Raw genomic sequence first — 114652 nt, 5'->3', positions numbered from 1 at the left:
TCTGCCGCACCATCCGCACACAGGCGTTGAGGGTGGTCGGGGTGCCGACGGCGTCGATCGCGACGTCGAAGCCGTCCCCGGCGGAGGCGAGCGCCTCGGCGCTGCCGTCGACCTGCCGGCAGTCGTCGGCGCCCAGCCGTGCGGACTTCTCCAGCCGCCAGTCGTCGAGGTCGACGGCGGTGACGGAGGACGCGCCGCGGAGCGCGGCCATTTGCAGGGCCATCAGCCCCACCGGCCCCTGGCCCACGACGGCGACCCGGTCGCCGAGCCCGACGCCGCGGGTTGCGTGCACGGCGAGCGGGAGCAGTTGGAGGATCGAGCCCTGCTCGAAGGGGACGGTGTCGGGGAGGGCGCCGACGCTGACCTCGCGGGCGAGCGCGTACTCGGCGTATCCGGTGGTGAGGGGCGTGCGGACGAACACCCGCTGCCCCGGCCGCACTCGGGTGACGCCCGGGCCGGCGGCCTCCACGACGCCGGAGACCTCGTGGCCGAAGCAGCCCTGGGCGCAGTGCTCGCGCAGGCCGTAGTAGTGGTAGTAGGCCAGGTCGCTGCGGTTGCAGACGGTGCAGGACCGGACGCGGACCAGCACCTCCAGCGGGCCCGGCACGGGGACGGGGGCCTCCTCGTTCAGCCGGATGTCCCGGCGGCCGACCAGTTCATAGCGGCGCATGGGCCTTCTCCTCCGCGAGTGGCTCGGTGATTCTTCCGGCGAGTACGCAGGCGATCCCCGCCGTCGCGGCGACCACCGCGAAGACCAGGGCGAAGGCGCCCGCGTCCCGGCCCGCCCCGCTGTGGGCGGCATTGAAGGCGGCGCCGCACAGGCCGATGAGCAGCACGCTGCACAGGCTGTCGGCGAGTTGCAGCGCCGCCGAGTCGGCGCCCTGCCGGTGCGGCTCGGACCGCTCCAGGGTGAGCACGCCGACCCCGGGCAGCAGCAGCCCCATGCCGAAGCCGGCGACGACCAGTCCGGCGGCCGGGGTGGCGGCCGGCAGGGCGTGCAGCACTCCGGCGATCGTCACGGCGGCGGCCGAGAAGTGGACGACGGCGCCGGTCAGCACGATGCGCTCCCGGGTGAGCCGCAGGCCCGGCCGCCCCTGGAGCCAGGAGGCGCCCGCCCAGCTCAGCGCGGCCCCGGCCAGCGACATGCCCGCGGTGGTCGGCGACAGCCGCCGCTCGTTGACCAGCATCAGCGGGACGAAGGACTCGATCGTGAAGTAGGCGCTCGCGGCCACGCCCCGCAGCAGCACCAGGGAGGGAAGTCCGCGGCGGGCGCGCAGCGTCCCCCGGGGCACCAGCGGCCGTACGCTCGCCGCCACGAGCCCCAGGCCGCATGCGGCGAAGGGCAGGGACTTCCACCCCGGGTCCGTACCGGCGTACTGGAGCAGGCCCGCGCCGACGGCCACGGCCACCGCCGCCCGGATCCGGGCGGGCCGGGGCCCGGCCTCGTCCGGCAGGGCGGGGCCGAGGCCCCGCAGCGGCCGGGCGAGCAGCAGCGCGGCTCCCAGGGTCAGAGCGGCGGTGCCGTGGAACACCCAGCGCCAGGAGCCGTGTTCGGTGACGGCGCCGGCGACGGGCGGGCCGAGCATGGAGGGCAGGATCCAGCAGGCCGTGATCAGGGAGAACATCCGGGGCCGCAGCTCCGCGGGGTAGGAGCGGCCCACCACCACGTAGAGGGCGATGGTCGCCGCGCCGCCGCCGACGCCCTGCACGCAGCGGCCCAGCAGAAACGGCAGGATCGACACGGCGGTTCCGGCCAGCACGCTGCCCAGGGCGAAGCACACCAGCCCGGCGTACAGAACGGGTCCGGGCCCCCGCCGGTCCGCGCGGTCCCCGGCGACGACCGTGCCGACGATGCCCGCCGTGAGGAAGCCGCCGAAGGCCAGGGCGTAGAGGGAGAGCCCGTCCAGCTGCTGCACCGCGACGGGCATCGTGGTGCCGAGCGCCAGCTGGGCGAAGGCGACGAGGACGAACGCCGAGCCCACCGCCAGGGTCGTGGCGCGGTACCGGCCGGAGAGGAGGCCGTCCGGGGCCTCGGAGCACATCACATCCTCCAACAGCCGTCGCTTTCCCCAGATTTGATCACTCCGTTGCGAGGCTCGCACGGGCGTCCGACGGGCGTCAACGGGATCACGGTCGAACGGCTGGAAAGCAGTCGCACGATCTTGACACCCCGATTGGTACAGGCCAATCTCCCCTTGCCTACTCGGAATAGCCCCGGCTCGATCCTCTCCCCCTCGCCTCGCATCCCCCTCGAACCGGACCGACCGACAGTTCGCACCATCGGAGGTATCCCGTCATGCCGACCAGCGGCCGCAGCGACGAACTGACCAGACTGGCCAACGCCGTTCTGCAACCCGGCTTCGAGGGGACCGAGGCCCCGGACTGGCTGCGCCGCCGCATCGGCGAGGGGCTGGCCGCGGTCGTCCTCTTCGGCCGGAACATCGCCGGCCCCGAGCAGGTGGCCCGCCTCACCTCCGCCCTCCGTGCGGAGAACCCCGACCTCGTCGTCGCCATCGACGAGGAGGCGGGGGACGTCACCCGGCTGGAGGCGTGGACGGGGGCCTCCCGCCCCGGCAACCTCGCCCTGGGCGCGGTGGACGACGTGGAGCTGACGGAGTCCGTGGCCCGCGACATCGGGCACGAGCTGCGCGCGGCGGGCGTCACCCTCAACTACGCGCCGAGCGCCGACGTCAACTCCAACCCCCTCAACCCCGTGATCGGGGTGCGCTCCTTCGGCGCCACCGCCGATCTGGTCTCCCGGCACACCGCGGCCTGGGTGCGGGGCCTCCAGTCGGCCGGTGTCGCGGCCTGTGCCAAGCACTTCCCGGGCCACGGGGACACCTCCGTGGACTCCCACCACGACCTTCCCCGCATCACCGCGTCCCGGGACGAGCTGGCCGCCACCGCGCTTCCCCCGTTCTCGGCCGCGATGCGGGCCGGGGTGCGTGTGGTGATGACCGGTCATCTCCTGGTCCCCGCCGTCGACCCGGAGCTGCCGGCCACGCTGAGCCGGCGCGTCCTCGTCGACCTGCTGCGCGGAGAGCTGGGCTTCGACGGCCTCGTCGTCACCGACGGCATCGAGATGAGCGCGGTGACGGGCCGCTACGGGATCGACGGGGCCACGGTGCGGGCCGTGGCGGGCGGGGCCGACGCCGTGTGCGTCGGCGGGGAGAGCGCCGACGAGGGCACCGCGGAGCTGCTGGCCGCGGCGCTGGTGGCGGCCGTGCGCGAGGGCACGCTCCCGGAGGCGCGGCTCGCCGAGGCGGCCGGCCGGGTGGCCGCGTTCGCCTCCTGGTCCGGCGAGCTGGCCCGCTCGGGCCCGGCCGCCGCCGCGGAGCCCGGCATCGGGCTGGTGGCGGCCCGCCGGGCGGTCCGGGTCACCTCGCGGCCGAGCGGGGCGCTGCCGCTGCCCGGCGACCCCCACGTCGTGGAGCTGGTCCCCACCTCGACCCTGGCCATCGACCGGCAGACGCCCTGGGGTGTGGCGGAGCCGCTGCGCAGGCTGCGGCCCGGGACGACCTCCGTCCGCCTCACCCAGCAGGAGCTGGCGGCGGGCGAGCCCGCCCTCCGCGGCAGCGCGCTGTCACCGGCCGCCGGGCGGCCGCTGGTCGTCGTGGTCCGGGACGCGGCCCGGCACGCCTGGATGCACCGGGCGCTCCGGCAACTGCTGGCCGACCGCCCGGACGCCGTCGTCGTCGAGATGGGCGTCCCGGGCGAGCCGCTGCCCGGCGCCGTCTACCTGGCGACCCACGGCGCCACCCGGGTCTCGGGCCAGGCCGCCGCCGAACTCCTCGCCGGGGCGGCCCCGCTCTGAACCGTCAGTCGGCGTGGCCCAGTTGCAGGTCCCGCTCGGTGCGGCCGCCGCCCGCGATCTGGAGCACGGTGGCGACGGGCGGGTAGCCCGCGGCGACCACGGTGTACTCGCCCGCGGAGAGGTCCACGAAGCGGAAGGTCCCGTCCGGGCCGGTGATGGCGGAGTCCACGACGTTGCCCGCGGCGTCCAGGAGCGTCACCCGGGCGTCGTCGACGGGCCGTCCGCCGCTCGCGCGGACCGTGCCGCGCAGCACCGCGCCGCCCGCCAGCTCGACGTCCTGGCGGGTCTCGCGGGCGGACTGGACGGTCACCTGGAGGGCGGCGGGCCGGAAGGCCGGGGCGCTGGCGGCGAGGGTGTACTCGCCGGCCACCAACTCCTCGATCACATAGCCCCCTTCGAACCCGGTGCGGGTGGAGGCGACGACCTCGCCGTGCACATTGGTGAGGGTGACCAGGGCCTCGCGCACCGGGGTGCCGTCGGCGGTGCGCACGGTGCCGGCCAGCCGTCCGGCGCCGCCGAGGACGACGTCCAGCTCGACGGGGCGCTCCCCGACGGTGACCGTGACGGCCTGCGGCTGGTGGCCGCCCGCGGCGGCGATGAGGACGTAGCTGCCGGTGCCGGGTGTGCTCAGCGCGTACCGGCCGTCCTCGCCGCTGGCGCCGCGGCCGATCTGGCGGCCCTGGATGTCGATGAGGGTGAGGGCGGCACGGGGGACGGTGGTGCCGTCGTGGTGCTGGACGGCACCGGTGACGGGGATGCCCGCGACGAAGGGCGGCGGCTCGGCCGGCGGGACGGTGCGCGCGGGCGGGACGACGGCCTCGGGGGCGTTGTGGGACACCAGCGGTTTCTCCTTCAGCAGGAAGGCGAGCAAAAAGCCCACGATGAGCACCGGTACGAGGTAGAGGAAGATCCGCGGCATGGCCTCGGCGTAGGCCCGGACGTATCCGTCGCGCAGCGGCGCGGGGAGCGCGTGCACCAGCTGCGGGGTGATGGAGTCCGGGGCCGGGAGGCCGGCGCGGGGCGGCAGTTCGGTCGCCAGGGCGGCGGTGAGGCGGTGGGCGAAGAGGGTGCCGAAGACCGCCGCGCCGACCGAGCCGCCGATCTGCCGGAAGTAGTTGTGGGCGCTGGTGGCGGTGCCGAGGTCGGCGGGGTGGACGGAGTTCTGCACGGCGAGCACGAGGACGGGCAGCGCCAGGCCGATGCCGACGCCGAGGATGGCCATCCAGAGGCTGTAGACCAGCCGTCCGGTCTCGGCGTCGAGGTGGGAGAGCAGGTACATGCCCTCGGCGGAGAGCGCGCCGCCGAGGATGGGCAGGAGCTTGTAATGGCCCGTTCGGCTGATGAGGTTCCCGGAGACGAGCGAGGCCGTGACGATGCCGCCCATCATGGGCAGCATCAGCAGCCCGGACTCGGTGGCGCCCACGCCGTCGACCATCTGGAGGAAGGTCGGCAGGTAGCTGGCGGCGCCGAAGAGCCCGACGCCGGCGACGGCGCCGACGAGGGCGGTGACGGTGAAGACGGAGTCGCGGAAGAGGTGCGGCGGGATGATCGGTTCTGCGGCGAAGTGCTCCACCATGACGAACAGCAGCGCGGTGCCGGCGGCCCCGGCGGCGAGCCCGAGGATGGTGCGGGAGGTCCAGGCGTACTCGGTGCCGCCCCAGGTGGTGAGGAGCACCAGGCAGGCGGAGGAGGCCGTGAGCAGCACCGCCCCGAGCGTGTCGAAGCGGGCCCGGCGCGGCGGCCGGGGCAGCCGGAGGCCGGCGGCGACGACGGCGAGCGTGACGAGGCCGAGGGGCACGTTGACGTAGAAGCACCAGCGCCAGGAGGCGCGGTCGGTGAAGAAGCCGCCGAGGAGCGGCCCGGCGACCGAGGCCAGCCCGTAGGCGGCGCTGATGACGCCCATGTAGCGGCCGCGCTCGCGGGCGGGGACGATGTCCGCGATGATCGCCTGCACCCCGATCAGCAGCCCGCCGGCGCCGATGCCCTGTACCGCGCGGAAGACGACGAGCTGGTCCATGGTGCGGGACCAGCCGGCCAGCCCGGAGCCCACGACGAAGACGACGATCGCGAAGACGAAGACGGCCTTGCGGCCGGAGAGGTCGCCCAGCTTGCCGTAGAGCGGGAGGACGATCGTCGAGGTGAGCAGGTAGGCGGTCACCGCCCAGGACATCCGGTCGAGGCCGTGCAGCTCGCCCACGATCTTCGGCAGGGCGGTGGCCACGACGGTCTGGTCGAGCGCCGCGAGCAGCAGGGCGAGCATCAGACCGGCAAAGACCAGCCGCACCCTGGCCGGGCCCGGCGGGGGCCGCCGGTCGGCCGGGAGGGGTTCGGAGTGGGGCAGGGCGAGCGTGCTGTCGCTCTTCTCCAAGGTGGCCTCGAAGGTGGACCCGCCCACGTAACTACTCCCCTCGTCGCACCTGCAGTTGCCGCCCATTTCTCGCATTACGCGACAACGGCCAGCAAGCGCGACGATTTGCGTGGGAGCGCCGAACGAGGGTTTTTCCCCCGGTCGGAGGGGGTATGAGCGCACCGGCGCGACACCGGGAAAACCACCCGATCCGGTGAGCCCGGACCGGGTTCGCTCGGAGCGGCCCGGGCTCAGCCCGCGCTGGCCCCGCCCTCGGCCTCGGCGGCGAGGCGCGCCAGCACGGCGTCGTAGATGCGGCCGAGGCCCTTGGGCGCGAAGGCCCGCTCGAAGAAGCCGCCGATGCCGCCCGCACCCTGCCAGGTGGTGTTCACGACGACCTTGGACCGGCCCTCGCCGGCCGGGGTGACGGTCCAGGTGGTGACCATGGAGGAGTTGCGGTCCTTCTCCACCAGCTGCCCGCTGGACGGCTCGGAGACCTCCAGCAGGCAGTCGCGGACGCGCTTGCTGGTGGCCTGGAGCTTCCAGTGCACCACCGTGCCCTCGCCGTCGCCGCCCTCGCGCACCTCGTACTCGCTGAAGTGCTCGGGCAGCAGCTTGGCGCGGGTGCCGCTGTAGTCCGCCAGCGCGTCGAAGACGTCCTCCGCGCCCGCCGCGATGGTCCGCTCCGTGGTGGCCTCGACCTGGCCCATGGCTTGTCCTCCGGGACGATGAAAGTGCTGTGCTTGCCGGTTCTGCATGTGTCCGGGTCCGCGTGTGTGCGGCCCAGCCAACCACCAACGCCACACCCGCCCAAATCCGGGGGGCGCACCTTTTGCATACATACTGACGTTCTTCAGCGAGGGGGAACATGCGCGCTAACGTTCCCCCATGGTGTGCATACGGGAGATGACCGAGGCGGACACCGGGCCCGTGGCGGAGATCCGGGTGGCGGGCTGGCGGGTCGCGTACGCGGGGCTCGTGGCGCAGCGCTTCCTGGACACCATGGACACAGCCGCGGACGCCGCCCGGCGCCGGGAACTGCTGGCCAAGGGCGACAGGCAGGTGGTGAACCTGGTCGCGGAGGCGGCGGACGAGGTGGTCGGCTGGGTCTGCTTCGGCCCGAGCCGCGACGCCGACGGGCCGGACGGCACGGCCGAGTTGTACGCGCTCTACCTGAGCCCCGGGCGGATCGGCACCGGCACCGGCCGGGCCCTGTGCGGGGCCGCGGTCGAGGGCGCGGGGAAGCTCGGTTATGCGCGGATGTCCCTGTGGGTGGTGAAGGACAACGCATGCGCCCGCCGGTTCTACGAGCGCGCCGGGTTCGCCCCCGACGGGGCCGAGGATGCCCATGACGTCGACGGCACGCCCGTACCGGAAGTGCGCTACCTGCTGGACCCGCTGCGCACGTCCTGAGGACCGCGCCCCAGCCGGGCCAGGGCCACCACGGCCGCCGGGCGCAGGCGTTCGTGCTCGCGGGCGGCGACGAGCGTCGCCTCGGCGCGGCGGTCGCCGAGCGTGCCCAGTCCCTCGACGCAGGCCCGGGCGACCGGCCAGCAGTGGTCGCGGGCGGCCAGCAGCCGCTCCAGGGTGGCGAGCAGGGCCGGTACGGACTCGGGCGCCCGCAGCTCGGTCAGCAGGCGGACGGGGTGGAGGGCGTAGGCGGTGCGCAGGGGGTTGGTGGCCAGTGCTGCGGCGGCGCGGGCGGTGCGGGGGTCGCGCAGGCGGGCGAGGGCCCGGGCGGCGGTGGCGCAGCGCACGGGCTCGCGGTAGTTGAGGAGGAGCACCAGGGTCTCGAAGGCGCGCCGGTCGCCCTTGACGCCGAGCGCGAAGGCGGCGATCTCGCGGGCCCAGAGCGGCCGTTCGGGCGCGACCAGGACCTCGGCCAGCCGGTCGCGCGCCGCGGGGCCGTCGGTGCGCACGAGGGCGAGCAGCTTTTCGTACGACGAGAACTCGGCCGGGGAGACCAGTTCGGCCCGGACCCGCTTCAGCAGCGCGCGGAATTCCTCTTCCATGTCCCGCTCTCCCTCCCCGGGTGGCCTGGACCACATCGTAAGTCGCGCGCAAGCCCCCTGGCGCTCTTGGTTACCCGTCGGTTAATCTCCGGGCAGGAGCAGCACTCCCGCTCCGGCGGCCTGGTGACGCAGCCGCCACGGTTTTTTTCTCGTTTTCCCTCGCTTCCCCTCGAGTTTTCCCGACTTCGACCGTCGCCGGTCCGTCGGTTCGGCACTCCAGCACACGGCTCGGCCCCGGGACAGGGCCCGCCGCCGCACAACTCCCTCTCCGTGGACGCCCCTTACCCGCCCACGGAATCCCTCAGTCGCCGCGCCCGCCCTGGGCGCCGCCAACCGTCCCCTCTCCCCCTGCGTCCGGGAGTACTCCCCCCGCGCACGGGGAACATCCACTGGAGTCCCGTGATGGTCCGTCCGTCCACACCCGAACCGTCCGCCCCCGGTACCTCCGCCGCCCCGTCCGCGATCGCCACCGTCGCCGTGATCGGCCTGGGCACCATGGGCACCGGCATCGCCGAAGTGCTCGTCCTCTCCGGCCGCGAGGTCGTCGGCATCGACATCAGCGACGCCGCCGCCCTGCGGGCCGGTGCCGCGCTGGAGGCCGCCACCGCCCGCGCCGTGGAGCGGGGCCGCATCAGCGAGGCGGAGCGCCGGGCCGCCCTGGGCCGCTTCCGCACCTCGCGCGAGCTGGGCGCCGCCGCCGAGGCCGATCTGGTGATCGAGGTCGTGCCCGAGGACTATGCGCTCAAGCACGAGGTGTTCACCGCCCTGGACGCCGTCGTGCGCCCCACCGCGATCCTGGCCACCGGCACCAACGCCCTGTCGGTGACCCGGCTCGCCGCCGACTCGGCCCGCCCGGAGCGGTTCCTGGGCCTGCACTTCTTCAACCCGGCCCCGGCCATGAGGCTCGTCGAGGTCGTCTCCTCGGTGCTCACGGCGCCCGCCGCGGTCGCCGCCGTCACCGGACTGGCGCTGGAGCTGGGCAAGGAGCCCGTCGCCGTGGGCGACCGGCCGGGGTTCGTCGCCGACGGGCTGCTGTTCGGCTACCTCAACCAGGCCGCCGCGATGTTCGAGTCCCGCTACGCCACCCGCGAGGACATCGACGCGGCCATGCGGCTGGGCTGCGGACTGCCGATGGGCCCCCTCGCGCTGCTGGACCTGATCGGCATCGACACGGCCCGCACGGTCCTGGAGGCGATGTACGCCGCCTCGCAGGACCGGCTGCACGCGCCCGCGCCGGTCCTGGGGCAGCTGGCGGCGGCCGGGCTGACGGGCCGCAAGGCGGGGCGGGGCTTCTACACCTACGAGGCGCCCGGCTCGGCGGCCGTGGTGGCGGACGACCGGACCCCGGCCGCGGCGGCCGGTGCCGCGGCCGGGCGTGAGGTGCGGACCGTCGGGGTCGCGGGCTCGGGGACGATGGCGAGCGGGATCGCCGAGGTCTTCGCGAAGGCCGGGTACCGGGTGGTGCTCGCGGCCCGGTCCGCGGAGAAGGCGGAGGCGGCGAAGGCGCGCATCGCGCGGTCCCTGGCCCGTTCGGTGGAGAAGGGCAGGCTGACGGCGGACCGGCGGGACGCCGCCCTCGCGGCGGTCGTCCCGGCCGGCTCCCTGGACGCGCTGGCGGAGGCGGACCTGGCCGTCGAGGCGGTGGCGGAGGACCTGGAGGTCAAGCGGGAGCTGTTCACCGCGCTCGACAAGGTCTGCCGGCCGGGCGCGGTGCTGGCCACCACCACCTCCTCGCTGCCCGTCGTCGCCCTCGCCCGCGCCACCTCACGCCCGCAGGACGTGATCGGCATGCACTTCTTCAACCCGGCCCCGGCGATGAAGCTGGTCGAGGTGGTCCGCACGGTCCTGACCGCCGACGACGTGCACGCCACCGTCCGCGCGGTGTGCGGGCGGCTCGGCAAGCACCCGGTGGACTGCGGGGACCGGGCGGGGTTCATCGTCAACGCGCTGCTGTTCCCCTACCTCAACAACGCGGTCAAGATGGTGGAGGAGCACTACGCCTCGCCGGACGAGATCGACGCCGCGATGAGGCTCGGCGGCGGCTACCCGATGGGCCCGTTCGAGCTGCTCGACGTGGTGGGCCTGGACGTCTCGCTGGCCATCGAGCGGGTCCTGCACCGCGAGTTCCGCGACCCGGGGCTGGCCCCGGCGCCGCTGCTGGAGCACCTGGTCGCGGCGGGCTGCCTGGGCCGCAAGACCGGGCGCGGCTTCCGCGAGTATGCGAAGGCCTGACGGCGGCTCGGCCCGCGGCCCGGGGCAGGGGTGGGGCGGACTGCTCGGACCGCCCGGGGGCCGTCTCCCGGCCCCCGGGAGCGCTCCGCCCCGGCACACCCACACGGACGCGTGTTACGTTCCCCACATGTCCCAGTCCGCCAAGTCCGCCCGCCCACCGCGCGGGGCCGCCACCGAACCCAGGGGAGCCAAGGGCCCGAAGGTGACCAAGGACCCCAAGGAGTCCGGCCCCGGCAGCGCCGGATCCCGCCGCGCCGCCGCCCAGCGGCTCACCATGCGCCGCAAACTCGCCGCGGCCGCCATGGAGTTGTTCGCGACGAAGGGCTACGAGGCGACGACCGTCGACGAGATCGCGGCCACGGCCGGGGTCGCCCGGCGGACCTTCTTCCGCCACTTCCGCTCCAAGGAAGAGGCCATCTTCCCCGACCACGACGACACCCTCGTGCGGGCGGCGGGGGTGCTGGAGGCCGCGCCGCCGCACGAGAACCCGCTGGACACCGTCTGCCGGGGCATCAAGGAGGTCATGCGGATGTACGCGGCCTCCCCGGCCGTCTCCGTGGAGCGCTACCGGCTCACCCGCGAGGTGCCCGCGCTGCGCGAGCGCGAGATCGCCTCGGTGGCCCGGTACGAGCGGCTGTTCACCCGGTACCTGCTGGGCCACTTCGACGAGTCGGCCCACCGCGACGGGGACGACGACCCGCTGCTCGCCGAGGTGGCCGCGTCGGCGGTGGTCACCGCGCACAACCACGTGCTGCGGCGCTGGCTGCGCAGCGGCGGCCAGGGGGACCTGGAGGCCCAGCTGGACCACGCCTTCGCCATCGTCCGGGAGACCTTCGGCACGGGCATCGGCGCGGGCCGGGAGGCCCGGGAGGAGGGCCCTGCCGCGGCGGTGCGGAGAGAGGGCGAGGTGCTGGTGACGGTGGCACGCACGGACGCACCCCTGGACGAGGTCATGAGCGCGATCGAGAAGGTGCTCAGGAAGAGATAGGACAGATACGGATATTGACGGACAACGGCCGCCCTATCGGGGCGGCCGTTGTTGCTCATGCGTGCCGCGCAGGTGACATCTGAGAGAAATTGTTGGCACGCAGTGTCTTGTCGGCTGGCACGCGGTGCCATACCTTGTGGGTGTCCGGGCGGCCGGCGCGCAGACTCAACCGTCGTGCGCCGGCTGTCCCCACAAGTACGTTGTGCGCCCGGATGCCTGCGTCACCAGGCTCTTGCCCGCGCCACCCGCGCGGCCGCTCCACCGCCGAACCGACGGCACCGCCTCTGCACCACCCCCGACGTTCCCTCAAGCCCGTTTCCCGACGAGCTTCGCCGGAGGCCATCCGTGAACCAGATACTGGACGCGATACTCGCGCCCGACAGCAGCGCCGAGGACTTCACCGCCTTGGACATCCCCGAGTCCTACCGCGCGGTGACCGTGCACAAGGACGAGGCGGAGATGTTCGCCGGACTCCCCAGCCGGGAGAAGGACCCGCGCAAGTCCCTGCACGTGGAGGAGGTGCCGGTGCCCGAACTCGGGCCCGGCGAAGCCCTCGTGGCCGTGATGGCCAGCTCGGTGAACTACAACTCGGTGTGGACCTCGATCTTCGAGCCCCTGCCGACGTTCGCCTTCCTCGAGCGCTACGGAAAGCTCTCCCCCCTCGGCAAGCGGCACGACCTGCCGTACCACGTCATCGGCTCCGATCTGGCGGGCGTGGTGCTGCGCACCGGCCCCGGCGTCAACGCCTGGCGGCCCGGGGACGAGGTCGTCGCCCACTGCCTCTCCGTGGAGCTGGAGTCCGCCGACGGGCACAACGACACCATGCTCGACCCGGAGCAGCGCATCTGGGGCTTCGAGACCAACTTCGGCGGCCTGGCGGAGATCGCCCTGGTGAAGTCCAACCAGCTGATGCCCAAGCCGAAGCACCTCAGCTGGGAGGAGGCCGCGGCACCCGGACTGGTCAACTCCACCGCCTACCGCCAGCTCGTCTCCCGCAACGGCGCCGGGATGAAGCAGGGCGACAACGTGCTGATCTGGGGCGCGAGCGGTGGACTCGGCTCGTACGCCACGCAGTTCGCGCTCGCGGGCGGGGCGAACCCCGTCTGCGTGGTCTCCAGCGAGCAGAAGGCGGAGATCTGCCGCCGGATGGGCGCCGAGGCGATCATCGACCGCAGCGCCGAGGGCTACCGGTTCTGGAAGAACGAGCACGAGCAGGACCCGCGCGAGTGGAAGCGCTTCGGCAAGCGCATCCGCGAACTGACCGGCGGCGAGGACGTGGACATCGTCTTCGAGCACCCGGGCCGCGAGACGTTCGGCGCCTCCGTGTACGTCACGCGCAAGGGCGGCACGATCGTCACCTGCGCCTCGACCTCGGGCTACGAGCACCAGTACGACAACCGCTATCTGTGGATGTCGCTCAAGCGCATCGTCGGCTCCCACTTCGCCAACTACCGCGAGGCGTGGGAGGCCAACCGCCTGGTCGCCAAGGGGAAGATCCACCCGACGCTGTCGAAGACCTACTCCCTGGCCGAGACCGGGCAGGCGGCCTACGACGTGCACCGCAACCTCCACCAGGGCAAGGTCGGCGTGCTGTGCCTGGCCCCGGAGGAGGGGATGGGCGTGCGCGACGAGGAGATGCGGGCGAAGCACATCGACGCCATCAACCGCTTCCGAGACGTGTGAGATCCAAAAAATGACTGAGCGTCAGAAGGATCGTCCGTGGCTGATGCGGACGTACGCCGGGCACTCCACGGCCGAGGCGTCCAACGAGCTGTACCGGCGCAACCTCGCCAAGGGCCAGACCGGCCTCTCGGTCGCGTTCGACCTCCCGACGCAGACCGGCTACGACCCCGACCACGTCCTCGCCCGGGGCGAGGTCGGGCGGGTCGGGGTCCCCGTCGCCCACCTCGGTGACATGCGGCGGCTGTTCCGGGACATCCCCCTGGAGCGGATGAACACCTCGATGACCATCAACGCCACCGCCATGTGGCTGCTGGCGATGTACCAGGTGGTCGCGGAGGAGCAGGGCGCGGACGTCACCGAGCTGCAGGGGACGACGCAGAACGACATCGTCAAGGAGTACCTCTCGCGCGGGACACACGTCTTCCCGCCCGGGCCCTCGCTGCGGCTGACGACGGACATGATCACCTACACGGTGAACAACATCCCGAAGTGGAACCCGATCAACATCTGCAGCTACCACCTCCAGGAGGCGGGGGCCACTCCGGTCCAGGAGGTCTCCTACGCGATGTCCACCGCGATCGCCGTGCTCGACGCGGTGTTCGCCTCCGGTCAGGTGCCCGAGGAGCGCAAGGGCGATGTCGTCGCCCGCATCTCGTTCTTCGTCAACGCTGGCGTCCGGTTCATCGAGGAGATGTGCAAGATGCGGGCGTTCTCCCGCATCTGGGACCGGATCACCCGCGAGCGCTACGGCATCGAGAACCCCAAGCAGCGCCGGTTCCGCTACGGCGTCCAGGTGAACTCGCTGGGGCTGACCGAGGCGCAGCCGGAGAACAACGTCCAGCGCATCGTGCTGGAGATGCTCGCCGTCACCCTGTCCAAGGACGCCCGCGCCCGGGCGGTACAGCTGCCCGCCTGGAACGAGGCGCTCGGCCTGCCGCGCCCCTGGGACCAGCAGTGGTCGCTGCGCATCCAGCAGGTCCTCGCCCACGAGAGCGACCTGCTGGAGTACGAGGACATCTTCGCCGGCTCCCATGTGATCGAGGCCGAGGTCGAGCGGCTGGTGACCGCCTCGCTGGCCGAGATCGAGCGCATCCAGGGGATGGGCGGGGCGATGGCGGCCGTGGAGTCGGGCTACCTCAAGGCCCAGCTCGTCGCCTCGCACGCCGAGCGCCGGGCCCGGATCGAGGCCGGCGAGGAGAAGATCATCGGCGTCAACTGCTACGAGGCCACCGAGCCCAACCCGCTCACCGCCGATCTCGACACCGCGATCATGACCGTGGACCCGGCCAACGAGGCCCGCGTCGTGGCCGCCCTGCACCGCTGGCGCGACGACCGCGACGAGACCCGCGCCCAGGAGGCCCTGTCCGTCCTGAAGAAGACGGCGGCGGGCACGGAGAACCTGATGGCCGCCACCCTGGAGTGCGTACGGGCCGGCGTGACCACCGGCGAGTGGTCCTGGGCGCTGCGCGACGTCTTCGGCGAGTACCGCGCCCCCACGGGCGTCGGCGGCGCCCCGCTGGCCGTGGCGGCCGAGGCGGGCTCCCCGCTCGCGGCCGTCCGTGCGAAGACCGCACGCACGGCGGCCGACCTCGGCACCGGCAAGCTGCGGCTGCTGGTCGGCAAGCCCGGCCTGGACGGCCACTCCAACGGCGCCGAGCAGATCGCCGTGCGGGCCCGCGACGCCGGCTTCGAGGTGGTCTACCAGGGCATCCGGCTCACCCCGGAGCAGATCGTCGCGGCCGCCGTGGCCGAGGACGTGCACTGCGTGGGCCTGTCCATCCTCTCCGGCTCGCACGCCGAGCTGGTCCCGGACGTGCTGGCGAGGCTCCGCGAGGCGGGGGCGGGCGACGTGCCCGTGATCGTCGGTGGCATCATCCCGTCGGCCGATGCGGCCGCCCTGCGGGCGGCCGGCGTCGCGGCCGTCTTCACGCCGAAGGACTTCGGCATCACGGAGATCATCGGCCGTATCGTCGACGAGATCCGCACAGCGAACAGGCTCGACCCCCTGGAGGTAACCGCATGACCACGCCTTCGCCCGCCCACCCGTCTCCCGCCACCACCCCCGCCGGAAGTCGCTTCGCTCCTGCACCTGTTGATCGGCTGCGCCCGCGCCGCTCCTGCCTCGCCGTGCCGGGCAGCAACCCCCGCTTCCTGGAGAAGGCCCAGGGACTCCCCGCGGACCAGGTCTTCCTGGACCTGGAGGACGCCTGTGCGCCGCTGGCCAAGGAGGGCGCGCGGCACAACATCGTCGACGCGCTGAACAACGGCGACTGGGGCGGCAAGGCCCGGGTCGTGCGCGTCAACGACTGGACGACGCACTGGACGTACCGCGACGTGATCACGGTCGTCGAGGGCGCCGGCCCCAACCTCGACTGCATCATGCTGCCGAAGGTGCAGGACGCCCAGCAGGTCGTCGCCCTGGACCTGCTGCTGACGCAGATCGAGAAGACCATGGGCTTCGAGGCCGGGCGCATCGGCATCGAAGCGCAGATCGAGAACGCCAAGGGCCTGGTGAACGTCGACGACATCGCCGCCGCCTCGCCGCGCCTGGAGACGATCATCTTCGGCCCCGCCGACTTCATGGCCTCGATCAACATGAAGTCGCTGGTCGTGGGCGAGCAGCCGCCCGGCTACCCGGCGGACGCCTACCACTACATCCTGATGCGCATCCTGATGGCGGCCCGCGCGAACGACCTCCAGGCCATCGACGGCCCGTACCTCCAGATCAAGAACGTGGACGGCTACCGCGAGGTCGCGGGCCGCGCGGCGGCGCTGGGCTTCGACGGCAAGTGGGTGCTGCACCCCGGCCAGGTGGACGCGGCCAACGAGGTCTTCTCGCCCTCGCAGGCGGACTACGACCACGCCGAGCTGATCCTGGACGCCTACGACTGGTGCACCTCCGAGGCGGGCGGCAAGAAGGGCTCGGCGATGCTCGGGGACGAGATGATCGACGAGGCCAGCCGCAAGATGGCCCTGGTCATCGCGGGCAAGGGACGGGCGGCGGGCATGACGCGCACGTCGAAGTTCGAGATCCCGGAGGCGTGAGCGCGATGCAGTTCGGCCGTACCTACGAAGAGTTCACCGTCGGGGACGTCTACAAGCACTGGCCCGGCAAGACGGTCACGGAATACGACGACCACCTCTTCTGCCTGCTCACCATGAACCACCATCCGCTGCACATGGATGCCCATTACGCGGGGAAGACGACCGATTTCGGCAAGAACGTGGTGGTCGGCAACTACGTGTACTCGCTGCTGCTGGGCATGTCCGTCCCCGACGTGTCGGGCAAGGCCATCGCCAATCTGGAGGTCGAGTCGCTCAAGCACGTCGCGCCGACCTTCCACGGCGACACGATCTACGGCGAGACGACCGTGCTGGACAAGACCCCGTCCAGATCGAAGAGCGACCGCGGCATCGTCCACGTCGAGACCAGGGGCTACAAGCAGGACGGCACCCTCGTGTGCGTGTTCCGGCGCAAGGTGATGGTCCCCACCGCCACCTACATCGAGGAGCGCGGCGGGGAGCAGCCCGGCCGCCCCGAGCCGATCATCCGGGAGAAGTGAGATGGGCCGCCTGGCGAAGACCGACGGGCTGACGGACGTCCAGCAGGAAATCCTCGCGACGGTCCGTGAATTCGTCGACAAGGAGATCATTCCGGTTGCCACCGGCCTGGAGCACCGGGACGAGTACCCGACCCGCATCGTCGAGGGACTCAAGGAACTCGGCCTCTTCGGGCTGATGATCCCGGAGGAGTACGGCGGCCTGGGTGAGTCCCTTCTCACATATGCGCTGTGCGTGGAGGAGATCGCCCGCGGCTGGATGAGCGTGTCGGGGATCATCAACACCCACTTCATCGTCGCCTACATGCTCAAGCAGCACGGCACCCAGGAGCAGCGCGAGTACTTCCTGCCGCGCATGGCGACGGGCGAGGTCCGGGGCGCCTTCTCGATGTCGGAGCCGGGGCTGGGCTCGGATGTGTCGGCCATCACGTCCAAGGGCGTGCGGGACGGCGACGAATACGTACTGACCGGCCAGAAGATGTGGCTGACCAACGGCGGCTCGTCGACGCTGGTGGCGGTGCTGTGCCGGACGGACGAAGGGACCGACAAAAAAGCTGCGGGGACGGCCCCGCACAAGTCGATGACCACCTTCCTGATCGAGAAGGATCCGGGGTTCGGCCAGGTCAAGCCGGGTCTGACCATCCCCGGCAAGATCGACAAGATGGGCTACAAGGGCGTCGACACCACCGAGTTGATCATGGACGGGCTGCGGGTCCCGGCCGACCGGGTGCTCGGCGGGACGACCGGTCGCGGCTTCTACCAGATGATGGACGGCGTGGAGGTCGGCCGCGTGAACGTCGCGGCGCGTGGTTGCGGCGTCGCCCAGCGTGCCTTCGAGCTGGGCGTGGCCTATGCCCAGCAGCGTCAAACTTTCGGCAAACCCATCGCTCAGCATCAGGCGATTCAGTTCAAGCTGGCCGAAATGGGGACAAAGGTCGAAGCGGCCCATGCGATGATGGTCAATGCGGCGCGGAAGAAGGACTCGGGCCAGCGCAACGACCTCGAGGCGGGGATGGCCAAGTATCTGGCCTCCGAGTACTGCAAGGAGGTCGTCGAGGACGCCTTCCGCATCCACGGCGGCTACGGCTTCTCCAAGGAGTACGAGATCGAGCGCCTCTACCGCGAGGCCCCGATGCTCCTGATCGGTGAAGGTACCGCCGAGATCCAGAAAATGATCATCGGGCGCCGGCTACTCGAGGAGTACCGGATCCAGGGCTGAATGTTCCGATTGGAGGGATTTGGCGGCAATTTTATAGAGAAGAAGATCACACCCTGTCATCGGAGTTCGGTCAGCTATTGGCCCTGGCGCTTGGCCAGTTGCCGGTCGCAACCGATAGCATCCCCGGAAAGCCGCCGTCCCCCGATCATTACGCGGCACCCTCCGCTACGAAGGTCACCCATGCCCCACAGCTCTTCCTCTGCACCTCGCGACAGCCACCTCGGCTACCGCCTCGCGCGCGGAGCATCGCCGTGGCTCCTTCCCACCGTCGCCACGGCGGCAGTCAGCCTCACCAAGGCCCGCCGCTCCGGCCGCTGGGCGGCGCTGGCCGTGCCCGCCACCGCGCTTACGGCGGGCATGCTGTGGTTCTTCCGCGACCCCGATCGCGAGATCACCCAGGGCCGGGTCATCTCCCCGGCCGACGGCGTGGTGCAGAGCATCATGCCGTGGAAGGACGGCCGCACCCGCGTCGCGATCTTCATGAGCCCGCTCAACGTCCACGTCAACCGCGCGCCGCTGGCCGGCACGGTGACCTCGGTCGAGCACATCCCGGGCGGGTTCGTGCCGGCCTTCAACAAGGAGAGCGAGCACAACGAGCGCGTCGTCTGGCACTTCGACACCGAGCTGGGCGACATCGAGATGGTCCAGATCGCCGGAGCCGTCGCCCGCCGCATCGTGCCCTACCTGGAGGCGGGCACCAAGGTGGAGCAAGGCGACCGGATCGGCCTGATCCGCTTCGGCTCGCGCGTCGACGTCTACCTCCCCGAGGGCGTCGAGGTCGCGGTCGAGGTCGGCCAGGCCACCACGGCAGGGGTGACGCGCCTTGACCGTGATTGATCCGGACACGCAGGCCGCCTGGGTCCCGGAGGCGGACGCCGACGACACGGACGACATGCCGCTGTCCACCCGGCTGTCGATAGCGGACACCCTCACCCTGGGCAACGCGATCTGCGGCTTCATGGCGGTGTACTTCACCACCACCGGCGTCCTCATCCCGCACCTCACGGGCAACGAGGACGGCGGCATGGCCCGGCACAGCGCGGCCACGGCCGTGATACTGATGCTGCTCGCCTCCGTCTTCGACCTCTTCGACGGGATCGTGGCGCGCAAGCTGCGCGCGTCCGCGATGGGGGCGGAGCTGGACAACCTCTCCGACCTGATCAGCTTCGGTCTGGCGCCCGCGTACTTCGTGGTCGTCTGGGGCATGGTCGCCGACGACGCGATGCAGCGGGTGTCGGCGGTCGCCGCGATCGTGGTGCTGCTCGCGGTGGTCCTGCGGCTGGCGCGCTTCTCGTGCGTGCCGATGCGGGACGGCATGTTCCAGGGCATGCCGAGCCCCTTCGGGGCGCTGACGGTGGTCTCGATCGTGCTGCTGGAGCTGCCCTTCCTGCCGACGCTGCTCGCGATCATGGGTGTGGCGTGGCTGATGATCAGCCGGGTCGAGTACCCCAAGCCGCGCGGGCCGCTGGCGGTGGCCATGCTCAGCTGGATCGTGCTCAGCATGGGCCTGCTGGCCGCGTGGGCCTTCGACGCACCGGGCGGCGAGCTGCTGCTCCAGACGGGCTGCGCACTGCAGGTCGTCCTGGGCGCGGTGATCCCGCTCTTCGCGACGGCGCGGCGGGTGAACGCCTTCCGCGACAATCGCCGGGAGGCGCGGGAGGCGGCGGAGGTACCGTTGCCGTAGCGCGCGTAGCGCGTAGCGCGTGCGCGCGGCTTCGAACGACGGCGTGGGGCCCGGGCATCTTGCCCGGGCCCCACGCCGTTCGCCATCCGGGACCGCTGCGCGGCCCCTCTCCCCCGCTCGATCCGGACCCCGCTGCGCGGGGCTACTCCCACCCCGCCGCCCGGTCCAGGCCTCGCTGCGCGACCCTCGGCGTCCGGCCCCGCTGCGCGGGCCTTCTCCCGCCCGCTCGGGCCGGGCCCCGCTGCGCGGGGCCTTTCCCACCCGCCCACCCGTTAACCCCCATGCGATGCCGGGTCATGGGCGGGTGGGCGGGAAAGGCTCTGGCCTCAGCCGAGGTAATCCCGCGCGATACGCACCGCGAGCCGCTCGAGCAGCGGCCCCGCATGGGCCATGCACAGCCCACGGTCCGGCTCCAGGTCCGTCAGGGCGTACGCGCGCTCGATCCCCACGCCCGCGAGGGCGGACGGCGCAAGCGCCAGCCGCCCGCAGACCGCCACTACGCGCACTCCGCGCGCGCGACGCGCGACCCCCACCGGCGCCTTGCCGTACAGGGTCTGCTCGTCCAGCGAGCCCTCCCCCGTGATGACGAGGTCCGCTTCCGCCACCGCCTCGTGGAACCCGAGCACGTCCAGCATCACCTCGATGCCGGGCCGGAACTCCGCGCCCAGCCCGACGAGGGCGCCGTAACCCACACCGCCCGCCGCCCCGGCGCCGGGCGCGTCCGCGAGGCGCCCACCGTCCAGCACCCGCGCATAGCGCGCAAGGGCGGCATCCAGCACGGCCACGTCCTCCGGACCGGCCCCCTTCTGCGGCCCGTACACGGCGGCAGCCCCCCGCGGCCCCGTGAGCGGGTTGTCGACGTCGCTCGCCAGCACGATCCGGGTCCGGGCGAGCCGGGGGTCCAGCCCGGACAGGTCGGCGCGGTCGAGCGCGGCGAGGGCGCCGCCCCCGGGCCCGAGCGGGCGCCCGGCCGCGTCGAGGAACCGCGCCCCGAGAGCGGCGAGCATCCCGGCCCCGCCGTCGGTCGTGGCACTGCCACCCACCCCCAGCACGATCGTGCGGGCCCCCGCGTCGAGCACGACGCGCAGCAGCTCCCCGGTGCCGTACGTGGTGGCGGTGAGCGGCGCCGACGTCCCGGCGGGAAGGCGGCGCAGCCCCGACGCCTCGGCCATCTCCACCACGGCGGTACCGTCGGGGCCCAGTGCGAGCGCGGCGCGCACCGGCTCGCCCACCGGCCCGGTCACCGTCGCCTCGCGCCGCTCGAAGCCCGCGGCCAGCGCCGCGTCGACCGTGCCGTCACCGCCGTCCGCGACCGGCACCGCGGCGACGTCGAGCCCGGGCACCGCCCGCCGCAGCCCGGCCGCCACGTGCCGGGCGACCTCCGCGGCCGTGAGCGAGCCCTTGAACTTGTCCGCGGCGATCAGTACGCGCGTCGCTTCCGCCACCCTGCATCCCCTCGCTTCCGGGTCGCGCCGCGGCGACCCTACCCGGGAGACCGTGCGGCTGCCCATGCCCCGGGGCGGCGCGCCAGCCCGATCATTCAGGTCGATTCCGGCCATAGTGGGGCGTCATGAGCACCGAGAACACCGCCGTGCCCGCACAGGCTCAGGAGGAACCCCCGGACATGCCGCTCGTCGCCGCCGGCGGGCTCGCGGTCCTGGCGGTGGTCGCGTGGGCGGCGCTGGGCAAGCGCTCCTTCGACCGGGTCACGACGGCCGCCCTGGACTGGGTGCTGTCCAACTTCGCCTGGCTCTTCGTGATCGCCGCCGATGTCTTCCTCGCGCTGTGCGTGGTCATCGCCGTCAGCCGCTTCGGCCGGATCAGGCTCGGGGAGGACGACTCCCGGCCCGAGTTCGGCAACCTCGCGTGGATCGCGATGATGTTCAGCGCGGGCATGGGCATCGGCTTGATGTTCTACGGCGTCGGCGAGCCGCTTCAGCACTTCGTCTCCCCGCCCCCGGGCAGCGGCGTCACCGCGGGCACTCCCCTGGCCGCCCGCACGGCCCTGGAGTACTCCTTCTTCCACTGGACCCTGCACCCCTGGGCCATCTACGGCATGGCCGGACTGGCCCTCGCCTACGCGGGCTTCCGCAAGGGCCGGGGCAACCGGCTCAGCTCGGCCTTCGTGCCGCTGCTCGGCGAGGAGCGGGCGGCGGGCTGGCCGGGGCGGGTCATCGACCTGCTCGCCGTCTTCGCGACCGTCTTCGGCACGGCGACCAGCCTGGGCCTGGGCGCCCTCCAGGTCGCCAAGGGCCTGAACATCACCACCGGGGCGCATGAGACCAAGAGCCTCGAACTGGTCATCATCGCCTCGCTGTCGGCCGCCTTCGTGCTCTCGGCCTTCTCCGGGCTGCACAAGGGCGTGAAATGGCTGAGCACCCTCAACATCGCGCTCGCCGCCTGTCTGATGCTCTTCGTCTTCCTGCTCGGCCCCACGGTCTTCGTCCTCAACACCGTTCCGGCCGCGGCGGGCGGCTATCTGCACGACCTCCTGCCCCTGGCCACGCGCACGGGGGCGTTCACCGACTCCAAGTGGCTCGGTGCGTGGACGATCTTCTACTGGGCGTGGTGGCTGTCCTGGGCGCCGTTCGTGGGCACCTTCATTGCCCGTATCTCCCACGGCCGCACGATCCGGGAGTTCCTCGTCGGCGTGCTGCTGGTGCCGAGCGGTGCGACGGTGGTCTGGTTCTGCGTCATGGGCGGCAGCGCCCTGCGCCTGGACATGACGGGCACGGCCGACATGGCGGGCACGGTCGCCCAGGGCGCGGAGGCATCGCTGTTCGCCCTGCTCGACACGCTGCCGCTCGCCACGCTGACCGCGTGGATCGCGATGGCGCTGGTCATGACGTACTTCGTCACGAGCGCGGACTCCGCGTCCCTGGTGATGGGCTCCCTCTCCAGCCGGGGCGCGCTGCACCCGCGCACCTGGCTGGTGGTGGTGTGGGGCGTGCTCATGGCCGCGGTGGCGGCCGTGCTGCTGGTGGCGGGCGGGCTGAAGTCCCTCCAGTCGGCGACGATCCTGGTCGCCCTGCCGTTCGTGCTGGTGATGCTGGCCCTGTGCTGGTCCCTGCTGTCGGAGCTGAGCACGGACCCGGGGGCGGGGGCGGCCCGTCACCACGCGCTGCACGGGCTGCGGGACGCGCTGCGGACGATGGTGGGCGAGGCGGTCTCGGAGCACGGGGGGCCGGTCCGGCACGCGCGGCTGCGGCGGGTGGCGATGCGGGACCGGGGGGATGACAGGGGCGCGGGTGGGTAGTTCGGACTCCGACGTCCCTCCCCCGACACCACGGAACGCGGGTGATACGCACATGACGCACACCCCACGACAGAACGCCCGGCAGGACGCCCGGCAGGACACCCGGCACGACACCTCCGCCCCGGCGGCCCCCGGCGACCCGCTCGCCCACTCCCGCGGGGCACGCACCGTGGCCGAGGCGTTCGAGACGACCGCCGCCGCCTTCGCCGGCCACCCCGCACTGCGCGGCCCGGACGGCCGCATCCACACCTGGGCCGAGTACCGCGACGCCGCCCGGCGCTGCGCGGCCGGCCTGCTGCGCCTGGGCTCACGGCGCGGGGACACCCTCGCCCTGCTGCTCGGCAACCGCCCGGAGTTCCACCTGGCGGACGCGGCCGCCACGATCGCCGGCATCACGACCTGCTCGCTCCACCTCACCGCCCCGCAGGCGGAGTTGCGCCACCTGGTCACGGACTCCGGTGCGGCCGTGCTGGTCTGCGACGCGGAGCGCCTGGGCCGGGCCGAGGAGCTGCTGCGCAGCTGCCCCGGGCTGCGCTGCGTCGTGGTCGCCGGCCAGGCCCCGCCCGGCCGCCCGGACGTCCACGCCCTGGACGAACTGCTGGCCGCGGACCCGGCGGGCTCGGACGGGCACCGGCCCTCCCCCGACGACGTGCTGACGGTCGTCTACACCTCGGGCACGACTGGCTCGCCCAAGGGCGTGGAACTCACCCACGCGGCCGGGCTCGCCGGGGCACGCGCCTTCCTGGACCGGGTGCCGCTGCCGCCGGGCTGCCGGATCGTGTCGTACCTGCCCATGGCGCACATCGCCGAGCGCTCCTGCTCGCACTACCTGCCCATGACACTGGGCGCCGACGTCACCTGCTGCCCCGACCCGGAGCGGCTCTTCGACGTACTGCCCGAGGTGCGGCCGCAGTGGCTGTTCTCCGTGCCCCGCATGTGGGAGAAGCTGGAGCGCAGGCTGCTCGCCGAACTGGAGGGGGCACCGGCCGGCTTCCGCGCGGGGGTGCTGCGCGGGCTGCGGCTGGGCGCCGCGCTCGAGCGGGGGGACGCGGCCGCGGACGCGCGCGAGGAGTACGCCCGCCTCGACGGGTCGCACCTGGCGCCCGTGCGCGCGCTGCTGGGGCTGGACCGCATCCGGTACCTGCACGTGGGCGCCGCGCCGGTGCGCGAGGAGACGGTGCTGTTCCTGCGGGCGCTGGGGCTGGACCTCGGCGAGGTCTGGGGGATGACGGAATCGTGCGCGTCCGTGTGCGTGACCGTGCCCGGGGAGCACCGGCTCGGCTGGATCGGCCCGCCGCTGCCCGGGATGGAGGTGCGCACGGCGGCCGACGGCGAGGTCCTCGTCCGGGGGCCGGTCACCATGCGCGGCTACCGCGGCAAGCCCCGCGAGACCGCAGAGATCCTCGACCGGCAGGGCTGGCTGCACACGGGCGATCTGGGCGAGCTGGACGAGAACGGCGCGCTGCGGGTGACCGGGCGCAAGAAGGACCTGATCGTCAACTCCTACGGGAAGAACATGTCGCCGGTCAGGATCGAGCAGGAGATAGCCCGCGAGGACCCGCTGATCGACCAGGTGTGCGTGGTGGGCGACGGCCGCCCCTACAACGTGGCTCTCCTCACCCTCGCCGGGGAGGCGAGGGAGAAGGACGCCGTCGGCGAGGAGGTGGAGGACCGGCTGCGCGGCGCGGTCGCCCGGGGGAACGAGCGGCTGTCGCGGCCCGAGCAGGTCAAGCGGTTCGCCGTGGTGGACGGCGCCTGGACGCCGGAGTCCGGGCTGGTCACGGCCACTTTGAAGATGCGTCGGCAGCAGGTGGCACGGCGGTACGCGGACGTGGTCGAGCAGCTCTACGCGGGCGGCGGCCTGGCGCCGGACGCCCCCTCGGACGCCTCCTAGTCCGCGCCGCCGGCGCGCAGCCTCCGCCACACCGCCCTGGCCGCGTGGTGCCCGGACATGCCGTGCACGCCGGGGCCGGGCGGGGTGGCGGAGGAGCAGATGAAGACGGACGGGTGGGCGGTGGCATAGGGGATGCGGGCGAGCCGGGGCCGGACGAGCAGCCGCAGCCCGGCCACCGACCCGATGGCGATGTCGCCCCCGACGTAGTTGGCGTTGCGGGCGGCCAGCTGCGGCGGTCCGGCGGTGGCACGGGCGAGGACGAGGTCGCGGAAGCCGGGTGCGAAGCGCTCGAGCTGGCGCTCGATGGCCTCGGTGGCGTCCCCCTCCCAGCCGTTGGGCACGTGCCCGTACACCCAGAAGGTGTGCTGGCCCGCCGGGGCACGGGTGTCGTCGACGATGCTCGGCTGGGCCGTGATCAGGAACGGGACGGAGGGGGCGCGGCCGTCGAGGGCGGCGCCCAGGGCGGCGCCGATCTCGCCGATGGTGGGGCCGATGTGGACGGTGCCGGCCCGGCGGGCGGGTTCCGCGGTCCAGGGGACGGGCCCGTCCAGGGCGTAGTCGATCTTGAAGACGGCAGGGCCGTAGTGGAAGTGCCGGTAGGCGCCGCCGAGCCCGGCGATCCGGGCGAGGGCGGTGGGCGAGGTGTCGAAAACGAACGCGCGGGCGGGCGGCAGGTCGTCCAGGTGCTTGACCTCGAAGCCGGTGTGGATGACGCCGCCCAGCTCGCGCAGGTACGAGCCGAGGGCGTCGGCGATCGACTGCGAGCCGCCGCGCGGCACGGGCCAGCCGCGCTCGTGCGCGGCGAGGGCGAAGACCAGGGCCATGCCGCCGGTGCCGAAGCCGCCGAGCGGTGCGATGCCGTGGGCGGCGAGCCCGGCGAGCAGGCCGCGGGCCTTGGCGTCCCGGAAGCGGGTCCGGGCCAGCAGGCTCGCGGGCTGGCCGGCCACCAGGCCGAAGCGGGCGTAGGTGACCGGGTCGCGCGGCAGGCCGTCCCACTGGGTGCGCAGGAAGTCGGCCGCGATGGTGGCCCAGCGGCCGCGGAAGGGCGCCACCAGCCGCCGGTAGGCCCCGGCGTCGCGCGGCCCGAGCGAGGAGGCGGTCTCGCCGACGAGCCGGGAGAGGACGGCGGCCGTGCCGTCGGGGAAGGGGTGCGCCATCGGCAGGTCGGGGTGGAGCCACTCCAGGCCGTGCCGGGCCAGGGGCATCGCCTCGAACGCGGGCGAGCCCACGCCCAGCGGGTGCACGGCGGAGCAGGGGTCGTGGCGGAAGCCGGGGAGGGTCAGCTCCTCGGTGCGGGCGCCGCCGCCGATGGCGTCGGCGGCCTCGAACACCTCCACCGACAGGCCCCGGCGGGCCAGTTCGACGGCGGCGGTCAGGCCGTTGGGTCCGGCTCCCACAACGACCGCGTCGAGCATGGTGGCCACGGAACGGGCTCCCCTCGTCTGCTGATGACGCCCGCGCCCTTGACGGGACGTCAGCCGGCGGACGCCAGCAGCCCCAGGATATGCCGGAGGGTGGCGGCGTCCCGCGCCGCACTGAACGGCAGGGCGTTGCCGCCCGCGATGCGGAACGGCTCCCCGGCGACGGTGGCACTGGCACCGCCCGCCTCGGCCACCAGCAGCAGCCCGGGCGCGTGGTCCCAGGCGTTCTCCCAGGAGAAGGCGACGGCGTCCAGCGTGCCCTGCGCCACGTGCAGGTACTCCAGGCCGGCCGAGCCGCAGGGGCGCGGGGCGACCCCGTCCGTCATCAGGGTGCTCAGGACGCGCTTCTGCTCGTCGTCGGTGAAGTCGAAGTGCGAGGTGGCGACCTCCAGGGGGCGCCCGGGCTCGGGCGAACCGCAGTGCAGCGGCGCGCCGTTCAGCGTGGCTCCGCCGCCCCGGCGGGCGACGGCCATGAGGTCCAGCGCGGGCGCGTACGTCCAGGAGGCGAGCAGCTCGCCGCGGTGCGCGAGGCAGACCAGGGTGGTGAAACCGGGGTCGCCGTTGACGAACTGGCGGGTGCCGTCGACCGGGTCGACGATCCACACGGGCGCGTCGCCGCCCAGCGCCCCGAGGATCCCCGGGTCCGCGTGCACGGCCTCCTCGCCCACCACCACCGAGCCGGGCAGCAGGGCGGTGAGCGAGGCCGTCAGGTGCTCCTCGGCGAGCCGGTCCGCGACCGTCACCAGGTCGTGGGGGCCGTTCTTCTCGACGATCTCGTCCGCGGCCAGCTGCCGGAACCGCGGCACGATCTCGGCGGCCGCGGCCTTGCGGACCGCTTCCTCTACGTCGGCCAGACCACCTGCGAGAAATTCATCGATCATATGAACCATCGAACCATGAGGCGCCGACAACCGGTGAGGGGGTGATGGCCCCACGCTGTCCGTCCGGTGAACGGCTCGTGCGGAGTTACGGTGGACGGCCGGAAGAACAGGCAGAGGCTGGAGGACGCGCCGTGTACCACGGTGAATACAAGGTGCCGGGCGGCAAGCTCGTCGTCGTGGACCTGGAGGTTGCGGACGGGGTGCTGCACGGGGTGCGGGTGGCCGGGGACTTCTTCCTGGAGCCCGACGAGGCGCTCCTCGCCATCGACGGCGCCCTGGAGGGCGCCCCCGCCGACGCCCCCGCCGCACAGCTCGCGGCCCGCATCGACGCAGCGCTCCCCGAGGGCACGGTGATGTTCGGCCTGACGTCGGAGGCGGTGGGCATCGCGGTGCGGCGGGCCCTGGCGCAGGCCAAGGACTGGACGGACTTCGACTGGCAGCTGATCCACGACGGGCCCCAGTCCCCCGCCCTGCACATGGCCCTCGACGAGGTGCTCACCGCCGAGGTCGCGGCCGGGCGCCGGCCGCCGACGCTGCGGGTGTGGGAGTGGGGCGCCCCCGCGGTCGTCATCGGCAGCTTCCAGTCGCTGCGCAACGAGGTCGACCCGGAGGGCGCGGCCCGGCACGGCATGACGGTCGTCCGCCGCATCTCGGGCGGCGGTGCCATGTTCATCGAGCCGGGCAACACCATCACGTACTCGCTGTGCGTGCCGGACGCCCTCGTCCAGGGCCTCTCCTTCGCGGACAGCTACGCGTACCTGGACGACTGGGTGCTGGGCGCGCTGGCGGACATGGGCGTGAAGGCCTGGTACCAGCCGCTGAACGACATCGCCACGGACGCCGGGAAGATCGCGGGGGCGGCGCAGAAGCGGGTGGTGGCCGGGGGCGGGGCCGTGCTGCACCACGTGACGATGGCCTACGACATCGACGCAGAGAAGATGCTCGACGTGCTGCGCATCGGGAAGGAGAAGCTCTCCGACAAGGGCACGAAGAGCGCGAAGAAGCGGGTGGACCCGCTGCGGCGCCAGACGGGGCTGACGCGGGCGGCGGTCATCGAGCGGATGATCGAGACGTTCCGGGGGCGGTACGGGCTGGTGGAGGGCGCGGTGACGCCGGAGGAACTGGCCCGGGCGGAGGAGCTGGCGGCGACGAAGTTCTCGTCGGAGGAATGGACGGCGAGGGTGCCGTAGCCGGCCTCCGGCGGTTCTTTCCCCACCCCGCCCTCAGCCCAGCGCCGGGATCAGGCTCTCCCCATACGCCTCGATCGTCTCCTCCTTCGCATCGTGCATCGCATACACCGCAAACTGATCCACCCCCAACCCCCGCAGCCTCTCCAGCCGCTCCCGGTGCGCCTCCACCGGACCCAGCAGGCAGAAGCGGTCCACGATCTCGTCGGGGACGAAGTCCGTCGACGGGTTCCCGGCCCGGCCGTGGTGGCTGTAGTCGTAGCCCTTGCGCTGCTCGATGTAGGCCGTCAGGGCCTCCGGGACCATCCCGGAATGCGCTCCGTACCGCTCCACCAGGTCGGCCACGTGGTTGCCCACCATCCCGCCGAACCACCGGCACTGCTCGCGCGCATGCGCCAGGTCGTCCCCGACGTACGCGGGCGCGGCCACGCAGATGGCGACCGAGGCCGGGTCGCGGCCCGCCTCGGCCGCCGCGGTGCGGACCGCCTTGATCATCCACTCCGTCAGATACGGGTCCGCGAGCTGCAGGATGAAGCCGTCGGCCTCGCGGCCCGCCAGGGCCAGCGCCTTGGGGCCGTAGGCGGCCATCCACACGGGCAGCCGGCCCTCGCGGACCCAGGGGATCCGGAGCGTCTTCCCGTCCCCGATGTCCGCCTCCCGGCCCTCCGCGAGGTCCCGGATGACGCGCATGGCCTCGCTCAGCGTGGCGAGGGTGTTGGGCTTGCGCCCGGCCACCCGCATCGCGGAGTCGCCCCGGCCGATGCCGCACACGGTGCGGTTGCCGTACATGTCGTTGAGCGTGGCGAAGGTGGAGGCCGTGACCTCCGGGGTGCGGGTGGAGGGGTTGGTGACCATGGAGCCCACGATCAGCCGCTCGGTGTGTTCCAGGATGCGGCTGTAGATGACGAAGGGCTCCTGCCACAGCACGGCGGAGTCGAAGGTCCAGCCGTAGCGGAAGCCCGCCCGCTCGGCACGGCGCATCAGCTCCACGACGGCGGAGGCGGGCGGGTCGGTCTGGAGGACGAGGCCGAAGTCCACGTGCGATGTGCTCCTTACGCGAGTGACACGGGTGACACGGATGACATCAGTTACGTGAGGTATTGACAGGTCGTGCGGGGCACGAAGCGTCCATGCCCCGCCCGCCCCGTGAACTTCCCCCGCTCGATGACCGTTTCACCCCGCGAGAGCACCGTCTCCACCCGCCCGGTGATCCGCTTGCCCTCGTACGCCGAGTAGTCGACGTTCATGTGGTGGGTCGCGGCGGAGATCGTCTGCCGGGCGTGCGGGTCGTAGACGACGATGTCGGCGTCGCCGCCGGGGGTGATCGTGCCCTTGTGCGGGGCGAGGCCGAACATCCGGGCGGGCGCGGCGCAGGCGATCTCGATCCAGCGGCGCCGGGAGATATGGCCGTCGACCACGGCCTGGTGGAGGAGGTCCATGCGGTTCTCCACCCCGGGCAGGCCGTTGGGGATCTTCGAGAAGTCGCCCCGGCCCAGCTCCTTCTGGCCGGAGAAGCAGAAGGGGCAGTGGTCGGTGGAGACGACCTGGAGGTCGTCGGTGCGCAGCCCGCGCCAGAGCGCGGCCTGGTGCTCGCGGGGCCGCAGCGGCGTCGAGCAGACGTACTTCGCGCCCTCGAAGCCCGGCTCGGCGAGGTTGTCGGTGGACAGGAAGAGGTACTGCGGGCAGGTCTCGCCGAAGACCGGCAGGCCCTTGTCGCGGGCCTGCGCCAGCTCGGCCACGGCCTCCTCCGCGGAGACGTGCACGACGTACAGGGGGCTCCCGGCGACGCGCGCCAGCTGGATCGCCCGGTGGGTGGCCTCGGCCTCCAGCAGGGCCTTGCGGACCTCGCCGTGGTACCGGGGGTCGGTCCTCCCCGCTGCCAGGGCCTGTTCGACGAGGACGTCGATGGCGATGCCGTTCTCGGCGTGCATCATGATCAGGCCACCGTTGCCGGCGGCGCGCTGCATGGCCCGCAGGATCTGCCCGTCATCGCTGTAGAAGACCCCGGGGTAGGCCATGAAGAGCTTGAACGACGTCACGCCCTCCCCCACCAGCAGGTCCATCTCCTTCAGGGAACCCTCGTTCACATCGGAGAGGATCATGTGGAAGGCGTAGTCGATCGCACAGCGCCCGTCGGCCTTGGCGTGCCAGGCGTCCAGCCCGGCGCGCAGGGCCTGCCCACGCGGCTGCACCGCGAAGTCGACGACGGTCGTGGTGCCGCCCCAGGCCGCGGCCCGGGTGCCGGTCTCGAAGTCGTCCGAGGAGGCGGTGCCGCCGAAGGGAAGGTCGAAGTGGGTGTGGGCGTCGACGCCGCCGGGGACGACGTACTTGCCCGTGGCGTCGATCGTGCGGTCGGCCGTCCAGCCCTGGGCGTACGAGCTGCCCGGCGCGGCCAGCGCGGCGACCTTGCCGTCCTCGATCAGGACGTCCGCGAGCGTCTCCTCGGCAGCCGTGATCACCAGGCCGCCGCTGACGATCGTCCTGGTCATGGCCGCTCCTCGCCGTCGACGGCCTCCTGGGCCCGGCGCAGGGCCTGCTCCAGGATCGCCGCGCCCTCCTCGGCCTCGGCGACGGTGAGCGTCAGCGGCGGGGCGATGCGCAGGGCGTTGGCCTCGCGGCCGCCCTTGCCGATCAGCAGGCCCAGCTCCCGGGTGTGCTCCAGGACAAAGGAGGCGGCGCGGGGGGAGGGCGAGCCGTCGCGCTCGACCAGCTCGACGCCGATCATCAGGCCGCGGCCGCGCACTTCGCGGACGACCGGGAGCCCGGCGGCGATGGCGCGGAGCCGTTCGATGAGGAGGCCTCCGACGCGGCGGGCGTTGCCCTGGAGATCGTGTTCCAGGAGGTAGGTGAGGTTGGCGAGGCCGGCCGCCATGGTGACCGGGCTGCCGCCGAACGTCGAAATGGAGTTGGCGTCCAGGCAGTTCATGACCTCGGCGCGGGCGACGACGCCGCCGATGGACATGCCGTTGCCGATGCCCTTGGCGAAGGTGAGCAGGTCCGGGGGGCCGCTCGCGGCGTGTGCCTGCCAGCCCCAGAAGTGGTCGCCGGTGCGTCCCCAGCCGGTCTGCACCTCGTCGGAGATCCACAGGATGCCGTGCCGGTCGAGGACTTGGCGGAAGGCGGCGTAGAGCCCGTCGGGGGGCGCGGTGAACCCGCCCACGCCCTGGACGGGTTCGGCGATCAGCGCGGCGACGGTGCCGTGCGCCTGGCCGAGCACGTCCTCCAGGTCCGCCACGCACGCCTCGGTGAACTGTGCGTCGGACAGCTGCGCGTAGGGGCCCCGGCTGCGCACGGCGCCGTGCACGTACAGCGTCTGGAGCGGCGAGAGACTGGTGGGCGACCAGCTGGAGTTGCCGGTGACGCCGACCGTGGAGAAGGAGCGGCCGTGGTAGCTGTTGCGCATGGCCAGGATCTGGTTGGAGCGCCGGTAGGAGGTGGCCAGCAGCAGGGCCGCGTCGTTGGCCTCGGTGCCGGAGGTGGTGAAGAAGACCCGGGCGTCGGGGATGCCGGAGAGGGCGGCGATGCGCTCGGCCAGCTCGACCATGTGCCGGTCGAGGTAGAGGGTGGAGGTGTGCAGGATGCGGCCCGCCTGCTCGGTGACGGCCTTGGTGACCTCGGGCAGCGCATGGGCGGTCATGGTGGTGAGGATGCCGCCGAAGAAGTCGAGGTAGCGCCTGCCCTCGGCGTCCCAGACGTGCCGCCCCTCGCCGTGGGTCAGCTCCAGCGGCTCCCGGTAGTAGAGGGCCAGCCAGTCGGGCATGACGGCCCGGTGGCGCCGGTGCAGGGGGTTCACGGCCGCACCAGCCCCTCGTATGCGTCGGGCCTGCGGTCGCGGTAGAAGGCCCACTGCTGCCGGACCTCCTCGATGAGACCGAAGTCGAGGTCGCGCACGAGGAGTTCCTCCTTGGCGTCGCTGCCGACCGCCCCGACGAACTGCCCCCGGGGGTCGACGAAGTACGAGGTGCCGTAGAAGTCGTTGTCGCCGTACTCCTCCCGGCCGACGCGGTTGATCGCGGCGACGAAGTACTCGTTGGCGACGGCGGCGGCGGGCTGCTCCAGCTGCCACAGGTGGGCGGAGAGGCCGCGCGAGGTGGCGGAAGGGTTGTAGACGAGCTGGGCGCCCGCGAGGCCCAGCGCCCGCCAGCCCTCGGGGAAGTGGCGGTCGTAGCAGATGTAGACCCCGACCCTGCCGACGGCGGTGTCGAAGACGGGCCAGCCCAGGTTGCCGGGCCGGAAGTAGTACTTCTCCCAGAAGCCCTTGATCTGGGGGATGTGGTGCTTGCGGTACTTGCCGAGGTAGCTGCCGTCGGCGTCGATGACGGCGGCGGTGTTGTAGTAGAAGCCCGACTGCTCGACCTCGAAGACCGGCACGACGATCACCATGCCGGTCTCCCGGGCGAGGTCCTGCATCCGCCGCACCGTGGGCCCGTCCGGGACGGGCTCGGCCCAGCGGTAGTGCTCGCTCTCCTGCACCTGGCAGAAGTAGGGGGCGTTGAAGACTTCCTGAAAGCCGATCACCTTGGCGCCCTGCGCGGCGGCGGCGCGGGCGTGCTCCTCGTGTTTGGCGATCATCGACTCGGTGTCGCCGGTCCAGGTCGCCTGGACCAGTGCGGCGCGCACAACGTTGGCCATGAGCTGCTCCTATGCCGGGGCTTCAGCCAGGCTGACACACAAAGATCCTCCGCGTGTGCATGCGACCGTAGGTCCCGTCACACCGCGTGGCAAGACCACTGCGCCGCATGGTTGCGCCCGGCACGTCCCGCGGCCGCGACACGAGCAGGGCGCGAGCAGGGCACGAGCAGGGCACGAGCAGGGCACAACCAAAGAACGACAGGAACACTTGCAAGTTTTCCTGTCCATCTTTAGGCTGGCGGCATGCCTGCCACCACTCTTGATCCCCGGACCGCCCTCGTCCTGATCGACCTCCAGAAGGGCATCACCGCCCTGCCCTGCGCCCATCCGACCGCCGAGATCGTGGCGCGCGGCGCCCGGCTGGCCGCCGCCTTCCGCGCGCACGGCCTGCCGGTCGTCCTGGTCCGCGTCGTGGGCGCCGCGCCCGGCCGCACCGAGGCGCCGCCGCGCTCCGGGCGGTTCCCGGCCGACTTCGCCCAACTGGCGCCGGAGCTGGACCCCCAGGAGGGCGACATCGTGGTCACCAAGCACACCTGGGGCGCCTTCCACGGCACCGATCTGGACCTCCAGCTGCGCCGTCGGGGCGTCACCCAGATCGTCCTCGGGGGCATCGCGACGGGCGCCGGGGTGGAGTCGACGGCGCGTGCGGCGCACGAGCACGGCTATCACGTGACGGTCGTGACCGACGCGGTCACGGACATGGACGCGGAGGTGCACCGCCTCGTGGTCGAGAAGGTCTTCCCCCGGCTCGCGGAGACGGACACGACGGAGCGGGTGCTGGAGCTGCTGGCCGAGAGGGCGTAGGGACGCCGCCCGGCCCAGCCCCTGACCGGTTCCGGCCCCGGCCCCGGTCAGGGGACGGCGGCCGCGTCCGCGAAGGCCCGCACCGGGCGCGACCGCAGCGCCCGGCTGAGCCGCAGCAGGTGGCGGATCTCCCGGTGCACGGTGGACTCGCCCGCCAGCACCTGCGGGAGCAGGCTCTTGTCCAGCTCCCCGTGGTGGAGCTTGGGCGCCCCCGCCACCGCGTCCCGCCGCGTGGCCTCGATCCAGCAGGCCGTCGCGAGCAGGCGCCCCCGCTCGCTCCCGCCCGACCCGCTCGCGTGCCGCTCGGCCTCTTGCAGCAGGCCGGGCGAGGCCCAGCCGTCGTGGAGGAAGGTGATGCTGTCGCGGATGTCGACGACCCGCTGGTGCAGCTCCTCCCAGGTGTTGCCGAGCAGCAGCAGGTCGGGCACGCGCGAGCGCGGCTCCACCACCAGGAGGTCGGGGGTCGCCCGGCGCAGCAGTATCCACATGCCGTAGAGACGCTGTCTGCGGTACCAGTACAGGGACGCCCGGCGCAGCGGTTCCACGGCGGCCAGCGAGCAGCCGACCGCGACGAGGACGAACCGCGCGAAGGAACACCAGAATCCGGCCAGGGCGAGCCATGACGGTGCGTCACTGAACCAGCGGATCGCGCGGATCACCTGGTAGGGCACCTCGGCGGTGGTGCCGACGGCGAGCGCCAGCAGGCTCAGGCGCAGGACGGGGCTGCGCATCCGCAGGCCGTGCCACCAGAACAGCGCCCCCGCCCCCACCGCGGTGATCAGGCCATAGGCGGTCCAGCAGGCCGCGTAGACGGTCCACCAGCCGTGGGCCTGTGCCCCGAACCGGTCGGCAGCGGGGGTGACGGCGAAGAGCGCCACGGCGAGCACGGCCATGGTGGCCGCGCAGACCAGGGGGGTGCGGCGGAGCCGGCCGGGGGCGGGGCGGCTCGCCAGGTGCAGGGCGACCGCGAACCACCAGACGGCCGCGAAGTCGGTGAGCGCGACCAGGGCGACGGTCAGTTCGCTGGCCTTGGCGATCCCGGTGGTGTCGTCGATCCAGTGCGCCACCCCGGCCTGGATCATCAGCGATCCGGAGGCGAGCACCAGCAGGACGAACCACACGGGGCGCTGCGACGCGCGGCGCAGTCCCGGCAGGCGCACGGCGAGCACGGCCCACACCACGTAGAGAATGACCGATCGACAGCTCTCGACCCAGTCCGGCACATTATGCAAAGCCTGCTCCGAATAGTTCTTCCGCCTTGCGCTCCACCGCGCTGACGCGTTTCGGCCGCAACTGGCCCGCAATCTTCAGCACCATGGTGGAGAAGGTTTCCGCGAGTTCTTCCTCGGCGTTGTTGCACGCCTTGTTCGCCGCCGGTTCCGGGCCGCCCCGGAAGGCGACGCCCGGCGATTGCAGGCCGTCCGTCCCGTCGACCGGCAGTACCCCGTGCCCGGCCAGCATGTGGCAGATCTCGTGCAGGACGATGTGGTCCCGGTAGTACCCGGTCGCGGACGAGCGGTAGACGATGCGGTCCCCGGTCCCGTCGTCGAACCACAGCCCGAAGGGCATGGCGGGCAGGTCCATCGGATGCAGCGTCAGGGGGCGTCCCCGGGCTTCGGCCAGGCTGCGGCAGAGTGCTTCCACGTCCCACGGCCGGGGCAGTTCGGGGAGTTGCGCGACGAGCTTCGCAGCTTCGGCACGCAGCTGTTTCCTGGCCATGGGCTCCCCCCTCTCTTGTGTCCGCGGGCACCGCCGACTCAAGTGCCGACACCCCCTGGAGCCCCTGTCCGTCGACGGTCAGCGTACATGCTGGTTCTCCCTGCGTAACCGGCCGATTTCCGGGCGGTGTTGGGGGTGGTCGGATTCCTTCCGATGCCGGTGCGTATCCGTGGGTTGGCCGGGATCCGTCTTGACGCGGGGGCCATGTGCGAAGCGGTCCGGCGGGCATTCCGACCCCGGGTCGTCCGGGGTGGCGGAACCTGCTAGTCCTGGTCCGGTGCGTCGTCCGTGACAACCTTTGGGAGCAGTGTTCGTGAACAATTCCCTGTCGGCTCTCCGCGCCACCCGGCTGTTCGACGGCAGTGCCCTGCGCACCGGCCCGGTCATGGTTCTCGTCGACGGCGACCGCATCGTCGACGTCGATTTCAGCGGTGCCAACCCACCGGAGGGCTGGGCCTTCACGGACCTGGGGGACGTCACCCTCCTGCCGGGGCTCGTGGACGCGCACAGCCACCTGGTGTTCGACCCGAACGGCAACACCGAGCAGCAGATGGTGCACGACGACGACACCACCGTGCTGGCGCGCATGCGCGCCCACGCCGGGGCCGCGCTGCGGGCGGGGATCACCACCGTCCGCGACCTGGGGGACCGCGGCTACCTCGCGCTGCGGCTGCGCGAGGAGTTCGCCGACGGCGCTGTCGGCCCGCACCTCGTCGCGGCCGGCCCGCCCATCACCGTGGGCCGCGGCCACTGCTGGTACCTGGGCGGGGAGGCCGACGGGGCCGAGCAGGCAGTGGCCGCCGTCGAGGAGCGGGGCCGCCGCGGCGCGGACCTCGTCAAGGTGATGGCCACCGGGGGCATGTCCACCAGCGGCTCGAACCCCGGGGGTGCGCAGTACGGCCTGGCCGAGCTGCAGGCCGTCACCCGGGCCGCGCACGGGCTCGGGCTGCCCGTGACCGCGCACGCGCACGCGGCGGCGGGCATCGCCGACGCCGTGGCCGCCGGGGTCGACGGCATCGAGCACTGCACGTTCATGACCCCGCAGGGCGTGCGCCTCGACCCGGCGACCGCCGACGCCATGGCCGCCGCGGGCACCTTCGTGGGCTGCACGGTCGTCCGGCCCCGCGCGGACATGCCGGCCGAGGTCCTGCGGACCATCGAGCCCTACTGGGAGAACCAGGCGTCCCTGCACCGCCGGGGCGTCCGCGTCGTCTGCTGCACCGATGCCGGGATCAACCCGCACAAGCCCCACGACGTCCTGCCCTCGGACCTCGTGTACTTCGCCGCGCAGGTCGCCCCCAACGCCGAGGCGCTCGCCTCCGTCACCTCCCTCGCCGCGGAGTCCTGCGGCCTGGGGCGGCGCAAGGGCCGGATCGCCCCCGGCTACGACGCCGACCTCCTCGCCGTGGACGGCAACCCGGTCCAGGACATCGACGCGATACGGCGGGTCCGTGCGGTCCACCGTGCCGGGCGGCCGGTGGACCTCGGATAGCGGCCCCGTCCAGTGCGTCAGGGGGCCTGCTCTGCACCGAGATTGACAGAGTGTGACGGCGCGGCGGAGTCTGACCCCGCGATGATCGGCTGATTATCGCCGAACCACACCTGACATCGGATGACATCGGAGGCAGAACTGTGTCACAGGTGAGCGAAAGCGGCGCAAAGTACGGAAAGGCGCTGGCGGCGCTCGGTGCGTCCGCGGCCCTGGCGGTCGGCGCCGCCGCGCCCGCGACCGCCGCCCCGGACGCCACCCCGGCCCCCGGCGCACGCTACGTCGCCCTCGGCGACTCCTACACCTCCGCCCCCGGCGTCCCCACCCAGGTGGACGAGAACTGTGCGCGCTCGAACGTCAACTACCCGTCGCTCACCGCGAAGGGGCTGCACCAGAAGTCCTTCAAGGACGTCAGCTGCAGCGGCGCCAAGACCGACGAGATGTGGCGCGCCCAGGGCACCAACGCGCCCCAGCTGGATGCGCTCGGCCGCAACACCCGTCTCGTCACCCTCGGGATCGGCGGCAACGACATCGGCTTCGGCGACATCATCGGCACCTGCGCCAAGCTCTCCCCGACCGACCCCGCGGGCGCCCCCTGCAAGAACCAGTACACGGCGGACGGCACCGACCAGCTCGCCGCCCGCATCCAGGCCACGGCTCCCAAGATCGCCAAGGTGCTGAAGGACGTGCACCAGCGCGCCCCGCACGCCCGCGTCCTGGTCGTGGGTTACCCCACGATCATGCCGGACGACGGCGCCGGCTGCTTCCCGGCCGTCCCCATCGCCGCGGGTGACGTCCCCTACCTGCGCGAGACCGAGAAGAACCTCAACGCGATGCTGAAGCAGCAGGCCGCCGCGGCCCACGTCGGCTACGTCGACACCTTCGGCCCCACGGCCGGCCACGGCGTGTGCACGCCCACCGCGGACCGCTGGGTCGAGGGCGCGCGCCCCGAGAACCCGGCCGCCCCGTTCCACCCCAACGCCAAGGGCGAGCAGGCCATGGCGGGTGCGGTCCTGGCGGGGCTGCAAAGACACTGAGCCTCGGTCCCCTGTCGGCAGGCGGGCCCGGCGAGTAGGCTCCGGGGCCCGTCCGCCCGACTGGAGGCAGAATGGCCCTGCCCAGACCGACGCCCCTCCGACCGGCCCGCCGCGCGGGCCGCCGGACCACCCGTCGAACCCTGCCCGTACTCGCCGCGGCGGCCGCCGTCGTGGCCGGGCTGGGCATCGCGCCCGCCGGGGCCGCGAGCCCGCAGCACGCGCCGCCCCGCACGCCCGCGAAGTCGCCCGTCGCCACCGGCTACGGCGGAGTCGTCGCCAGCGTCGACCCCGACGCCTCGGCCGCCGGCATCGAAGTGCTGCGCCACGGCGGCAACGCCGTGGACGCCGCCGTGGCCACGGCCGCCGCCCTCGGCGTCACCGAGCCCTACTCCGCGGGCATCGGCGGCGGCGGCTTCTTCGTCCACTACGACGCCAGGACGCACAAGGTCTCCACCGTCGACGGCCGCGAACGCGCGCCCCTCAGCGCGGGCCCCGGCCTCTTCCTGGAGAACGGCAAGCCGATCCCCTTCAACGATGCGGTCACCAGCGGCCTGAGCGTCGGGACCCCCGGGACGCCCGCCACCTGGGACACCGCCCTGCGCACCTGGGGCAGCCGCTCGCTCGCCCAAGTACTGCGCCCCGCCGAGCGCCTGGCCCGCGACGGCTTCACCGTCGACGAGACCTTCCGGCAGCAGACCGCCGACAACCAGCAGCGCTTCAAGGACTTCCCCGCCACCGCAAAGCTGTTCCTGCCCGGCGGAAAGCCCCCGGTCGTGGGCACGACCCTGAAGAACCCCGACCTGGCCCGGACCTACGAACTGCTCGCCCGCCAGGGCGTGGACGCGGTCTACCGGGGCGAGGTCGGGCGCGACATCGTCCGTACGGTGCGCAAGCCCCCCGTCGACCCCGGCGCGCACCGCGTGGCCCGCCCCGGCGACCTGACGGAGCGGGACCTGCGCGCATACGCCACCAAGCGCCAGGACCCGACCCGCACTTCCTACCGCGGCCTCGACGTCTACGGCATGGCGCCCTCCTCCTCGGGCGGGACGACCGTCGCCGAAGCGCTCAACATCCTGGAGAACGGCAACCTCGGCAAGCTGGACCGGCAGACCTATCTGCACCGCTACCTCGAGGCGAGCCGCATCGCGTTCGCGGACCGCAACCGCTGGGTCGGCGACCCGGCGTTCGAGAAGGTCCCCGTCAAGGGGCTGCTCTCGCAGCGCTTCGCCGACTCGCGCGCCTGCCTGATCAAGGACGACGCGGTCCTGACCAGCCCCCTCGCACCGGGCGACCCGGACCGGCCCGCCTCCTGCGGCACGCGCGGTGCGGCCGCCCCCACGCCGTACGAGGGCGAGAACACCACCCATCTGACGGTGGCCGACAAGTGGGGCAACGTGGTGGCCTACACCCTCACCATCGAGCAGACCGGCGGCAGCGGCATCACCGTGCCCGGGCGCGGGTTCCTGCTCAACAACGAGCTGACGGACTTCTCCTTCACGCCCGTCAGCCCGGGCGTCCACGACCCCAACCTGCCCGGGCCGGGCAAGCGCCCGCGCTCGTCGATGTCGCCGACGATCGTCCTGGACCACGGCAGGCCCGCCTTCGCGCTGGGCTCGCCGGGCGGCGCGACGATCATCACCACCGTGCTCCAGACGCTGCTCAACCACGTGGACCGCGGGATGCCGCTCGTCGACGCGATCGCCGCACCGCGCGCCAGCCAGCGCAACGCGGCGACGACCGAGCTGGAACCGGGCCTGTGGAACAGCCCGCTGCGGCGGCAGCTGGAGGCCAAGGGCCATGTGTTCAAGCCGAACCCGGAGATCGGCGCGGCCACCGGGGTGCAGCGGCTGCCGGACGGGCGGTGGCTGGCCGCGGCCGAGACGACGCGGCGCGGCGGCGGTTCGGCGATGGTGGTGCGGCCGGCTCACTGAGCGCCCCGCACCCCCATGCCCCGCACGCCCTGGAGTCGACCGGCCGGCACGGGACGCCGCCCGCGGTGCCCGTGCCGGCCCCCTTCGCCCCCTTAATTGGATTCTCAGAATCCAAATATGTACGATGACGCCGTGCGCCTGACGAAGAGCACCGACATCGCCCTCCGCATCGCCATGCGCCTGGCCGTGATGGAGGACGCGGAGGACACCGCGGCGCCGACCACCCGCGAGGTGGCCGGCGCGGTCGGCGTGCCCTACACACACGCCGCGAAGGTGGTCAGCCGCCTGACGCACCTCGGCGTCGTCGAGGCCCGCCGGGGCCGCGGCGGCGGCCTCGCGCTCACCGCCACCGGGCGCACCGGCTCGGTCGGCCGGCTCGTGCGCGAGCTGGAGGGCGCAGGCGACGTCGTCGGCTGCGAGGACGACCCGCCCTGCCCCCTGCGCTCGGCATGCCGGCTGCGCGGCGCCCTGCGGGAGGCGCAGGAGGCGTTCTTCGCCGCACTCGATCCGTACACCATCGAGGACCTGACCGGCCCTCCGACCGGCCCCGTCCTGCTGAGCCTGAGCGCACCGCCGGGAAGCTGACCCCCTCCCCCCTCGCCGGGGGGCACCAAGGGGCGCCCCCCGTCCAAAAATACGAATCTCAGATACCAATTTTTCGTTCCGGAGCGCCGGACCCGACCGCAAGGAGCCCCATGCTGTCCCCGAAGTCGACCGAGATCGTCCGCGCCACCCTGCCCGCCGTCGGCGGGGCCATCGGCGAGATCACCCCGCTCTTCTACAAGAAGCTCTTCGCCGACCGCCCCGAGCTGCTGCGCGACCTCTTCAACCGCGGCAACCAGGCCGAGGGCAGCCAGCAGCAGGCCCTCGCGGGCGCCATCGCCGCCTTCGCCGTCGCACTGGTCGAGCGCCCGGACATACGCCCCGACGCGCTGCTCTCCCGCATCGCCCACAAGCACGCGTCGCTCGGCATCACCCCCGACCAGTACCCCCTGGTGCAGCGCCACCTGTTCGCGGCCATCGCCGAGGTGCTGGGCGACGCCGTCACCCCCGAGGTGGCCGCCGCCTGGGACGAGGTGTACTGGCTGATGGCGAACGCCCTCATCGCGCTGGAGGCCCGCCTGTACGAGGAGGCCGGGACCCCGGACGGAGCGGTGTGGCTGCCCTGCCGGGTCGTCGCCCGCCGCCGGGAGACCGCCGAGGTGACCACGTTCACCGTCCGCCCGGAGGGCGGCCGCCCGGTGCCCGCCGCCCGGCCGGGCCAGTACGTCTCCGTCCGGGTCACCCTGCCGGACGGCGCCCGGCAGATCCGCCAGTACAGCCTCTCCGGACAGCCGGAGGGCGCCCTCCGGTTCTCCGTGAAGCGGGTGACGGGCGATCCGGCCGGCGAGGTCTCCGGCCGCCTCCACGACCATGTGCAGGAGGGCGACACACTGCTCGTCAGCCGCCCCTTCGGCGACGTCTCCCTCGACGGCGGGGACGGCCCGCTGCTGCTCGCCTCGGCCGGGATCGGCTGCACGCCGATGACCGGCATGCTCGAGCACCTCGCCGCGACCGGTTCGCCGCGGCGCGTCGTCGTCGTGCACGCCGACCGCAGCGAGGCGACCCACGCCTTCCGCGCAGACCTGGAGCAGTTCGTCGCGAAGCTCCCGGACGCGGTGGCGCACGTCTGGTACGAGCAGCCGGAAGGCCCCTGGCCCGCCGACCGCACCGGCCTCGCCGACCTCTCCGGCATCGACGTCCCCGTCGGCACCACCGCCTACCTCTGCGGACCGCTTCCCTTCCTGCGCTCGGTCCGCACCCAGCTGCTGGCGGCGGGCGTACCGGCCGCCGCGATCCACTACGAGGTCTTCGGCCCCGATCTGTGGCAGGGCGGCGAAAGCTGAGCACCCGTCAGCACGGGGCGCCTCCCGCCCCGCGATCGTTACCCATGCGTAACTTGCCGGACCATTACCCCCGGTAAGGCACCGAGGTTACTTTCGAGTCACTTTGCATCGGCAGTGCCGCCGTCCCCGCCCCCGGGGCGGCGGCACCGACGTCAGGAGTGACCCGTGCGACACCCCCGCAAGGCCCTGCGCGCCGCGGCCGTCGGCGCCGCGTCCGTCGCGCTGCTGGCCGGGAGCGCCCTCGGCGCCGCCCCCGCCGCCCAGGCCGCACCCCGTACGAGCACGGCGGCAGCGGCCGCCCCGGCGGGCGTGCAGTTCACCGACATCCCGGGCTCCGGCGGCATCACCCTCAAGGGCAACGTCCTCACCCCCGGCGACGCCGGCGGCTCGCGCCGCTACCCCCTGATCGTCCTGCCCACCAGCTGGGCCATGCCGCAGTTCGAGTACCTGGCGCAGGCGAAGCAGCTGGCCGACTCCGGCTACATCGTGGTGAGTTACACCTCGCGCGGCTTCTGGCTCTCCGGCGGGGAGATCGAGACCGCCGGGCCGCCGGACGTCGCCGACGCCTCGCGGGTCATCGACTGGGCGCTCGCCCACACCCCCGCCGACCCCGCCCGGATCGGCATGGGCGGCATCTCCTACGGGGCGGGCATCAGCCTGCTCACGGCCGGGGCCGACAAACGGGTCAGAGCCGTGGTGGCCATGAGCGGCTGGGCGGACCTCATCGAGGCGATCTACGGGCAGCGCACCCAGCACGTCCAGGCCACCGGGATACTCGGCGGCCTGGGCGAGGTCACCGGCCGGCCCAGCGCGGAAATGCGCCACATGCTCGGCGAGTTCACCGGCCCCGACGTGGTCGCCAAGGAGCCCGAGCTGACCGCCTGGGCGGCCAAGCGCTCGCCCGCCACCTACCTGAAGGAGATCAACACCAACGGCGCGGCCGTGATGCTCGGCAACGCCTGGGGCGACTCGATCTTCCCGCCCAACCAGTACGTGTCGTTCTACGAGAAGCTCACCGGCCCCAAGCGCCTGGAGCTGCGCCCGGGCGACCACGCCACGGCCGAGGGCACCGGCCTGTTCGGGCTGCCCAACGACACCTGGACGAACGCCCGGCGCTGGTTCGACCGCCATCTGCGGGGCGTCGCCAACGGCATCGACCGCGAGCAGCCCGTACAGCTCAAGTCCCGCTCCGACGGCCGCTACGAGTCGTACGCCGACTGGACCGCCGTCGAGCGCAACCGGCGCACCGTCCCCCTGACCGGCGCGAGGACCGTCCACGCCAACGTCGACTCTGGTGCCGACGGCGGCATCGCGCTCCTCTCCAGCACCCTGGACCAGTTCCTGAAGCTGCCCCCGATGGTCTCGGTGCCGCTGCTGCCGCGCGCGTTCGCCGCGGTGTGGGAGACCGGCCCGTACGACCGCGCCCAGCAGGTGCGGGGCACGGTCCGGCTGCACACGACGCTGACGAGCAACAAGGAGAGCGGCACGGCGATCGCCTACCTCTACGACGTGGGCCCGCTGGGCGTGGGCAGGCTCGTCAGCCACGCCCCGTACACCTTCCACGGCCGCACGCCCGGGCAGCCGTTCGGGGTCGACCTCGACCTGTACGCGACCGCGTACGACGTGCCGGCCGGGCACCGGCTCGCCCTCGTCGTGGACACCGTGGACCCGCTCTACATCGAGCACAACCCGGCGGGCGCACGGCTGACGTTCTCCTCGCCCGCGGGCGACCCGTCCGTGCTGTCGGTCCCGGTGCGGGACTGACGCCCCCTCAGCCGTGGGCGGTGGATCCCGGCAGCAGCGTGCCCGGCTCGGCGGGGCCGACCTCCACGGCCTCCGTCTTCAGGCTGCGCCGCTGCCGCCTGGCCACCCAGGTGGCGAACCACGACAGCAGCATGCACATCCCGATGTAGATCGGGGAGATGACCATGACGACGGGGATGAACGGCAGGTCGTAGTCGAGGTTGCTGGCGATGAGCTTGCCGGCGTGCAGGAACTCCTCGTAGGTGATGAGGAAGCCGAGGGAGGTGTCCTTCAGGGCGACGACGAGCTGGCTGATGATGGTCGGCAGCATGGCGCGCAGCGCCTGGGGCACCAGGACATAGCCCATCACCTGCGTCTTGTACATGCCCAGCGAGTAGGCGGCCTCCCGCTGGCCGCGCTCGACGGCGTTCACGCCCGTGCGGAAGACCTCCGCGAGCACCGAGCCGTTGTAGAGGGTCAGCCCGGTGACGAGGGCGGGCAGCGGCTGGACCTTGAGGGCGACGAACACGAAGAAAATCATCACCAGGACGGGCATGGCCCGGAAGAACTCCACCAGGAGGGTGGCCGTCCAGCGCACCGGCCGGTGCACCGACAGCCGCCCGCAGGCGAGGACCGAGCCGAGGGCGAGGGAGAGCACGGCGGCGAACCCGAAGGCCCTGAGGGTGTTGCCGAGGCCGCGCAGCAGCATCTCCTGGATGCCCTTGTACTCGAAGGGCGTCCACTTCGCGGCCGTGAACTGCCCGGTGTCGAAGAGAAGGTAGAGGACGACGGCGAGGACGCCGAGGATGGCGGCGCCGGCAGCGAGGCCGTAGAGCCGGTGGCGGCGCCGGGTGTGCGGGCCGGGGATGTCGTAGAGGGCGGTCGACACGGCGATATCGGTCATCGGGCGACTCCCCAGCGCTTCTCCAGCACGTTGAAGACCGCGCTGATGGTCAGGGTCACGATCAGGTAGCCGACGGCGATCCAGATGAAGGACCAGATGATGCTGTAGCCCAGCTCGTTGAGGGTCTTGTAGGTGCCGAGCAGCTCGGTGACGCTGAACGACCCGGCGATCGCGGAGTTCTTGGCAAGGGCGATCAGGGTCGAGCCGACGGGCGGGATGACCGAGCGGAAGGCCTGCGGCAGGACGACGTCGCCGAGGGTCTGGCCGAAGGTCATGCCGAGGCTGCGGGCCGCCTCGCCCTGGCCGGTCGGCACGGTGTTGATGCCCGAGCGCAGGGCCTCGCAGATGAACGCCGAGGTGTAGCAGCCCAGGGCGATGACCGCGAAGAGCTGGAAGGGCAGGACGATCCCGAAGCGCGGCAGCCCCAGGAGCACCGCGAAGAACAGCAGGGTGAGCGGGGTGTTGCGCAGCACCGTCACCCACGCCGTGCCGAAGACGCGCAGCGAGCCGACGGGGGCGACGCGGAAGGAGGCCATCACGAAGCCGAGGGCGAGCGCGAGCAGCGAGGCGTAGACGGTCAGCTCGACGGTGCCGAGCAGCCCCTTGCCGTAGAGGGAGAAGTTGTCGGTGAGTACGTTCACGGAAGTCCTCGTCCTCAGCTGGCCGGGTAGCGGTCGACGGCGGGCGGCTGTGGTGCGGGCACCCCCGAGAGGCCGAGGGTCGCGTCGTAGGCCTTCTTCCAGTCGCCGTTGCGCTCGTGCGCCTCGATGGCGTCGTCCAGGGCGAGGCGCAGTGCGGTGTCGGCGCGGGGTACGCCGATGCCGTAGGGCTCCTTGGAGAACGGCCGGCCCACCACCTTCAGCGCGTCGGGGGCCTTGGCGGCGTACCCCATGAGGATGGTGTTGTCGGTGGTGACGGCGTCGACCTGGAGGCTGAGGAGGTTGTCCACGCAGATCGAGTAGGTGTCGTAGGCGACGGCGTGGGCCTTGGGGTAGTCCTTCTCGATGCGCTGGAGCGGGGTGGAGCCGGCCGCCGAGCAGACCCGCTTGCCGGCCAGGTCCTGGGGGCCGTCGATGCCCTTCTCGTCCTTGCGGATGAGCAGGGACTGGCCCGCGACGAAGTACGGGCCGGCGAAGCCGACCTGCTTCTTGCGCAGGGCGTTGATGGTGTAGGTGCCGACGTAGTAGTCGATCTGGCCGTTCTGGAGGGCGGTTTCGCGGTTGGCCGAGGCGACGGTGCGGAAGGCGATGGTCCGGGGGTCGAAGCCCAGGGAGGCGGACATCATCCGGGCGATCTCGATGTCGAAGCCGGAGTAGGCGCCCGTCGCCGGGTCCTTCTCGCCCATGTAGGGCTGGTCCTCCTTGGCGCCGACGACGAGGTGGCCGCGCTTCCGGGCGGCCCGCCAGGTGGCGGAGTCCGGCAGCTCGAAGCCGGTGGCGACCGTGTAGGCGGGGAGCTGCTCGGGCTTGGGGCCCTTGACCGGGGGGCTGCCCTCCTTGCCGCAGGCGGCGGCGAGCAGGGCGAGGGCGGCGAGCGCGAGGACGGCGGCCCGGCGGGGGGTGCGGGGGCGGCGGTCCTGGCGATGGCGGTGGCTCATGTCGCGGTCACCCCGCTCAGTGCTTGAGGATCTTGGAGAGGAAGTCCCTGGCGCGTTCGCTCCGCGGCGCGGTGAAGAAGTCCTCCGGGGTGCGGTCCTCGACGATCCGGCCGTCGGCCATGAAGACGACCCGGTTGGCCGCCGAGCGGGCGAAGCCCATCTCATGGGTGACGACGAGCATGGTCATACCGTCCCGGGCGAGCTGCCGCATGACCTCCAGCACCTCGTTGATCATCTCCGGGTCGAGGGCCGAGGTGGGCTCGTCGAAGAGGAGCGCCTTGGGGTCCATGGCCAGCGCGCGGGCGATGGCCACGCGCTGCTGCTGGCCGCCGGACAGCTGGGCCGGGTACTTCTCGGCGTGCGCGATCAGCCCGACCCGCTCCAGCAGTTCGCGGGAGCGCCGGTCGGCCTCCTCCCGGGCGCGCTTGCGGACCTTGATCTGGGCGAGCGAGACATTGGCCAGGACGGTCTTGTGGGCGAAGAGGTTGAACGACTGGAAGACCATGCCGACCTCGGCCCGGAGCCGGGCGAGCGCCCTGCCCTCGTCGGGCAGCGGCTGCCCGTCGAGGGTGATGGTGCCGGACTCCACCGTCTCCAGGCGGTTGATGGTCCGGCACAGCGTGGACTTCCCGGAGCCGGAGGGGCCGATGACGACCACCACCTCCCCGCGCCCGATGGTGAGGTTGATGTCCTGCAGGACGTGCACTTTTCCGTAGTGCTTATTGACATCACGCAGTTCGATCAGTGGCTCGGCGGCCATATCAGCCCTACCCACTCGCTCTCGGCGCTCTCGCGGTCGCCGCAAACTATCCGCCTCGATACGGGACTTCACCGGTGACACGCATACGGACCGGGATCGAACCGGATCGGGGCGGGCAGAGGCCGCCATTTGCCCTAGGTACACAGACCCGGCCTGGGTACCTAGCCTGTGGGGGCCGGATGGGCGACACCCGAGGGGGAAGGGAGCCGGTGTTGGGCGACAGCAGGCCCGTTTACCTGCGCATCGCGGACGACCTGCGGCGGCGCATCGACGAGGGCGGGCTCGCCGTGGGCGACCGCATCCCCTCCCGCTCCGAGCTCAAACGCGCCTACGAGGCCAGCGATCAGACCGTGGACCGCGCGGTCCGGGTGCTCAAGGCCGCCGGGTACGCGGAGGGCCAGTTCGGGCGGGGGGTCTTCGTCACCGACCGGGCCCCGCTGGGGACCCTGCTGCGCTCGACCGGCGCCGTCGACTCCCCCTTCGCCGCCGAGGTCCGGGGGTACGCCCGGCGGCTCCCCGCGCCACCCGGGGTCGCCGCGCCCGGGGGCCCCGGCCGGGACACGGCGCTGACCTGGGAGGCGTCCTCCAGCGAGGCACCGGCCCCGGCGCCGATCGCCGAGCGGCTGGGCATCGGCACCGGCGAGCCGGTGCTGTGCACCCACTACGAGTACCTGGCCAACCGGCACCCCGTGCAGCTCGCCACCAGCTGGGAGCCGCTGACCATCACCGAGGGCACCGACGTCGTCCTGCCCGAGCGCGGGCCCTACGCCCGGCGCGGGGTGCGCGGGCGGCTGGCGGCCATCGGCATCCGGGTCGTCCGGGCCCGGGAGCTGGTCGGCTCCCGGCCGGCCACCACCCCCGAGGCGGAGGCGCTCGGCTGTGCGGCGGGCCAGTGCGTCACCGTCGTCGAGCGCACCCACTTCGACGGGGAGAACCGGGCCGTGGAGACCTCGGACATCGTGGTCCGCGCGGACCGGTGGCGGCTGGAGTACAGCATTCCGTTCACCAGCTGAGCCCGGCCGGGCATGCGACCGACACCTGCGGCGACCGCCCGGCCGGGGCCCGCTGCCGTGCCGCCCGTCCGCCGCCGAGTCAGTTCTCCGCGACCTCCGCGTAGAGCTGGGACAGCTCCGGAGCGCCGTCCGCCGCCCAGGACCGGCCCGCCTCGACCGCGTCGATCTCCCGGCCGCTGGCCAGCCGCAGCACCGGCTGGCCGTCGGGCCGGATCCACCAGCCCGCGCCCTCGACCGTGCGCACCACGACGGTGCCCAGGTACAGGCCCGCGTCGTTGCCCAGCCAGGGCACCAGCTCCGGGTCCTCGCGCCAGCGCGGCTGGAGCTGGTCCAGCGCCTCCAGGGACGCCGGCGAGTCGTCGAGCGCGACACCTGCCGACTGCGCGTGCGCACGCAGCAGTTCGCACTCCGACAGCAGCTCGGCCAGGCCCTCGGGATCCCTGTCGGCCGGGTGGGGCAATGCCGCACCGTCCGCCGGGCCGCGTCGCTTGCGCCAGCTGTCCAGGAAGGGAATGTTCATACCGGTCAGGATCTCACTCGCGCGGACGGCCCCACCACAGCCTCGCTCCACCCCGCCGTGGCCGACCGGCCTCCTTGACGTTTCCCGGACGTCTCCTTAGCTTCATCCCGCCCCTCCATCCCGCCCCTTTCTTCAGTTCTCTTCAGCTTTCTTCAGCTTTCGTCAGCCGGCAACGCTGGGAGGCGTGACGCGCATGCTCCGCACCGCGATCCTCGGAACGGCCAAGGGCAGACGGCACAGACGGTGGACGGCGACCGGAGCCGTCGCGGCGGGGGTGGCCTGCGCCGTCACCCTCGCGGGCAGCCCCGCGCGGGCCGGCACCCCCGATACACCGCGTGCGGAGCCGCTCCCCCTGGAACGGCTCTTCGACAACCGGGCGGTCAGCGACGACGACCGGCCGGAGGCCGCGGACTTCGACGGGTCGGGCGGCTCCCTCTCCGCCCGGGACCTGCGCCGGGCGGGCTGGACGCCCGGCCGCGCCCTGGACCTCGATGCCACCCGCCTGCACTGGCCCCGCTCCGCGCCTGGCCGCCCCGACAACGTACGGGCCGACGGCCAGTCGGTGCGCCTCTCCGGGCACGGCACCGCCCTGACCTTCCTGGTGGCCGGCACGGGCGGGGAGGCGAGCGGCACGGGCACCGTCCGCTACCGCGACGGCTCGACGAGCCCGTACGCGCTCACCGCGCCCGACTGGCGCCGGGGGCCGCTCACCACCAAGGCCGTCGGCCTGCCGCACCGCAACACGGCCGAAGGCCGGCGCACCGAGACCACGCGGCTGTACGCGGTGAGCGTGCCGGTCGCCCGCGGCCGCGAGGTCGCCTCGGTGGTGCTGCCGGCGGTCCGCGCCCGCGGCGTCTCCCTGCACGTGTTCGCCCTGGCCCTGCGTGCTCCCTCGAACGAGTGGACCGGCAGCTGGGCAGCGTCCACGTCCGGGTACGCCCCCGTCGGGCCGTGGACGGACCGGACGCTGCGCCTGGTGGTGCACAGCAGTGCAGGCGGGCCCCGCACCCGGATCCGGCTGGAGAACACCTTCGCCCCGGGCCCGGTGCGGATCGGGCACGCGACCGTGGCACTCCAGAGCAGCGGCGCGGCGACGGCCGGCCGGCCCGTGCCGCTGGCCTTCGGCGGGCGTCGGGGGACCGAAATCCCGGCGGGGGCCCAGCAGTTCAGCGACCCGCTGGACTTCCGGGTGCCGCCGGACAGCAATCTGCTGGTGAGCATCCACCTGCCGGGGACCGTGCGGGCGCTGCCCGTGCACAGCTACAGCAACCAGCTCTCGTACGTCAGCACCGACGGCAGCGGCGACCGCACGGGCGACCGGGAGTCCGGCGGCTTCGCGGAGCGGCTCAACGGCTGGCCGCTGCTGACCGGGGTGGACGTCGGCGGCGGGCCCGGGTCCGTGGTGACACTCGGCGACTCCATCACCGACGGTGAGGCGTCCACCCCCGGGGCCAACCGCCGCTGGCCCGACCTGCTGGCCCGGCGGCTGCGCGCCCAGCACGCGGTGCCCGGGCTGGGCGTGCTCAACCACGGGATCTCCGGGAACCGGGTGGCCACCGACCGCTACCCCGGCGACGGCGCCAGCACCACCCTGGCCGGGGTCAGCGCCGGGCACCGGCTGGAGCGGGACGTGCTCGCCCAGACCTCGGCCCGGACCGTGATCGTCTTCGAGGGCGTCAACGACATCCGCGCCGGCACCCGGGCCGATCAGGTCATCGGCGCCCTCCGGGCGATCGCGGCCCGGGCGCACCAGCGGGGGCTGCGCGTCGTGGCGGCCACCATCGCGCCGTGCGGCGGCTTCTACGACTGCACCCCGGAGGCCGACGCCCAGCGCAACGCCATCAACGAGCACATCCGCACCAGCAGAGGGGTGTACGACGCCGTGTTCGACTTCGACGAGGCGATCCGCGACCCCGAGGCCCCGGAGCGGATGCTGCCGCGCTTCGACAGCGGCGACCACCTCCACCCCAACAACGCCGGGATGGAGGCGTTCTGCGACGCGATCGACCTGGAGGAGCTGGTCTGAGCCAGCGGTGTCTCAGACGTCCAGATCGACGACGACCGGGGCGTGGTCCGAGGCGCCCTTGCCCTTGCGCTCGTCACGGTCGACGTAGGCGTCCTTGCGTGCCTTCGCGAAGGGGGCGTTGCCGTAGACCAGGTCGATGCGCATGCCCTTGTTCTTGGGGAAGCACAGCTGGCGGTAGTCCCAGTAGGTGTACGGGCGGTCGTACTTCAGCGGGCGGGGCACGACGTCCGTCAGGCCGGCGTCGCGCAGGGCGCCGAGGGCGGCGCGCTCCGCAGGGGTGACGTGCGTGGCGCCCTCGAAGACGGCCGGGTCGAAGACGTCCTCGTCGGTGGGGGCCACGTTGAAGTCGCCGAGGACGGCGAAGGGCCGCTCCCCCGCCGCGTCGACGGCGACGGCGTCGCGCAGCGACTCCAGCCAGGCGAGCTTGTACGTGTAGTGGTTGTGGCCGACCTCGCGGCCGTTGGGCACGTAGACCGACCAGACGCGGACCGGCCCGCAGGTCGCCGAGACCGCGCGGGGCTCCTGCGCGCCGTCGTAGTCGGGGCCGCCGGGCAGGCCCCGGACCACGTCCGTCAGGCCGACGCGGGAGAGCAGGGCGACGCCGTTCCACCGGCCGGTGGCGTTGACCACGGCCTCGTAGCCCAGCGCGCGCAGCTCCTCGAACGGGAACGCCTCCTCGCCGCACTTGGTCTCCTGGATGCACAGCACGTCCGTGCCGCTGCTCTCCAGCCAGGCGAGGAGCCTCGGGAGACGGGCGGTGACCGAGTTCACGTTCCAGGTGGCGATGCGCATGGGGCCACCCTAACGGCCGGGTGTGACAGGCCGGGGGCGGCGGCCGCCCCCGGCCGTCACAGCTCGACGCTCTGCCCGGCCGCCATCCTGGCGTGCTCCGCTCCCCCGACGCCCGGCCCGGCCGGGCCCAGCATCCGGTCGTAGACGGGCCGGGCGAGGTCGGTGAGCAGGGCGTCGTGGATGTCGATGGCGCGGCGGGGCTTGACCTCGCGGACGTAGTCGATGATCTCGGCGACCTTGTTCCAGGGGGCCATGACCGGGACCATCAGGGTGTCGACGGGCTGCCCCGGCAGGGTCAGCGCGTCGCCGGGGTGGAAGACCGAGCCGTCGACGAGGTAGCCGACATTGGTGATCCTCGGGATGTCCGGGTGGATCACCGCGTGCAGCTGCCCGTGCACCTGCACCTCGAAGCCGGCGGCGGTGAAGGCGTCGCCCTCCCCGACGGTGTGCACCCGGCCGGGGAAGGCCGCCGAGACCTGGTCCGCGACGCTGCGCAGCGTCCACAGCTCGGCGGCCGGGTTGGCCTCCAGGGCGGCGCGCAGCCGGTCCTCGTCGAAGTGGTCCGGGTGCTCGTGGGTGACGAGCAGCGCGTCGGCGCCGATGCCGGCGTCCTGCTCGCTGAACCCTCCCGGATCGATGACGAGGGTCCGGCCGTCCTTCTCCAGTCGAACGCAGGCATGGCTGTGCTTGGTCAGCTTCATGGGCTCATCTTGCCCAGGGGGAGCGCCCGGGGGCACCCGGCAGGGCGTGTCTTACGCGCCCGGTTCGGCCAGCGCGCGCTGTGCCGCCTTGAGCGCCGCGCCGGCCGCGGGCAGCCCGCAGTAGAGCGAGGTGTGCAGGAGCGTTTCCTTGATCTCGTCCGCCGTGACCCCGTCGCGCAGCGCCGCGCGCACCTGCACGGCCAGCTCGTCGAGGTGGCCCCCGGCCGTCAGCGCGGTCAGCGTGATCAGGAAGCGCGACCGCCGGTCGAGCCCCGGCCGGGCCCACATCTCGCCGTGGGCGACGCGGGCGACGAAGTCGTCGAAGTCGGCGGTGAAGCCGTCCGGGACGGCGGGGGCGGGGGCTTCGGTGGGGGCGTCGGCGTCGTCCTGCTCCGGGGCGGTGGGCGCGTCCGGAGTGCCGTCGTCCGGCACGGGGGTGACCGGGCCGAAGCCCGGGACCCCGGGCTTGTCGGCGGTGTACGGGTTTGCGGGGCCGCCCGGCGTCGGGTCGGTGGCGGGGGTGAAGGCGGGGTGCGGCGCCTCGGCCTCGGGGGCGGGCTCCGCGGGGGCCGGTCCCTGCGGTGCGGGGAACGGCTGCGGGTCGGCCTGGGGCCAGGGTGCCGTGAAGTGGCGGACGAGCAGGTCCGTGACGGCCACCGGCTGCTCGACCGGCGCCAGGTGGCGGGCGGCCGGCACCACGGCGAGCCGGGCGTCGGGGATCCCCGCGACCAGCTCCCGGGCGTCCGCGGGCGGCGTCACCTGGTCCTCGGCACCGACGACGACGAGCGTGGGCACCCCGATCCGGCCGAGGCCGGGCCGCGCGTCGAAGGCGGCGAGCGCCTCGGAGGCGGCGGCGTGGCTGGGCAGGTCGGTGGTGCGGACCATCTGCACGGCCCAGTCCACGATGGCGGGCTGGGCACCGCCGAAGACGGGCGTGAACCAGCGCTCGGGGGCCTGCCGGGCGACGGGCTCCAGGCCGTTCGCCCGGATGTCGGCGGCGCGCGGGGCCCACTGTCCCTCGGCACCGGCGTGGGCCGCCGCGCCGACGAGGGCGAGCGAGCCGATGCGCTGCGGGTGGCGCAGGGCGAGGTCGATGCCGATCGCGCCGGAGACGCAGCAGCCGACGTAGCCGAAGCGGCCGATGCCGAGCGTGTCGAGGGTGGCCAGCAGCCGGTCGGCCAGCTCGCCCACGGCGGTGGCGGGCTGCGCGGGCGCGCCGCCGTGGCCGGGCAGGTCGAAGCGCAGGACGCGCCAGTGGCGGATCAGCTCTGGTATCTGCCGGTCCCACATGTGCCATGTGGTACCCAGGGCCGGCCCCAGGACCAGGACGGGAGCGTCTTCTGGCCCGTCGGAGCGGTATTGGAGGGTGTTCGCCGGTGTATCACTCACCCGCCAGACCCTCTCATCTGTCACGACAGCCCCTATGAGCGGGGTCCTGGCTGTGACTGTCTGACCAGGTGGAAGACCTCCCGGGCCGCATAGCGCTTGAGGCAGCGGACGATGTCGCGTCGGGTCTTGCCCTCCTTGATGCGGCGTTCGTAGTAGTCCTGGGTGCGCGGGTCGACGCGCAGGCGGGTGAACACGATGCGGTGGAGCGCGGCGTTAGCCTGCCGATCACCGCCACGGTTGAGGCGACGGAACTGTCGGCGTCCCGAGGAACGCTCGACAGGACTGACCCCGCACAGCGCGGCGAACGACGCCTCGCTGTCCAGCCGTTCCGGGTTGTCCCCCACCGTGATCAGCAACGTGACCGCCGTGTCCGGGCCGATCCCCACCACGTCGAGCAGCTGCGGAGCATACCGTTCCACGAGCCGGGCAAGACGAGTCTCCACGTCCCGGATCTGCTCGGAGAGCTGGCCAATCCTGCGAGCCAGCCAACCCAACGTGATCCGAGTGGCCTGCAGCACCGACTCCTCGCCGATCTCCTCGCGACTGCTCGCGTCCGCGAACCGCGCACAAGTACGGAGGAGTTCAGCATTGCCCAGTCCGGCCATTTCTTCCCGTAAAGCGGGATCAGCAGTAATAAGCACGGACTTGAGCTGATTGATGGCCTGGGTGCGGGCTTTTACGGCCGATGCCTTCGCGAGTTGGATGGAGCAAGGCGTCGCGGTGATCCCCGTACAACGCGTGCTGCAGGCGCTCACGATGACACCCCACGAGCTGCGCGAGATCGTCGAGCAGAACGTCGGCGCCATCCTGCCGCTGGCAGAGAACAGACGGCGGGCTGCGCAACTGCGGGAGGACATCTGGGCGTACGCGGCCACCGTGCTTCCCGACACGCCGCGGCTCATCGCCCGGCTACGAGCTGGAGGAGTCGTCGATGACAAGGCCGACGAGCTGCGCAGGCTGATCGACGCGCTGGCCCGCGTCAGAGCCGTGCTGCCTCTTTCAAGGCCCGCCACGCTGGCGCGGCTCTCTCACAACTGCGCAGGGAACCCGCACTACTTCGACCTCAACGACGCGGGCCAGGGAGCCCGCCTCGTCCTGCTCGTGACTGACCTGCTGGATGCCCCGCTGCCCGACACGCCCGCGGCCGAGCGTGCGCTGTTGGCCCGCGTCGGGATCGTCGCCGACAGCCTGTCCCAGACCGTGCTGCTGCTGAACGTGAACGCGGACGGAGACGGCCCCACGGACCGGGCCTTGCGTCTGGCCCTTGAGGACCAGCGCCCCGTTCACCTCACACTTCACGACCTCACCGCACACCCGCCCACGCTCTCACGGACACAACCGTGGCTCGTTGTTGAAAACCCCTCCGTGATTCACGAAGCCCTGATGCGCGGGATCACGACGCCCATCGTCTGCACCTCGGGCACACTCACCGCCATCGACCATGTGCTCCTCGCCTTGGCCCACACCTCCGGTGTCCCCATGGAGTACTCCGGCGACATCGACACCGGCGGGCGGCACATAGCCGAAGCGGTACTACGCCGCTATGAGGTCCCGAGCCGAGAAATGGACGAGGAGACACGTAGCGCCGCAGTCGGCGCAGGGGCGCTCTACGAGGGGCCGTCTGTTGTTCCCTCTCTACCCGCTCCGGAAGCCGCGGCAACCGGTAGCGGCACAGGAACCGGCTTCTCGGGATCAGCCATCTTCCAAGAGCACCCCGTAATCCTCGACCGGCTTCTGGCACCGGACCCCGCAGATCCTCTGCCCCTGCCCGGTTCCCGCCCAACGCCACACCCGACCACAGAAACCTGTGCCCCTTCGCGTGCCCTAGCACCAGCTTCGCAGACCAATCCGGGCCAGGGAGCCTGAATCAGCCGCGGTACGCTCCGCGCGGCGCCACGCAGGTTCGTCCGGTGAAATACCAGCCCCCCTTGGAGCGGGTCGCCCCCAGGACCCGCCCCTTCTCCCGAAGCCACGGATAGCGGCTTTGCAGTTCCGCGAAGTTGTCGTTCGTCACGACCATCGCGCCGGAGTCGTCTGCGATGGCCGCCACAAGGGCATCCCCTTTGCCTTCGGTACCGGCGGGCGGCTGGATGATGTCGCCCTTGCTCAGCGCAGCCTCTACTGCTTCGCGTTCTACCGCGGCAACCTTGTGCCTGAAGCTGGCGTCGACCACGACGTGGATCTCGGCTTCGGGGTATTTCTTCGCCAGGGCTGCCCGTGCGTTCTGGAGCTGGGTGAAGCTCGGGTGGTCGCCGTCCTCGTAGACGCCCGGGCGAACCGGAGAACGGCCGATCCAGGCAAGGTTGGAGCCGTCCACCACGAGGGTGTGCGGGCCGCCGTCGACCGGCATGGGCCGTGCCTTGGGAGGCGCGGGCACAGGGCGGGATCCCTCAGTCGAGCGAGCCGCTCCCAGAGGTACCGGGTTCGAGTTGGCCTTCATCAGCCGGTCCAGCTCTGCCTGGACCTCGGGCGTGGGGCCGCCTGATCCGAAGCTCTCGACCTCCTGGTCGACCACCACCTCCCCCGTGTGCTCCAGGGTGGCCTTGACGTGGAGCAGACCGTTGGTGTCGTACACGTACTCCAGGTCAAAGCGGGATTCGTCGCGGACCCGCGGAGTGGGGTAGGTGAGGGTGAGCTCGGTGAGCTGCACGTTGTCCCTGTGGGCGAGCTCCTTGTCGGGGTCGCCTTCCCAGATCTCCACTGACAGCTTCCGTGCGTGGTCCTTTTGCGGGGTGTAGCTCTTGCGCTCCTTCCAGGGCAGCGGCGAGTTCCTCGGGATGATCTGGCTGAACCGCTTCCGTCCCGAAGAGTCCTTGACCATGGTGCCGAGCGCGTGGCTGGTGGCCACGTGGATGACGCCCTCGGTCTCGCCGGCGAGAACCGCCGCCGCGATGGATGCGCCGCGCGCCACCGCCGTCATGGGATCACACAGTTCGGTGGGCACAGGCTCTGTCTGAAGTGCTTCGGCCACTGCGGCCCGCACGCTGGGAATCTGGCTCGTACCGCCGATCATGAGGATCTCGTCCACGTCGAGCGGCGCCATGTGGAGGTCTTTCAGGCACTGTTCCACTGGCGCGAGTGCGCGGTCGACCAGGTCGCCGATCGCCTCTTCCAGTTCGCCCTGGTAGATCTCGACGCCGACCCCGTCCGGGGTGTTCACCGTGACGCTCGGCTGGGAGGAGAGCAGGATCTTGTTCCGTTCCACATCGAGCCGGAACTGCCGCTCCTGCGCCGGGGTCCACGCCCTGCGCGCGGGCGCCCGTTCGAGGATCAGTTCACGCAGCCGCCGGTCGATCTCCAGGCCGCCGAGCTCTGTCACTCCGCGTGACGCGCGCTCTTCGAAGAACCCGTCCGCGTAGTCCAGCACCGTGACGTCGATGGTTCCGCCGCCCCAGTCGAAGACCAGGATCTGCGAATCCTCGCGGAAGTCGTGGACGTAGGAGATAGCGGCGGCGGTGGGTTCGTTGAGCAGCGCCTGGACCTCGATGCCGGCGAACCGCGCCGCCGCCCTGGTGCGGTAGCGGGCGGCTCCCGTCGCGTTGGCGGGCACGGTGATGACGGCACGGTCAATGTCGGTGAGGTTGTGCTGGGCGCCCTCGCGCATGGCGGTGAAAACGCCCGCCGCAAAGGTGGTCGCTGCGAAGCGCCTGCCTTGGATGGTCACGTATTCGTCACTCTTGAGGAGCCGCTTGCAGGCTTCCGCCGCTTCTTCCGAGCGGAGCTTCGCCTCCCAGCCGAACAGAGGACCCCGCCGGAGCGAGCTGAGGCCCACGACCGAGGGGAAGAGCTGTTCGAACCCCGGGTGCCGCCAGTCGGCGTCGATGTGGTGGGCGTCCAGCGGCAGTACTTCGGCGTCCTCCCCCTGCCACTGGGCCACGACCGAGTTGGTCGTTCCGAAATCGATTCCTGTCGAGGTCACTGGGCACCGCCTCGCTGCGCATCCGCCTCGTCGGCTTGCTCCTGCACTGGCAGGCCATTTGGCATCGGGATACGGCGCAGCTGTCCGGCCAGCAGCAGCTTGCCGGTCGCCTGGTCCACGTAGGCCGGCCGGACCAGCTCGAAGCCCTGGCCGTCCCCTTCGACCACGACGAAGAGTTCCTGTTCGTCAGCCTCCTCAACCACCCGGACCCCCATATCGACGAGCGAGGCCCGGACCGCCCGGCGGATGGCTTTAGCCCCTTGCTCGGGCATGCTCGCGAGGAGGTCGGTCTCAACCAGACGCGCGATGTGCTCATCCCGCGTCCGGAATGCGTCGAGCACGCCCTGCCGTAGCGCCGTGCTGACCGTCGCGGGGGTGGGCCGCGACTCCTGTGGAAGCAGTGCAAGCAGCTCTTCGGCCCGTTCGGTGAACCGGGCCAGGAGCTGGGCCGGGTGGAGCAGTTCTTCCGGCCTGAGGGTACGCAGCTTCATCTCTTCAACGAACTCACGCTTTTCCTTGCGGCGAATACGCCCCGTGGGCTTCTTCGCCGCTCCGGCCGCGCCCGGATTGTTCTTTCGGCCTGCGGACTGGCTACTCATGACGATGTCCTGTGATCGTGATCGGGGCGCCTGGGCGCGGACAGCAGGGTGGGAAGGAGGGCGGCCAACGCGTGCTCGCGTACCGCCGAGAGGTCGGCGGCGGCCCCGGATGGGGTCCGGCGGGGCAGGGCGGCGGGCCGGGGAGTCAAGGATGTCGGGCGCACGGTCGGCAGTCGTAGGGCTGTGGGATCCAACGGCAGCACGAAGAAGTCGGACCAGTCCTCGGCCCTCTCGGCCTGCTCGATGCGGCGCTTCGCCCAGTTGGCCTGCGCTGCCAGGTCGAGGTTGTCCCGGTCGGCACGACGGCGCTCGCGCCACTGGTGCTTCCACTGCTCGCTCTTGTGCGGCAGCCCCAGCTCCAAGTACGGATTGGCCGGCTGGCTCCTGTCGTTGCGCTTGGTGCGCCGCCGACGATCCAGGAGGGCCAGGTTGTCCTCAACCCTCCGGTCAGTACGGGCGACACGTGCCAGCGAGACGTAGGCAAGATCAAGGTCGTCGTCGAGCAGGGCGAGATAGGCGAACATGTTCCAAGCCTCGGCCGCGACTCCAGCCTCCGCGCCCTCGTGATCGACAAGCTTGTCCACCTGCGCCTGGGCCTTCTTCCTCTCGCCCTGGCAGATGAGGTCATAGGCATATCGCAGCGCGACGAGGGCATAGAACGGGCCGCGCGCCGGATTGATTGCGGCTCTCGGCTCCCACAGTGCGCACATGAGTCGCCACAGTCCACGATCGGCAGGGACGTCGGGATCCCAAGAGCCGGTCATGGCGCCCGCCTGTATCTTGCGCAGTCGCAGCACCAAGTCGCGAGGCAGCAGCTCTTCGAGTTCTTTCAGGACTTCTGGCTCGCCGTCCGCCACGCGCAAGAGCAAGTCATAAAGACTGCCTGGTTCCGGATCGAGCGGCTCGCCGGCCAAGAACGCCTCCCGCTCACGGGGCTCATTCCAAGCGAGCGACTGAGCCAGGGCGGCATCAATCTTCTCCGGTGCGAGTCGGGCCAGCAGATAGCCCTGTTCGGCGGTATCCGAGCGCAGGCTCCACGGCTTATCCCTACGGTCCAGTACGTCGGCATCTATGAGGTCGTCGATGATGCCGAGGGGAGCCCACGGGATGACGGCCCGCAGGGAATGTGCGGGTATTTCGTCCAGACTTCCCCTGATAAGGGCGTGATACAACGCATAGGCGCCGACGGGGTCGTCCTCGGCGCGAGGGGCGTCGGCCGGTCCAAGTTCAGACGCTGCGACGGCCCCGACGATCACTGCGAGGCGACGCTCACCGGCGGGCGACAGCCAAGGCATGCCGACTTCGTGAATGACGGAGAGCACGGTGGCGGTCTGCGCGACGGCCCGACTCGGTTCGGCGGCTTCCAGCAGGGCTTTGACTGCAGGGAGGAGTTGGGGTGTTGGCTGCCCATCCAAACATGCGCGAATGGTGTTGGCGCTCCACTTCAGGGCGTCGTCTTCGAGATGCACGGACGTCAAGAGCGCCCGCAGCACGTCCTCGACGCGGGCCACGGCCTCCGCGCCGAAGACGCCGGCCTTCCGCCACTTTCGCAGAGCGAATCCGTCCACCCGATCCTCGGGGCCGGTCACCGCAGCAGCACGGCGGGCAGCCCGGTGTGTCCGCCAGACCTCCACCATCTCAGCGCGCGTCATCGCCCCCGCGATCGGAGAATTCACCCCGCCGAATCCGCCGCCGGCCGACCTGCCGACGCGTCTTCGTTCCCCATGCTCCCCGGTTCCCCTCCCGCATTCACACACCCGCATTACATTTTGACAGGTCGTCGCTGGGTGGTCATAGGGACCTCACGTCTCCGCAGGGGCACTGTGCTTGGGGCGCAGGGGCAATATGCCCGAGCGCGGGCTCGGCGCTGGTCTCACCGTCGCGCCAGGTGAGGAGCACGCTGAGCGCGTCATTGACCACGTCTTCCCCGCAGCCTGGCGTCCGCGGGCCATAAGAACCCTCCCTGCCTGCACGCCTCGAGCTGGAATCCTGGAGCACACAAGACGCTGTCTACGATCTGGGCCATGCGAACCGCAGTCGCAGCGCGTTGCCCACCAGGCGATACCCCGCGAGCCCGGGCGCCCCAAACGGGTTAGGCAATGGCGTAATGCGACGACGGGCGCCGTCCAACACATGCGAGACGTACACGATGATGTATGTCTCGTCGGGCTTGAGGGTGCGTGCGCGTTCGACCTCGGACTCGCCCAGCTGAATCTCCCCGTCGGCGCCCGTGGACGCCTTGGCCTCGAAGTACAGGGTCCGCTCCGGGGTGCTGATGCGGAAGTCGTAGCCGAGCCGGTCGTCCCCGATGCCGTCCGGATAGACGTGCGAACGCAGGCTGGAGCGCCACGACTCCTGCTCCGGCACGCCATAGTGATGGTGCAGCCACGCGCCGACGACCTTCTCTCCGGCGAGCCCGATGGCCAGTGTCGTCCCGGGATCCGGAGGAGTCACCGTGTAGCCCTCACTGCTTTCGCCGCGCTCCCCTCGAGGCTGGGGGATCGTCGGCGGCAGCGAGGCCAACGGTGTTGGCGAAACGACAAGTTGGTCCTCGGTCACATCGGCTGCCACCTCGCAAGCCAGCGCGTGCAGGTCGTCCCGGCCGATGGGTAGGCGCTTTCCGCTGAGCAGCACATGAGGGCGCGCGGCGAGCGGCCGCGCTCCCGTGACAAGGACCGACGGCACGCTGTGTCCGGCGGCGCGGGGTGTGTCCAGGCTCAGGTCGGCGGAGCGGTGGGTGAGGGGCATGCCGTCGGGCCAATAGCCGTGGTCGCTCAGCCAGCGCGTCAGCCGTTGCTTGCGCAGCCGCTCGAAGTCGAGGAGCCCCTGCGCGTCCATGGCGCGCGTGACCTCCGCGACAGAGGGGATCGCGTGTTCTGGTGCGGCGCCGTGGTGACGTTCCCAGGCGTCCACGAGAGCCCGCAGCCGCGGAAGCTGCTCGTGCAGGACTCCCACGGACGCATCGCGGAGCTCGGCGACAGGCCGCGTCGAGGTACCGTCCTTGCCCAGCTTCTGGCTCTGCGAGGGAGACGGGGTCGGCAGGTGGGCGCGGCCCACTCTTGCGCGTGGGCGGCAAGGACATCGGCCGGCACATCCCAGTAGATGTCGAGCCACTCCGGTGCCGCCTCAAGGCCGGGCAGCTCGCGCAGCCTCACGTATGACTCCAGCGCCGCCCCGACCCGATAGGCGGGGATGAACCCATCACGTACGTGATCGACGAGACGGGCCCGGTTGTGCTGCAACCAATGTGCGAACTGGCGTGCGTGACCAGCCTCGTTGTGCACGGGTGGCAGGCCGAGGTTGCGCCACGTGCGGTTCGCGTCGGCCAGTTCGACTCCGAGCGTGGTGAGCCGGCGCTGCCAGTCGTCGTCATCGATGAGGCTCATCAGCGTGCGGGTGTTCTTGAGGTCCACCCGTGAGGCCAGCCAGACGTGGAGCTGAGCGCGATCGTGGAATGTCTCCTGCCGACGCTGGAGATCCTCGGCCTGTGCGGCATCCACGCAGGCCAGGAGCGGGACGAGGCGTGCGCTGCCGGAGCGCACGGAGGACCGGTCGGAGAGCACGGCCTCGAGCTTGCCCACGGGGATGTGCAGGACGTACGCGAGGTCCGCCTCATCGACGTCCCCCGGCTCGGCACATCGCTGGGCCAGCTTGTAGAGGGCCAGTTGGAGACGCTCGCCGAGAACCGGAGCCCCTACGAGGGCTGCCACCGCGGGGGCCGCGTTCTGCAGGATCTCCCACTCCGGAGCCTGGTCACCCTCGGGGTGGACCGTCACGACGAGCCCCTGCTCCGGCGTCCCCTGGAACAGCGACCGCTCCGCCGTCTCGCCGGGCACGGCGTGACCGTCGACATACTGCACCGTGTGCGTGGCCCGCACCAGCCGGCAGCCGCCGATCCGCCGCGTGATCAAAGCGGGCGAGACATCTGTGAACCGCAAGGCCCGCTCGGCGTCGAACTCTACGAGCCCTGCCACCAGTGTAGCCAGCCAGGGGCCCGCCACCTCCGTCAGCGGATCACCGGAGGCATCGTCCAAGGGCAGTCCGTCGGCAAGGACCTCAACCACGGCTGCGCTGGTCCGGCGAATGGGGAAGGAAGTGCGACGACGCAGGTAGGAGTTGACGCGGTCCGCAAGGGGCCCGGCGCCGATCGACAGCACGGGGACAGCTACGGTGTCCAGCAGCCTGCGCTCGATGGCACCTTGGTCGTCGGGGACGTACACCGTCTCGGGCTGCTGCTCCTCATCAGCAGATCCGTCCTGCGGATCCCCCTCGTCCTGCTCCGCGCTCTGTTCCCTCTCCAGGTCCGCCCGCTCTCCGACCGCTTCGAGCGCGTCCTCACGGGAGACCAGCAGGTCGGTAACCTCCCCGAAGGCCGTGGGCGCCGGCCCGTGTGCGGGCAGCAAATCGCCCCACGCCTTCTCGTTGGCCTTGCGGACCAGGTGGCCGAGCCGTCCGTGCCGCAGGCTCGGCGTGGACAAGACCAGCTCGGCCAGGTGATCGAGCCGGGCAAGCGCCGTATCCGGATCGTCCCAACTGCGCACGCCGAGCAGGGCAAGACGCGTACGGGCGCGGTCATTGGCCCGCGCGCGCAGAGAGGCGGGTGCCGTGGTGAGGTACTCGGGCGACGTAGCCTCACCCGACCACCACCACGCGCTGCCCGCATCCGCAAAGCGGGACGCGGCGGCCTGCACGACCTCGGGACGGGGATCTTGCTGCGGGATCCAGGGCGCTTGAGCAAGGAATCCCGCCAGCGGTGTCGGCCAGCGCGTGCCATGCCGGTCGGAGCCGCCGGTGTAGGTCGTCTCCAGGACATTGTCCGGCCAGGAGCTGAGCCCGTGGAGGATCAGCTCCGCATACAGCTTGCGGCTGTCGTCGTCGAACGCCTCGTAGTCGCTCTGGCCGGGCAGCGTACACAGCGGCTGTTGCGGTCGGTAAGACACTGTGCCGTAGAGCTCCCACTGACGATTCGGCCAGCGGGCCGCTGTCCGACGCCAGTTGAGCAGCTCCTGCCGCGTCATCGGCAGGCTGGGGAACCCGGAGAAACCGTAGGGTGAGATGAGAAAGCTGCCCTTTACCGAGTCGGACGCCATGTTCACCGCATGACGCCGGGGCCGCAGTCCATGGCTGACGCCCTGCCGCTCCAGGAAGCGCTGCAGAGTGCCGACATCCAGGCCACTCTCGTCACCGGGCTTAAGGATCTCCTCCGGCGGCGCGAGAACTCGCCCTGCGAGTCGCGCCAATTCGTCCGACCCAGCCGATTCCCGGGCGAGGAAGCGCACCAGAGTGTCGTCGACGTGTCGCTGAGTCCCCGACCAGCCCGCGCCGAACATCGCGGTGCCCAGCGTGATCCAACCGTCCCGCGCGGGCCCCAGCAGGCCGCTCACCCGCAGACCGGCACTGCCCGACTCCGCAAGGCTCCCCGCCCACACCGCGCACGCGTACTTCAGGTACGCGCGCAGCGCACCGTCGTCGTCCCGCTCCTGCGCCATGGCTTTGGCCACCACTTCGAGGACTGTCTGGGGCGCATAGGCGTGTACCAACTCCTGCTGCTCCAACCAGCGCAACCCTTGCGTGCGACGCGTGGCCCGTTTCCCGTACCAGGGAATGCCGGCGTGCACGAAGTGGATGTGCTCCGCGAGCCGCCCAGGTACTGGCGCGGCGGTGGCGGCAACTGTGCCCGTGGCCTGGCCAGCGATAGCAGTTGTGCTTGCGGCTGACGGATCCGTCGGCTGCGGCAAGAACACACCCGTGCCTCCGGCGGGCAGCACCTCCCCGCTGGAACCGAGGATGATCCGCTTGCCGCGCAGCGCACGGCCGCCGTCTGCGAGGCAGAGCGAGAGATCCGAGTAGAAATCCGCCCACATATCCAGCCCCGCGCGGCCGGCATGCAGCGCTGCGGCAAGACGCTCCGCCCAGTCCGCAAGCTCCCCGATACGCGGACCGAATCGCAGGCCGTGCCGTCGGCCGAGTATCTCCAGACGGTGCAGCCGCGTCGGGTGGAGACGCGGATCGACGAGATCCTCGACGCCCGCCGCAGCCAGCGCTTCCGGAGTGAACACCCTCGCCTTCTCGGGCCTCTGCCACACGAAGCCGCATGCGAGCGATGTGTGGTCACCGGCCGGGTGAAGCACCGGCAGGAACTCGACCTTGTCGAGCTGCTGGCCCAGCACCCGCACCGCGGCCTCCAGCCGGTGCGCCTGCGCCGCGCTCCAGCACAACAGGTCAATGAGAGCAGCCGGCGGAATGTGTCTCCGGGCCTCGCTGGGCAGCAGCGCCGCCAGCGCACACGCGCGGGCCGCAGCGTCAAGAAGGAGAGCGTTCCACGGCACGGTCTCGGAGAACGACCGGCGCTCGAAAGTGGTGAAGAACGGTGCGTTGACGAACGCGGGCACCGGGCAGGGTGCCTCGTCCGCCATCGGCAAGAACGCGTACAGCCGCCCGGAGTCCAAGGGGGCGCCCGCCGGAACGGCCACGCTGACCTCCGCCGCGCCCCGCCACGAACGCCAGACTTTACTCATCACGCGCGTGTCAACGGCCCGCTCGATCGCCGCCCGGGCCGTGTCCTCGTCTAACTGGGTCTGTACCACGATGAGCCGCATGCGGCGCCGCAGCACCACCTCCTGCACCCGCAGCCCTTCGGCCGTGACGAGGGTGCGGACCTTCCTCTCGTATGTCTCGGTGCGCGCCCGCTTCTTGTCCTTGCCGCCGCGCCGCGCGATGGTCACCTTCGCCAGGCGGTGCAGGAACAACTCGAAGGGCGCCTGGGAAGAGGTGAGTTCGGTGAGCTGTCGCTCGACCTCCGCGCGTGCCTGCGCCGAGCGCAGCGGAAGCCGGATGACGGTGACGAAGCCTCGCCGCCGGAATGACCGGACGCTTTCCGGGACATCGTCCACTGGCACCGGTAGCTTCAAGGAGCTGACGCCGTCGCGCAGTTGCTGTGCCGCCGCCGGATTGTCCGGCGCCACCTGTTCGGCGATCCAGTCGAAGTCGGCGGGCTGGGCGAAGCGGAAGCAGAATCCGTCGAAGGTGCGTGCGTCCTGCTGGGACACGCTGTACACCTCGGGAGCGTCGGTGAGCTGAAGGACGCTCTTAAAGCCGATGCCCTTGTGCCCGATGCCTTCGTCTGGGCTCTTGGGTGACAGGCCGACCGTGCAGACCCCCGTGAAGTCCTGGGCGCTGAACGGCCTCCCGCCGTTGGCCACATGAAGGACGCCGTACTCGCCCTCGTCCTCGCACAACTGGAACTCGATCTGACCGCTGCGCCGGTTCGCCGGATGCGCGTCGTGCGCGTTCTGCAGCAGCTCTATCAGGACGCGGCCCTCATACCCAGGCGTGATCATCTCCTCGACGAGCGCCTTGAGCTCACCGGTAGACCGCCCGCTCGCCACATCCGCCAAATGGCTTCGCGCCTCCACGAGGCTCGGCTTCAAGACGAGGTCCCGCCACGACGTCCCCACAGCTGCCGCCTCCCGCTCCTCGCGTGATCCAACTTGCACGACGAGGCTAGCGGCGACCACTGACAATCGGAGTTCCCGTGGACTGTCCGTCGTCACTCAGTGCTCCGTGGAAGACCAGTACGCCGACTGCGGGCCGGACGCGTAGGACGCCTCCCCTACCCGTATGCCTCAAGCTGGAATCCTGTAGCGCACAAGTCGCTGCCGAGGATCTGGGCCTGTGAACCGCAACCCCAAGGCGTTGCCCACAAGGCGGCACCCCCCGAACCCAGGTGCTCCAATAAAGAACCTCGGCGCACTGGCCGCGAGACAGTGGACACGTTGTATGCCCGCCCGCCGCCGATGCCCTGGGCCGCCAAGCCCTCATCGACGCGATAGCCCCTTGTCACAACCTCGTTGACACCCTCAGTCAGCCCAACAGGTGTCGGGCGGACTGATCGGGCCCTCGATCTCAACACCCCCTTCACGGAACACGCGTTCGACATGGAGGATGGGGCGATCGCGTGCCAGTTCGGCACGCCGCTCGTTAGGCAGTGCAGTCGAAGCGCCGGGTGGGCAAGCGCTCATGGCCCTTGTCCCCCCGCTACGGGAGGGGACCCATGGGCGATCGCAGCACCATCGAGTGGACTGAGGCGACGTGGAATCCCACCACAGGATGCGACCGGATCTCTCCCGGGTGCGACCACTGCTACGCCCTGACGTTATCCAGGCGCCTGAAGGCCATGGGGGTCGCGAAGTACCAGGCGGACGGTGACCCCAGGACATCCGGCCCAGGTTTCGGCCTGACTCCGCATCCAGACGCACTGGCCATTCCCCGTCAGTGGAGGGCACCGCGGATGGTCTTCGTCAACTCCATGAGCGACCTCTTCCACGCGAAGGTCCCCCTGGACTTCGTTCGGCAGGTCTTTCAGGTGATCACCGAGACGCCTCAGCACACCTACCAGCTACTCACCAAGCGGGCCCGCAGACTGCGACGCGTTGCCGGCGAACTCGACTGGCCGCCCAACCTGTGGATGGGCGTCTCCGTCGAAAGCTCGGAACACCTTGATCGCGTCGACGACCTACGACACGTTCCCGCAGCCGTGCGCTTCCTGTCCTGTGAACCGCTCCTCGGCCCGCTGACCGGTCTGCGCCTGGATGGCGTCGGCTGGGTGATCGCCGGAGGAGAGTCCGGGCCCCACCACCGCCCCGTCCAGGAAGAGTGGCTGGTGGACATCCGCGATGCCTGCAACAGCGCCGACGTGCCCTTTTTCTTCAAACAATGGGGCGGCCGCACCCCGAAGTCCGGAGGCCGCAAACTCGACGGAGCGATCTGGGACGAGATGCCTCCCCGCCTTCCTGCCGCAGCTCATTAACGGCCGAAGTCCGACAGCACGCCGTACGCACTCTGGTGGCATATACCAACGATGTGTGACCCTCTCCTCAGCGGGGCCAGCGGAAGCAAGGGGGAGCGGTCGTGGCCGTACCGAAGGAAGCCGTGTGGGAACGCGATCCACACACGGCGGCCAAGCACGACTTACTGAAGCGCTACCTGGAGGCATGGGCGCCGATTCTGCTGTCGCGGCACGACGTGATCAGCTACGCGGAAGGGTTCGCCGGGGCCGGGGTCTACACACGGGGCGAGCCCGGTTCCCCCGTCATCGCATACGAAGTCTTCGCCGAAGCGCTGCATAGGTTCCCGAAACGTATGCGCGTGATCCTCATGGAAGAGGACGCACGGCGCGTCAAGGAATTGCAGCACCAGATAGAGCTCGTCCGCTCCCGTCAGCCGGACAGGATCGCTCAGCAAGTGGCCGTGGACATACGCCATGGAGACTTCCACCCAGCCCTCCTACAGAAGCTGCGAAGCACGGGCGCGTTGGGGAAACCCCTGTTCGTCCTGCTGGACAGCTTCGGAGGACCGGACATTCCCTTCTCACTCCTGCAGGCATTGGGGCGTCACCCCCGCACCGAAGTGATGGTGACCTTCGAGCCCGCCTTCCTCACGCGGTTCGCCGAGAACCACGACGGCCACCGCCAACTCGGCGACGACGCATTCGGCGGCCAGGAGTGGCAAGCCGTATTTCAGCAGCCTTCCTCGCACAAGTTCACGTTCCTGCGCGAGGAATACCGTGCCACGCTACGCCGGGCCGGCTTCACACACACGCTGTACTTCGAGATGATCGACGAGGGCAACAGGAAGCTCTACCTGATCTTCGGCACCCAGCACGAACTGGGGCTGGAGAAGATGAAGGACGCCATGTGGAAGGTGGACCCTTCCTACGGCGTCCGCTACCGCGACCCCAGGGACACCCAACAGCAGGTGCTGGAGCTCGTATTCGAACCTGATACCGCTCCGCTGCGCCGGATCCTGCACGACTTTATCTCCGGAGCTCCCGACGGGCGCACCATCCCGGAGCTCAAGCGATACGCCCTCTTGGAAACCGTCTACCGGCCCGCCCAAGTGATCGACGCCGTCCGACAGCTCCGCGACGTGGGCGCAGTGACGACGGACCCTCGTGCCATCAACAACAAGACGCGAGTGCACCCGGCCGCGACACCTCCGACTTCCAGTCCGTCAGCTGAGCAGGGCGCCCTCTGGTAAGCAGACCCCGGCAGCCTTGGCCATCCGCACGATGGGCCTCGCCAGAGCACGCCGACGAGGCCCGTCGTCTCAGGCCCCTCTACGCAGCACCCCCGTCGAACCAGGCCGCCAGAAGCGCCACACGTGTCACGTTCCTGTCACCAACACCATCAACACACCTGGACCAGAATGGGCTCCACCTGCGTGAACAGCATCGATCTAGACCACGTGGACGCCAGAAGACGCCTTCGCCCACCTGTGCCAGGTGGTGCCCAGGGCGGGGCCGAGGACGAGAACTGGGGCCTCTTCTTGCCCGTCAGAGCGGTATTGCAGGGTGTTCGCCGGTGTCTCACTCATCCGCCTGACCCTCTCATGTATCACGAAATCTCACATCGCTGGGGGGAACCTATTGATCCGAAACTCAAAGGGTTCCATTCGAGGATGTAGCGGACATGTGGGCCGCCGAAGTAGCCGCCGATTATGTGTGGTTGGCGCTGGCGGCGGTGGAAAAATCTTCGGGTTTCGGCGGCGAGCTGGGCCTGGTCGCGGGCCCGGCTGTGGTGGGGCAGGCTCCGCTTGAGGTCGGCGTTGACGAATTCGTCGGGATTCAGCTCGGGCGCGTACCCGGGCAGGAAGTGCAGCTCGATCCGGTCCGGGTGGGGCGGTGCAGCCAGTCGCGCACCTTGCGGGAGCGGTGGGCGGAATGGCCGTCCAGGACGAGGTGGACCTTGCGCTGGATGTGGCCGGCGAGGCGGTCCAGGAAGCGGCACATCACCGTCGCGTCGAAGGTCTCGGTGAACACCATGAAGGGCATGCGGCCCTTCGTGCTGATCGCGGACATCGCGTTCACCGAGAACCGGTTGCCGGTGCGGCGCACGACGGGTGTGCGGCCCTTCTCGCCCCAGGTGCGGCCGGTGATGTGGTCGGAGCGGATGCCGACCTGGTCGGCGAAGAGCACCTCGGCCCCCTCTGCCCTGGCCTTCGCCCAGATCGCCGGCCACGTCTCCTCCCGCCAGACGCGCACCGCCTCCCCTTCCTACTCGACGGCTCGCTTGTCCGGGCGCTGGAAGGTCAGGCCCCAGCGGCGCAGGTGCTTGCCCACCCCCTGTTCCGTCAGCCGCACCCGGTACAGCTTCGTGATCAGCGCACCCACCTGACCACACATCCACAACCGCCTCGATGTCGGCGTTCCCCACCTCATCTCAGCCCCCGGCGAGCACAGCCTGAATCACATGCCGGGCGTTGCGTGCCATCGCCGGGTTGATCTCCCGGTAGTACGGCAACGCGATTACCGCTTGCGAGAGCGCCCGCCCCCGGCCGCGCCGCCACGTCGCGTCATCCGTGCCGAGCGCTTCACGAAAGACCTCCCTGGCGTCTGCCGGCAGCAGGTTCCATGCCGGGAACAGATCACAGGCTGGATCGCCCACCCCCATACAGCCGAAGTCGATCAAACAGCGGGCCGTGTTGCTGGCCCACCACCGTGCTGGATGCCATCGGTCTGGCGGCCGCCGCCGATGAAGGCGTCATAGGAGTTGACGCGCAGGGTGATGACGCCGGACGTCGATGCGGTCACGATGGCTCTTTTCGGCAAAGCGAGTCCGCGCTGCGGCGGCGCCGGGCCGGACAAGGCGAGCCGCACGGGCGGCTGACGGGGTGGTGCTGGCCGTCGGTGCAGTGGCGCAGGTGCGGGTGACGAAGCCAAGGCGAGCGGCAGCCTCGGCCCGCGTGTCAACGCCACTGCCGGTCAGGGAAGCCCCGTCGGGCCTTCCCTGACCGGCAGTCACTCATCCTTGGTGTGTACCGCTCCGAGGCCGACCAGTCGTCAACGAACCGGCCCGGAAGCCGTGCGTCACGACTCCGCGACGGCCTCCAGCGGGCTCAGGACGGCGGCCCGGCGGGCCGGGACGGCGGCCGCGAGCGCGCCGATCGCGAGAGACACCACGCACACGAGGAGCAGGGTCCCCCAGGGCAGCGCCAGGGAGTACTGCTCCATCGCGCCGTTGGCCAGCGAGCCGAGCGCCCAGGCACTGAACAGGCCGCCCGCCAGGCCGAGGAGGGTGCCGAACGCGGCGACGGTCACCGCCTCCAGGCGGATCATCCGGCGGATGCCGGCGCGGTCCATGCCGATGGCGCGGAGCGCGCCGATCTCGCGGGTGCGTTCGGCGACCGACATGGCCAGGGTGTTGACGATGCCGAGCGCGCTGATCACGACGCCTATGGCGAGCATCCCGTACATCACCTTCAGCAGGTCGGCCATGGTGCCCGCGGCCTCTTGGACGAGTGCCTTGCGGTCCTGCACCTTCAGCAGCGGGCTGTTGCCCACGGCGGTGCGCAGCCGCTTCTCGGTGGCCTTGGAGACCGTGCCGCCGTCGGTACGGACGAGGATGCGCTGGACGGAGCCGGGCTTGAAGCTGTGCTGCGCCACCTCGGTCCGGGCGCCGAGCGCGTCGTGGGCGATGGGATTGTCCTTGTAGACGCCTACGACGGTGTACTTCGTGAACTCGTGGCTCTGTCCCATGCTTATGTTGAGCTTGCCGCCGGTGGTCACGCCGGTGTCCCGGGTGACGGTGCTGGAGACGGCGATCCGGCCCGGCCCGAGATCAGCGGCGGAGCCGCTGGTGAAGTCGAGCTTCATGGAGTCCTTGACGGTCTCGGGGTCGACGCCGGCGATGCTCTGGACCTTGCCGCCGATGACCGCGGTGGAGTCCGCGATGGCGGTCGTGGTCCGTACTCCGGGGGTGTGGGCCACCCGTCGTACGGCGGCGGGGTCGATGACGGTCGTGGGGGTGCGGGTGCTGATGACGTAGTCGGCGCCGAGGCCCGCCGCGGCCTGGTGATCGAGGGCCTGCGCGGTGGAGTTGCCGATGACGGCGAGCCCGACGACCAGCGCGGTGCTGATCATCAGGGTGGCGGCCGTGGCCGCGGTGCGCCGCGGGTCGCGCAGCGCGTTCTCCCTGGCGAGGTGGCCGGTGATCCCGAAGCGTCCGGTCAGGCGCCCGGTCAGCCGGATCACGGGGGCGGCGAGCAGCGGCGCGAGCACGATCATGGCGACGACGAGGACGGCGCAGGCGAACATCGCGTTCTGCAGGTTCGCCTCCGAGGCGTCCTTCGCTCCCGTGAGCGAGATCAGCCAGCCGACGCCGAGGACGAGGAGGGCGAGGCCCGTCACGCTGCGCACGCGGGACTGCTGGGCGGTGGGCGGCTGGTCGGTCGTGCGCATCGCCTCGACGGGAGCGACCTTCGCCGCCTTGTGGGACGGCAGCCACGCGGCGAGCAGGGTGACGCCCACGCCCACACCGAGCGCGGCCACGACGGAGCCCGGACCGATCACCAGGGGACCGCGGGGCAGCGGGTCCTCGCTGCTGCCCAGGACGTCCGGCAGCACCGAGGCGATGCCCAGGCCGAGTAGGAAACCGGCCGCCGACGCGGCGAGACCGACGAGGAGGGCCTCCGTGAGGACGGAGCGGGACACCTGACGGCGCGAGGCGCCGATCGCCCGCAGCAGCGCGATCTCACGGGTGCGCCGCGCGACGAGCATGGTGAAGGTGTTGATGATGAGGAACGAACCGATGAACAGCGAGACCCCGGCGAAGACCATCGGCAGCTTCTTGTAGCCCCGGGTCATGGTGTCGACGTTGATGGCCTGCTGGGCGGCCTGGGCGGCGCCGGTGGTGGCCTCGGAGCGGTCGGCCGGGAGCACGTCGGTGACCCGGCGGGAGAGCTCGGCCTGGGGGACGCCAGGTGCAGCGGACAGGTCGATCCCGGTGTAGTGGCCCGGGGTGGCGAACAGCTTCTGGGCGGTCGCCATGTCGAACAGGGCGAGGGTGCCGCCCGCCGTCACCCGGGAGTCCTTGGTGGTGACGATGCCGACGAGCCGCTTGGTCATGACCGGGCCGTCGGTGGCCAGCGTGACCGTGTCGCCGATACGGAGTCGGCCGGCCGCGGCGGTGCCACTGTCCACGGCGATCTCGCCGCCGTTCGCGGGGGCACGGCCCTTGACCAGCAGGTAGCGGCTGTCCTTGCCGTCCTTGCCCGGTACGTAGGCGGCGGCCGGGTGCGCCCATGCCTTGTCCGCCCGCAGGGGCGTGCCGTCGGCGGCGTTCAGGGTGGCCACGCCGTCGACCGCCGGCCGCACGGCGGCGACACCGGGGACGTCGGCGAGTTTCCGCGCGAGCGCGTCGTCGAGCACGCCGGCGGTCTGGTCCGCGGAGGCCCCGGGCGGGGGTGCCTTCGCGGTGACGGTGACCGCGACACCGGCGAAGTTCTGCGACGCGGCGGCGCGGTGGGCCGCGGCGGAGGAGTCCGCGAAGACGAGCGTGCCGCTGACGAACGCGACACCCAGGCAGACCGCGAGGACGGTCATGACCAGACGGGCCTTGTGCGCCAGGACGTTGCGGAGGGCTGTTCTCAGCATGATGGGCTTTCGGGGGTCTGGGAGGTACGGGGGCGGGTCAGCTGGTGCGGGAGCGGCCGTCGAAAGCCTTCATGCGGTCCAGGACGCGGTCCGGGGTGGGGGACGTCATCTCGTCGACCAGGCGGCCGTCGGAGATGAAGACCATGCGGTCCGCGTAACCGGCGGCGACGGGGTCGTGGGTGACCATGACCACCGTCTGGCCCAGCTCACGCACCGAATCGCGCAGGAAGCCGAGTACTTCGGCCCCGGCGCGGGAGTCGAGGTTGCCGGTGGGCTCGTCGCCGAAGATGATCGCGGGGCGGGAGGCGAGGGCACGGGCCACCGCGACGCGCTGCTGCTGCCCGCCGGACAGCTGTGCGGGCCGGTGGTCGAGGCGCTGGGAGAGGCCGACCATGGAGACCATGCGGTCCAGCCACTGCCGGTCGGGCCGGCGTCCGGCGATGGCGAGCGGCAGCGTGATGTTCTCCAGCGCGGTCAGCGTCGGCAGCAGGTTGAACGCCTGGAAGATGAAGCCGATCCGGTCGCGGCGCAGCTCGGTGAGCTGCCGGTCGTTGAGGGTGCTCAGTTCGGTGGTACCGATGCGTACGGAGCCGGAGCTGGGCGCGTCGAGCCCGGCGGCGCAGTGCATCAGGGTGGACTTGCCGCAGCCGGACGGGCCCATGATCGCGGTGAACTCGCCCTCCCGGAAGGCGATGCTGACACGGTCCAGAGCCATGACCTGGGTGTCGCCGCTGCCGTAGACCTTCGTCAGGTCGGTGGTAGCGGCGGCGATCCCGGTCGTCGGGTGCAGCGCGTGCAGGGCAAGGGGGTCGGCGGTCACGGGGACTCCTCTTCGGGTGCGGATTCGGTGCGGAAGGGCGCACTCCGAAGGGTGTCCGGCGAACGTATCGGGGGCCCGGTGCGCCGTGTATCGGCGTCCGCGCCGCTTCGTATCGGTTCTGTAGGGTGGCGGCACGACAGGACCTCTCGGCGCGCCTGGGCGTCGAGAGGTCCTGGCCGGTTCACATGCTCTTGCCGGCGCCCGGCTTCATCAGGACGAATCGGGCCAGCGCACCGACGCTCAGGATCGTCCCGCCGAGGCACAGCCCGATCAGGCCGAGCATGCCGGCGGGCTGCCACGACTCACCCGCCATCGGGTCCGCAGTGAAGGCGCCGATGATCAGCAGCATGGACACGGTGACGGCGAGTGCGCCGACCGCCCCCAGCCCCCTCACCATGCCGATCTGCGCGCGGGATGCTTTGTCGGACGTGTTCACGGTTCCCTCCTCATTCGTGCGGTGCACTACGAAGGGTGCCTGGGGAACGTATCGGCGTCTGAGCCGCCGTGTATCGCCCGCCGCGCCGCTTCGTATCGGTTCCCGTGGAGGCCGTCAGTCCGGCAGGCGCAGGGTGGCGACGGCGCCGCCGTCCGGGGCGTTGTCCAGCCGCAGTTCGGCGCCGAGGAGCCGGGCCTGGCCCAGGGCGATGGTCAGGCCCAGGCCATGGCCCGCGCCGCGCTCCGCCGCGCCCGTGTGGAACCGGCGCGGCCCGTGGAGCAGCAGGTCCGCCGGGAAGCCGGGGCCGTGGTCGCGCACGACGACCGTACGGCCCCCGACGGTGACCCGCACCGGGGCCGTTCCGTGGCGGTGGGCGTTGACGACGAGGTTGCTGACGATCCGCTCCAGGCGGCGCGGGTCGGTCTCCACGGTCGCGGCATCGTCGGTGACTACGCTCACGTCCGCGTCGAAGCCGGTGCGCGCCACAGCCTCGGAGACGACCGCGCCGAGCGGGACATGGGCACGGACCGGCTGTTCGGCGCCCGCGTCCAGCCGGGAGATCTCCAGCAGGTCCTCGACCAGGCCGCGCAGATCGCGTACCCGGGCGCGGATGAGGTCCTCCGTCTCACCGGCGGGCAGCAGGTCGGCGGCGGCCAGCAGCCCGCCGACCGGGGTGCGCAGCTCGTGGGCCACGTCCGCCGTGAACTGGCGCTCGGTGCGCAGGCGACGGCCGAGGCTGTCGGCCATGAGGTCGACAGTGGCGGCGATGTCGTCCACCTCGTCGCGGCTTTCGGTGGGCCCGGTCCGGGCGTCGAGGTCCCCGGCGGAGATCCGGCCCGCGGTCTCGCTGACCCGCCGCAGCCGACGGCCGAGCAGCCCGGCCCCGTAGGCCGCCAGGGGTACGGCCGCGGCGAGCGCGACCAGCGAGGACACCGCCATGGTCACATCGAGCTGGCGCAGCGTGTGGAAGTCGTTGCTCATGTTGATGTGGACGGCGAGGACCGGGCTGCCGGGGCCGCCGGTCCGCTGGGCGGCCCAGTAGCTCGGCCCGATGTTTCCCTCGACGCGCCCGTCGTACGCGGTGTGCCGGTCGCCGTCGGCAGGGTGCCGCAGGGTGTCGGGCAGGTCGGCCGGGTCGAGTTCGGCGCCGTCCGCCAGCGTTCCGGTGCGCCGGTAGGTGTCCATGGCCGCGTACACGGTGTTGAACGCCTGTGCCTCGGCCCGGCCATGGATGTCCTGCGCGGTCCACCCGTGCACCAGCACGCCCACCGCCACGGCGACCAGGCAGGCGGTGGTCGCAGCCAGCGCGGCGATCTTCCAACGCAGGGACATGCGGGCCGGCCGCAGCCGGGGGAAGGGACGCACGGGCCTCAGCGCCTGAGCTTGTAGCCGAAACCGCGGACCGTCTCGATCCGGTCCCGGCCCAGCTTCCTGCGCAGCCGCTGCACGCACAGGTCCACGACGCGGCTGTCGCCGTCCCAGCCGTACTCCCAGACGTTGCGCAGCAGGGTGTGCCGCTCCAGCACGATGCCAGGGTGGGCGGCGAACTCGAGCAGCAGCTTGAGCTCGGTCGGGGTCAGCGCTACGGGGCTGCCGGAGACGGACACCTCCATGCCGCCGGTGTCGATGGTCAGGTCCCCGAAGGTCAGCACATCCCCCTCGGACGGCGACAGCTCCGCGTCCGGGGCGCGCACGGGTTCGGGGGCGGTAGGGTACGTCGCGCGCCGCAGCAGCGAGCGGATGCGTGCGACGAGTACGTAGGTGTCCACGGGCTTGACCACGTAGTCGTCCGCCCCGGCCTCCAGACCGGCGACGACGTCGAGCCCGTCGCCGCGGGCGGACATCATCAGGACGGGCACCAGGCTCGTCTCCCGGACCTTGCGGCACAGGCCAATGCCGTCCAGGCCGGGCAGCATCACGTCCAGGATCAGCAGGTCGAAGTCCTCGTCCCGGAAGAGCTCCAAGCCCGTCAGCCCGTCGGCTGCGGCCGTCATCCAGTAGCCGTAGCGCTCCAGGGCGACGGTGAAGGACTGGCGCATCAGGTCGTCGTCCTCCACCAGCAGCACGCGGACGGGGCGCGGAGAGGCCGGAGCCTGGGCGGCGGCGGACGAGGACACGGGCGGGACGACTCCTGTTCGGACGGCCGGGTGGGGTGGTGGGCGGCGGTGGGTACGGCGGCCCGAAAGGAACGATACGACAGGCACCTGCTGCGACATGCACGTCACACAGCGAACACACGCCACGCTTTCTCGGTCCTTGGCGTCCACGAATCCGCAGGTCAGATGAGGCGGCGCGGGCCGGTCAGATGCCCAGGCCATGTCCTGCGGGCGCCTCTGGGGCCACGCCCGGCGCACTGATTCGATGGGCGATCAAGCGCTTCCTGATACGCGCTGGATACAAAGGGAGGGGCGAGCGGTGGCGCGCTCGCCCCTCCGCCGTGATCTGCCGTTACGCCACGCCGTGGACGAGGAGGGCGGGGCCTTCCGTCACCCCGAGCCGGTCGCGGACCAGGTGCCGGAACGCATCCTTGTGGTCCATCAACCAGGCCATGCAGTAGAGGCCCTGATGGATGACGCCTGCGTCCGTGCCACGCTTGTATTCGATGATCGTGGGTGCGTTGTTTTCGTCGATACCCAGCGGATCGATCCGCCCGCCATGAACCGGCCCGGTGCTGTACTCGCTCGTGCGGAACCGGCCCCCCAGCCCTGCTCCGCAGTCCGGACCAGCTCGCCGCCCTCCGCGACGACCCCGCGGTCACCGGTACGGCCGTGGAGGAACTCCTGCGCCATCTCGCCATCCCCGCACCGCTCCTGCGTACGGCCGTGACCGACGTCGAGATCGACAGCCACCGGATCGCCGAGGGCGAGCACGTACTGCTCTCTCCCCTTCTCTCCCCTGACCGCGAACCGCGACCCCGAGCTCGTCCCCGAGCGCCGCGACGACCTCGACCTGTATCGCCATCCGGTCGCTCAACTGTCCTTCGGCTTCGGCGCCCACCAGCACCTCGGCCAGCAACTGGCCCGACTGGAACTGAAGATCGCCCTGCCGGCCCTGCTCCGCCGCTTCCCCACCCTCCGACTCGCCGTCCCCGAAGCCTCCCTCCGCTTCCGCCCGGGCTCGACGGTCTACCGCGTCGAGGCGCTCCCGGTCACCTGGTGACGCCCTGACCCTGAAGGCCAGCCGTTCCCTGTGTCTCGGCGGCGAGCGAGACGACGGTCAGTACCCGAACTGCGTACCCGGCTTCACGACGCCCCAGGGCCACCGGTTCGAGAAGTCGATGACGGAAGGGTGCGTTCTGACCGACTGCGAGGGCTGAGATCGATTACCGGTCAGCCCTCAGGGCGTGACCTCGAGACATACAGCAGGTGTTCATATGATGACCAAAGGTTGGTGAACGGTTTACGAGAGGCACAGGGGTGGGCGGTTCTCGACGCACGCTTCGCGTCCAGGTGCTGGGTCCGGTGCGCTGCGTTCCGTCTCAGGGTCCTGCCGTCTCGCCGGGAGCCCCCGGGCCCCAGGCCGTACTCGCGGCCCTGGCCCTGCGGGCCGGGCATCTGGTCTCCGCCGATCAGCTGGTCGACGACCTCTACGACGACAATCCACCGGCCACCGCGCGCCGAGTGATCGTCAATTTCGTCCACCGTCTGCGGACCCGGATGAACAGCATGGAGTCGTCCGCGGCGTCGGTCATCGAGTCGGTCGCCGGCGGCTACCGGCTGTGCCTGCCCAGTGAGTCGATCGACGCCTTGAGGTTCCGTGAACTGGTCGACGGGGCCCGGCTGCCGTCCTCGGGAGGATCGCCCACCACAGCGGTGACGCTCCTCGAGGAGGCGCTCGGCCTCTGGCAGGGACCCGCGCTCGCCGGGGTCCCGGGCCCCTATGCCGGCGCCCAGCGGCGCGCGCTGGACGAGCAGCGGGCTTCGGCCACCGAGGCCCATCTGGAACTGCTGCTCCAGTGCGGCCGGCACGCCGCCGCCATCCCCGGCATTCTGGCCGCGCTGCAGGTGCACCCCTACCGGGAGCGGCTGTACGCCACGTTGATGCTGGCCCTGTACCGGTCCGGCCGCAGCGCGGAGGCCCTCGCCGCGTACGACCGGGCCCGTGCGGTCCTGTCCGGGGAGCTGGGCATCGACACCGGACCGGCGCTCAGGGAACTCCATGCCGCGGTGCTCTCCGGGGATCCCGCGCTTCTGGAGGTGCCCGCCCCGGACCTGGTCGTGACCGACGACACGCCCGCCCCGCCACCGGGTGACGGACCCGGCGGCCCCGGCTTCTCGGTCCCCGGTCAGCTTCCGCCCCCGCCCGCCGACTTCGTGGGCCGCGAAGAAGAGACCGCCCACCTGGCCGAAGCACTCACCCGAGGCGACGGCCATGCCGTGGCCATCGTGACCGGGATGGGAGGGGTCGGCAAGACCTCGTTGGCCCTGCGAGCCGCGCACGCGGTCGCCCGGCACTTCCCCGACGGCCAGCTGTACGCGGAGCTGCGCGGCGCGGACGGCACGCCGGCCGACCAGGCGGACATCCTGGAGCGATTCCTGATCGCGCTGTCCGTTCCGCCCGGCCGTATACCGGTACGCGCGGACGACCGTGCGGTCCTCTTCCGCAGCCTCACCTTCCACCGCTCGATGCTCATCGTCCTGGACAACGCGGTCAGCGACGAACAGGTCCGGCTCCTGCTGCCCGGGGCGTCCCACAGCGCCGTCCTGGTCACGGCCCGGGCCCTCACCTCCGTGCCCGCCACCCTCCGGCTGCCTCTCCAGGGGCTGAGCCATCCGGACGCCCTCACCCTGCTGCGCCGGCTCGCCGGGCCGGGCCGGATGGAGCGGGATCCGCAGTCGGCATCCGCCCTGGCGAGCGCCTGCGGCCATCTGCCGCTCGCGCTGCGGGTCACCGCGGCCCGGCTGGCGGCCCGGCCGTCCTGGTCGGTCGCGGAAATGCTGTCCAGACTCTCGAACGAGGTCCGGCTGCTGCGGGAACTCCGGGTGCAGGACCTGTCCGTCGAGGCCTCCTTCGAGTTGTCCTTCGCCCAGCTGAACCCCGGGCAGTCCCGGGCGTTCACGATGCTGTCGATTCCGCACTGCGTCGACTGGGACATCTCATCGGCCGCCGCGGTGCTCGGCCTGCCGGAGCTGGAGGCCGAGACGGTCCTGGAGTCCCTGGTGGACTCCGCCTTGCTGGAGACCCCGGCCCCCGGCCGCTACCGGTACCACGACCTGGTCGGCGTCTACGCCAGGGCCAAGGCGCAGACGACGCTGACCGAGGACGAGCGTCTGGATGCCGTCCTCCGGGCGGTCGATCACGCCGCGGCCTGCGTGGTCTCCGCCGTGCGGGCCACCCATCCGCTGGGCGGCCCGCTGACCAGCGAAGCCCATCCACGACGCTCGCCCGGGGCCGATCTGAGCGGCCGGTCCGAGGCCATGGCCTGGGTGCGGCACGAGATGCCCACGCTCGCCGTGCTGGCCGAACAAGCCGCGGCAACCGGCTCCCCGGTGGCCATCGCCCATGGAGCGGACATTCTCGCTCTGCTCCCTGCCTTCGAGGAGACCCTGCCGCTGGCAGTGGCCGTGCACGCGGCCACCGCGCTGGTGTCCGCGGCGGAACACCGGTGCGATGAGGTCACCATCGGCACCGCTTACTATGCGGCAGGGGTGATCCACCGCAATCGGGCCTCGTCCTCCCGGGCCGATCACTATCTGACCCGGGTGCTCGAGCTGTTCGGGGACGTCCCCTCCCTCACCGGTGGCAACCGGCGCTTCCTGTGCGTCCTGTTCGCCCTGTCGATGCTGTCCGATCTGCATCTGCAGTGCGGTGACTTCGACACCGCCCGCGCATACGGCCGCCGGGCGGTGTCGCTGGCCGAGACCACCGGCGACCAAGGCCTGGTGTCACGCAGGCGCACCATCCTGCTGCAGATCGAGGTGCGCGACCCCGCCCGCCGCATGGACCTGGCCCGGATCAGGGAGGAATGCCGCGCCCTGGCGACATCGTTCACCAGGGAAGTCGACCGGGAGTCGCTGTTCGCGGTGCGCCTGGCCGAGGCCGAGAGCTACTTCCAGGAGGGAAGGTACGCGCAAGCGGCTCGGCTGTACCGCGAGATCCTGGACCGGGTACGGGTCAGCGGCCGGATCCGGACCGAGACGGAGTGCCGCTGCCGGCTCGCCGAGACACTGCTGGCCACCGGAGACACCGACACCGCCCTGGATCAGGCGTCCCAGGCGCTCTCCGGAGCCCTCCTGACGCAGGAGAACCTGCTCATGGCGCGCTGCCACCGGGTGCTCGGCACCGTCCTGCGCGCGCTGGGCGACGAGGCGGCGGCCGAACACCTCGCCAAGGCGGCGAGCCTTCAGGCCGAACTGGCGCTGGGTACCGCCGCGGACGCACCGGAATCCCGTCCCTGTTAGGGACTGCGTGAGGCTGCGCCTGACCCGTATATGCGGGTGTTGTCCCGCGTTGACCGGCTGTTGACCGTTCCCGAACAGAATGCATGGACCACGCGGAAGACCCGGAAAGCAGCGACTTTTCATGTCTTGCGCGGACTTGTCAACGGGAAGCGAGTGTCAGGTGTCTTTCGGGGACGAACTTCGGGCGCAGCGGCTGGCGGAAGGCTTGTCACTGGGCGAGCTGGCGAAAGCGGTCCACTACAGCAAAGGCCACTTGAGCAGGATCGAAACCGGGCGCAAGCAGGCGTCGGAGGATCTGGCACGCCGGTGTGACCACGCCTTGCGCGCCCAGGGCCGGCTGCTTCTCGCCAGAGAGAGTTCCGGCACCGCCGCACGGGCGCGGGACGGCATGCCACGACCGGCCCAGCTCCCGTCGGTTTGCCGGCATTTCACCGGGCGCCGGAAAACCCTGGCAACGCTGGACGACGTCCTGGCGACCTCCGCCGACGGCCGCCCGGGAGCGACCCCGGTCATCCTCATTGACGGTGCGGCCGGCATCGGCAAGACGGCGCTGGCCCTGGAGTGGGCCCACCGTCACGCCATCGCCTTCCCCGACGGCGTGCTCTTCAGGGACATGCGGGCCTACGGGCCCGACGGCGATCCCGCCGAAACCGGCGACGTGCTGGCCGGATTCCTGCACTCCCTGGGCGTCGAGCACAACGCCGTGCCGGCGGAGGCAGCGGACCGGGCGGCTCTGTACCGCAGTATGCTCGCCGACCGCAGGATGCTCGTCGTCCTGGACAACGCCCGTTCCGCGGAACAGGTCCGGCTTCTGCTGCCTAGCTCGCCTCATTGCCTCGTCCTGGTCACCAGCCGGCACCGGCTGCCCGGACTGGTGGCCCGGGAGGGGGTGAACAGGGTCACCCTGCAGCCGCTGTCGCCCGCCGAATCATGCGACCTGCTGCACACCGTCACCGATGCGACGGACCTGAGCACCCGGCACGCAGACCCGGCCGCCGTCCTTGAACTGGCGAAATACTGCGACTACTTGCCGCTCGCCCTGCGAATAGCCGGGGAACGGTGTTCTTCCGGTTATTACGCGCACCTTGACGACGTGATCGCCGATGCTTCCGGAGGGGCCGGGTTACTGGATTTCCTTGAACTCACGGAAGACCCCTCGGTCTCGGTCCGGTCAGCCATTTCCGGATCGTACCGGGAATTGGAGAAGGAACAGGCAAGGGCCTTTCGACTGGTGGGGCCGAAATCGTATGCGGGCATATCCGTCCAGGCGGCGGCCGAACTGCTGGGCGTTCCGGCGCCCCGGGCCGTCCGCCACCTGGACACCCTCTACCAGGCAGGTCTGCTCGACCTGACCGCCCCGGGCCGCTACCGCGCCGGTGCCCTGCACGGCACCTATGCCGCGGAGCTGGCACGGCAACAGCCCGAGTGACCGGACAACCCCGGGCCCCGTCGTCGGTGCCGGGCCCCGGGGCCACCAAGGCCGCAGGGGGCGCCGACGGTTTCCTCATCCAGCAGGCAACGGACAACTCCTTGAGCGCATACCGGTCCCGGCGACAGGATTGCTGCACGGAAATCGATCCGCCACCCGAAGAGCAGGCTCATCGGGCAGCGGATCGGATATCCGGAGACCATGCCGTTCGACCAAGGAGAGGGGGTGCCGAAAATGCGTAACCACAAGACGGGTCTCCGCCCGCGTCTGGACAAGGTCAAGGCCGGTCGTTGATCCGAGCGCTTGCCTCGAGTGCCGCTGCGGGTTGCCCGCAGCGGCACTCGCCGAATACCCGAGCACTTCGTCATCACCCAAGGAACTCCCGATGTCGCCAGCGGACCGCATACCACTCACCACAGTGGTCGATGAACGCCTCAAGACGACGAGCATCTGCCTCGGCGTGGCCTACGGCTCGCGCCACGACCCTGCGGGGCGCGGCGGTCTGGCCCACGCGCTGGAACACCTGCTGATGTCGGCTCCGGTGGACGATGCCGGGCCGCTCGTCCAGTACATCGAACGACTCGGGGGTACCGCGAACGCCGAGACCGGCCTGGAGCACATGCTCTTCTATGCCCAGGTCGAGGCCGGCGACGCCGAACAGGTCGTCGAGTCCATGCTGCGTGGTGTCCTCGAACCCCGGCTGGACATGTCGGTCTGGGAGTCGGAGCGTGAGGCGGTCCTGCGGGAGCTGTCGGCGGCCGCCGCCGACCCCGCGGATGTCGTCCAGGACGCCTTCCTCGAGGCCTTGTTCCCCGGCCATCCGCTCGGCCGGCCGGTCGGCGGGCATGCCGGGCAGATCGGCGCCCTGGATCTGGCGTCCATCCGGGCAGACCACCGTGAGACCTTTCTGGCCAGCCCGATGGCCCTGGCCGTCGTCGGTCCGGCGATACCGCGCCGCCTGGCCGGCCGCCTTCAGGTCACGCCGCCCGCGGGCCGACGCGAGCCCCGTCCGCTGGGTCCGGTGCGCTCCGCCACACCCGCCTGGCCCGGGGAATTCGCCTGGGTCGCGGTGGGCGGCCGGTCGACAGCACTCGGCGATCCGGACCGTCACCGGTTCACCGTGCTGGCCGCTCTGCTCGGCGGTCAGGCCTCCTCGCTGCTCTACCGCAGGCTCCGGGTCGAGCAAGGCATCGCCTACAACTTCCAGGCATGGGACCGCGGTTACACGGAGGCGGGTGCCTGGCGGGTCCTGATCGGCGTGGACGGCGACAACGCGGCGAAGGCCGCGGAGCTGGTGATCCGGGAACTGGAAGATCTCGCCCATGACGGCCCCTCCGGCACCGACCTCAACGCCGCTCTCCGGCAGGCGCGCATGAGTCTGGTGCTCGACACCGAGTCCCCGCTGGAACACGCCCGCATGCTCGCCCTGCACGCGGTGAGCCGGGACGAGCCGTGGAACCTGGAAGACGAACTGTCGCGGATCTCCCGGGTGACACCGGACGACATCCGGCGCGCCGCCGCCGAAGTGCTGGCCAGTCAGGTCACCGTGGTCCGCCCGGAGCGACCGTGACCCCCGGGGCCGAGGCCCTGGCCGGGGCCTCGGCCGACGCGGGCTATCTGGCGGAGGCCGCCCGGTCCGGGCTGCTCGGGACCTTCCACGGCCACCCCTATGTGGCCGGCCCCTACCACGCCCCGCTGCTGGGCGAGGAGCAGGTCTTCGTCGAGTTCTGCGCGCCAGGGGTCCTGTCCGACGGGGACCGGCTGGACGCGTTGGCCACGATGCTGCTCGGCCGGTACCCCGGAGCGTCCGCGGTGGTGGTGCGCATACCGGGAGATCAGGCGCTGAGGGCGCCGTGGGAGCGTCAACTGACCTTTGTGCGCCATGCGGCCGGTCCGGCCGAGCGGGCGCCGCTCCCCGACGGGGTGGCCATCCGCGAGGCTTCCTCCGCGGAGGACCAGGCGCTCGTCAGGGCCTGGCTCGCCCGCGCCTTCACCGACGGCAGCGCGGACCAGGACTCCGTGGCCGACCCGCAGGACGTGGCCGCGGTCGTCGACGACTATCTGCGGCTGCCCGACCGTGTCTCCTGCCTGGCCGTCTCCGAGGGCCGACCGATCGGTCACGCCACGCTGCTGTGCGCGATGCGCGACGAGGTGACCGGCCGTGACCACACCGAACTGCTGGACGTCCTGGTCGACGACGCCGACGACGAACGGCGGCGCGCCGTGACGGCGGCCCTGACCGCGGCGGCCGTCGACCGCGCCGGCCGGACCGGTCTGCCGTTGCTCGGCCATGTGGTCCACCCCGCGGCGACGGTCGCGCCGGGCCGGGGCGAAGCCATCACCGCGTCCCTGATCCGGCAGGGCTGGCACATCGACCACGTCTTCTGGCGCCGGACCTGCGAACCCTCACGGAACGGAGGCTGAGGTGGATCTTGCCACGCTGTACGCGGTGCTCGGCGTACCCGAGGAGTCCGGTCCGTCCGAGCTGCTCTTCGCCGCACGCAAGGAGCACTACACGCTGCCCTACCTCGTGCTGTCCGCCCTGGCACGGCACGGGACGGCGATGTCCGAGGCGGCGCGCGCTGAGCTGGACCGGGCGCGGCGACGCGGCCGGTGGTTCGACGACGTCCTGGCGCGGGTGTCCGCGAGCGTGCCGGTGCGGCCGGTCAAGGGGCCATTGCTGGCCCGCTACTACCCGGCCGGCCTGCTCCGCCCGCAGGGCGACCTCGACCTGCTGGTGGACAACGAGCCGGACCTGTGGCGAGTGGCCCGCGTGCTCATGGCCGACGAGCCGGTGCACATCGGTGTCTCACTGCTGGGATCGCCGGTCCGGCACGTCGTGGTGACCATGACCTGGACACCCGAGGACGCCCTGCTCGACCCCGAACTGCGCGTCGAGATCAGCACGGCGGCGCTGGTGGGCGATTACCACGCCGTACCCGTCCGCCCCACGCTTCCGGACGAACCGCTGCCGGCCTGCCTGCTCGCCCTGGGCGAGGAGCGCTTCCAACGGCCCTTCCACGCGAGGGACGCGATCGATGTCCATCTGCTGGGCAGCGCCGGCCTGTCGATGCCGGTGGCGGAACTCGCCGCGGCCATCGGCGAGCACTGCCTGGCCCCGGAGGTCACGGAACTCCTCGCCTTCACGGCCGGGCGCGCCCCGCTCGGCTCGCTCAGCGGCCTCGGCGAGGCACTGGAGCCGGCGGCGGCGAGCGAACTGGCCCGCCGGGCGGCGTATCCCGGGTCCGCCGAGCCCACCCTCCGGGTACCCGCCGCCCTCGCGGACGGCAGCCCGCTGTACGGAATGCCGCTGCGGCGCACCACGGCCGGGCGGGACGGCTGGGACCGGACGCGCACTCACCGCTTCGGCGACGAGGTTCTGCTGCTGACGCCAGTGGGGGACTACCTGCTGGTCACCGAGGAGACCGTGAGCCAGGAGCGGTACGACGCCGCGCTGCGGGAACTGCGGCTCCACCACCCCATCACGCGGGAGCAGCCATGACGGCCATCCGGATCCGCGGCCTGACGCGGCTCTACACATCACGCAAGACGAGTGGCCCGGACGCCGTCCGGGCCCTGGAGGAGGTGGACCTGACCGTCGAGCGGGGCGAGGTCTACGGGCTGCTCGGGCCCAATGGAGCGGGCAAGACGACGCTGTGCCGGATCCTGTCGACCGTCCTGCTCCCCACCTCCGGCACCGTTCAGGTCATGGGACATGACGTGGTCGCGGACGCCGACCTGGTCAAGAAGTCCATCGGCATCGTGTTCGGCGGCGATCGCGGCCTGTACGCCCGGCTGACCGCGCGGGAGAACCTCCGTTTCTGGGCGGCCCTGTACGGCCTGCGGGGTGGCGAGCTGCGCCGCAGGTGCGACGCGTTGCTGGAGCGGACGGGACTCGGCGACCGGGCCGGCGATCGCGTCGACACCATGTCGCGCGGCATGAAGCAGCGGCTGCACCTGGCCCGCGGTCTGGTCGCCGACCCGCCGCTGCTCATCCTGGACGAGCCGACGGTCGGCATGGACCCGGTGGCCGCCCATGACTTCCGCGCTCTGGTCGCGGAACTGCGCGCCGACGGCAGGACGATCCTGCTCACCACCCACGACATGGCCGAGGCCGAGGCCGTGTGCGACCGGGTGTCCCTGGTCGACCACGGCAGCGTCCTGGCCACTCGGGCACCGTCCGAGATCGGCGCGCTGATGTCCCGTTACGAACGTGTCGACGCCGGGGACGTCCCCGGCGCCCTGGCGGAGCGGCTGGCCGCTCTCCCCGGTGTGGTCTCGGTGCGCCCGGCCACCGGAAACCTCACCCGGATCGAGACCGAGGACGCCACCGCCACCGGCGAGGTGCTGCGCCGGCTCGTGACCTCGGGCGTGACGGCGATCACCACCGGCCGACCGAGCCTGGAGGAGGTCTACCTGCACGTCATGGGGGACCGCGGCATGGCGGTGACCCGGTGAACGTATTCCGAACCGCCGTGCGGTTCCAGCTGAGGCTGGCCTGGAAGGCACCGGACACCATCCAGGTGTGCATCACCGCGCCCCTGCTGACCCTGCTGTTCCTGGCCATCAGCGAACAGGCGGGGCGTACGGACCTGTCGGGATACGCCATCGTGGCACCGACCCTGATGTCGCTGTGGCTTCTGGCCCTGTACACCGCCGGTGAACTCATCAACGAGGAACGGGCCCTCGGCACGCTGGAGGCGCTTGTGGCGGCGCCCGCGCGGCTGGGGGTCGTGGTGATGGGACGCATGTGCGCCGTCACCGCAGTGGGGCTGGTCTCCTTCGCGGAGGCGTGGCTCGCCGCCGGGCTGGTCTTCGACCGCTGGCTGCCCCTGCCCCATCCGGTGGTCACCGTCGCGTGCGTACTGGTGACCGGGATGGCGACGGCGGGAACCGCGAGCATCCTCTCGTCGCTGTTCGTCCTGATGCCCTCGGCCCGCATCGTGCAGAACACCCTCAGCTACCCGTTCTACCTGCTCGGCGGCGTCCTCGTGCCGGTGTCCGTGCTCCCGGACTGGCTGCGGCCCGTGTCCAGGGGCGTGTTCCTGTCCTGGTCCGCGGATCTGCTGCGCGACGGCCTGGGCACGGCGCCGGTGGCGCACGCCCTGCCCAGGCTCACCGTGATAGCCGTGCTCGGCGCCGCCGGCTTCGGTATCGGCCTGCTCCTGCTGGGGCGGGTCCTGGACCGGGTGCGCCGTCTCGGAACACTGGCCCAGGTGTGAGGTCCCCATGCAGCTGACATTCCTCCGGGTCATCAGGCACAGCGCCGCCAACGCCTTCGCCGACATGCGGGTCATCTACACGTGGAAGACCTGGGTCTTCGGCTGGCTGGGCCGGATGCTGGCGCAGGTCACCTACTTCGTGCTGCTCGGCCATGTGGTCGGCGGGCCGGGCCGGGCCCGGTATCTGGTGCTCGGCAACGCCCTGATGACGAGCGTCATCGAGTCTCTGTCCGTCATCGCCTCGTCGGCCTGGGAACGCCAGGCCGGAACGCTCGCCCTGATCACCGCCTCCCCCGCCCGGCCCACCTGGGTCTTCTTCGGCCGCAGCCTGCAGTGGCCGATCAGCGGCACCGCCACCTCGCTGGTGGCGCTGTTCACCCTCGGACCCGCTTTCGGCGTCCACTGGCACACCGGGCAGATCGCCCCGGCCGTCGGCATCGTCGTCCTGACCGCCGCCACCACGTACTTCTGCGGACTGTTCCTCGCGGCCCTGATCCTCAACGCCGGCGGCCTGCGCAATGTCGTGTCCAATGTCGCCTACCTGACGATGATGGCGGTCTGCGGTGTCCAGGTGCCCGTCGGCTACTGGCCGGCATGGGTCGGGGTGGTAGCCGACGCCATTCCCCTGACGCATCTGCTCGCGGCACTGCGCGCGCTCGCCGATGGCGGCGGCACGGCACATGTCGCCGTGCTCGCGGCCAAAGGGCTGGCGGTCGGCGTCTGCTGGCTGGCCGCCGCCGACCTGGCGTTCACCGGGTTGGTCCGCCGCGGCCAACGCGCCGGAACCATCGACTTCGCGTCCTGAGGCCCCGAGGTGAACACCACCCGTCCAGAAGACGCGTTGACGCCCCACGACTCTGCGCCGTACCAGGAGAGTGACCGAACGATGGACGTGAAGAAGAGCATCCGGCTCATCGCCGACAATGACCTCCAGACGCTGGCGGACACCGTCAGGTCCGGCGGCCCCGACCCGCTGGTCCGCGCCGACGCGCCGCCCCGGCCGGCGGTCTCGCCGGACGCCACCGACATCCTGCGGCTGGCCGGCAAGGTAGTGATCGTCACCGGGGCCGCGTCGGGCATCGGCCGGGCCACCGCACGGCTGCTCGCCACCCTGGGCAGCCGTCTGGTCCTGGCCGACCGCGACGAGCAGGCCCTGAAGAGCCTCGAACACGAACTGGGCCCCTCCCCCGACCTGTTCAGCGCCGTGGGCGATCTCTGCGTACCGGCGACGGCGGAACAGGTGCTCGCCGACACCATCGACCGCTTCAAGACCGTGGACTCCGTGGTGTTCGCCGCGGGCGCCAGCGCGGCCGGTCGGCTGGCGGGCACCTCGGCCGCCGAATTCTCGGCCAGCATGGCGCGCAATGTCGACGTCCATTTCTCCCTCTCCCAGGCCGTCCTGGCGCACTTCGGCGCGCACCCGGCCGCCGGGACGGGTTGCTCCCTCGTCTACATCGTCTCCAAACACGCGGTCGCGCCCAGCGTGGGGTTCGGCGCGTACCCGATAGCCAAGGCGGCCGAACTGCAACTGGCCAGAGTCGTCGCCCTGGAGGGTGCCGCCCTCGGTGTACGCGCCAATGTCATCAACCCCGGGGCGGTGTTCGAAGGTTCGAGGTTCTGGGACCCGCAGCTCGTCGCCGAGAAGTCCGCCAGCCACCAGGTGGCCCCCGAGGACCTGGAGCAGTACTACGCGCAGCGAACCATGCTCCGCATCCGGGTCACCCCGCGCGAGGTGGCCGAGAACATAGCCTTCCTCGCCTCGCCCTGCAGCCGGGCCACCACCGGGGCGATCATCCCGGTGGACGGCGGGCTGCCCACCACCTTCGGCCGATGACCAGGACAACCGGGACCGACCCCATGAACCTCGCCGCCGCCCCGCTCCCTTCCGGCCCTGCCGTCACCCTGCCCCATCCGCCCGCCTGGCCCCGCTACTCCGCCGAGACCGCCGCCCGGGTCCAGCGCCGGATCATGAGCGGAGCCGTGTACGCCTTCGGCAACGACGACGGCGTCCGTGAACTGGAGGAGTGGGCGAAGCAGTACTTCGGGGTACGCCACGCCCTGGCCGTCTCCAGCGGCACGGCCGCACTGGCCTGCGCCTACACCGGACTCGGCATAGGTCCGGGAGACGAGGTGCTGGTCCCCACCTACACCTTCCATGCCTCCGCCACCCCGCTGTTCGGCCTGGGCGCGCTGCCCGTGCTCTATGACTGCGACCCGCTCTCCGCGCGCGCCGACATCGCCGACCTGACCGCGCGGATCGGCCCGCGGACCAAGGCCATCTGCGTCACTCACATGTTCGGCCTGCCCGCGGACATGGACTCCGTGATGCGGCTGGCCGCCCGGCACGGCATCCCCGTCATCGAGGACGCCGCCCAGGCCCATGGCGCCACGGTCGGCGGCCGCCTCGCCGGCACCATCGGCGCGGCGGGTGCCCTCAGCCTCGGCGGCCAGAAGATGATCAGTGGTGGGATGGGCGGCCTGCTGCTCACGGACGACGCCGACATCCACGCCCGGGCCCTGCTGCTGGGACATGCCCATGAGCGCGCCCGAGAGGACCTGCCGCCCACCAGCCGCTGGTGGGACGCCGCCGAAACCGGGCACGGCCAGAACCTGCGCATGCACCCGCTGGCCGCCGAACTGGCCCTGGAACACTGCTCTTCGCTCGACGAACGGATCGCGGTACGCACGGCGGTGCTCAACGGCCTGACCGAACGGCTGGCCCGGTTCCCCTTCCTTCAGCCGCCCACCACGCCCGAGGACTGCACCCGTGGCGGCTGGTACGGCTACAAGGTCGTCTACCGTCCGGGACGGGCCGGGGGAACCGGCATCGACGTCTTCGTGGACCTGCTGCGCGACCAGGGCCTGAAGGTGTCCCGCCCGACCACCAAGCCGCTCCATCAGACATGGCCGTTCCAGCACCGTGACATCGGCCTCGCCGGATACGATCCGGAGCGGCGGCGGCCGCTGTACCACGACGACGGGCTCCCCCAGGCAACCCGGCTGTACGCGACCACCATCGGTTTTCCCGACAAGCATCTCCACGGGCCGTCGGACGCGCTCCTGGACCAGTACGTCCTGGGCATCGAGCGGGCCGCCCAGCGACTGGGCCTGTAATTCCCCCCGTACAACCCCCGGTTGTCGAACTCGCCATTCCCTATTGCTTGGAGCCACTCCATGGCCAGCGGTCTGCACATCTCCTTCCTGGGCGCCGACGGCATCGGCAAGACCACCCTCGTCCGCACCATCGCGGCCGAACTACGCCAACGTGGACTGACGGTACGCGAAGTGTCCTGGCGGGCGTCCCTCGACAACGAGGAGAAGCCTTGGGTGTCCGACAGCCTGCAACAGCTGTGGCTGGAGACCTTCCGCCTCCTGTACGGGGGCTCCCGGGTCGACGACACCTGGCTGCGGCTGCCCCGCGAGTATGCGTCCTGGCGTGACGAGGAGTGGGAGGACCGCATCGCCGAGCTCGGCCCCGGCCCGGCCCGCCCGGCCGGCCCGCTGGCGGCGGCCCTGGTGGAACTCGCGGGAAACATCGTGCTCGCCGCGGAGGTCATCCGCCCCGCGGTGCGGCGCGGGGAGATCGTGCTGCAGGAAACCTTTCCGTTCAAGCACACCCTCAAGGAACTGCTGATCGCCCGCCGGCTCGCCGGGGCCGACGAGCAGTGGTCGGAGGCCCTGGAACAGGTGGAGGAACTGCTGGCGGGCATGTTCGGCACCCCGCTGCTGCGGCCCGATCTGGGCGTGCTGATCGACGGGCCCATCGAACTGGCCTACCACTGGCGGATGGCGCAGAGCGGGCGGCTGGGGCTGCTGGAGGACTACCGGGCCGCCGGCGAGGAGGGCATGTCCGGGTACCTCCTGATGCAGCAGGAGTCAGTGCGGCTCTTCCGCGACCAGGCGGACCGCTGGGGCTGGACGGTGCACACCGTGGACGACTCGGGGCTGGAGCCCAACATGCGGCGAGGACTCGACGTGGTACTGAGCGAGCCATGCCTGCGGAACCTCCTGACCGGATCCGGTGGAACGGAAAGGAGGTCCGCGAATTGACCACCCCTCACGACGGCGTCCTCGACACGGCGCGCCGGTGGGCCGGCCGGCTGAGCGACCGCGCAGAGGTGGACTCGGTATATCTGGCCGGCAGTCTGTCCGCCGGACTCGGTACGAGCACCAGCGACGCCGATGTCTACGTCCTGCTCAGGGACGACCACGGCCCGGACGGCACGCGCCCGTTCCCGGCGGAGCAGTTGATGGTGGACGGCAGGCGTGTCGACGTCGAGTACCACACGCTCGGCGAGGCCGGCAGACGCCTGGAGGCCGCCACCCTGTGGCACTCTTCGCAGTCCGATCTGTCGGCGCTGAGCATCGCCGAGGACGACCTGGACTTCCTGGTCCGGCTGTCATACGCCGAGGTCGTGCACGGATCGGCCGGACTGGCAGGCCTCAGATCGCGGCTGGAGACCCGCGGGGACCAGTTGCGCAGACTGGTCGTGTCCCGCTGGGCGGCGGAGGCGAACGGACTCCTGGAGGATTTCGACGGCGCGTTCACGGACGGCGACACGGACTCCGCCGTCTGGCTCGGCACCTCGCTGATGACCGCCGCCGGCAAGGCCCTCGCCGCCGCGGCCGGGGACCTCTATCTGGGCCGCAAGTGGGTGTTCCGGCAGCTCGGCCGGTCGCTTCCCGGACACTTCCCGCTCGGCGCGTTTCGCACCATGACGCGCGGCGGTTGGGCCGTACGGCCGCGGACGGGGCACGGCGAGTTCATCGCGCTGCTGCAGCGGTGTCTCATCGCGGCCCAGTGCCTCGGCTGGGACGCCGAAGACGCGCGGCGCTGGAGCCACTGGGACCTGTCGCCCGGCCCGGTGCGCTGCCACCCGGGGTTCCTGCCCGTCCGGCTCAGCGACGGCGTGCTCCTCAACCACGAACGGTCCCGGCAATTCGTGGTCGAGCCGCCGGTCGCCCTGCTGTGGGGGCTCGCGGCCGGTCGGGACGAGGCCGGATATCTCGACGCCGTGGCCGGCCTGGACGCCTCGCTCGGCGAACCCCTGGGCCTGTCCGTGGCCGAACTGCTCGGGGTGCGCGACGAACTGCTGCACCATGAGCTACTGGTGCCGTCGGCCACCCACCCTCTGTCAAAGCAGCAAGCACCGGACCATGTGAACCACCAGGAAGGCCCCACCATGGCCACATCGGCAAAAGCACCCCAGACATTCTTCAGCTCCCGGTTCGGGGAGACGAAGCTCGATTCCAAGATCGCACGGGCCGGCCAGGAAGCCGAATGGATCCTGCGGCGCCTTGTTCCCGCGCCGCGCGTGCTGGATCTCGGCTGCGGACGAGGGCGTCTGGCCCTCGCGCTGGCCGCCCGGGGCGCCGAGGTCACCGGTCTCGACATCAACGGCGACTACCTGCGGACTGCCCGGGAACGCGCCGAAGAGCAGGGCCTGTCGGTCACCTGGCGGCAGGGAGGCTTTCTGGAACTGGCCGACGAGGCTTGCTTTGACGCGGTGGTGAGCTTGTTCACCTCGTTCGGTTATCACGACGAAGCGGGCAACGCGGACCTCCTGCGGAGGGTGAGCCGTGCGCTGGCTCCCGGAGGCGCGTTCGTCCTCGAGGTCCAGCACCGCGACGCACCGGCCATGGCGCACGACGGTGTGAGCCTGGAGCGGCTGCCGAACGGCGGCGAGATCCTCAAGGAGTACTTCATGGATCTGCGGACCAGTCGCAGGACCATGAGGTTCCGCTACCTGGAGGACGGCGCCGTCCGTGACGGCGGTGAGCTGACGGTGCGGATCTACACCCTGCACGAACTCATTGCCCTGTTCGACGAGTGCGGGCTGACCGTCGAAGAGATCCATGCCAACGCCCGTGGCGCCGAGTTCACTTCCGCCTCGGAACACCTTGTCGTCGTGGGCCGCAAGCCGGCGTGACCCCGGCATCCAGCGCCGTGGCGCCCGGGTTCAGGGGGTCGTCGTGGAGACCACGAAGACCCGGGGGAACTCGGGATCGTCCAGATTTGCCGTGATTTCCAGCGTGGGCCTGGGCTTGTCCTGCTCACGGACCGTGCCCGCCCAGTGGTGGCCGCTCCCGAACTTCCAGCCGACCACCGCGGCCTCGTCGTCGTCGACGGTGACGTCGCCGTCCTTGAGGGCGGAGGCGTTCGTGCCGACGTGCTCGAGCCACTTGTCGAACTTCGCCCGCGTCGTCGTGAACTGGAGGAAGAGGGAGCTGGACTTCCACGAGTTGGTCTCGTAGTGGGCGACGTCCGTGCCGTTCGACGGCACCGTCACCTCGTAGATCCGCCGCTGGAGCCGGGACGGCCAGCCCTCCTCCAGGCCGGCAGCCGCCGCCTCCTCCTGCTTGTTCTCGCTGCCGCCGCCGCGGCTCTGCATCGCGGAGATGTAGAGGTACCCGGCGGGAACGGCGATGAGCAGGAAGACGATGACGGGCTTCAGCCAGCGGCGGCGGGGGCGGCCGCCGCCCGCACCCGCGGGGGGCTCGGGGGCGGCCGTGCGCTCGGGATGCTCCATGGTGATCACCCGCGCCCCGCCTTGGCGTAGCGCTCGTAGCGCTCGACGCGGCGGCGGTTGGCGCGGCGGAAGCGGCGGGCGACCAGCCGCGCGAGGTCGGCGGCGCCGACCATGCCCGCCTCGGGGCCCAGCTGCGCCTTGACGATGCGGGCCTCCGGCCGGTAGCCGCGGCCGGTGAGGTGGCGGCGGAAGGCGTCCCGCGCCGGGCCGATCAGCAGGTCGTCGGCCGCGCTGACGCCGCCGCCGATGACGAAGCAGGACGGGTCGAGGGCGGCCGCCAGGTTGGCAATGCCCACGCCGAGCCACTGGCCGATGTCCTGGAGCAGCTCCACGCACATCGCGTCGCCCGAGCGGGCCAGCTCCGTGATGAGCGGGCCGGTGATCTCCTGGATGTTGCCGCCGACGCGGTCGATGAGCCCGTACGCCACCGGGGACTCGGCCGCGGCCAGCTCGCGGGCCTCGCGGACCAGGGCGTTGCCGGAGCTGTACTGCTCCCAGCAGCCGCGGTTGCCGCACGGGCAGCGGTGGCCGCCGGGCACGACCTGCATATGGCCGAACTCGCCCGCGACACCGAACTTGCCGCGCTTGACCTGGCCGTCCTCGAGGATCGCACCGCCGATGCCGGTGCCGAGGGTGATCATCACCAGGTGGTCCTCGCCCCGGCCGGCGCCGAAGCGCCACTCCGCCCAGGCGGCGGTGTTGGCGTCGTTGTCGACCATGACGGGGACGGCGAGGCGGCCGGCGAGCCGGTCGCGCAGGGGCTCGTTGCGCCAGGAGAGGTGGGGGGCGAAGAGGACCCGGTTGCGGTCGGCGTCCACCCAGCCCGCGGCGCCGATGCCCACCGCGTGGACGTCGTGGCGGTCGGACAGGTCCAGGACCAGCTCGACGATGGTGTCCTCGACGACCTTGGGGCTCTTGGACTTGTCCGGGGTCTCGGTGCGGACCTTCTCCAGGATGTTGCCGTCGGCGTCGACCACACCGGCCATCACCTTGGTGCCGCCGATGTCGATGCCGACGGTGGGGACGCGGGGCGCGGTGAGATGCGAGCGCCGCTCGCGCGTGCCGACCGTGCGGAGCACGGTCGCTCTGGCGGTACCCCGGTGTACGCGCTCGCGGTACATGCTCATCGCGGTCGTTGCCCCTGCGGTGGTCTAGTGAGGCCAGGGCCTCGCGGATACGGACGTGCCCGATTGTGCCTCACCAGCGCCTTCCCCCGCACAACGCCGGTGCCGGGCACCCGCTACGGCAAGCTCACCCCTCGACGGAGTCGACCCGCTTCCCCCCGATCACATCGGGCCCCGGCGCCCGCTCCAGCTCATGGCTGAGCTGATCGAGCTCCGACCCGCCCGCCATCTGCCGCGTCAGCTCCTCCAGCGCAATCTCCCGCTTCGCATGGCTCCCCGCCATCGCCCCCCGCTTGAGCAGCACGAACCGGTCCCCCACCAGATACGCGTGGTGCGGGTTGTGCGTGATCAACACCACGCCCAGCCCCGCGTCCCGCGCCGCGGCGACGTACTTCAGCACGACGCCCGACTGCTTGACGCCGAGCGCCGCCGTCGGCTCGTCCAGGACCAGGACCTTCGCCCCGAAGTACACCGCCCGCGCGATGGCCACGCACTGGCGCTCGCCGCCGGAGAGCGTGCCGATCGGCTGGTCGACGTCGCGCAGGTCGATGCCCATGCGCAGCAGCTCCGCACGCGTCGTCTCGCGCATCTTCTGCACGTCGAGGCGCTTGAAGGGGCCCGCGCCCTTCGTGGGCTCCGAGCCCAGGAAGAAGTTCCGCCAGACCGGCATCAGGGAGACGACCGCCAGGTCCTGGTAGACCGTGGCGATGCCCCGGCCGAGGGCCTCGCGGGGGGAGGCGAGCCTCGCCTCCTCGCCCTCGATCTCGAAGGTGCCCGCGTCGTGCTGGTGCAGGCCCGCGATGATCTTGATGAGGGTCGACTTGCCGGCGCCGTTGTCGCCCAGCACGCAGGTGATCTCGCCCGCGTGCACCTCCAGGGAGACGCCCTCGAGCGCGCGGATGCTGCCGTAGAACTTGCTCACGTCGGTGAGCTTGACGAGAGCACTCTTGTCGTCGGCACTCATGTCGTCAGCACTCATTTCGTCGCCTCCGCGCGCTTGCGGACCCATGCGTTCAGCAGGGTCGCCACGAGCAGCATCGCCCCGAGGAAGAACTTGAACCAGTCCGGGTTCCACTGCGCGTACACGATGCCCTTGCTGGTCATGCCGAAGATGAAGGCGCCGACGGCCGAGCCGATGGCCGAGCCGTAGCCGCCGGTCATCAGGCAGCCGCCGATGACGGCCGCGATGATGTAGAGGAATTCGTTGCCCACGCCCTCGCCGGACTGGACCACGTCGTACGACATCAGCAGGTGCTGGCCGGAGATCCAGGCGCTGAAGGCGACGGCCATATAGAGGCCGATCTTGGTCTTGTTGACCGGGACGCCCACCGCACGGGCCGCGTCGGCGCCGCCGCCCACGGCGAAGACCCAGTTGCCCACGCGGGTGCGCAGGAGGATCCACGTGGCCAGGGCCACCAGGCCCAGCCACCACAGGATCGTCACCTGGAGGTCCACGCCGCCGATCGTCAGGTGCGAGGCGAAGAGCGCGCGCGCCGAGTCGAAGCCCTCCATGTCACCGATGGTCTTGGTGGAGACCGTGCCGCTGATGAGCTTGGTGAAGCCCAGGTTGAGGCCGGTGAGCATGAGGAAGGTGCCCAGCGTGATGATGAAGCTCGGCAGCTTGGTGCGGGTCAGCATGAAGCCGTTGAAGAAGCCGATGGCCAGGGTGACGAGGAGGGAGACCCCGACGCCCACCCAGACGTTCGCCGTCATCTGGTAGCTGAACATCGACGAGACGAGCGCCGAGGACGTCACCATCACGCCCGCGGACAGGTCGAACTCGCCGCCGATCATCAGCAGCGCCACCGGCACCGCCATGATCCCGATCGTCGAGGACGCGTACAGCACCGTCGAGAGGCTGGAGGCCCTGAGGAAGCTGTCGGCCACGAAGGAGAAGAAGACGAAGACGGCCGCCGCGCCCACGACCGCGCCCAGCTCGGGGCGGCCGATCAGGCGGCGCAGCACGCTGCGGTGCAGCAGCCGCTCGTCGGCCGGCGCGGTCGCCGGGGTGCTCGCTGTACTCATCGGGTGCCCCGCTTCGTGTACTCGGCGAGGAGCTTGGCGTCGTCCTTGGTGACGATCTGCGGACCGGTCAGGACCGGTCGGCCGCCGCCGAGCATGTCGCGGTTGTAGCGGTGGAGCCAGAGGAGGTCGACCGCCTCGTAGCCCTGGAGGTACGGGTCCTGGTCGACGGCGAAGCCGAGGGAGCCGTCCTGGAGGGCGGTGGCGACCTTGGCGTTGAGGTCGAAGGTGTCCACCTCGGCCTTGCTGCCGGCCTGCTGGGCGGCCTTCACGGCGGTGGGGGCGAAGGGGGCGCCCAGGGTGACGACTGCGTCGACGTCCTTGTCGGACTGGAGCTTCGCCTCGATGGACGACTGCACGCTGGGCATGTTGGTGCCCTCGACGTAGAGGTTCTCCACGTCGCCCTTGAACGCCTTCTTCACGCCCTCGCAGCGCTGCTCGTGGCCGACGTTCCCCTGCTCGTGCAGGACGCAGACGGCCTTCTTCCTGCCGCGCTGGTTGAGCTGCTCGCCCACCGCCTCGCCGGCGACGACCTCGTCCTGGCCGATGTGGGTGAGTGCGCCGAATTCCTTCGACTTGTCCGAGCCGGAGTTCACGGTGATCACCGGGATGCCGGCCTTCTCCGCCCTGGCCACGACGTCCTTCATGGCATCGGGCTTGGCGAGGGTGACGATCAGGCCGTCGACCTTCTGGTCGATCATGGCCTGGACGTTCTGGGCCTGCTTGTTGCCCTCGACGTCGTGGGCGTACAGGAATTTGATGTTGTCCTTGGCGGCCGCCTGCTTGGCGCCGCTCTGCACGATGTCCCAGAATGTGTCGCCATCGCCCGAGTGGGTGACCATCGCGAAGGTCCACCGGGGGGTGTCGACCGCGGCCCGCCCCTGGGCGGCCTTGGCGGCCCGCTCCTCGGCACGCTTGCCGCCCGTGCTGCTGCACCCCGCCAGTGTGGCGCCGAGTACCGCTGCCAGCACGGCGCTCACCGCGCGTACGCCTGTCCGAACCCTTGCCACGAGGACTTGCCCTTCCCACTGTCTGTCACGGTGTGGCCGGACCCCGATCACGCGGGCCCAACCGCCCAAGTATCCGTCACCATCCGTCACCGCTGTCGGCCGGGGCTTGGACGGCGGGGTGCGGGCTTCCTTCTTGTGGGTGGAGTTGTAGTGGCGGACGCCACACTGCGTCAAGGGTTTGTCAGAACATTCTTACGACCTGACATGGCGCCCGGGACGGCCTCGGGCGCCGGGACACGCCCTAGGAACGGGCCAGGAGCTGGAAGTCGAACGCGTAGCGCGAGGCCCGGTAGAGGTGGGAGCCGAACTCCACCGCGCGGCCGGTGTCGTCGAAGGTCGTGCGCTCCATCGTCAGCAGCGGGGCGCCCTCCGGCTCGGCCAGCAGCTCGCCCTCCGCGGCGGTGGCGGCGCGGGCGCCGATGGTCTGCCGGGCGCTGTGCAGGGTGATGCCTGCCATCCGCATCAGCCGGTAGAGGCCGGTGCGCTCCAGCGTGTCCTCGCCCTCCAGGTCGAGCAGGCCGACGGGGAGGTGGTTGCGCAGGTGCGCCACGGGCTCGCCGTGGGCCAGGCGCAGCCGCTCGACGAACACCACGTCGGCGCCCTCGGCGACCCCGAGGGCCGCCGCCACCCGGGCGGTGGCGGGCTCGACGACCTGCCGCAGCACCCGGGTGGCCGGCTTCTGGCCGGCCGCCTCCAGGTCGTCGTAGAGGCTGCTCAGCTCCAGGGGGCGCCTGACCTGGCTGTGCACGACCTGGGTGCCCACGCCCCGGCGGCGCACCAGCAGGCCCTTGTCCACGAGCGTCTGGATGGCCTGCCGGACGGTGGGCCGGGACAGCCCCAGCCGCCCGGCCAGCTCGATCTCGTTGCCCAGGAGGCTCCCGGGGGCGAGCCGGCCCCGTTCGATGGCGGCCTCCAGCTGCTGGGACAGCTGGAAGTAGAGCGGGACCGGGCTGCTGCGGTCGAGGGTGAATCGGAGGGGTTCGTGCTTCGCCACGGAGGGAGCGTAGCCGCAGGACCTGATGACGGGAAGTCCTGAGGTCAGGTTGTCCGGACATGCGGTCCGGCTCCCGCGCCGGACGTGTTCCCGGCTCCCGGCGGGCCCGGTCCCGGCTCCCCCGGCGGGCCCGCCGCCGGCCGCGCGTCAGCCCTCCCGGTGCCCGGCGTCCTCCAGCCGGCCGAGCAGCTCGGCGACGCGCTTGGCGACCGAGTCCCGGTCCCCCTCGGCGAGTTCGTCGCCCAGGCCGCAGGCCACGGCCCCCGCCGCGATCCACTCGGGGGCGCCGTCGACGGATATCCCGCCGCTGGGCACGAGCGCCGCCTGCGGCAGCTCGGACCGCAGCTCCCCGACCCACCCGGGCCCGCGGTCCCCGGCCTGGAGCAGCTTGAGCGCATCGGCGCCCAGCTCCAGGGCCCGGACGACCTCGGCCGGGGTGGCCACGCCGGGGAAGACCGGAACGCCGTAGCGGTGACCCGTGCGGATGACGGAGGCGTCCAGACCGGGCGAGGCCAGGAAACCCGCGCCCGCGTCGACGGCCATGCGGGCGGAGGGCGCGTCCAGCACGGCCCCGACGCCGATGACCGCCTCGTCGCCGACCTCGCGGACCAGAGTGGTCACCGCCTCCAGGGCGAAGGGCGTGGTGAGGGATATCTCCAGTGCGGTGATCCCCGCGGAGAGCAGGCTGCCCGCCGCCACGGTGGCCCGGTCGTAGCTGTCGCCGCGGACCAGGGCCAGGACTCGTTGGGCCAGCGCGGCTTGGGTGATCTCCCAGCGGTACACGGCAGTTCGCCGCCCTTCTCACGGTGCGTAGGTGGTGTCGTGACTCCCCGGAGGCCGTTCCACCGAAACGTTAGCGGGCGGCACCGACAATGGCGGCGGACTAGCGGACACCCCCTACCGGATGCCCCGAGCCCCTGCCTCCAGGAGGGCGAGCACTCCGTCGACCGCCTGCGCGAACGGCTCCGTCGAGTCGGCGGCGCGGGCGAGCACATAGCCGCCCTGGAGCACCGCCACGACGGTGGACGCCGTGGCCACCGGGTCGAGCGCGGCGGTGAGTTCGCCCCGGTCGCGGCCCTCGGCGAGCACGGCAGCGAGCCGGGTGCGCAGCCAGTCGAAGGTCTCGTCGACCGGCCGGCGCAGCACCGGATCGGCCATGACGTCGGGGTCCTGGGTGAGCCGGCCGATCGGGCAGCCCCTGAGCACGTCCCGCTCGCGGCGCAGATAGGCGGAGATCCGCTCCAGGGCCGTGCCCGGGCCCGTGAACTGCCGCTCGGCCGCGGCCCGCAGCTCCTCGGCGGTCCGCTCGATGGCGGCGAGGGCGAGGGCGGGCTTGCCGGAGAAGTGGTGGTACATGCTCCCCTGGCCGGCCCCGGCCCGCTGCTGGATGGCCTTGGGGCTGGTGCCCACGTAGCCGCGCTCCCACAGGAGTTCGCGGGTGCTCTCGACGAGTCGTTCGGGGGTGCTCATGCAACGAGTGTACGTACGGGTAGGTACACGGGACGCGGAGAGCCCCGCCGCCCGGGAGGGCGGTGCGGGGCTCGGTCGTGCGGGTGCCTCCGGCGGGCGCGTCAGCAGCCGAAGTCGACCCGGTTGAAGGTCGCGTAGTGGTCGCCGGTGTAGTAGTCCTCGTGGTCCCCCTGGCCGGTGATGATGCGCCGGGTGCCGCGGGTCGGGGCGCCGGGGGTGATGACCGTGTACTCGTGGTAGTAGCCGCTGGCGTGCTTCGGCAGCGCACCCTCGCGGTTGGAGAAGACGATGCCGTCCCGCGGGTACGGGAAGGGGCCTCCGGCGTCGATGAGGCCGATGGTGTCGTGGGCCTGCGACGGCAGGTCGGAGTAGCAGACGTCGCCGACGGACTGCACCGCGAAGGAGCGGTGGGCAGCGGGGGCGGTGGCGGCGACGGCCGGGGTGCCGGCGAGGAGCGTGGCGCCCAGGGCGGCGAGAACACCGAGGCGCGCAAGACGATGGGGGGTTGTCATGCACCCAGCATTGCGCGGCAGGTCCATGTCATGTCAATGGTCAACTTTTGATGTTTCCCTGACGTTTACCAAGATCACAAACGGAATCGCACGCTCACCACCAGGGCTTTTACCTCTCAGGCAAAACTTTTGCCCCAGAGGCACGCACGGGTCTATACCGGAACCATGAACGCGCAGCCGCCCGTACCGCCCGCTCCCGCCGGGGCCGAGGGAGACGAACTGCCCGCCGTGGCCCCCCAGCTGCGCGCCCTGCGCAGGCGCAGCGGGCTCACCCTGGAGGCCGCAGCGGCCCGGGTCGGGCTGTCGCCCGCCCACCTCTCCCGGCTGGAGACCGGCCGGCGGACCCCGTCGCTGCCGGTGCTGCTGGCCCTGGCGCGCACCTACGGCACGACCGTATCCGACCTGCTGGGCGAGGTGCCCGAGTGGCGCGACCCGATCGTGCGGGCCGACCGCATGGAGGCGCAGGAGGCGGGCGGATGGACGTACTGGCGGGCCGGCGGGCCCGGGCGGGCCATGCAGGCCTTGCGGCTGCACGTGCCCAGGGGCCGGGGCAGCCAGGAGGAGCTGGTGCGCGTGCACCCGGGCGAGGAGTGGCTGTACGTGACCGGCGGGCGGCTCAGGCTGGCCCTCGGCGACACGGTCCACCTCCTGGAGCCCGGGGACGCAGCCCACTTCGACTCCCTCACCCCGCACCGCATCGCGGCCGAGTCGCGCGGCGGAGTGGACCTGCTGTTCATGCACACGCTGGTGCAGAGCGGCGCGGCCGAGCTGTGCCTGGGCGGCGCCGAACCGACCCGGAGGGGAATGCCGTGAGCGACAACGCGAACACTGTGAAGGACATGGACATGGACGAGGAGGACCGCGCCCCCATGGGCATGACGGTCCGGGTCTTCATCTACCTCGTCGCCGTCCACTTCATCGCCGCCTTCTTCTTTCTCATCTTCTACCTCGCCGGGGCGAAGTAGCCGCCGCCCGTCGATACGCTGGAAGCATGGCTCGCACAGACCGGGAAGTCCTCGACGACGCGGTTCGGCAGCTGGCGCCCCCCGCCGGGGCGAACCGCCTCGTCCCGCTGATCGCGACCGGCACGGCCGCGCGCTCGGTCGTCGCCGCGTTCGCGCTGGAGCAGCACCACATCGTCTCCGGCGACCGGCGCAGCTTCCTCCATCTGGCCGAGCGGGCCGCGACCCGGCAGCAGCCCGAAGTGGCCGCCTTCTTCGCCCACCTGGAATCGGGCGAGAGCGTGGCCCTGGACCGGCTCGCCGGCCTGACCGCCGCCTGCGGCCTGACCGGGGAGCAGATGCGGGCGTACGAGCCGAGCGCCGGCTGCCAGGCGTACCCGGCCTATGCGGCCTGGCTGGCGCTGGGCGCCGAGCCGGTCGACGTGGTGGTGGCCCTCGCCGCCAACTTCTCGGCCTGGGGCGGCTACTGCGCCGCCATGGGCCGGGGCCTGCGCGAGCACTACGGCTTCGACGACGAGGGCTGCGGCTTCTTCGACTTCTTCGCCGCCCCCGACCCCGAGGGCAGCCGCCTGTCGTCGGCGGCGGTGGCCGCCGGGCTGGCGGGCGGGCTGCTCACGGAGCGGCTGGCGCACCGGTACGGACGGCTGCTCCAGGACTACGAGTTGATGTTCTGGGACACGCTGGCGTACCTGGCCTTGCGGCCGGAGTGAGGCATCCCCTCCCCGCGCCGCCCACCCGGCCGGACGCTCACCTTCCGGGCGGGTCGAACTCCCTTTCCCACTGGGCGAAGTCGTCCGTCCGACCGTTCCGGATCTGCTGCCCGGCGACCGGCCCGGGCGCGGCGGCCGCGCCGGCCGACGGCGTCCAGCGCTCCGCGGCGAAGTGCTGCAGAGCCTCCTCGACCGGGCCGGGCAGGGCCTGCCGGGGCCCGACGTCGCAGACGAGGTGCCAGGTCTCCCGGCCCCTGGGGGACCGGAGGGCGCGGGGCGCATCGGGGTGCAGACGGACGTGGATGCCGTAGGTGCCGGTCTCCACGCCCCTCCTCCGCGACCGGCGGACGGCGGCCTCCTCCACGTGCGACCAGTCGGCGCGGACCTCCCGCTTCGAGGACGTGACGCAGCGGATCCCCAGCGGTGAGACCCGCAGGTCCACCGTGCGGCGCGGCATGATCCACCACAGGGCGGAGCCGATCCCGCCGATGCCGAGGAACAGGGCGGCCGGCATCCAGAGATGGGGCAGCCCGGCGGCCCCCTGGCGCAGTGCGACGCTCAGCGTGTAGAGGGCCGCGGGCGGCAGGGAGAGCTTCAGGGGCGCGAGGTTGGTCGTACGCACCCGCAGCCGGAACGCGAAGCCCCCGTCGGACGTGGCGGTGATCCCGTCCTCCGGCAGCAGCAGCGGATCGGGAGCGGCCGGGGCGCCCCTCCGGGCACCCCGCGCGGAGCCGGCCGCCAGCCGCTCCTGGAGCCAGGCGTTCCGGAACTGGTAGGTGCCGCCGACCTGGCGCAGGATGCCCTGGTGGTGGGCGTCCCGGAGGAAGCGCATCAGCGCCCAGGGGGCCTGGCCGGTCACGGCCATGGTCGTCCTGGCCAGCGTCCAGCGGCTCCACGGGCTGACGACGACCAGCATCCCCGCCGCCGCGATCCAGGCCACCACCCCGGTCGACCAGGCGGATGCACTGCTCCACGCCGAGTAGTGCGCCACGCCCACGCCCAGCCCGATCAGCGGGCTGATGATGCACAAGGAGCGGGCGAGGGCGACGTGTTCGGCACGCAGCAGGGCGCGCGGAGTGGAGGCGTTCTCGTCGGCGTCGGACGGCGCGGTGAAGACCACGGCGAGCAGCAGCGCGACCGCCACGCACCCGGCGGACACGTACGACAGTCCCGGCTCGGAGGCGGGGAGCGCCGCCAGGCCGCCCGTGAGGAGGAGGGCCATCAGCGTCGCGGACATCGCCCGCCGCCGGGTCGTGTAGCGCAGCGCGGAACGGAACGCCGCGACCGGCCGCAGCAGGCTCGCCGCCCGCCGGGGCTCGCCGAGACGGTGGTCGGCGTACCAGGTCCGGATCATCATCTGCGCCAGCAGCCCGGCCACCACGCCGGTGAGCAGTGCCGTGGTGGTCTGCAGCGGGCCCAGGTCCAGCACCGGCCGGGCGCCGCCGCGCGCGACCTCGCGGGTCCGCTCCCCCAGCGTGCGGGCCAGCGCGGACAGCGCCACCCCGAGCAGGGCAAGGACGGGCAGGGCGGCGGCGAGGGGCACCGGGGCCCGGTGCAGCCGCCACCACGCGAGTTCGGTGGTCTCCTGCCGCTGGAGGTGCCGGGCGAGCGCGCCCAGGTACCGCCGCGCCCGGACGGGCGACCAGCGGCGCGGGGGATCCAGGCGGTCGTGCGAGGGAACCTCCCCGGTGAACACCGAGGGGACGAACCGGTCGAGCAGGTGGTCCTCCACCGAGCGCCGCGACGGGAAGCGGAACCGGTCGGCCAGCTCAGCGGGATCCGACCACGGGCGCGCGTAGACCGTGCGGGCCAGCGAGAGCATGAGGGGGGTCGAGAGTGCGGCCGTCACCGCGCCGCCCCGCTCCTCGGCCATCGCCGCGAACAGCGGCTGCCAGCGCGGCAGGGAGTCCGGGGCGGCGCTCCGGGTGAGATAGGAGACGGCGTCGGCCGCGGTGACCGGCCGCGCCTCCATGACCGCCGCGTTGCCCAGCACGACGTCCGGGGGCAGGGCGTCGAACTCGGCCGTGCGCGAGGTGAGGATCAGAGGTCTCTCGTACAGGGCGCGGTTGAGGGCCCGGACCGCGGCCGTGCGGCGGACGCCCGGTATCTCGTCGAGGCCGTCGAGCACGGGGAGCAGGACGGACCCGCTGGCGCTCCACAGCTCGCGGGCGGGGTGGCGGCCTCCGATGCGGGGCAGGCCGGGGTAGTCCTCGGCCAGCCGGCGGGTGAACCATGCCCCGAACTCCTCGCGGTCCGGGTCCCAGGACGTCAGCGAGAGGAGCACCGGCACCGGGAGCCTCCCGGCGGCCGCGCCGCCGGGGCGCCCGGCCAGCCGGCGCTTCAGCAGTTCCAGGGTCAGCAGGACGGCGAGCGTGGTCTTGCCCGAACCGGCGGCTCCCAGGAGGGCGAGCCTCCGCCTGGGCAGCCCGAGGAAGGCGGTGAGCAGGTCCCCGAGCTGGTCGCCCCGGCCCCGCACATGCCCGCCGACGTTCTCCGGGTGGTCGGCCCGCCGCGCCCGGGGAGCCCAGCGGACCGCCATCGCGGCCCGGTCGCCGCCGACGTCCCAGACCTTGGCCTCCTCCCGCCACTGCCGGTAGACCGCCTCGGCCAGCGCGTGCGCCGACTTCTCCAGCGGTGCGGCCGACGGCGGCGCATGGAAGTGGATCTCGCCGTAGTTGTCGCGGAACTGGACGACGATGTCCGCCTCGCCGTCGAAGAAGTTGTATACGTCGCCGCCCGGCTGACCGTCGGCCATGACTGCCACCTCGAGTGAGTCGGTTGCTTGACACCGGCTCATCACAGCTGGGGTGTCGAGCTATGCCGCCAACTCTACAACTCGCTCACCTGCCCGATAAGTTGATCGGAGACGACGGACGGAACAAACACTGCGGCAGACACACCGGGTCAGGCGAGGGCAGCGCCCCATCGCCCCTCCAGCCCCAGCGTCCCCTCCTTCGTCAGCGAGCCGTGGACGCGCAGGCGGGCGACGCCCCCGTCCGGATGGATGTCGATCCGCACGTGGGTGGCGACGACGGAGTCCCCCAGCACGAACCGGTGCACCGCGTCCGGCTGGAGCCGGGTGCGCGGCAGCACCTCCGTCCACCCGGCCGCGCGGTCCGCGGGGTCCCCGCCCGCGGTGGCGTCGAGGACGGACAGCGCCGCCCAGCCCGCCGCATTGCCCTTGTAGCAGCCGGTGTCGATCTCGACGGCCCGCAGCGCCGCCTGCCCGGCGAGCCGGTAGCGCACCCAGTCGTGGCCGCGGTCGCGGCGCCGCCGGGTCTCCCAGCCCCCGTCCATCCGCTGCGAGCGGCCCGGGAGGATGCTGTTGAGCGCCGAGGAGTAGAAGCCGTCGGACGTGTCCTCGACGAGGCCGCCGTTCTCCAGGGCGGCCAGGTCGAAGGTGCCCAGGGCCGCGAGCCAGGCGGGGTCGGGCACGGCCTCGCCGTGGACGCGCAGCCGGGCGATGCCGCCGTCGGGGTACTGGCGGAGCCGCAGGTGGGTGAAGGGCTGCCCGGCGGCCACGGCAAAGCCGTTGGCGGCGTGGCCGCCGACGGGGGTGCGGGGGACGAGGGCGGTCCACTGCACGTCGTCGGCGAGCAGTTCCCCGGGGGACGGCGTGCCGGGCAGCGCGGTGCCCTCGATGCCGACCGCCTGGGGGTGGTTGCCGCGGAAGTGGGCGGTGTCGACGACGACGCCCCGGACGACGCCGGGCACGCCGAGCCGCACGATCGCCCAGTCGTGCTCCTCGTCCGAGGGGTGCGGGGCGCCGGCGGAGGCACCGCGCCGGCGGCGGGTCTCCCAGCCGTCCATGACCTTGCCCTTGGGCCCGAAGTGGTCGGGGTCGAAGCGGGCGGGCCCGGGCCGGAGGAGGTTCTCGCGCTCGGCGAAGAACTCGTCGTTGGCGGCGAGCACGGCGGCGCCGAGCCGTCTGTCGGCGAGATCGGGCAGGTGGGCGAAGGGGAAGTCGGCGGTGCGGTAGTCGGCGTAGGGGTCGCCGCCCCGGTACGGGCCCGCCCCGCCCGTGAAACGTATACAGCCAGAGGTGTCGGATATGCCGCCTGTGCTGCTTATGCCGCTTGTGCTCATGCACGCTCCAGGAGTCGTCCGGTGGGCCCGGTCAGGGGGACGCCGTGGTCGGCGATCTTGCGGCCGCGCAGCCAGGTGGCCCGTACGACGCCCCGGAGGGTCCGGCCCGCGTAGGCGGTGACGGGGTTGCGGTGGTGGAGCGCGGCGGGGTCGACGGTGAAGGCCGTGTCGGGGGCGAGGACGGCGAAGTCCGCGTCGCGGCCCGGCTCGACGGCGCCCTTTTGTGCGAGGCCGGCGAGGGCGGCGGGGGCGGTGGCCATCCAGCGGGCCACGTCGTCGAGGGTGTGCCCGCGCCGCCGGGCCTCGGTCCAGACGACGGGGAGGCCGAGCTGGAGCGAGGAGATGCCGCCCCAGGCCCGGTCGAAGTCGGGGACCTTGAGGTCGGTGGTGCAGGGCGAGTGGTCGGAGACCACGCAGTCGACGGTCCCGTCGGCCAGCCCTGCCCACAGCGCGTCCCGGTTGGCGGCCTCGCGGATGGGCGGGCAGCACTTGAACTCGGTGGCCCCGTCCGGGACTTCCTCGGCGGTGAGGGCGAGGAAGTGCGGGCAGGTCTCCGCGGTGAGGGGCAGCCCGGCGGCCTTGGCCGCGGCGATCGCGGGCAGCGCCCCGGCGGCGGACAGGTGCAGGACGTGCACGCGGGTGCCCAGCCGCCGGGCCACGTCGGCGAGCGCGGCGACGGCGTCCTCCTCGGCGGCGGGCGGGCGGGAGGCGAGGAAGTCGGCGTAGCGCGGCCCGCGCCGCTGCGGGGCGGCGGCCAGCCGCTGCGGGGCCTCGGCGTGCACGATCAGGAGCCCGCCGAAGCCGGCGATCCCGGCGGCCGCGGCCTCCAGGTCGTCCGGGCCGAGCGGCGGGAACTCGTCCACACCGGACGGCGACAGGAAGGACTTGAAGCCCAGCACCCCGGCGTCGTGCAGCGGCCGCAGGTGCGCCGCGTTCCCCGGCAGCGCGCCGCCCCAGAAGCCGACGTCCACATGGGCCCGGGTGCGCGCCACGGCCTGCTTGGTGCGCAGGGCGGCGACGGTGGTGGTGGGCGGGAGGCTGTTGAGCGGCATGTCGACGAGGGTGGTGACGCCACCCGCGGCGGCGGCCCGGGTGGCGGTGCGGAAGCCCTCCCACTCGGTGCGGCCGGGGTCGTTCACGTGCACATGGGTGTCGACGAGCCCGGGCAGCAGCGCGTCGTCGCCCAGGTCCTCGGCGAGGACCCCGGTCGGCGGCCCGGCGTCGTACGGCAGGACGGCCGTGATGCGTCCGCCGGCGACGGCCACGGATGCGGGCCGGGTGCCCTCGGGAGTCACGACCCGGGTCGAGCGCAGGAGCAGTTCCACTTCCACTGTGCGGGCCCTTCTCGACGGCCTGGATGCAGCGTGGTGAAGCGTTCGGACGTTCTGCGGCTTTTGTGTAGTGCTTCTGCAGTGCTTCTGCAGTGCTTCTGCAGTGCTTCTGCAGCCTTCTTCAACGTTCTGTTGAACCGCGCAGGCCGCAGTCTTCAGGCGCACCCCACGCCGGTCAAGACCCTTTCACGCACCGGAAGCCCGTTTTCACGCAACAGAAACCCGCATGTGGTCCCGGTGGTGGCCGGTAGGCTGCTCCCACCCCCACCCCGAAGGAGCGCCGTGCCCCCGTCCGCCGAGCCCCGATCCGCCACGACCAGCGGCGGCGTCCAGTCCCTCGAGCGAGCATTCGACCTGCTCGAGCGGATGGCCGACGCCGGAGGCGAGGTAGGGCTGAGCGAGCTGGCCGCGAGCAGCGGACTGCCGCTGCCCACCATCCACCGGCTGATGCGCACGCTGGTGGCCTGCGGATACGTACGGCAGCAGCCCAACCGGCGGTATGCGCTCGGTCCGCGGCTCATCCGCCTCGGCGAAAGCTCCGCCCGGCTGCTCGGCACCTGGGCCCGCCCCCATCTGGCACGGCTGGTGGAGGAGACCGGCGAGACCGCCAACATGGCGCTGCTCGACGGCGACGAGGTCGTCTACGTCGCACAGGTGCCCTCGCGGCACTCGATGCGGATGTTCACGGAGGTGGGCCGGCGCGTGCTGCCGCACTCCACGGGCGTCGGCAAGGCGTTGCTGGCGCAGAGCCCGGACGACGAGGTCCGCGCGCTGCTGGCGCGTACGGGCATGCCGGCCGCGACGGACAAGACCATCACCACGCCCGACGCCTTCCTGGCGGAACTCGTCCGGGTGCGCGAGACGGGCTTCGCCATGGACGACAACGAGCAGGAGATCGGCGTCCGCTGCCTCGCGGTGCCGGTGCCCGACTCCCCCACCGCGGCAGCCATCTCCGTCTCGGGCCCGGCGGGGCGGGTCACGGAGACCGCCACCGAGCGGATCGTCCCGCTGCTGCGGGAGGTCGCCGCGGAACTGTCGGCGGCGCTCGCCGACACGACGGCGACGGCTTGACGGCCTGACGCTCCGGCGCGCCGCGGGCGCGGTGCCGCCGCGACCCCGGGCGCCCCGTCAGTCGCCCTGGGTGCCCTCTCGGGGACCCGGCAGCCCGGCCTCGCCGGGCGCACTCTGCGGAGTGGTGCCCTCCGGCGGCTCGCCGAAGCGGTCGACCGCGGCGCGGACTTCGCCGAGGGCCGGCGCCAGGGCGCTGACCGAGCCCACGGCACCGGCCACGAGGAGGAGGGCGCGACGCAGCCGGGAGACGTCCGGGGCGCCGGTGCGCACCATGGCGTCCAGCGCGGCCAGTTCGTCCTCGGCGGCGTCCCTGTCGGGTAAGACGGCGGGGTGCCCTGCCAGCGCTTTGCGCAGCCGGGACACCGCGGTGCTCAGATCGTCCACCCTCGGGTCCGGCCCTTCGCCGAACCGGCCCGCTCGCTCCTCTTCCACCACAACGGCGCCTTCCGCCACGTCTCTCCCCCTCCCGCGCGCTCGCGCGCGGATCAGTTAACGCCACTTCGTGTGCGACGCGCCACACGCACAGCGAAATTCAGGCCGCGTGTTCACGTACGAGTGACGAACTGACGTTCTGCGTACAGGCGGTCAGACATGCGCTATGCAGGGACCATGGCACGGACGACGGACACGAGTGCGAGCCGGCAGCCCGTCGCCGGGCTGCTGCTGGCGGCGGGTGGCGGGCGGCGGCTGGGCGGGCACCCGAAGGCGCTGCTGCCGTTCCGGGGCGGGCTGCTGGTGGAGCACGCGGTGCGGGTGCTGCGCGAGGGCGGCTGCGGGCCGGTGCGCGTGGTGCTGGGGGCAGGGGCGGCGGAGGTGCGGGCGCGGACCGGCCTGCCGCCGGAGGTCCTAGTGGACAACGCCGAGTGGGCGACGGGCATGGGCTCCTCGCTGCGGGCCGGACTGGCGTCGCTGGCGGCCTCGGCGGATGCGGCCGCCGCATCGGCGGTCCTGGTGACGCTGGTCGACCAGCCGCGCGTCGGCGCGGCCGCGGTCGCGCGGGTCCTGGCCGCGCACCGGGCCGGGGCGGGGCTGGTGGCGGCGGCGTACGGGGGCGAGCGCGGCCACCCCGTGCTGTTCGCCCGCGAGCACTGGGAGGGCGTGGCCCGGACGGCCGCCGGGGACCGCGGGGCGCGGGCCTATCTCGCTCAACATGCCTCCGCCCTGAGCCTCGTGGAGTGCTCGGACGTGGCGGCGCCGGACGACGTGGACACCCCGGACGACCTCGCCCTGCTGGACTGAGGCACGCGGTGTCTCAAGAACTCCCCCGGCAGCACCACACCATTGAACTTCCACGATGAGGAAACTATTCTCCATTCGTCCGCACGGCACTGCGTGCCGTGATGGTCACGCCCGCTTCTCCTGCCGAACCTGCCGAACCCGCCGAAGGAGAGTCAACCCATGTCCGCACCGCACCAGATGGCAACGGTGACCGCAGGAACCCCGCACGTGGCACGGCAGGAGGAAGTGCTGACCGACGCCGCGCTCTCCTTCGTCGCCGCACTGCACCGCCGGTTCACCCCGCGCCGCGACGAGCTGCTCGCCCGCCGCGCCGAGCGCCGCGCCGCGATCGCCCGTACCGGCACGCTGGACTTCCTGCCGGAGACCGCGCACATCCGCGAGGACCCCGGCTGGCGCGTCGCCCCCGCCCCCGCCGCGCTCGACGACCGCCGCGTGGAGATCACGGGCCCCGCCGACGACCGCAAGATGACGATCAACGCCCTCAACTCCGGTGCCCGCGTGTGGCTCGCCGACTTCGAGGACGCGTCGTCGCCGACGTGGGAGAACGTCATCCGCGGCCAGCTGAACCTGACCGACGCCTTCGAGGGCCGCATCGACTTCACCACCCCCGAGGGCAAGGCGTACGCGCTGAAGCCCGCCGGAGAGCTGGCGACGGTCGTGGCCCGGCCGCGCGGCTGGCACCTGGACGAGCACCACCTGACCGTCGACGGCCGCCCCGTCCCCGGCGCCCTGGTCGACTTCGGCCTCTACTTCTTCCGCAACGCCCGGCGGCTGCTGGACCTCGGCAAGGGCCCGTACTTCTACCTGCCGAAGACCGAGTCGCACCTCGAAGCCCGGCTGTGGAACGACGTGTTCGTCTTCGCCCAGGACGAGCTGGGCATCCCCCGCGGCACCATCCGCGCCACCGTCCTCATCGAGACCATCACGGCCGCGTACGAGATGGAGGAGATCCTCCACGAGCTGCGCGAGCACGCCTCGGGGCTCAACGCGGGACGCTGGGACTACCTCTTCTCCATCATCAAGAACTTCCGTGACGGCGGCGAGAAGTTCGTCCTTCCGGACCGCAACGCGGTCACCATGACCGCACCGTTCATGCGCGCCTACACCGAACTGCTCGTGCGCACCTGCCACAAGCGGGGGGCGCACGCCATCGGCGGCATGGCGGCCTTCATCCCGTCCCGCCGGGACCCCGAGGTCAACAGGGTCGCGCTGGAGAAGGTCCGGGCCGACAAGGACCGCGAGGCGGCCGACGGCTTCGACGGCTCCTGGGTCGCCCACCCCGACCTCGTACCCGTCGCCCGCGCCTCCTTCGACTCGGTCCTCGGCGACCGCCCGAACCAGAAGGACCGGCTGCGCGAGGACGTCCGGGTGACGGCAGACCAGCTGATCGCCCTGGACACGCTGGAGGCCAGGCCGACCTCCGCGGGCCTGCGCAACGCCGTCCAGGTCGGCATCCGCTACATCGAGGCGTGGCTGCGCGGGATCGGGGCCGTGGCCATCTTCAACCTCATGGAGGATGCGGCGACGGCGGAGATCTCGCGCAGCCAGATCTGGCAGTGGGTGAACGCGGGCGTGGTCCTGGACGGCGGCGAGAAGGTCACGGCGGAGCTGGTGCGCGAGGTCGCGGCGGCGGAGCTGGCGGCGGTGCGGGGCGAACCGGGCCTGTGGCAGGAGGCCCACGACCTGCTGCTGAAGGTGGCCCTGGACGAGGAGTACGTGGACTTCCTGACGGTGCCGGGGTACGGGTTGCTCGGCTAGGCCGGAGCCCGGACACCCTGGAACCGCAACAAGCCGAACCACGGGAAGGCAGCACCTACGTGAAAATGCCCTGGGACCGCCTGGTCCTCGACCGCCTGCTGGTGCGCGCCCGCATCGCCGCCGTCGACGACATCACCAGCACGATGCGCGGCCTGCGCCTGGAGGACCCGCAACTGCGCGGCCTCTCCTGGCGGCCGGGCCAGCACGTGCGCGTCTTCTTCGCCCCGCCCAGCACGGTCGTGGGCGCCGTGACGGCGGAGTCGCGGGAGTACTCGGTCTGGTCCTACGACCCGCAGGGCACCCTGGAGCTGCGGATCTACCTCCACGGCAATCACGGCCCCGGCGAGACGTGGGCGTCGAACGCCCAGGTCGGCCAGGAGGTGACGCTCTCCAAACCGGACGGGCACCTGGTGGCCGACCCCGGCGCCCCGTACCACCTGTTCGCGGGCGACGAGACCGGCTCGGTGGCCCTCGGCGCGATCATGGGTGCCCTTCCGCCGACGGCACGGGTCATGGGCGCGTTCGACGTCGAGGGCCCGCACAGCACCCCGCCGCTGCCCCGCGCCGAGGACGTCACCTGGGTGCACCGGGGCGACGGTTCCGCAGCCGCCTCGACCCGGCTGGTGGAGGCGATACGGGCGCTGGACCTGCCGGACCAACCAGGCACGGCCTACGTCGCCGGCGAGTCCCGCACCTGCCAGCTGGTGCGCACCCACCTCGTGCGCGACCGCGGCTGGCCCCGGCGCGCGGTACGCGCCAACGGCTTCTGGACACCGGGCCGCGCGGGCCACTGAGCGCTCCGCTGGAAGTGCCGTGCCGGGTCGTCGATCGACCGCGGCGCCGTCGTGGCCGGTCGCGCAGTTCCCCACGCCCCTTCGGGGCGCTGCCGAACCGCAGTGAACTTCGCCCGACCTGCTGAGAGCGGGTCATCAGCACAGCTCACCAGGCAGTGCCCGACCGAGGAGGTCTCGTCCCGTGGACTTCGAGCGCTACCCCGACAGCACGTTTCGCTACCTGACCCGGGCGGAGGTCGTCCAGGCCGCCCGGGGCGTGGACATCGTCGGCGCCGTGGCCGAGGCGCTGGTCCTGCACGGCGAGGGCAGGTCGGTCCTGCCGGAAGAGGCATACCTGGGCTGGACCACACCGGGCGGGGACGCCGCTCGGTGTCTGGCCATGCCGGGGGCGCTCACCGGGGGCGCCCGGCCGGTGGTCGGGCTGAAGACGATCAATGCAAGCCTCGGCAATCCCGATCGCGGCATCCCGCGGTCCCAGGGATTCACACTGCTGCTGGACCCGGACACGGCACGCCCCGTCGCCCTCATGGAGGCCGCCTACATCAGCGCGATGCGCACCGCCGCCGTCACCGCGCTCGCGGCGCGGCACCTCGCCGCCCCGGAGCCGCGGACCCTGGCGCTGCTCGGCTGCGGCACCCTGGCCCGGGCCCATGCGGCGCTGCTCCTCGACAGCGTGCCCACGCTCCGCGAGGTCGTCGCGTACGACGTCACGCCGGAGCGTGCGCAGAAGCTGCTGGAGTTCGTCGCCGGGCTCCCCGGCGGGGAGCGTGTCACCGTGCGGGCCGCGGGCGGGCCGCGGGAGTGCGTGGCCGGCGCCGATCTCGTCGTTCCCGTCACCACCGTCACCGAGGGATACATCGAGCCCGACTGGATCGAGCCCGGCGCGCTGGTCGCCCACGTCTCCCTCGACGACCTCACCGAGCAGGCCGTGCTGGCGGCCGGCCTCCTCGTCGTGGACGACTGGAGTCTGGTGCGCGACGACCCGCGGCGGCTGCTCGGCCGTATGCACCGTGCGGGGACCCTGCTCGGCCCCGGCGGCGAGCCCTGGCCGGGAGCGGCCCCGCAGCCGCACGCCCGCAGGGTCGACGCCTCGCTGGGCGACATCGTGACGGGGCGTCACCCCGGGCGGCGCGGCGACCACGACGTCGTCGTCAGCAATCCCTTCGGCATGGCGATCCTCGACGTGGCCGTGGCCGACCGGGTCCGCGCAGAGGCCGAGGCCCGGGGCATCGGCAGCCTGTTGAGCCTCTGACACCGGCCCTCTACGTCATCGCCGCGCCCAGCGCCACGAACCCGCAGATCAGCACCGCCAGGATCAGCAGCAGCGGCCAGATGAAGCGCAGATACCTGTCGTATCCGACCTTCGCCAGGGAGACGCCGCCGACCACCACCGCGGTGGTCGGCACCCACAGGTTCATCCAGCCGCTGGCCGCCTGCCAGGCCGTGACCACCACCGCGCGCGAGACGCCCGCGAACTCCGCCAGCGGTGCGAGGATCGGCATCGCCAGGGTCGCGTGCCCGGAGGTGGAGGGGATCAGGAAGGCCAGCGGCAGGTTGACCACGTAGACCAGGACCCCGAAGGTCACCGCCGGGGTGCCGGAGACCACTCCTTCCATGGAGTGGAGCACGCTGTCGATGATCTTCGCATTCGTCATGATCACGGTGACACCGCGAGCCAGGACGATCACCAGGGCCGGTGCGATGAAGTCGGCCGCACCCTGGACGACCGCCGCGCTCAGCCGCTGCTCCCCCAGCCGGGCGACGATGCCGACCAGCAGGGACGCGGCAATGAAGAGGGCCGACAACTCGGCGAAGGACCAGTCGAGTTCCCAGCCGTACGGGGTCGCGTCTGCCTTCCCGGTGAGGGCGCTCGACCAGGGGATCACCGAGAAGATCATGAAGGCGAAGACGAGGGTCACCAGTACCAGGACGGCCTTCTGGAGCCCCGTCAGCTCGGGCGGCTCGGCGGCCTTCTCCTCCAGTTCGTGGTCGCCCTCCAGGAAGCCGGTGAGCGAGCGCCGCGGGTCGGTGCGCACCCGGTGCGCGTACCGGAGGACGTAGCCGATGGTGACGGCCGTCAGGACCAGCCACATCGCGAAGCGCAGCGCAATGCCGTCGCCCAGCGAGACGCCGGCCGCCGAGGAGGCCACTCCGGTGGCGAACGGGTTGACGGTGGAGGCGAGCACTCCGACGCCCGCGCCCAGGATGATCGTGCCGGTGGCGACCATCCGGTCGTAGCCCAGCGCCAGCATCAGGGGCACCAGCAGCCCGTAGAAGCCCAGCGTCTCCTCGGCGAAGCCCTCCACCGTGCCGAGGAGGGAGAAGACCGTCATGATGCCGGCGATCAGCAGGGCCCCGCGGGCCCGCAGCCGGTGGGCGAGGCGTTCGATGCCGCGGTCCAGCGCTCCCGTGGCGAAGACGACCGTGATGAACGCGCCGATCGCGAGGACGAAGAGGAAGACGGCGGCGCTGCCGTAGAGGGCGCCCGTCGCGTCCGGGGCGATATCGCCGGTCTTGGCGTCCCGGATGCCGTACAGGCCGTTGACGGGCGCCAGATACAGCTCGCCGAGCCGGTGCAGGAAGCCGCCGGGCGCCGCCTCGCGGTGGAACGTGCCCTGGAGGGGGCTGCCGTCGGGGCCGCGCCGGTAGGTGCCGGTCGGG

97 protein-coding genes and 3 pseudogenes (2 of these 100 cut by a window edge) are annotated in these 114652 nt (G+C 71.8%); 47 read left to right on the top strand and 53 right to left on the bottom strand.

What is annotated here, in order from left to right; all coding sequences use genetic code 11:
* Nucleotides 1-670 carry the 5' portion of a zinc-dependent alcohol dehydrogenase gene (locus AC1Z4A_RS26915; RefSeq protein ID WP_483682449.1) on the bottom strand. Its footprint begins 332 nt before the window's first position, so 670 of the gene's 1002 nt are visible here — the first part of the coding sequence; its start codon is at nucleotides 668-670; its stop codon lies beyond the left edge, outside the window.
* The gene (locus AC1Z4A_RS26910; RefSeq protein ID WP_483682448.1) at nucleotides 657-2042 is read right to left on the bottom strand and encodes an MFS transporter; all 1386 of its coding nucleotides are present in this window, start codon (nucleotides 2040-2042) and stop codon (nucleotides 657-659) included. The genes AC1Z4A_RS26915 and AC1Z4A_RS26910 overlap by 14 nt, the downstream gene beginning before the upstream one ends.
* Before the next feature lie 254 nt (nucleotides 2043-2296).
* Here AC1Z4A_RS26910 and AC1Z4A_RS26905 point away from each other — a divergent pair, with 254 nt between their 5' ends.
* A complete protein-coding gene (locus AC1Z4A_RS26905) occupies nucleotides 2297-3814 on the top strand; it encodes a glycoside hydrolase family 3 protein (protein WP_483682447.1) in 1518 nt (505 codons plus the stop codon).
* A 4-nt stretch (nucleotides 3815-3818) separates the two neighbouring features.
* Here AC1Z4A_RS26905 and AC1Z4A_RS26900 read toward each other — a convergent pair whose 3' ends face one another.
* Complete coding sequence (locus AC1Z4A_RS26900; protein ID WP_483682446.1) at nucleotides 3819-6209, bottom strand: MFS transporter; 2391 nt, start codon at nucleotides 6207-6209, stop codon at nucleotides 3819-3821.
* Nucleotides 6210-6412: 203 nt separating this feature from the next.
* Entirely contained in the window at nucleotides 6413-6871 is a 459-nt protein-coding gene (locus AC1Z4A_RS26895) for an SRPBCC family protein (protein WP_483682445.1), read from the bottom strand.
* Nucleotides 6872-7049: 178 nt separating this feature from the next.
* Between AC1Z4A_RS26895 and AC1Z4A_RS26890 the strand changes: the two genes are divergently transcribed.
* On the top strand, nucleotides 7050-7574 hold the full coding sequence (locus AC1Z4A_RS26890) for an N-acetyltransferase family protein (protein WP_483682444.1): 525 nt from the start codon (nucleotides 7050-7052) through the stop codon (nucleotides 7572-7574).
* Here AC1Z4A_RS26890 and AC1Z4A_RS26885 read toward each other — a convergent pair.
* Complete coding sequence (locus tag AC1Z4A_RS26885; protein WP_483682443.1) at nucleotides 7544-8173, bottom strand: HEAT repeat domain-containing protein; 630 nt, start codon at nucleotides 8171-8173, stop codon at nucleotides 7544-7546. The two genes, AC1Z4A_RS26890 and AC1Z4A_RS26885, sit on opposite strands and share 31 nt — an antisense overlap.
* A gap of 402 nt (nucleotides 8174-8575) precedes the next feature.
* Between AC1Z4A_RS26885 and AC1Z4A_RS26880 the strand changes: the two genes are divergently transcribed.
* From AC1Z4A_RS26880 to pssA, 9 genes are all read left to right on the top strand, one after another.
* Nucleotides 8576-10405 carry a 3-hydroxyacyl-CoA dehydrogenase family protein gene (locus tag AC1Z4A_RS26880; protein WP_483682442.1) on the top strand — a complete coding sequence of 610 codons (1830 nt, stop codon included), beginning with the start codon at nucleotides 8576-8578 and terminating at the stop codon, nucleotides 10403-10405.
* A gap of 127 nt (nucleotides 10406-10532) precedes the next feature.
* Nucleotides 10533-11393, top strand: coding sequence for a TetR family transcriptional regulator (locus AC1Z4A_RS26875; protein ID WP_483682441.1), 861 nt, complete (start codon nucleotides 10533-10535; stop codon nucleotides 11391-11393).
* Between the two features lie 345 nt (nucleotides 11394-11738).
* Nucleotides 11739-13076 (top strand): crotonyl-CoA carboxylase/reductase, encoded by a 1338-nt coding sequence (gene ccrA, locus AC1Z4A_RS26870; protein ID WP_483682440.1) that lies wholly within the window; start codon nucleotides 11739-11741, stop codon nucleotides 13074-13076.
* A 10-nt stretch (nucleotides 13077-13086) separates the two neighbouring features.
* Nucleotides 13087-15099, top strand: a complete 2013-nt coding sequence (locus tag AC1Z4A_RS26865) for a protein meaA (protein WP_483682439.1) — start codon at nucleotides 13087-13089, stop codon at nucleotides 15097-15099.
* Complete coding sequence (locus tag AC1Z4A_RS26860; protein WP_483682438.1) at nucleotides 15096-16121, top strand: HpcH/HpaI aldolase/citrate lyase family protein; 1026 nt, start codon at nucleotides 15096-15098, stop codon at nucleotides 16119-16121. Before AC1Z4A_RS26865 ends, AC1Z4A_RS26860 begins: the two co-directional genes overlap by 4 nt.
* 5 nt (nucleotides 16122-16126) lie before the next feature.
* Nucleotides 16127-16639, top strand: a complete 513-nt coding sequence (locus tag AC1Z4A_RS26855; protein ID WP_483683743.1) for a MaoC family dehydratase — start codon at nucleotides 16127-16129, stop codon at nucleotides 16637-16639.
* Between the two features lies 1 nt (nucleotide 16640).
* A complete protein-coding gene (locus AC1Z4A_RS26850; protein WP_483682437.1) occupies nucleotides 16641-17855 on the top strand; it encodes an acyl-CoA dehydrogenase family protein in 1215 nt (404 codons plus the stop codon).
* Between the two features lie 180 nt (nucleotides 17856-18035).
* Nucleotides 18036-18692, top strand: a complete 657-nt coding sequence (locus tag AC1Z4A_RS26845; protein WP_483682436.1) for a phosphatidylserine decarboxylase — start codon at nucleotides 18036-18038, stop codon at nucleotides 18690-18692.
* Nucleotides 18679-19539: a CDP-diacylglycerol--serine O-phosphatidyltransferase gene (gene pssA, locus AC1Z4A_RS26840; RefSeq protein WP_483682435.1), complete on the top strand. Its 861-nt coding sequence runs from the start codon at nucleotides 18679-18681 to the stop codon at nucleotides 19537-19539. Before AC1Z4A_RS26845 ends, pssA begins: the two co-directional genes overlap by 14 nt.
* A 326-nt stretch (nucleotides 19540-19865) precedes the next feature.
* On the opposite strand, the gene AC1Z4A_RS26835 is transcribed toward pssA, so the two are convergent.
* Nucleotides 19866-20984, bottom strand: coding sequence for a glycerate kinase (locus tag AC1Z4A_RS26835; RefSeq protein ID WP_483682434.1), 1119 nt, complete (start codon nucleotides 20982-20984; stop codon nucleotides 19866-19868).
* A gap of 125 nt (nucleotides 20985-21109) precedes the next feature.
* Here AC1Z4A_RS26835 and AC1Z4A_RS26830 point away from each other — a divergent pair, with 125 nt between their 5' ends.
* Both AC1Z4A_RS26830 and AC1Z4A_RS26825 read left to right on the top strand, forming a co-directional pair.
* Nucleotides 21110-22795 carry a BCCT family transporter gene (locus AC1Z4A_RS26830; RefSeq protein ID WP_483682433.1) on the top strand — a complete coding sequence of 562 codons (1686 nt, stop codon included), beginning with the start codon at nucleotides 21110-21112 and terminating at the stop codon, nucleotides 22793-22795.
* 52 nt (nucleotides 22796-22847) lie between these two features.
* Entirely contained in the window at nucleotides 22848-24689 is a 1842-nt protein-coding gene (locus AC1Z4A_RS26825) for an AMP-dependent synthetase/ligase (RefSeq protein WP_483682432.1), read from the top strand.
* Here the strand turns inward: AC1Z4A_RS26825 and AC1Z4A_RS26820 are convergent.
* The gene (locus AC1Z4A_RS26820; RefSeq protein ID WP_483683742.1) at nucleotides 24686-26104 is read right to left on the bottom strand and encodes a phytoene desaturase family protein; all 1419 of its coding nucleotides are present in this window, start codon (nucleotides 26102-26104) and stop codon (nucleotides 24686-24688) included. The two genes, AC1Z4A_RS26825 and AC1Z4A_RS26820, sit on opposite strands and share 4 nt — an antisense overlap.
* Before the next feature lie 59 nt (nucleotides 26105-26163).
* Nucleotides 26164-26991, bottom strand: a complete 828-nt coding sequence (locus AC1Z4A_RS26815; protein WP_483682431.1) for an inositol monophosphatase family protein — start codon at nucleotides 26989-26991, stop codon at nucleotides 26164-26166.
* Nucleotides 26992-27122: 131 nt separating this feature from the next.
* Between AC1Z4A_RS26815 and lplAB the strand changes: the two genes are divergently transcribed.
* Nucleotides 27123-28181 (top strand): lipoate-protein ligase LplAB, encoded by a 1059-nt coding sequence (lplAB, locus tag AC1Z4A_RS26810; protein WP_483682430.1) that lies wholly within the window; start codon nucleotides 27123-27125, stop codon nucleotides 28179-28181.
* A gap of 33 nt (nucleotides 28182-28214) precedes the next feature.
* Here lplAB and AC1Z4A_RS26805 read toward each other — a convergent pair whose 3' ends face one another.
* Genes AC1Z4A_RS26805 through AC1Z4A_RS26790 form a run of 4 tightly spaced genes read right to left on the bottom strand, consistent with a single transcriptional unit; the run spans nucleotide 28215 to nucleotide 32810 of the window.
* Nucleotides 28215-29216, bottom strand: a complete 1002-nt coding sequence (locus tag AC1Z4A_RS26805) for a TIGR03842 family LLM class F420-dependent oxidoreductase (protein WP_483682429.1) — start codon at nucleotides 29214-29216, stop codon at nucleotides 28215-28217.
* A 50-nt stretch (nucleotides 29217-29266) separates the two neighbouring features.
* Nucleotides 29267-30667, bottom strand: a complete 1401-nt coding sequence (gene hydA, locus AC1Z4A_RS26800; RefSeq protein WP_483682428.1) for a dihydropyrimidinase — start codon at nucleotides 30665-30667, stop codon at nucleotides 29267-29269.
* Nucleotides 30664-31938 carry an aspartate aminotransferase family protein gene (locus tag AC1Z4A_RS26795; RefSeq protein ID WP_483683741.1) on the bottom strand — a complete coding sequence of 425 codons (1275 nt, stop codon included), beginning with the start codon at nucleotides 31936-31938 and terminating at the stop codon, nucleotides 30664-30666. Before AC1Z4A_RS26795 ends, hydA begins: the two co-directional genes overlap by 4 nt.
* 29 nt (nucleotides 31939-31967) lie before the next feature.
* Nucleotides 31968-32810 (bottom strand): nitrilase-related carbon-nitrogen hydrolase, encoded by an 843-nt coding sequence (locus AC1Z4A_RS26790; protein WP_483682427.1) that lies wholly within the window; start codon nucleotides 32808-32810, stop codon nucleotides 31968-31970.
* A 243-nt stretch (nucleotides 32811-33053) separates the two neighbouring features.
* On the opposite strand from AC1Z4A_RS26790, the gene AC1Z4A_RS26785 reads away from it, so the two are divergent.
* Complete coding sequence (locus AC1Z4A_RS26785) at nucleotides 33054-33614, top strand: isochorismatase family protein (protein WP_483682426.1); 561 nt, start codon at nucleotides 33054-33056, stop codon at nucleotides 33612-33614.
* 47 nt (nucleotides 33615-33661) lie between these two features.
* On the opposite strand, the gene AC1Z4A_RS26780 is transcribed toward AC1Z4A_RS26785, so the two are convergent.
* Both AC1Z4A_RS26780 and AC1Z4A_RS26775 read right to left on the bottom strand, forming a co-directional pair.
* A complete protein-coding gene (locus tag AC1Z4A_RS26780; RefSeq protein ID WP_483682425.1) occupies nucleotides 33662-34837 on the bottom strand; it encodes a DUF6545 domain-containing protein in 1176 nt (391 codons plus the stop codon).
* A gap of 1 nt (nucleotide 34838) precedes the next feature.
* Nucleotides 34839-35333 (bottom strand): hypothetical protein, encoded by a 495-nt coding sequence (locus tag AC1Z4A_RS26775; protein WP_483682424.1) that lies wholly within the window; start codon nucleotides 35331-35333, stop codon nucleotides 34839-34841.
* Between the two features lie 313 nt (nucleotides 35334-35646).
* Between AC1Z4A_RS26775 and AC1Z4A_RS26770 the strand changes: the two genes are divergently transcribed.
* From AC1Z4A_RS26770 to AC1Z4A_RS26745, 6 genes are all read left to right on the top strand, one after another.
* Nucleotides 35647-36825 (top strand): amidohydrolase family protein, encoded by a 1179-nt coding sequence (locus AC1Z4A_RS26770; RefSeq protein ID WP_483682423.1) that lies wholly within the window; start codon nucleotides 35647-35649, stop codon nucleotides 36823-36825.
* Nucleotides 36826-36974: 149 nt separating this feature from the next.
* Entirely contained in the window at nucleotides 36975-37859 is an 885-nt protein-coding gene (locus tag AC1Z4A_RS26765) for an SGNH/GDSL hydrolase family protein (protein WP_483682422.1), read from the top strand.
* Nucleotides 37860-37999: 140 nt separating this feature from the next.
* The gene (gene ggt / locus AC1Z4A_RS26760; RefSeq protein ID WP_483683740.1) at nucleotides 38000-39790 is read left to right on the top strand and encodes a gamma-glutamyltransferase; all 1791 of its coding nucleotides are present in this window, start codon (nucleotides 38000-38002) and stop codon (nucleotides 39788-39790) included.
* 132 nt (nucleotides 39791-39922) lie between these two features.
* Nucleotides 39923-40375: an RrF2 family transcriptional regulator gene (locus AC1Z4A_RS26755; protein WP_483683739.1), complete on the top strand. Its 453-nt coding sequence runs from the start codon at nucleotides 39923-39925 to the stop codon at nucleotides 40373-40375.
* 110 nt (nucleotides 40376-40485) lie between these two features.
* Entirely contained in the window at nucleotides 40486-41676 is a 1191-nt protein-coding gene (locus tag AC1Z4A_RS26750; RefSeq protein ID WP_483682421.1) for a globin domain-containing protein, read from the top strand.
* A gap of 165 nt (nucleotides 41677-41841) precedes the next feature.
* Nucleotides 41842-43440 carry a CocE/NonD family hydrolase gene (locus AC1Z4A_RS26745; protein ID WP_483682420.1) on the top strand — a complete coding sequence of 533 codons (1599 nt, stop codon included), beginning with the start codon at nucleotides 41842-41844 and terminating at the stop codon, nucleotides 43438-43440.
* Nucleotides 43441-43447: 7 nt separating this feature from the next.
* On the opposite strand, the gene AC1Z4A_RS26740 is transcribed toward AC1Z4A_RS26745, so the two are convergent.
* From AC1Z4A_RS26740 to AC1Z4A_RS26725, 4 genes are read right to left on the bottom strand one after another with little or no spacing between them, the layout of a single operon-like run.
* Nucleotides 43448-44323 carry an amino acid ABC transporter permease gene (locus AC1Z4A_RS26740; RefSeq protein WP_483682419.1) on the bottom strand — a complete coding sequence of 292 codons (876 nt, stop codon included), beginning with the start codon at nucleotides 44321-44323 and terminating at the stop codon, nucleotides 43448-43450.
* On the bottom strand, nucleotides 44320-44964 hold the full coding sequence (locus AC1Z4A_RS26735; protein ID WP_483682418.1) for an amino acid ABC transporter permease: 645 nt from the start codon (nucleotides 44962-44964) through the stop codon (nucleotides 44320-44322). The genes AC1Z4A_RS26740 and AC1Z4A_RS26735 overlap by 4 nt, the downstream gene beginning before the upstream one ends.
* Nucleotides 44965-44978: 14 nt before the next feature.
* Nucleotides 44979-45920: a glutamate ABC transporter substrate-binding protein gene (locus tag AC1Z4A_RS26730; protein WP_483682417.1), complete on the bottom strand. Its 942-nt coding sequence runs from the start codon at nucleotides 45918-45920 to the stop codon at nucleotides 44979-44981.
* 16 nt (nucleotides 45921-45936) lie between these two features.
* Nucleotides 45937-46680, bottom strand: a complete 744-nt coding sequence (locus AC1Z4A_RS26725; RefSeq protein WP_483682416.1) for an amino acid ABC transporter ATP-binding protein — start codon at nucleotides 46678-46680, stop codon at nucleotides 45937-45939.
* Nucleotides 46681-46892: 212 nt separating this feature from the next.
* Between AC1Z4A_RS26725 and AC1Z4A_RS26720 the strand changes: the two genes are divergently transcribed.
* Nucleotides 46893-47693: a GntR family transcriptional regulator gene (locus AC1Z4A_RS26720; RefSeq protein WP_483682415.1), complete on the top strand. Its 801-nt coding sequence runs from the start codon at nucleotides 46893-46895 to the stop codon at nucleotides 47691-47693.
* Between the two features lie 79 nt (nucleotides 47694-47772).
* Here the strand turns inward: AC1Z4A_RS26720 and AC1Z4A_RS26715 are convergent, their stop codons facing one another.
* Nucleotides 47773-48213: a DUF6278 family protein gene (locus tag AC1Z4A_RS26715; RefSeq protein WP_483682414.1), complete on the bottom strand. Its 441-nt coding sequence runs from the start codon at nucleotides 48211-48213 to the stop codon at nucleotides 47773-47775.
* Between the two features lie 193 nt (nucleotides 48214-48406).
* On the opposite strand from AC1Z4A_RS26715, the gene AC1Z4A_RS26710 reads away from it, so the two are divergent.
* Nucleotides 48407-50239, top strand: coding sequence for an SGNH/GDSL hydrolase family protein (locus AC1Z4A_RS26710; protein WP_483683738.1), 1833 nt, complete (start codon nucleotides 48407-48409; stop codon nucleotides 50237-50239).
* Nucleotides 50240-50251: 12 nt separating this feature from the next.
* Here the strand turns inward: AC1Z4A_RS26710 and AC1Z4A_RS26705 are convergent, their stop codons facing one another.
* The 4 genes and pseudogenes from AC1Z4A_RS26705 to AC1Z4A_RS26690 form a co-directional block, all read right to left on the bottom strand.
* Entirely contained in the window at nucleotides 50252-51031 is a 780-nt protein-coding gene (locus AC1Z4A_RS26705) for an exodeoxyribonuclease III (protein ID WP_483682413.1), read from the bottom strand.
* 56 nt (nucleotides 51032-51087) lie between these two features.
* Nucleotides 51088-51732, bottom strand: coding sequence for an MBL fold metallo-hydrolase (locus AC1Z4A_RS26700; RefSeq protein ID WP_483682412.1), 645 nt, complete (start codon nucleotides 51730-51732; stop codon nucleotides 51088-51090).
* A gap of 51 nt (nucleotides 51733-51783) precedes the next feature.
* Nucleotides 51784-53121 carry an alpha/beta fold hydrolase gene (locus AC1Z4A_RS26695; protein WP_483682411.1) on the bottom strand — a complete coding sequence of 446 codons (1338 nt, stop codon included), beginning with the start codon at nucleotides 53119-53121 and terminating at the stop codon, nucleotides 51784-51786.
* Nucleotides 53122-53153: 32 nt separating this feature from the next.
* Nucleotides 53154-53822: pseudogene (locus tag AC1Z4A_RS26690) on the bottom strand (transposase); the annotation flags it as partial.
* A 37-nt stretch (nucleotides 53823-53859) separates the two neighbouring features.
* On the opposite strand from AC1Z4A_RS26690, the gene AC1Z4A_RS26685 reads away from it, so the two are divergent.
* On the top strand, nucleotides 53860-54987 hold the full coding sequence (locus AC1Z4A_RS26685; protein WP_483682410.1) for a TIGR02679 domain-containing protein: 1128 nt from the start codon (nucleotides 53860-53862) through the stop codon (nucleotides 54985-54987).
* Between the two features lies 1 nt (nucleotide 54988).
* Here the strand turns inward: AC1Z4A_RS26685 and AC1Z4A_RS26680 are convergent, their stop codons facing one another.
* From AC1Z4A_RS26680 to AC1Z4A_RS26660, 5 genes are all read right to left on the bottom strand, one after another.
* Complete coding sequence (locus tag AC1Z4A_RS26680) at nucleotides 54989-57040, bottom strand: Hsp70 family protein (protein ID WP_483682409.1); 2052 nt, start codon at nucleotides 57038-57040, stop codon at nucleotides 54989-54991.
* Nucleotides 57037-57639 carry a hypothetical protein gene (locus tag AC1Z4A_RS26675; protein ID WP_483682408.1) on the bottom strand — a complete coding sequence of 201 codons (603 nt, stop codon included), beginning with the start codon at nucleotides 57637-57639 and terminating at the stop codon, nucleotides 57037-57039. The genes AC1Z4A_RS26680 and AC1Z4A_RS26675 overlap by 4 nt, the downstream gene beginning before the upstream one ends.
* Nucleotides 57636-59291 carry a hypothetical protein gene (locus AC1Z4A_RS26670; protein ID WP_483682407.1) on the bottom strand — a complete coding sequence of 552 codons (1656 nt, stop codon included), beginning with the start codon at nucleotides 59289-59291 and terminating at the stop codon, nucleotides 57636-57638. Before AC1Z4A_RS26670 ends, AC1Z4A_RS26675 begins: the two co-directional genes overlap by 4 nt.
* Nucleotides 59292-59649: 358 nt before the next feature.
* A complete protein-coding gene (locus tag AC1Z4A_RS26665; protein ID WP_483682406.1) occupies nucleotides 59650-60477 on the bottom strand; it encodes a hypothetical protein in 828 nt (275 codons plus the stop codon).
* Nucleotides 60426-65069, bottom strand: a complete 4644-nt coding sequence (locus AC1Z4A_RS26660; protein WP_483682405.1) for a sacsin N-terminal ATP-binding-like domain-containing protein — start codon at nucleotides 65067-65069, stop codon at nucleotides 60426-60428. The genes AC1Z4A_RS26665 and AC1Z4A_RS26660 overlap by 52 nt, the downstream gene beginning before the upstream one ends.
* Before the next feature lie 623 nt (nucleotides 65070-65692).
* Here AC1Z4A_RS26660 and AC1Z4A_RS26655 point away from each other — a divergent pair.
* Nucleotides 65693-66448 (top strand): DUF5131 family protein, encoded by a 756-nt coding sequence (locus AC1Z4A_RS26655; protein ID WP_483682404.1) that lies wholly within the window; start codon nucleotides 65693-65695, stop codon nucleotides 66446-66448.
* A gap of 101 nt (nucleotides 66449-66549) precedes the next feature.
* Nucleotides 66550-67677, top strand: coding sequence for a three-Cys-motif partner protein TcmP (locus AC1Z4A_RS26650; RefSeq protein ID WP_483682403.1), 1128 nt, complete (start codon nucleotides 66550-66552; stop codon nucleotides 67675-67677).
* Nucleotides 67678-68033: 356 nt separating this feature from the next.
* Here the strand turns inward: AC1Z4A_RS26650 and AC1Z4A_RS26645 are convergent, their stop codons facing one another.
* The 11 genes and pseudogenes from AC1Z4A_RS26645 to AC1Z4A_RS26595 form a co-directional block, all read right to left on the bottom strand.
* Nucleotides 68034-68267 (bottom strand): hypothetical protein, encoded by a 234-nt coding sequence (locus AC1Z4A_RS26645; protein WP_483683737.1) that lies wholly within the window; start codon nucleotides 68265-68267, stop codon nucleotides 68034-68036.
* A complete protein-coding gene (locus AC1Z4A_RS26640; protein WP_483682402.1) occupies nucleotides 68264-68680 on the bottom strand; it encodes a transposase in 417 nt (138 codons plus the stop codon). The genes AC1Z4A_RS26645 and AC1Z4A_RS26640 overlap by 4 nt, the downstream gene beginning before the upstream one ends.
* Nucleotides 68681-68692: 12 nt before the next feature.
* Complete coding sequence (locus AC1Z4A_RS26635) at nucleotides 68693-68821, bottom strand: winged helix-turn-helix domain-containing protein (RefSeq protein ID WP_483682401.1); 129 nt, start codon at nucleotides 68819-68821, stop codon at nucleotides 68693-68695.
* 37 nt (nucleotides 68822-68858) lie between these two features.
* A pseudogene (locus AC1Z4A_RS26630) lies at nucleotides 68859-69107 on the bottom strand (phosphotransferase); the annotation flags it as partial.
* Nucleotides 69104-69229, bottom strand: a complete 126-nt coding sequence (locus tag AC1Z4A_RS26625) for a hypothetical protein (protein WP_483682400.1) — start codon at nucleotides 69227-69229, stop codon at nucleotides 69104-69106. The gene AC1Z4A_RS26625 and the pseudogene AC1Z4A_RS26630, both read right to left, overlap by 4 nt.
* Before the next feature lie 276 nt (nucleotides 69230-69505).
* On the bottom strand, nucleotides 69506-72070 hold the full coding sequence (locus tag AC1Z4A_RS26620) for an ABC transporter permease (RefSeq protein ID WP_483682399.1): 2565 nt from the start codon (nucleotides 72068-72070) through the stop codon (nucleotides 69506-69508).
* Nucleotides 72071-72107: 37 nt separating this feature from the next.
* The gene (locus AC1Z4A_RS26615; RefSeq protein WP_483683736.1) at nucleotides 72108-72869 is read right to left on the bottom strand and encodes an ABC transporter ATP-binding protein; all 762 of its coding nucleotides are present in this window, start codon (nucleotides 72867-72869) and stop codon (nucleotides 72108-72110) included.
* Nucleotides 72870-73071: 202 nt separating this feature from the next.
* The gene (locus tag AC1Z4A_RS26610; RefSeq protein ID WP_483682398.1) at nucleotides 73072-73326 is read right to left on the bottom strand and encodes a hypothetical protein; all 255 of its coding nucleotides are present in this window, start codon (nucleotides 73324-73326) and stop codon (nucleotides 73072-73074) included.
* A 114-nt stretch (nucleotides 73327-73440) separates the two neighbouring features.
* A complete protein-coding gene (locus AC1Z4A_RS26605; RefSeq protein WP_483683735.1) occupies nucleotides 73441-74658 on the bottom strand; it encodes a sensor histidine kinase in 1218 nt (405 codons plus the stop codon).
* Nucleotides 74659-74696: 38 nt separating this feature from the next.
* Nucleotides 74697-75365 (bottom strand): two-component system response regulator CseB, encoded by a 669-nt coding sequence (cseB, locus tag AC1Z4A_RS26600; RefSeq protein ID WP_483683734.1) that lies wholly within the window; start codon nucleotides 75363-75365, stop codon nucleotides 74697-74699.
* A 427-nt stretch (nucleotides 75366-75792) separates the two neighbouring features.
* Nucleotides 75793-76029 (bottom strand): annotated as a pseudogene (locus tag AC1Z4A_RS26595) (DUF5655 domain-containing protein); the annotation flags it as partial.
* A 192-nt stretch (nucleotides 76030-76221) separates the two neighbouring features.
* Here AC1Z4A_RS26595 and AC1Z4A_RS26590 point away from each other — a divergent pair.
* From AC1Z4A_RS26590 to AC1Z4A_RS26530, 13 genes are all read left to right on the top strand, one after another.
* The gene (locus AC1Z4A_RS26590; RefSeq protein ID WP_483683733.1) at nucleotides 76222-76485 is read left to right on the top strand and encodes a cytochrome P450; all 264 of its coding nucleotides are present in this window, start codon (nucleotides 76222-76224) and stop codon (nucleotides 76483-76485) included.
* Between the two features lie 302 nt (nucleotides 76486-76787).
* Nucleotides 76788-79727, top strand: coding sequence for an AfsR/SARP family transcriptional regulator (locus AC1Z4A_RS26585; protein WP_483682397.1), 2940 nt, complete (start codon nucleotides 76788-76790; stop codon nucleotides 79725-79727).
* Nucleotides 79728-79887: 160 nt separating this feature from the next.
* A complete protein-coding gene (locus AC1Z4A_RS26580; RefSeq protein WP_483682396.1) occupies nucleotides 79888-81156 on the top strand; it encodes a helix-turn-helix domain-containing protein in 1269 nt (422 codons plus the stop codon).
* A 385-nt stretch (nucleotides 81157-81541) separates the two neighbouring features.
* The gene (locus AC1Z4A_RS26575) at nucleotides 81542-82726 is read left to right on the top strand and encodes a M16 family metallopeptidase (RefSeq protein WP_483682395.1); all 1185 of its coding nucleotides are present in this window, start codon (nucleotides 81542-81544) and stop codon (nucleotides 82724-82726) included.
* A complete protein-coding gene (locus tag AC1Z4A_RS26570; RefSeq protein ID WP_483682394.1) occupies nucleotides 82723-83580 on the top strand; it encodes a hypothetical protein in 858 nt (285 codons plus the stop codon). Before AC1Z4A_RS26575 ends, AC1Z4A_RS26570 begins: the two co-directional genes overlap by 4 nt.
* Nucleotide 83581: 1 nt before the next feature.
* Nucleotides 83582-84658 (top strand): nucleotidyltransferase family protein, encoded by a 1077-nt coding sequence (locus tag AC1Z4A_RS26565; RefSeq protein WP_483682393.1) that lies wholly within the window; start codon nucleotides 83582-83584, stop codon nucleotides 84656-84658.
* Nucleotides 84655-85614, top strand: coding sequence for an ABC transporter ATP-binding protein (locus AC1Z4A_RS26560; RefSeq protein WP_483682392.1), 960 nt, complete (start codon nucleotides 84655-84657; stop codon nucleotides 85612-85614). Before AC1Z4A_RS26565 ends, AC1Z4A_RS26560 begins: the two co-directional genes overlap by 4 nt.
* Nucleotides 85611-86378, top strand: coding sequence for an ABC transporter permease (locus tag AC1Z4A_RS26555; RefSeq protein ID WP_483682391.1), 768 nt, complete (start codon nucleotides 85611-85613; stop codon nucleotides 86376-86378). The genes AC1Z4A_RS26560 and AC1Z4A_RS26555 overlap by 4 nt, the downstream gene beginning before the upstream one ends.
* Before the next feature lie 7 nt (nucleotides 86379-86385).
* Complete coding sequence (locus AC1Z4A_RS26550) at nucleotides 86386-87183, top strand: ABC transporter permease (protein WP_483682390.1); 798 nt, start codon at nucleotides 86386-86388, stop codon at nucleotides 87181-87183.
* A gap of 81 nt (nucleotides 87184-87264) precedes the next feature.
* Entirely contained in the window at nucleotides 87265-88212 is a 948-nt protein-coding gene (locus AC1Z4A_RS26545) for an SDR family oxidoreductase (protein ID WP_483682389.1), read from the top strand.
* Nucleotides 88209-89492 (top strand): DegT/DnrJ/EryC1/StrS aminotransferase family protein, encoded by a 1284-nt coding sequence (locus AC1Z4A_RS26540; protein ID WP_483682388.1) that lies wholly within the window; start codon nucleotides 88209-88211, stop codon nucleotides 89490-89492. Before AC1Z4A_RS26545 ends, AC1Z4A_RS26540 begins: the two co-directional genes overlap by 4 nt.
* Nucleotides 89493-89552: 60 nt before the next feature.
* Nucleotides 89553-90428 carry a nucleoside/nucleotide kinase family protein gene (locus tag AC1Z4A_RS26535; RefSeq protein ID WP_483682387.1) on the top strand — a complete coding sequence of 292 codons (876 nt, stop codon included), beginning with the start codon at nucleotides 89553-89555 and terminating at the stop codon, nucleotides 90426-90428.
* The gene (locus tag AC1Z4A_RS26530) at nucleotides 90425-92308 is read left to right on the top strand and encodes a methyltransferase domain-containing protein (protein ID WP_483682386.1); all 1884 of its coding nucleotides are present in this window, start codon (nucleotides 90425-90427) and stop codon (nucleotides 92306-92308) included. The genes AC1Z4A_RS26535 and AC1Z4A_RS26530 overlap by 4 nt, the downstream gene beginning before the upstream one ends.
* A gap of 30 nt (nucleotides 92309-92338) precedes the next feature.
* On the opposite strand, the gene AC1Z4A_RS26525 is transcribed toward AC1Z4A_RS26530, so the two are convergent.
* From AC1Z4A_RS26525 to AC1Z4A_RS26485, 9 genes are all read right to left on the bottom strand, one after another.
* Nucleotides 92339-92908, bottom strand: coding sequence for a hypothetical protein (locus AC1Z4A_RS26525; RefSeq protein WP_483682385.1), 570 nt, complete (start codon nucleotides 92906-92908; stop codon nucleotides 92339-92341).
* 5 nt (nucleotides 92909-92913) lie between these two features.
* Nucleotides 92914-94035, bottom strand: coding sequence for an ROK family glucokinase (locus AC1Z4A_RS26520; RefSeq protein ID WP_483682384.1), 1122 nt, complete (start codon nucleotides 94033-94035; stop codon nucleotides 92914-92916).
* A gap of 124 nt (nucleotides 94036-94159) precedes the next feature.
* Nucleotides 94160-95011, bottom strand: a complete 852-nt coding sequence (locus tag AC1Z4A_RS26515; RefSeq protein ID WP_483682383.1) for an ATP-binding cassette domain-containing protein — start codon at nucleotides 95009-95011, stop codon at nucleotides 94160-94162.
* Complete coding sequence (locus tag AC1Z4A_RS26510; RefSeq protein WP_483682382.1) at nucleotides 95008-96057, bottom strand: ABC transporter permease; 1050 nt, start codon at nucleotides 96055-96057, stop codon at nucleotides 95008-95010. The genes AC1Z4A_RS26515 and AC1Z4A_RS26510 overlap by 4 nt, the downstream gene beginning before the upstream one ends.
* A complete protein-coding gene (locus AC1Z4A_RS26505) occupies nucleotides 96054-97064 on the bottom strand; it encodes a sugar ABC transporter substrate-binding protein (protein WP_483682381.1) in 1011 nt (336 codons plus the stop codon). Before AC1Z4A_RS26505 ends, AC1Z4A_RS26510 begins: the two co-directional genes overlap by 4 nt.
* A 241-nt stretch (nucleotides 97065-97305) precedes the next feature.
* Nucleotides 97306-98058, bottom strand: a complete 753-nt coding sequence (locus AC1Z4A_RS26500) for a GntR family transcriptional regulator (RefSeq protein WP_483682380.1) — start codon at nucleotides 98056-98058, stop codon at nucleotides 97306-97308.
* Between the two features lie 147 nt (nucleotides 98059-98205).
* Nucleotides 98206-98841: a bifunctional 4-hydroxy-2-oxoglutarate aldolase/2-dehydro-3-deoxy-phosphogluconate aldolase gene (locus AC1Z4A_RS26495; protein WP_483682379.1), complete on the bottom strand. Its 636-nt coding sequence runs from the start codon at nucleotides 98839-98841 to the stop codon at nucleotides 98206-98208.
* A gap of 114 nt (nucleotides 98842-98955) precedes the next feature.
* Nucleotides 98956-99528 carry a TetR/AcrR family transcriptional regulator gene (locus AC1Z4A_RS26490; protein ID WP_483682378.1) on the bottom strand — a complete coding sequence of 191 codons (573 nt, stop codon included), beginning with the start codon at nucleotides 99526-99528 and terminating at the stop codon, nucleotides 98956-98958.
* A 101-nt stretch (nucleotides 99529-99629) separates the two neighbouring features.
* On the bottom strand, nucleotides 99630-100040 hold the full coding sequence (locus tag AC1Z4A_RS26485) for a guanyl-specific ribonuclease (protein WP_483682377.1): 411 nt from the start codon (nucleotides 100038-100040) through the stop codon (nucleotides 99630-99632).
* Nucleotides 100041-100205: 165 nt separating this feature from the next.
* Between AC1Z4A_RS26485 and AC1Z4A_RS26480 the strand changes: the two genes are divergently transcribed.
* Genes AC1Z4A_RS26480 through AC1Z4A_RS26470 form a run of 3 tightly spaced genes read left to right on the top strand, consistent with a single transcriptional unit; the run spans nucleotide 100206 to nucleotide 101712 of the window.
* A complete protein-coding gene (locus AC1Z4A_RS26480; RefSeq protein ID WP_483682376.1) occupies nucleotides 100206-100853 on the top strand; it encodes a helix-turn-helix domain-containing protein in 648 nt (215 codons plus the stop codon).
* Nucleotides 100850-101005: a DUF6126 family protein gene (locus AC1Z4A_RS26475; protein ID WP_483682375.1), complete on the top strand. Its 156-nt coding sequence runs from the start codon at nucleotides 100850-100852 to the stop codon at nucleotides 101003-101005. Before AC1Z4A_RS26480 ends, AC1Z4A_RS26475 begins: the two co-directional genes overlap by 4 nt.
* Before the next feature lie 26 nt (nucleotides 101006-101031).
* Nucleotides 101032-101712 (top strand): thiaminase II/PqqC family protein, encoded by a 681-nt coding sequence (locus AC1Z4A_RS26470; protein WP_483682374.1) that lies wholly within the window; start codon nucleotides 101032-101034, stop codon nucleotides 101710-101712.
* Nucleotides 101713-101749: 37 nt separating this feature from the next.
* Here the strand turns inward: AC1Z4A_RS26470 and AC1Z4A_RS26465 are convergent, their stop codons facing one another.
* The 3 genes from AC1Z4A_RS26465 to allB form a co-directional block, all read right to left on the bottom strand.
* Entirely contained in the window at nucleotides 101750-104467 is a 2718-nt protein-coding gene (locus AC1Z4A_RS26465; RefSeq protein ID WP_483682373.1) for an NACHT domain-containing protein, read from the bottom strand.
* 149 nt (nucleotides 104468-104616) lie between these two features.
* Nucleotides 104617-105798 carry an allantoicase gene (gene alc / locus AC1Z4A_RS26460; RefSeq protein WP_483682372.1) on the bottom strand — a complete coding sequence of 394 codons (1182 nt, stop codon included), beginning with the start codon at nucleotides 105796-105798 and terminating at the stop codon, nucleotides 104617-104619.
* A complete protein-coding gene (gene allB, locus AC1Z4A_RS26455) occupies nucleotides 105795-107129 on the bottom strand; it encodes an allantoinase AllB (protein WP_483682371.1) in 1335 nt (444 codons plus the stop codon). Before allB ends, alc begins: the two co-directional genes overlap by 4 nt.
* A 282-nt stretch (nucleotides 107130-107411) precedes the next feature.
* Between allB and AC1Z4A_RS26450 the strand changes: the two genes are divergently transcribed.
* Nucleotides 107412-108200: an IclR family transcriptional regulator gene (locus AC1Z4A_RS26450; protein WP_483682370.1), complete on the top strand. Its 789-nt coding sequence runs from the start codon at nucleotides 107412-107414 to the stop codon at nucleotides 108198-108200.
* 57 nt (nucleotides 108201-108257) lie between these two features.
* Here the strand turns inward: AC1Z4A_RS26450 and AC1Z4A_RS26445 are convergent, their stop codons facing one another.
* A complete protein-coding gene (locus AC1Z4A_RS26445) occupies nucleotides 108258-108653 on the bottom strand; it encodes a DUF5955 family protein (RefSeq protein ID WP_483682369.1) in 396 nt (131 codons plus the stop codon).
* Between the two features lie 156 nt (nucleotides 108654-108809).
* Here AC1Z4A_RS26445 and AC1Z4A_RS26440 point away from each other — a divergent pair, with 156 nt between their 5' ends.
* The 4 genes from AC1Z4A_RS26440 (at nucleotide 108810) to AC1Z4A_RS26425 (ending at nucleotide 113243) form a co-directional block, all read left to right on the top strand.
* On the top strand, nucleotides 108810-109439 hold the full coding sequence (locus tag AC1Z4A_RS26440) for a nucleotidyltransferase family protein (protein WP_483682368.1): 630 nt from the start codon (nucleotides 108810-108812) through the stop codon (nucleotides 109437-109439).
* 159 nt (nucleotides 109440-109598) lie between these two features.
* Nucleotides 109599-111197, top strand: a complete 1599-nt coding sequence (aceB, locus tag AC1Z4A_RS26435) for a malate synthase A (protein ID WP_483682367.1) — start codon at nucleotides 109599-109601, stop codon at nucleotides 111195-111197.
* A 65-nt stretch (nucleotides 111198-111262) separates the two neighbouring features.
* Nucleotides 111263-111991: a siderophore-interacting protein gene (locus tag AC1Z4A_RS26430; protein WP_483682366.1), complete on the top strand. Its 729-nt coding sequence runs from the start codon at nucleotides 111263-111265 to the stop codon at nucleotides 111989-111991.
* A gap of 181 nt (nucleotides 111992-112172) precedes the next feature.
* Nucleotides 112173-113243, top strand: a complete 1071-nt coding sequence (locus tag AC1Z4A_RS26425; RefSeq protein WP_483682365.1) for an ornithine cyclodeaminase family protein — start codon at nucleotides 112173-112175, stop codon at nucleotides 113241-113243.
* 10 nt (nucleotides 113244-113253) lie between these two features.
* Here AC1Z4A_RS26425 and AC1Z4A_RS26420 read toward each other — a convergent pair whose 3' ends face one another.
* Nucleotides 113254-114652, bottom strand: partial view of a YfcC family protein gene (locus AC1Z4A_RS26420; RefSeq protein ID WP_483682364.1) — the 3' portion only. It continues 107 nt past the right edge of the window; 1399 of the gene's 1506 nt are visible here — the last part of the coding sequence; its start codon lies off the right edge, out of view — the gene reads right to left on this strand; it ends in the stop codon at nucleotides 113254-113256.

Source organism: Streptomyces sp. 17_S59 (genome assembly GCF_056930295.1).
The sequence above is the reverse complement of the archived record's forward strand: the minus strand, read 5'-3'. Positions and strand labels throughout refer to the sequence as shown.

Bases quoted from the DNA above. Each gene is read 5' to 3' on its own strand.
- AC1Z4A_RS26910 (WP_483682448.1), bottom strand. From the start codon at position 2,042: ATGTGCTCCGAGGCCCCGGACGGCCTCCTCTCCGGCCGGTACCGCGCC.
- AC1Z4A_RS26905 (WP_483682447.1), top strand. From the start codon at position 2,297: ATGCCGACCAGCGGCCGCAGCGACGAACTGACCAGACTGGCCAACGCC.
- AC1Z4A_RS26895 (WP_483682445.1), bottom strand. From the start codon at position 6,871: ATGGGCCAGGTCGAGGCCACCACGGAGCGGACCATCGCGGCGGGCGCG.
- AC1Z4A_RS26890 (WP_483682444.1), top strand. From the start codon at position 7,050: ATGGTGTGCATACGGGAGATGACCGAGGCGGACACCGGGCCCGTGGCG.
- AC1Z4A_RS26885 (WP_483682443.1), bottom strand. From the start codon at position 8,173: ATGGAAGAGGAATTCCGCGCGCTGCTGAAGCGGGTCCGGGCCGAACTG.
- AC1Z4A_RS26880 (WP_483682442.1), top strand. From the start codon at position 8,576: ATGGTCCGTCCGTCCACACCCGAACCGTCCGCCCCCGGTACCTCCGCC.
- AC1Z4A_RS26875 (WP_483682441.1), top strand. From the start codon at position 10,533: ATGTCCCAGTCCGCCAAGTCCGCCCGCCCACCGCGCGGGGCCGCCACC.
- AC1Z4A_RS26865 (WP_483682439.1), top strand. From the start codon at position 13,087: ATGACTGAGCGTCAGAAGGATCGTCCGTGGCTGATGCGGACGTACGCC.
- AC1Z4A_RS26860 (WP_483682438.1), top strand. From the start codon at position 15,096: ATGACCACGCCTTCGCCCGCCCACCCGTCTCCCGCCACCACCCCCGCC.
- AC1Z4A_RS26855 (WP_483683743.1), top strand. From the start codon at position 16,127: ATGCAGTTCGGCCGTACCTACGAAGAGTTCACCGTCGGGGACGTCTAC.
- AC1Z4A_RS26850 (WP_483682437.1), top strand. From the start codon at position 16,641: ATGGGCCGCCTGGCGAAGACCGACGGGCTGACGGACGTCCAGCAGGAA.
- AC1Z4A_RS26845 (WP_483682436.1), top strand. From the start codon at position 18,036: ATGCCCCACAGCTCTTCCTCTGCACCTCGCGACAGCCACCTCGGCTAC.
- AC1Z4A_RS26830 (WP_483682433.1), top strand. From the start codon at position 21,110: ATGAGCACCGAGAACACCGCCGTGCCCGCACAGGCTCAGGAGGAACCC.
- AC1Z4A_RS26825 (WP_483682432.1), top strand. From the start codon at position 22,848: ATGACGCACACCCCACGACAGAACGCCCGGCAGGACGCCCGGCAGGAC.
- AC1Z4A_RS26820 (WP_483683742.1), bottom strand. From the start codon at position 26,104: ATGCTCGACGCGGTCGTTGTGGGAGCCGGACCCAACGGCCTGACCGCC.
- AC1Z4A_RS26815 (WP_483682431.1), bottom strand. From the start codon at position 26,991: ATGATCGATGAATTTCTCGCAGGTGGTCTGGCCGACGTAGAGGAAGCG.
- hydA (WP_483682428.1), bottom strand. From the start codon at position 30,667: ATGACCAGGACGATCGTCAGCGGCGGCCTGGTGATCACGGCTGCCGAG.
- AC1Z4A_RS26795 (WP_483683741.1), bottom strand. From the start codon at position 31,938: ATGCCCGACTGGCTGGCCCTCTACTACCGGGAGCCGCTGGAGCTGACC.
- AC1Z4A_RS26790 (WP_483682427.1), bottom strand. From the start codon at position 32,810: ATGGCCAACGTTGTGCGCGCCGCACTGGTCCAGGCGACCTGGACCGGC.
- AC1Z4A_RS26785 (WP_483682426.1), top strand. From the start codon at position 33,054: ATGCCTGCCACCACTCTTGATCCCCGGACCGCCCTCGTCCTGATCGAC.
- AC1Z4A_RS26775 (WP_483682424.1), bottom strand. From the start codon at position 35,333: ATGGCCAGGAAACAGCTGCGTGCCGAAGCTGCGAAGCTCGTCGCGCAA.
- AC1Z4A_RS26750 (WP_483682421.1), top strand. From the start codon at position 40,486: ATGCTGTCCCCGAAGTCGACCGAGATCGTCCGCGCCACCCTGCCCGCC.
- AC1Z4A_RS26740 (WP_483682419.1), bottom strand. From the start codon at position 44,323: ATGACCGATATCGCCGTGTCGACCGCCCTCTACGACATCCCCGGCCCG.
- AC1Z4A_RS26730 (WP_483682417.1), bottom strand. From the start codon at position 45,920: ATGAGCCACCGCCATCGCCAGGACCGCCGCCCCCGCACCCCCCGCCGG.
- AC1Z4A_RS26725 (WP_483682416.1), bottom strand. From the start codon at position 46,680: ATGGCCGCCGAGCCACTGATCGAACTGCGTGATGTCAATAAGCACTAC.
- AC1Z4A_RS26715 (WP_483682414.1), bottom strand. From the start codon at position 48,213: ATGAACATTCCCTTCCTGGACAGCTGGCGCAAGCGACGCGGCCCGGCG.
- AC1Z4A_RS26710 (WP_483683738.1), top strand. From the start codon at position 48,407: ATGCTCCGCACCGCGATCCTCGGAACGGCCAAGGGCAGACGGCACAGA.
- AC1Z4A_RS26705 (WP_483682413.1), bottom strand. From the start codon at position 51,031: ATGCGCATCGCCACCTGGAACGTGAACTCGGTCACCGCCCGTCTCCCG.
- AC1Z4A_RS26700 (WP_483682412.1), bottom strand. From the start codon at position 51,732: ATGAAGCTGACCAAGCACAGCCATGCCTGCGTTCGACTGGAGAAGGAC.
- AC1Z4A_RS26675 (WP_483682408.1), bottom strand. From the start codon at position 57,639: ATGAGTAGCCAGTCCGCAGGCCGAAAGAACAATCCGGGCGCGGCCGGA.
- AC1Z4A_RS26670 (WP_483682407.1), bottom strand. From the start codon at position 59,291: ATGACGCGCGCTGAGATGGTGGAGGTCTGGCGGACACACCGGGCTGCC.
- AC1Z4A_RS26665 (WP_483682406.1), bottom strand. From the start codon at position 60,477: ATGGACGCGCAGGGGCTCCTCGACTTCGAGCGGCTGCGCAAGCAACGG.
- AC1Z4A_RS26655 (WP_483682404.1), top strand. From the start codon at position 65,693: ATGGGCGATCGCAGCACCATCGAGTGGACTGAGGCGACGTGGAATCCC.
- AC1Z4A_RS26635 (WP_483682401.1), bottom strand. From the start codon at position 68,821: ATGTGTGGTCAGGTGGGTGCGCTGATCACGAAGCTGTACCGGGTGCGG.
- AC1Z4A_RS26620 (WP_483682399.1), bottom strand. From the start codon at position 72,070: ATGCTGAGAACAGCCCTCCGCAACGTCCTGGCGCACAAGGCCCGTCTG.
- AC1Z4A_RS26605 (WP_483683735.1), bottom strand. From the start codon at position 74,658: ATGTCCCTGCGTTGGAAGATCGCCGCGCTGGCTGCGACCACCGCCTGC.
- cseB (WP_483683734.1), bottom strand. From the start codon at position 75,365: ATGCGCCAGTCCTTCACCGTCGCCCTGGAGCGCTACGGCTACTGGATG.
- AC1Z4A_RS26575 (WP_483682395.1), top strand. From the start codon at position 81,542: ATGTCGCCAGCGGACCGCATACCACTCACCACAGTGGTCGATGAACGC.
- AC1Z4A_RS26560 (WP_483682392.1), top strand. From the start codon at position 84,655: ATGACGGCCATCCGGATCCGCGGCCTGACGCGGCTCTACACATCACGC.
- AC1Z4A_RS26550 (WP_483682390.1), top strand. From the start codon at position 86,386: ATGCAGCTGACATTCCTCCGGGTCATCAGGCACAGCGCCGCCAACGCC.
- AC1Z4A_RS26545 (WP_483682389.1), top strand. From the start codon at position 87,265: ATGGACGTGAAGAAGAGCATCCGGCTCATCGCCGACAATGACCTCCAG.
- AC1Z4A_RS26540 (WP_483682388.1), top strand. From the start codon at position 88,209: ATGACCAGGACAACCGGGACCGACCCCATGAACCTCGCCGCCGCCCCG.
- AC1Z4A_RS26535 (WP_483682387.1), top strand. From the start codon at position 89,553: ATGGCCAGCGGTCTGCACATCTCCTTCCTGGGCGCCGACGGCATCGGC.
- AC1Z4A_RS26525 (WP_483682385.1), bottom strand. From the start codon at position 92,908: ATGGAGCATCCCGAGCGCACGGCCGCCCCCGAGCCCCCCGCGGGTGCG.
- AC1Z4A_RS26520 (WP_483682384.1), bottom strand. From the start codon at position 94,035: ATGAGCATGTACCGCGAGCGCGTACACCGGGGTACCGCCAGAGCGACC.
- AC1Z4A_RS26515 (WP_483682383.1), bottom strand. From the start codon at position 95,011: ATGAGTGCTGACGACATGAGTGCCGACGACAAGAGTGCTCTCGTCAAG.
- AC1Z4A_RS26510 (WP_483682382.1), bottom strand. From the start codon at position 96,057: ATGAGTACAGCGAGCACCCCGGCGACCGCGCCGGCCGACGAGCGGCTG.
- AC1Z4A_RS26490 (WP_483682378.1), bottom strand. From the start codon at position 99,528: ATGAGCACCCCCGAACGACTCGTCGAGAGCACCCGCGAACTCCTGTGG.
- AC1Z4A_RS26485 (WP_483682377.1), bottom strand. From the start codon at position 100,040: ATGACAACCCCCCATCGTCTTGCGCGCCTCGGTGTTCTCGCCGCCCTG.
- AC1Z4A_RS26480 (WP_483682376.1), top strand. From the start codon at position 100,206: ATGAACGCGCAGCCGCCCGTACCGCCCGCTCCCGCCGGGGCCGAGGGA.
- AC1Z4A_RS26470 (WP_483682374.1), top strand. From the start codon at position 101,032: ATGGCTCGCACAGACCGGGAAGTCCTCGACGACGCGGTTCGGCAGCTG.
- AC1Z4A_RS26465 (WP_483682373.1), bottom strand. From the start codon at position 104,467: ATGGCCGACGGTCAGCCGGGCGGCGACGTATACAACTTCTTCGACGGC.
- alc (WP_483682372.1), bottom strand. From the start codon at position 105,798: ATGAGCACAAGCGGCATAAGCAGCACAGGCGGCATATCCGACACCTCT.
- AC1Z4A_RS26440 (WP_483682368.1), top strand. From the start codon at position 108,810: ATGGCACGGACGACGGACACGAGTGCGAGCCGGCAGCCCGTCGCCGGG.
- aceB (WP_483682367.1), top strand. From the start codon at position 109,599: ATGTCCGCACCGCACCAGATGGCAACGGTGACCGCAGGAACCCCGCAC.
- AC1Z4A_RS26430 (WP_483682366.1), top strand. From the start codon at position 111,263: ATGCCCTGGGACCGCCTGGTCCTCGACCGCCTGCTGGTGCGCGCCCGC.